The sequence below is a fragment of the Streptomyces sp. Ag109_O5-10 genome (genome assembly GCF_900105755.1).
Classification (GTDB): Bacteria; Actinomycetota; Actinomycetes; order Streptomycetales; family Streptomycetaceae; genus Streptomyces.
The window spans coordinates 225,063-336,033 of sequence record NZ_FNTQ01000001.1 but is presented as its reverse complement, the minus strand read 5'-3'; the positions used below and the strand labels follow the sequence as shown (position 1 = coordinate 336,033).

At 70.3% G+C, this 110,971-nt stretch carries 108 protein-coding genes and 9 pseudogenes (1 of these 117 running past the window's edge); 67 read left to right on the top strand and 50 right to left on the bottom strand.

What is annotated here, in order from left to right; all coding sequences use genetic code 11:
* The 4 genes from BLW82_RS01760 to BLW82_RS01745 form a co-directional block, all read right to left on the bottom strand.
* Nucleotides 1–558 carry the 5' portion of a PfkB family carbohydrate kinase gene (locus BLW82_RS01760; protein ID WP_093497128.1) on the bottom strand. Its footprint begins 396 nt before the window's first position, so only the first 558 of its 954 coding nucleotides appear in the window; its start codon is at nt 556–558; the stop codon falls past the left edge of the window.
* Nucleotides 555–2,033: a purine-cytosine permease family protein gene (locus tag BLW82_RS01755; RefSeq protein ID WP_093497127.1), complete on the bottom strand. Its 1,479-nt coding sequence runs from the start codon at nt 2,031–2,033 to the stop codon at nt 555–557. The genes BLW82_RS01760 and BLW82_RS01755 overlap by 4 nt, the downstream gene beginning before the upstream one ends.
* Before the next feature lie 78 nt (nt 2,034–2,111).
* Entirely contained in the window at nt 2,112–3,104 is a 993-nt protein-coding gene (locus BLW82_RS01750; protein ID WP_093497126.1) for an ADP-ribosylglycohydrolase family protein, read from the bottom strand.
* Nucleotides 3,101–3,820 carry a GntR family transcriptional regulator gene (locus BLW82_RS01745; protein WP_093497125.1) on the bottom strand — a complete coding sequence of 240 codons (720 nt, stop codon included), beginning with the start codon at nt 3,818–3,820 and terminating at the stop codon, nt 3,101–3,103. Before BLW82_RS01745 ends, BLW82_RS01750 begins: the two co-directional genes overlap by 4 nt.
* 198 nt (nt 3,821–4,018) lie before the next feature.
* Here BLW82_RS01745 and BLW82_RS01740 point away from each other — a divergent pair, with 198 nt between their 5' ends.
* From BLW82_RS01740 to BLW82_RS01720, 5 genes and pseudogenes are all read left to right on the top strand, one after another.
* Nucleotides 4,019–4,225 (top strand): DUF2180 family protein, encoded by a 207-nt coding sequence (locus BLW82_RS01740; protein ID WP_177232799.1) that lies wholly within the window; start codon nt 4,019–4,021, stop codon nt 4,223–4,225.
* 71 nt (nt 4,226–4,296) lie between these two features.
* Complete coding sequence (locus tag BLW82_RS01735; RefSeq protein ID WP_256215594.1) at nt 4,297–4,740, top strand: Fur family transcriptional regulator; 444 nt, start codon at nt 4,297–4,299, stop codon at nt 4,738–4,740.
* 210 nt (nt 4,741–4,950) lie between these two features.
* Nucleotides 4,951–6,185: pseudogene (locus BLW82_RS01730) on the top strand (MFS transporter).
* Nucleotides 6,186–6,445: 260 nt separating this feature from the next.
* Nucleotides 6,446–7,113, top strand: a pseudogene (locus BLW82_RS01725) (Type 1 glutamine amidotransferase-like domain-containing protein).
* A gap of 1 nt (nt 7,114) precedes the next feature.
* Complete coding sequence (locus tag BLW82_RS01720) at nt 7,115–7,741, top strand: hemerythrin domain-containing protein (protein WP_256215592.1); 627 nt, start codon at nt 7,115–7,117, stop codon at nt 7,739–7,741.
* A 79-nt stretch (nt 7,742–7,820) separates the two neighbouring features.
* Here the strand turns inward: BLW82_RS01720 and BLW82_RS01715 are convergent, their stop codons facing one another.
* The 5 genes from BLW82_RS01715 to BLW82_RS01695 form a co-directional block, all read right to left on the bottom strand.
* Nucleotides 7,821–8,798: a hypothetical protein gene (locus BLW82_RS01715; RefSeq protein WP_143063632.1), complete on the bottom strand. Its 978-nt coding sequence runs from the start codon at nt 8,796–8,798 to the stop codon at nt 7,821–7,823.
* Nucleotides 8,799–9,002: 204 nt separating this feature from the next.
* Nucleotides 9,003–10,724, bottom strand: coding sequence for an MFS transporter (locus BLW82_RS01710; RefSeq protein WP_093497120.1), 1,722 nt, complete (start codon nt 10,722–10,724; stop codon nt 9,003–9,005).
* Nucleotides 10,725–10,909: 185 nt separating this feature from the next.
* Complete coding sequence (locus tag BLW82_RS01705) at nt 10,910–11,314, bottom strand: MarR family winged helix-turn-helix transcriptional regulator (RefSeq protein ID WP_093507785.1); 405 nt, start codon at nt 11,312–11,314, stop codon at nt 10,910–10,912.
* A gap of 159 nt (nt 11,315–11,473) precedes the next feature.
* A complete protein-coding gene (locus BLW82_RS01700; protein ID WP_256216169.1) occupies nt 11,474–12,421 on the bottom strand; it encodes an ornithine cyclodeaminase family protein in 948 nt (315 codons plus the stop codon).
* Nucleotides 12,422–12,426: 5 nt separating this feature from the next.
* Nucleotides 12,427–13,188 carry an IclR family transcriptional regulator gene (locus tag BLW82_RS01695; RefSeq protein ID WP_093497118.1) on the bottom strand — a complete coding sequence of 254 codons (762 nt, stop codon included), beginning with the start codon at nt 13,186–13,188 and terminating at the stop codon, nt 12,427–12,429.
* A gap of 204 nt (nt 13,189–13,392) precedes the next feature.
* Here BLW82_RS01695 and BLW82_RS01690 point away from each other — a divergent pair, with 204 nt between their 5' ends.
* On the top strand, nt 13,393–14,706 hold the full coding sequence (locus BLW82_RS01690) for an amidohydrolase family protein (protein ID WP_093497117.1): 1,314 nt from the start codon (nt 13,393–13,395) through the stop codon (nt 14,704–14,706).
* A gap of 28 nt (nt 14,707–14,734) precedes the next feature.
* On the top strand, nt 14,735–14,980 hold the full coding sequence (locus tag BLW82_RS01685; RefSeq protein ID WP_093497116.1) for a hypothetical protein: 246 nt from the start codon (nt 14,735–14,737) through the stop codon (nt 14,978–14,980).
* Nucleotides 14,981–15,055: 75 nt separating this feature from the next.
* Here the strand turns inward: BLW82_RS01685 and BLW82_RS01680 are convergent, their stop codons facing one another.
* Nucleotides 15,056–15,544, bottom strand: coding sequence for an NUDIX hydrolase (locus BLW82_RS01680; RefSeq protein WP_256215591.1), 489 nt, complete (start codon nt 15,542–15,544; stop codon nt 15,056–15,058).
* 357 nt (nt 15,545–15,901) lie between these two features.
* Between BLW82_RS01680 and BLW82_RS01675 the strand changes: the two genes are divergently transcribed.
* On the top strand, nt 15,902–16,396 hold the full coding sequence (locus tag BLW82_RS01675) for a MarR family winged helix-turn-helix transcriptional regulator (protein WP_177232797.1): 495 nt from the start codon (nt 15,902–15,904) through the stop codon (nt 16,394–16,396).
* Between the two features lie 302 nt (nt 16,397–16,698).
* On the opposite strand, the gene BLW82_RS01670 is transcribed toward BLW82_RS01675, so the two are convergent.
* The gene (locus BLW82_RS01670; protein ID WP_093497114.1) at nt 16,699–18,036 is read right to left on the bottom strand and encodes an aminotransferase-like domain-containing protein; all 1,338 of its coding nucleotides are present in this window, start codon (nt 18,034–18,036) and stop codon (nt 16,699–16,701) included.
* A gap of 93 nt (nt 18,037–18,129) precedes the next feature.
* Here BLW82_RS01670 and BLW82_RS01665 point away from each other — a divergent pair, with 93 nt between their 5' ends.
* Complete coding sequence (locus BLW82_RS01665; protein ID WP_093497113.1) at nt 18,130–18,753, top strand: DJ-1/PfpI family protein; 624 nt, start codon at nt 18,130–18,132, stop codon at nt 18,751–18,753.
* A 76-nt stretch (nt 18,754–18,829) separates the two neighbouring features.
* On the opposite strand, the gene BLW82_RS01660 is transcribed toward BLW82_RS01665, so the two are convergent.
* A complete protein-coding gene (locus tag BLW82_RS01660; RefSeq protein ID WP_093497112.1) occupies nt 18,830–19,723 on the bottom strand; it encodes a dihydrodipicolinate synthase family protein in 894 nt (297 codons plus the stop codon).
* Between the two features lie 95 nt (nt 19,724–19,818).
* Between BLW82_RS01660 and BLW82_RS01655 the strand changes: the two genes are divergently transcribed.
* Complete coding sequence (locus BLW82_RS01655) at nt 19,819–20,292, top strand: winged helix-turn-helix transcriptional regulator (protein ID WP_093507783.1); 474 nt, start codon at nt 19,819–19,821, stop codon at nt 20,290–20,292.
* A gap of 116 nt (nt 20,293–20,408) precedes the next feature.
* Here the strand turns inward: BLW82_RS01655 and BLW82_RS01650 are convergent, their stop codons facing one another.
* A complete protein-coding gene (locus tag BLW82_RS01650) occupies nt 20,409–20,810 on the bottom strand; it encodes a tautomerase family protein (RefSeq protein ID WP_093497111.1) in 402 nt (133 codons plus the stop codon).
* A gap of 737 nt (nt 20,811–21,547) precedes the next feature.
* Between BLW82_RS01650 and BLW82_RS01645 the strand changes: the two genes are divergently transcribed.
* Nucleotides 21,548–21,931, top strand: coding sequence for a DoxX family protein (locus tag BLW82_RS01645; protein ID WP_218162343.1), 384 nt, complete (start codon nt 21,548–21,550; stop codon nt 21,929–21,931).
* Between the two features lie 255 nt (nt 21,932–22,186).
* On the opposite strand, the gene BLW82_RS01640 is transcribed toward BLW82_RS01645, so the two are convergent.
* Together BLW82_RS01640 and BLW82_RS01635 are read right to left on the bottom strand one after the other, a co-directional pair.
* Nucleotides 22,187–23,011: an MBL fold metallo-hydrolase gene (locus BLW82_RS01640; protein ID WP_218162342.1), complete on the bottom strand. Its 825-nt coding sequence runs from the start codon at nt 23,009–23,011 to the stop codon at nt 22,187–22,189.
* 123 nt (nt 23,012–23,134) lie between these two features.
* Nucleotides 23,135–23,971: an enoyl-CoA hydratase/isomerase family protein gene (locus tag BLW82_RS01635; RefSeq protein WP_177232796.1), complete on the bottom strand. Its 837-nt coding sequence runs from the start codon at nt 23,969–23,971 to the stop codon at nt 23,135–23,137.
* Between the two features lie 527 nt (nt 23,972–24,498).
* Between BLW82_RS01635 and BLW82_RS01630 the strand changes: the two genes are divergently transcribed.
* Both BLW82_RS01630 and BLW82_RS01625 read left to right on the top strand, forming a co-directional pair.
* The gene (locus BLW82_RS01630; RefSeq protein ID WP_093507781.1) at nt 24,499–24,948 is read left to right on the top strand and encodes a winged helix-turn-helix transcriptional regulator; all 450 of its coding nucleotides are present in this window, start codon (nt 24,499–24,501) and stop codon (nt 24,946–24,948) included.
* Between the two features lie 236 nt (nt 24,949–25,184).
* The gene (locus BLW82_RS01625; RefSeq protein WP_093497108.1) at nt 25,185–26,687 is read left to right on the top strand and encodes an MFS transporter; all 1,503 of its coding nucleotides are present in this window, start codon (nt 25,185–25,187) and stop codon (nt 26,685–26,687) included.
* Nucleotides 26,688–27,030: 343 nt separating this feature from the next.
* On the opposite strand, the gene BLW82_RS01615 is transcribed toward BLW82_RS01625, so the two are convergent.
* A complete protein-coding gene (locus BLW82_RS01615) occupies nt 27,031–28,386 on the bottom strand; it encodes a phosphoinositide-specific phospholipase C-related protein (protein WP_093507780.1) in 1,356 nt (451 codons plus the stop codon).
* A gap of 197 nt (nt 28,387–28,583) precedes the next feature.
* Between BLW82_RS01615 and BLW82_RS01610 the strand changes: the two genes are divergently transcribed.
* A complete protein-coding gene (locus BLW82_RS01610; RefSeq protein ID WP_256215590.1) occupies nt 28,584–28,871 on the top strand; it encodes a DUF2630 family protein in 288 nt (95 codons plus the stop codon).
* 178 nt (nt 28,872–29,049) lie between these two features.
* On the top strand, nt 29,050–30,000 hold the full coding sequence (locus BLW82_RS01605) for an amidohydrolase family protein (RefSeq protein WP_093497107.1): 951 nt from the start codon (nt 29,050–29,052) through the stop codon (nt 29,998–30,000).
* A 397-nt stretch (nt 30,001–30,397) separates the two neighbouring features.
* Here BLW82_RS01605 and BLW82_RS01600 read toward each other — a convergent pair whose 3' ends face one another.
* Entirely contained in the window at nt 30,398–31,063 is a 666-nt protein-coding gene (locus tag BLW82_RS01600) for a nitroreductase (RefSeq protein WP_093497106.1), read from the bottom strand.
* A gap of 54 nt (nt 31,064–31,117) precedes the next feature.
* Complete coding sequence (locus BLW82_RS01595) at nt 31,118–31,747, bottom strand: TetR/AcrR family transcriptional regulator (protein WP_093497105.1); 630 nt, start codon at nt 31,745–31,747, stop codon at nt 31,118–31,120.
* Between the two features lie 83 nt (nt 31,748–31,830).
* Here BLW82_RS01595 and BLW82_RS01590 point away from each other — a divergent pair, with 83 nt between their 5' ends.
* The 6 genes from BLW82_RS01590 (at nt 31,831) to BLW82_RS01565 (ending at nt 37,564) form a co-directional block, all read left to right on the top strand.
* Nucleotides 31,831–32,628 (top strand): sugar phosphate isomerase/epimerase family protein, encoded by a 798-nt coding sequence (locus tag BLW82_RS01590; protein WP_093497104.1) that lies wholly within the window; start codon nt 31,831–31,833, stop codon nt 32,626–32,628.
* The gene (locus BLW82_RS01585; protein ID WP_093497103.1) at nt 32,628–33,746 is read left to right on the top strand and encodes a Gfo/Idh/MocA family protein; all 1,119 of its coding nucleotides are present in this window, start codon (nt 32,628–32,630) and stop codon (nt 33,744–33,746) included. The genes BLW82_RS01590 and BLW82_RS01585 overlap by 1 nt, the downstream gene beginning before the upstream one ends.
* A 199-nt stretch (nt 33,747–33,945) precedes the next feature.
* Complete coding sequence (locus tag BLW82_RS01580) at nt 33,946–34,674, top strand: FadR/GntR family transcriptional regulator (protein WP_093497102.1); 729 nt, start codon at nt 33,946–33,948, stop codon at nt 34,672–34,674.
* Nucleotides 34,675–34,893: 219 nt separating this feature from the next.
* Nucleotides 34,894–36,054, top strand: a complete 1,161-nt coding sequence (locus BLW82_RS01575) for a DUF3103 family protein (RefSeq protein ID WP_093507778.1) — start codon at nt 34,894–34,896, stop codon at nt 36,052–36,054.
* Between the two features lie 83 nt (nt 36,055–36,137).
* The gene (locus BLW82_RS01570) at nt 36,138–36,572 is read left to right on the top strand and encodes a VOC family protein (RefSeq protein ID WP_093497101.1); all 435 of its coding nucleotides are present in this window, start codon (nt 36,138–36,140) and stop codon (nt 36,570–36,572) included.
* Nucleotides 36,573–36,997: 425 nt separating this feature from the next.
* Entirely contained in the window at nt 36,998–37,564 is a 567-nt protein-coding gene (locus BLW82_RS01565; protein ID WP_093497100.1) for a hypothetical protein, read from the top strand.
* Nucleotides 37,565–37,653: 89 nt separating this feature from the next.
* Here BLW82_RS01565 and BLW82_RS01560 read toward each other — a convergent pair whose 3' ends face one another.
* Nucleotides 37,654–38,382, bottom strand: a complete 729-nt coding sequence (locus BLW82_RS01560) for a TetR/AcrR family transcriptional regulator (RefSeq protein WP_093497099.1) — start codon at nt 38,380–38,382, stop codon at nt 37,654–37,656.
* Nucleotides 38,383–38,492: 110 nt separating this feature from the next.
* On the opposite strand from BLW82_RS01560, the gene BLW82_RS01555 reads away from it, so the two are divergent.
* Entirely contained in the window at nt 38,493–39,053 is a 561-nt protein-coding gene (locus tag BLW82_RS01555; RefSeq protein WP_093497098.1) for a hypothetical protein, read from the top strand.
* Nucleotides 39,054–39,311: 258 nt separating this feature from the next.
* Here BLW82_RS01555 and mgrA read toward each other — a convergent pair whose 3' ends face one another.
* Nucleotides 39,312–40,355, bottom strand: coding sequence for an L-glyceraldehyde 3-phosphate reductase (mgrA, locus tag BLW82_RS01550; RefSeq protein ID WP_093497097.1), 1,044 nt, complete (start codon nt 40,353–40,355; stop codon nt 39,312–39,314).
* Between the two features lie 404 nt (nt 40,356–40,759).
* On the opposite strand from mgrA, the gene BLW82_RS01545 reads away from it, so the two are divergent.
* Complete coding sequence (locus tag BLW82_RS01545) at nt 40,760–43,168, top strand: endonuclease/exonuclease/phosphatase family protein (protein ID WP_371131470.1); 2,409 nt, start codon at nt 40,760–40,762, stop codon at nt 43,166–43,168.
* A 147-nt stretch (nt 43,169–43,315) separates the two neighbouring features.
* Here BLW82_RS01545 and BLW82_RS01540 read toward each other — a convergent pair whose 3' ends face one another.
* The 4 genes from BLW82_RS01540 to BLW82_RS01525 all read right to left on the bottom strand — a co-directional run bounded on the left by BLW82_RS01540 (nt 43,316) and on the right by BLW82_RS01525 (nt 46,303).
* Nucleotides 43,316–43,960 (bottom strand): dihydrofolate reductase family protein, encoded by a 645-nt coding sequence (locus tag BLW82_RS01540; RefSeq protein WP_093497096.1) that lies wholly within the window; start codon nt 43,958–43,960, stop codon nt 43,316–43,318.
* The gene (locus BLW82_RS43035; RefSeq protein ID WP_107408609.1) at nt 43,917–44,483 is read right to left on the bottom strand and encodes a class I SAM-dependent methyltransferase; all 567 of its coding nucleotides are present in this window, start codon (nt 44,481–44,483) and stop codon (nt 43,917–43,919) included. Before BLW82_RS43035 ends, BLW82_RS01540 begins: the two co-directional genes overlap by 44 nt.
* 103 nt (nt 44,484–44,586) lie before the next feature.
* Nucleotides 44,587–45,114 carry a hypothetical protein gene (locus BLW82_RS01530; RefSeq protein ID WP_093497094.1) on the bottom strand — a complete coding sequence of 176 codons (528 nt, stop codon included), beginning with the start codon at nt 45,112–45,114 and terminating at the stop codon, nt 44,587–44,589.
* A 511-nt stretch (nt 45,115–45,625) separates the two neighbouring features.
* Entirely contained in the window at nt 45,626–46,303 is a 678-nt protein-coding gene (locus BLW82_RS01525) for an HhH-GDP family DNA glycosylase (RefSeq protein ID WP_093497093.1), read from the bottom strand.
* Nucleotides 46,304–46,779: 476 nt separating this feature from the next.
* Between BLW82_RS01525 and BLW82_RS46150 the strand changes: the two genes are divergently transcribed.
* From BLW82_RS46150 to BLW82_RS01505, 5 genes and pseudogenes are all read left to right on the top strand, one after another.
* Nucleotides 46,780–47,478 carry a hypothetical protein gene (locus tag BLW82_RS46150; protein ID WP_371131278.1) on the top strand — a complete coding sequence of 233 codons (699 nt, stop codon included), beginning with the start codon at nt 46,780–46,782 and terminating at the stop codon, nt 47,476–47,478.
* Between the two features lie 22 nt (nt 47,479–47,500).
* On the top strand, nt 47,501–51,772 hold the full coding sequence (locus BLW82_RS01515; protein WP_093497092.1) for a cation-translocating P-type ATPase: 4,272 nt from the start codon (nt 47,501–47,503) through the stop codon (nt 51,770–51,772).
* Nucleotides 51,773–52,012: 240 nt separating this feature from the next.
* Nucleotides 52,013–52,191, top strand: a pseudogene (locus BLW82_RS45035) (alpha/beta hydrolase); the annotation flags it as partial.
* A 95-nt stretch (nt 52,192–52,286) separates the two neighbouring features.
* Entirely contained in the window at nt 52,287–52,448 is a 162-nt protein-coding gene (locus BLW82_RS01510) for a hydrophobic protein (RefSeq protein WP_093497091.1), read from the top strand.
* A 195-nt stretch (nt 52,449–52,643) separates the two neighbouring features.
* Entirely contained in the window at nt 52,644–53,015 is a 372-nt protein-coding gene (locus BLW82_RS01505; protein ID WP_093497090.1) for a ribosome maturation factor RimM, read from the top strand.
* 409 nt (nt 53,016–53,424) lie between these two features.
* Here the strand turns inward: BLW82_RS01505 and BLW82_RS01500 are convergent, their stop codons facing one another.
* Nucleotides 53,425–53,913, bottom strand: a complete 489-nt coding sequence (locus BLW82_RS01500; RefSeq protein ID WP_093497089.1) for a flavin reductase family protein — start codon at nt 53,911–53,913, stop codon at nt 53,425–53,427.
* Nucleotides 53,914–54,107: 194 nt separating this feature from the next.
* Here BLW82_RS01500 and BLW82_RS01495 point away from each other — a divergent pair, with 194 nt between their 5' ends.
* The 8 genes from BLW82_RS01495 (at nt 54,108) to BLW82_RS01455 (ending at nt 62,979) form a co-directional block, all read left to right on the top strand.
* Entirely contained in the window at nt 54,108–54,950 is an 843-nt protein-coding gene (locus tag BLW82_RS01495; protein WP_093497088.1) for a PaaX family transcriptional regulator, read from the top strand.
* 317 nt (nt 54,951–55,267) lie between these two features.
* Nucleotides 55,268–56,620, top strand: coding sequence for an alpha/beta fold hydrolase (locus tag BLW82_RS01485; RefSeq protein ID WP_093497086.1), 1,353 nt, complete (start codon nt 55,268–55,270; stop codon nt 56,618–56,620).
* Nucleotides 56,621–56,676: 56 nt separating this feature from the next.
* The gene (locus BLW82_RS01480) at nt 56,677–58,242 is read left to right on the top strand and encodes an MFS transporter (protein ID WP_093497085.1); all 1,566 of its coding nucleotides are present in this window, start codon (nt 56,677–56,679) and stop codon (nt 58,240–58,242) included.
* Between the two features lie 197 nt (nt 58,243–58,439).
* Nucleotides 58,440–59,615 (top strand): cytochrome P450, encoded by a 1,176-nt coding sequence (locus BLW82_RS01475; protein WP_093497084.1) that lies wholly within the window; start codon nt 58,440–58,442, stop codon nt 59,613–59,615.
* Nucleotides 59,616–59,728: 113 nt separating this feature from the next.
* A complete protein-coding gene (locus tag BLW82_RS01470) occupies nt 59,729–60,967 on the top strand; it encodes a 4-hydroxybenzoate 3-monooxygenase (protein ID WP_256215589.1) in 1,239 nt (412 codons plus the stop codon).
* Nucleotides 60,968–61,546: 579 nt separating this feature from the next.
* Nucleotides 61,547–61,786 carry a hypothetical protein gene (locus tag BLW82_RS46025; protein WP_305729039.1) on the top strand — a complete coding sequence of 80 codons (240 nt, stop codon included), beginning with the start codon at nt 61,547–61,549 and terminating at the stop codon, nt 61,784–61,786.
* 95 nt (nt 61,787–61,881) lie between these two features.
* Nucleotides 61,882–62,322 (top strand): DUF1153 domain-containing protein, encoded by a 441-nt coding sequence (locus BLW82_RS01460; protein WP_093497083.1) that lies wholly within the window; start codon nt 61,882–61,884, stop codon nt 62,320–62,322.
* A 96-nt stretch (nt 62,323–62,418) separates the two neighbouring features.
* Nucleotides 62,419–62,979 carry a hypothetical protein gene (locus BLW82_RS01455; RefSeq protein WP_093497082.1) on the top strand — a complete coding sequence of 187 codons (561 nt, stop codon included), beginning with the start codon at nt 62,419–62,421 and terminating at the stop codon, nt 62,977–62,979.
* Between the two features lie 745 nt (nt 62,980–63,724).
* Here the strand turns inward: BLW82_RS01455 and BLW82_RS01450 are convergent.
* From BLW82_RS01450 to BLW82_RS01440, 3 genes and pseudogenes are all read right to left on the bottom strand, one after another.
* The gene (locus tag BLW82_RS01450; protein WP_256215588.1) at nt 63,725–64,897 is read right to left on the bottom strand and encodes an IS4 family transposase; all 1,173 of its coding nucleotides are present in this window, start codon (nt 64,895–64,897) and stop codon (nt 63,725–63,727) included.
* A 454-nt stretch (nt 64,898–65,351) separates the two neighbouring features.
* A pseudogene (locus BLW82_RS01445) lies at nt 65,352–65,491 on the bottom strand (IS5/IS1182 family transposase); the annotation flags it as partial.
* Nucleotides 65,492–65,512: 21 nt separating this feature from the next.
* Nucleotides 65,513–65,983: a hypothetical protein gene (locus BLW82_RS01440; protein WP_093497080.1), complete on the bottom strand. Its 471-nt coding sequence runs from the start codon at nt 65,981–65,983 to the stop codon at nt 65,513–65,515.
* 302 nt (nt 65,984–66,285) lie between these two features.
* Here BLW82_RS01440 and BLW82_RS01435 point away from each other — a divergent pair, with 302 nt between their 5' ends.
* The 3 genes from BLW82_RS01435 to BLW82_RS44175 all read left to right on the top strand — a co-directional run bounded on the left by BLW82_RS01435 (nt 66,286) and on the right by BLW82_RS44175 (nt 67,689).
* Nucleotides 66,286–66,789 carry a hypothetical protein gene (locus BLW82_RS01435; protein WP_256215587.1) on the top strand — a complete coding sequence of 168 codons (504 nt, stop codon included), beginning with the start codon at nt 66,286–66,288 and terminating at the stop codon, nt 66,787–66,789.
* 292 nt (nt 66,790–67,081) lie between these two features.
* A complete protein-coding gene (locus tag BLW82_RS01430; RefSeq protein WP_093497079.1) occupies nt 67,082–67,393 on the top strand; it encodes a hypothetical protein in 312 nt (103 codons plus the stop codon).
* Entirely contained in the window at nt 67,393–67,689 is a 297-nt protein-coding gene (locus BLW82_RS44175; protein ID WP_177232795.1) for a DUF7336 domain-containing protein, read from the top strand. Before BLW82_RS01430 ends, BLW82_RS44175 begins: the two co-directional genes overlap by 1 nt.
* A gap of 73 nt (nt 67,690–67,762) precedes the next feature.
* On the opposite strand, the pseudogene BLW82_RS46145 reads toward BLW82_RS44175, so the two are convergent.
* The 3 genes and pseudogenes from BLW82_RS46145 to BLW82_RS01420 all read right to left on the bottom strand — a co-directional run.
* Nucleotides 67,763–67,942: pseudogene (locus BLW82_RS46145) on the bottom strand (hypothetical protein); the annotation flags it as partial.
* Between the two features lie 29 nt (nt 67,943–67,971).
* Nucleotides 67,972–68,603 (bottom strand): annotated as a pseudogene (locus BLW82_RS46020) (transposase); the annotation flags it as partial.
* A 131-nt stretch (nt 68,604–68,734) separates the two neighbouring features.
* Complete coding sequence (locus BLW82_RS01420) at nt 68,735–69,292, bottom strand: GNAT family N-acetyltransferase (protein ID WP_093497078.1); 558 nt, start codon at nt 69,290–69,292, stop codon at nt 68,735–68,737.
* A 419-nt stretch (nt 69,293–69,711) separates the two neighbouring features.
* On the opposite strand from BLW82_RS01420, the gene BLW82_RS01415 reads away from it, so the two are divergent.
* Both BLW82_RS01415 and BLW82_RS01410 read left to right on the top strand, forming a co-directional pair.
* Nucleotides 69,712–70,782: an NADH:flavin oxidoreductase/NADH oxidase gene (locus tag BLW82_RS01415; RefSeq protein ID WP_093497077.1), complete on the top strand. Its 1,071-nt coding sequence runs from the start codon at nt 69,712–69,714 to the stop codon at nt 70,780–70,782.
* 58 nt (nt 70,783–70,840) lie between these two features.
* Nucleotides 70,841–71,227 carry a TraR/DksA family transcriptional regulator gene (locus BLW82_RS01410; protein ID WP_093497076.1) on the top strand — a complete coding sequence of 129 codons (387 nt, stop codon included), beginning with the start codon at nt 70,841–70,843 and terminating at the stop codon, nt 71,225–71,227.
* A gap of 827 nt (nt 71,228–72,054) precedes the next feature.
* Here BLW82_RS01410 and BLW82_RS01400 read toward each other — a convergent pair.
* Nucleotides 72,055–72,438, bottom strand: coding sequence for a YybH family protein (locus tag BLW82_RS01400; protein ID WP_256215585.1), 384 nt, complete (start codon nt 72,436–72,438; stop codon nt 72,055–72,057).
* 138 nt (nt 72,439–72,576) lie between these two features.
* Here BLW82_RS01400 and BLW82_RS01395 point away from each other — a divergent pair.
* Nucleotides 72,577–72,672: pseudogene (locus tag BLW82_RS01395) on the top strand (GMC oxidoreductase); the annotation flags it as partial.
* A 261-nt stretch (nt 72,673–72,933) separates the two neighbouring features.
* On the opposite strand, the gene BLW82_RS01390 reads toward BLW82_RS01395, so the two are convergent.
* Nucleotides 72,934–73,728 carry a leucine-rich repeat domain-containing protein gene (locus BLW82_RS01390; RefSeq protein WP_256215584.1) on the bottom strand — a complete coding sequence of 265 codons (795 nt, stop codon included), beginning with the start codon at nt 73,726–73,728 and terminating at the stop codon, nt 72,934–72,936.
* A gap of 292 nt (nt 73,729–74,020) precedes the next feature.
* On the opposite strand from BLW82_RS01390, the gene BLW82_RS01385 reads away from it, so the two are divergent.
* Nucleotides 74,021–74,998, top strand: a complete 978-nt coding sequence (locus tag BLW82_RS01385; RefSeq protein ID WP_143063631.1) for a hypothetical protein — start codon at nt 74,021–74,023, stop codon at nt 74,996–74,998.
* A gap of 360 nt (nt 74,999–75,358) precedes the next feature.
* Here the strand turns inward: BLW82_RS01385 and BLW82_RS01380 are convergent, their stop codons facing one another.
* Nucleotides 75,359–76,558 (bottom strand): IS30 family transposase, encoded by a 1,200-nt coding sequence (locus tag BLW82_RS01380; protein ID WP_177233254.1) that lies wholly within the window; start codon nt 76,556–76,558, stop codon nt 75,359–75,361.
* Nucleotides 76,559–77,145: 587 nt separating this feature from the next.
* Between BLW82_RS01380 and BLW82_RS01375 the strand changes: the two genes are divergently transcribed.
* From BLW82_RS01375 to BLW82_RS01360, 4 genes are all read left to right on the top strand, one after another.
* Nucleotides 77,146–77,715 (top strand): TetR/AcrR family transcriptional regulator, encoded by a 570-nt coding sequence (locus BLW82_RS01375; RefSeq protein WP_093497073.1) that lies wholly within the window; start codon nt 77,146–77,148, stop codon nt 77,713–77,715.
* Between the two features lie 47 nt (nt 77,716–77,762).
* A complete protein-coding gene (locus BLW82_RS01370; protein WP_093497072.1) occupies nt 77,763–78,620 on the top strand; it encodes an NmrA family NAD(P)-binding protein in 858 nt (285 codons plus the stop codon).
* Between the two features lie 751 nt (nt 78,621–79,371).
* Complete coding sequence (locus BLW82_RS01365; protein WP_093497071.1) at nt 79,372–79,725, top strand: Rossmann-fold NAD(P)-binding domain-containing protein; 354 nt, start codon at nt 79,372–79,374, stop codon at nt 79,723–79,725.
* Nucleotides 79,726–79,991: 266 nt separating this feature from the next.
* Nucleotides 79,992–80,315, top strand: coding sequence for an SDR family NAD(P)-dependent oxidoreductase (locus tag BLW82_RS01360; protein ID WP_093497070.1), 324 nt, complete (start codon nt 79,992–79,994; stop codon nt 80,313–80,315).
* Nucleotides 80,316–80,400: 85 nt separating this feature from the next.
* Here BLW82_RS01360 and BLW82_RS01355 read toward each other — a convergent pair whose 3' ends face one another.
* A complete protein-coding gene (locus tag BLW82_RS01355; RefSeq protein ID WP_093507773.1) occupies nt 80,401–81,090 on the bottom strand; it encodes an HAD family hydrolase in 690 nt (229 codons plus the stop codon).
* Between the two features lie 183 nt (nt 81,091–81,273).
* Here BLW82_RS01355 and BLW82_RS01350 point away from each other — a divergent pair, with 183 nt between their 5' ends.
* Nucleotides 81,274–81,480 (top strand): hypothetical protein, encoded by a 207-nt coding sequence (locus tag BLW82_RS01350; RefSeq protein ID WP_093497069.1) that lies wholly within the window; start codon nt 81,274–81,276, stop codon nt 81,478–81,480.
* Between the two features lie 109 nt (nt 81,481–81,589).
* Here the strand turns inward: BLW82_RS01350 and galE are convergent, their stop codons facing one another.
* The 7 genes from galE to BLW82_RS01310 all read right to left on the bottom strand — a co-directional run bounded on the left by galE (nt 81,590) and on the right by BLW82_RS01310 (nt 88,325).
* Nucleotides 81,590–82,585, bottom strand: a complete 996-nt coding sequence (gene galE, locus BLW82_RS01345; protein ID WP_093497068.1) for a UDP-glucose 4-epimerase GalE — start codon at nt 82,583–82,585, stop codon at nt 81,590–81,592.
* A gap of 494 nt (nt 82,586–83,079) precedes the next feature.
* Nucleotides 83,080–83,649 (bottom strand): DinB family protein, encoded by a 570-nt coding sequence (locus BLW82_RS01335; protein ID WP_093497067.1) that lies wholly within the window; start codon nt 83,647–83,649, stop codon nt 83,080–83,082.
* Nucleotides 83,564–84,451: a hypothetical protein gene (locus BLW82_RS43805; RefSeq protein WP_143063629.1), complete on the bottom strand. Its 888-nt coding sequence runs from the start codon at nt 84,449–84,451 to the stop codon at nt 83,564–83,566. The genes BLW82_RS01335 and BLW82_RS43805 overlap by 86 nt, the downstream gene beginning before the upstream one ends.
* Before the next feature lie 7 nt (nt 84,452–84,458).
* Entirely contained in the window at nt 84,459–84,857 is a 399-nt protein-coding gene (locus BLW82_RS01330; RefSeq protein ID WP_093497066.1) for a hypothetical protein, read from the bottom strand.
* A gap of 569 nt (nt 84,858–85,426) precedes the next feature.
* Nucleotides 85,427–85,588 (bottom strand): helix-turn-helix domain-containing protein, encoded by a 162-nt coding sequence (locus tag BLW82_RS01320; protein WP_371131469.1) that lies wholly within the window; start codon nt 85,586–85,588, stop codon nt 85,427–85,429.
* 75 nt (nt 85,589–85,663) lie between these two features.
* Nucleotides 85,664–86,566 (bottom strand): NmrA family NAD(P)-binding protein, encoded by a 903-nt coding sequence (locus BLW82_RS01315; RefSeq protein WP_093497063.1) that lies wholly within the window; start codon nt 86,564–86,566, stop codon nt 85,664–85,666.
* Nucleotides 86,567–86,771: 205 nt separating this feature from the next.
* Nucleotides 86,772–88,325, bottom strand: coding sequence for an MFS transporter (locus tag BLW82_RS01310; protein ID WP_256215583.1), 1,554 nt, complete (start codon nt 88,323–88,325; stop codon nt 86,772–86,774).
* A 277-nt stretch (nt 88,326–88,602) separates the two neighbouring features.
* Here BLW82_RS01310 and BLW82_RS01305 point away from each other — a divergent pair, with 277 nt between their 5' ends.
* A complete protein-coding gene (locus BLW82_RS01305) occupies nt 88,603–89,181 on the top strand; it encodes a TetR/AcrR family transcriptional regulator (protein WP_093497061.1) in 579 nt (192 codons plus the stop codon).
* A 1,053-nt stretch (nt 89,182–90,234) separates the two neighbouring features.
* Here the strand turns inward: BLW82_RS01305 and BLW82_RS01300 are convergent.
* Nucleotides 90,235–90,498, bottom strand: a complete 264-nt coding sequence (locus BLW82_RS01300) for a hypothetical protein (protein WP_093497060.1) — start codon at nt 90,496–90,498, stop codon at nt 90,235–90,237.
* A 350-nt stretch (nt 90,499–90,848) separates the two neighbouring features.
* Here BLW82_RS01300 and BLW82_RS01295 point away from each other — a divergent pair, with 350 nt between their 5' ends.
* The 7 genes and pseudogenes from BLW82_RS01295 (at nt 90,849) to BLW82_RS44170 (ending at nt 93,488) form a co-directional block, all read left to right on the top strand.
* Nucleotides 90,849–91,274 (top strand): HIT family protein, encoded by a 426-nt coding sequence (locus tag BLW82_RS01295; RefSeq protein WP_093497059.1) that lies wholly within the window; start codon nt 90,849–90,851, stop codon nt 91,272–91,274.
* 147 nt (nt 91,275–91,421) lie between these two features.
* The gene (locus tag BLW82_RS01290) at nt 91,422–91,889 is read left to right on the top strand and encodes an SRPBCC family protein (protein ID WP_093497058.1); all 468 of its coding nucleotides are present in this window, start codon (nt 91,422–91,424) and stop codon (nt 91,887–91,889) included.
* Between the two features lie 24 nt (nt 91,890–91,913).
* A pseudogene (locus BLW82_RS01285) lies at nt 91,914–92,213 on the top strand (ATP-dependent DNA helicase); the annotation flags it as partial.
* A 139-nt stretch (nt 92,214–92,352) separates the two neighbouring features.
* Complete coding sequence (locus tag BLW82_RS01280; RefSeq protein WP_093497057.1) at nt 92,353–92,718, top strand: hypothetical protein; 366 nt, start codon at nt 92,353–92,355, stop codon at nt 92,716–92,718.
* A complete protein-coding gene (locus tag BLW82_RS43800) occupies nt 92,715–92,936 on the top strand; it encodes a hypothetical protein (RefSeq protein ID WP_143063627.1) in 222 nt (73 codons plus the stop codon). Before BLW82_RS01280 ends, BLW82_RS43800 begins: the two co-directional genes overlap by 4 nt.
* On the top strand, nt 92,930–93,214 hold the full coding sequence (locus BLW82_RS01275) for a hypothetical protein (RefSeq protein ID WP_093497056.1): 285 nt from the start codon (nt 92,930–92,932) through the stop codon (nt 93,212–93,214). The genes BLW82_RS43800 and BLW82_RS01275 overlap by 7 nt, the downstream gene beginning before the upstream one ends.
* A gap of 130 nt (nt 93,215–93,344) precedes the next feature.
* Nucleotides 93,345–93,488, top strand: coding sequence for a hypothetical protein (locus tag BLW82_RS44170; protein ID WP_177232794.1), 144 nt, complete (start codon nt 93,345–93,347; stop codon nt 93,486–93,488).
* A gap of 504 nt (nt 93,489–93,992) precedes the next feature.
* On the opposite strand, the gene BLW82_RS01270 is transcribed toward BLW82_RS44170, so the two are convergent.
* A complete protein-coding gene (locus BLW82_RS01270; RefSeq protein WP_093497055.1) occupies nt 93,993–94,610 on the bottom strand; it encodes a phosphotransferase-like protein in 618 nt (205 codons plus the stop codon).
* 281 nt (nt 94,611–94,891) lie between these two features.
* Here BLW82_RS01270 and pyrE point away from each other — a divergent pair, with 281 nt between their 5' ends.
* Entirely contained in the window at nt 94,892–95,419 is a 528-nt protein-coding gene (pyrE, locus tag BLW82_RS01265; protein ID WP_093497054.1) for an orotate phosphoribosyltransferase, read from the top strand.
* A 453-nt stretch (nt 95,420–95,872) separates the two neighbouring features.
* On the opposite strand, the gene BLW82_RS01255 is transcribed toward pyrE, so the two are convergent.
* The 3 genes from BLW82_RS01255 to BLW82_RS01245 all read right to left on the bottom strand — a co-directional run bounded on the left by BLW82_RS01255 (nt 95,873) and on the right by BLW82_RS01245 (nt 97,635).
* Complete coding sequence (locus BLW82_RS01255) at nt 95,873–96,238, bottom strand: hypothetical protein (protein WP_093497052.1); 366 nt, start codon at nt 96,236–96,238, stop codon at nt 95,873–95,875.
* A 79-nt stretch (nt 96,239–96,317) separates the two neighbouring features.
* The gene (locus BLW82_RS01250) at nt 96,318–96,596 is read right to left on the bottom strand and encodes an amidase family protein (RefSeq protein ID WP_093497051.1); all 279 of its coding nucleotides are present in this window, start codon (nt 96,594–96,596) and stop codon (nt 96,318–96,320) included.
* Between the two features lie 307 nt (nt 96,597–96,903).
* A complete protein-coding gene (locus BLW82_RS01245; RefSeq protein ID WP_256215582.1) occupies nt 96,904–97,635 on the bottom strand; it encodes a TetR family transcriptional regulator in 732 nt (243 codons plus the stop codon).
* A gap of 34 nt (nt 97,636–97,669) precedes the next feature.
* Between BLW82_RS01245 and BLW82_RS01240 the strand changes: the two genes are divergently transcribed.
* The gene (locus BLW82_RS01240; RefSeq protein WP_093497049.1) at nt 97,670–98,650 is read left to right on the top strand and encodes a quinone oxidoreductase family protein; all 981 of its coding nucleotides are present in this window, start codon (nt 97,670–97,672) and stop codon (nt 98,648–98,650) included.
* An 82-nt stretch (nt 98,651–98,732) separates the two neighbouring features.
* On the opposite strand, the gene BLW82_RS01235 is transcribed toward BLW82_RS01240, so the two are convergent.
* Entirely contained in the window at nt 98,733–99,980 is a 1,248-nt protein-coding gene (locus BLW82_RS01235) for a Gfo/Idh/MocA family protein (RefSeq protein WP_256215581.1), read from the bottom strand.
* 214 nt (nt 99,981–100,194) lie between these two features.
* On the opposite strand from BLW82_RS01235, the pseudogene BLW82_RS46140 reads away from it, so the two are divergent.
* A pseudogene (locus BLW82_RS46140) lies at nt 100,195–100,287 on the top strand (IS5/IS1182 family transposase); the annotation flags it as partial.
* 113 nt (nt 100,288–100,400) lie between these two features.
* Here BLW82_RS46140 and BLW82_RS01230 read toward each other — a convergent pair.
* Both BLW82_RS01230 and BLW82_RS01225 read right to left on the bottom strand, forming a co-directional pair.
* Nucleotides 100,401–100,868: a hypothetical protein gene (locus BLW82_RS01230; RefSeq protein WP_093497048.1), complete on the bottom strand. Its 468-nt coding sequence runs from the start codon at nt 100,866–100,868 to the stop codon at nt 100,401–100,403.
* 140 nt (nt 100,869–101,008) lie between these two features.
* Nucleotides 101,009–101,896, bottom strand: a complete 888-nt coding sequence (locus BLW82_RS01225) for a helix-turn-helix transcriptional regulator (protein ID WP_093507772.1) — start codon at nt 101,894–101,896, stop codon at nt 101,009–101,011.
* Nucleotides 101,897–102,001: 105 nt separating this feature from the next.
* Between BLW82_RS01225 and BLW82_RS01220 the strand changes: the two genes are divergently transcribed.
* The 8 genes from BLW82_RS01220 (at nt 102,002) to BLW82_RS01185 (ending at nt 110,723) form a co-directional block, all read left to right on the top strand.
* Nucleotides 102,002–102,949, top strand: coding sequence for an alpha/beta hydrolase (locus BLW82_RS01220; protein WP_093497047.1), 948 nt, complete (start codon nt 102,002–102,004; stop codon nt 102,947–102,949).
* Nucleotides 102,950–103,778: 829 nt separating this feature from the next.
* Entirely contained in the window at nt 103,779–104,549 is a 771-nt protein-coding gene (locus BLW82_RS01215) for a crotonase/enoyl-CoA hydratase family protein (protein WP_093497046.1), read from the top strand.
* A gap of 1 nt (nt 104,550) precedes the next feature.
* The gene (locus BLW82_RS01210; protein ID WP_093497045.1) at nt 104,551–105,297 is read left to right on the top strand and encodes an acetoacetate decarboxylase; all 747 of its coding nucleotides are present in this window, start codon (nt 104,551–104,553) and stop codon (nt 105,295–105,297) included.
* Complete coding sequence (locus tag BLW82_RS01205; RefSeq protein ID WP_093497044.1) at nt 105,294–106,238, top strand: 3-hydroxyacyl-CoA dehydrogenase NAD-binding domain-containing protein; 945 nt, start codon at nt 105,294–105,296, stop codon at nt 106,236–106,238. Before BLW82_RS01210 ends, BLW82_RS01205 begins: the two co-directional genes overlap by 4 nt.
* A 1-nt stretch (nt 106,239) precedes the next feature.
* Nucleotides 106,240–107,475, top strand: coding sequence for an acyl-CoA dehydrogenase family protein (locus BLW82_RS01200; protein ID WP_256215580.1), 1,236 nt, complete (start codon nt 106,240–106,242; stop codon nt 107,473–107,475).
* 5 nt (nt 107,476–107,480) lie between these two features.
* Entirely contained in the window at nt 107,481–108,752 is a 1,272-nt protein-coding gene (locus BLW82_RS01195; RefSeq protein WP_093497043.1) for a CaiB/BaiF CoA transferase family protein, read from the top strand.
* A 230-nt stretch (nt 108,753–108,982) separates the two neighbouring features.
* Entirely contained in the window at nt 108,983–109,648 is a 666-nt protein-coding gene (locus BLW82_RS01190; protein WP_093497042.1) for an enoyl-CoA hydratase-related protein, read from the top strand.
* Between the two features lie 172 nt (nt 109,649–109,820).
* Nucleotides 109,821–110,723, top strand: coding sequence for a LysR family transcriptional regulator (locus BLW82_RS01185; RefSeq protein WP_256215579.1), 903 nt, complete (start codon nt 109,821–109,823; stop codon nt 110,721–110,723).
* Nucleotides 110,724–110,971 lie beyond the last annotated feature (248 nt).

Here is a 110,971-nt window from a genome sequence, read left to right as displayed (position 1 = left end):
GGTGCGGGCCAGAACAGGGGCGAGGACATGCTCGGGGATGTCGGCGACCAGCGGTCCCGGATCGAGGCAGAGGGTGCTGCCGGCGGGCAGTACGGCGGTCAGCCCGGACAGCAGCGGGCCGTTGCCCGGCAGGGCCAGCCCGTACCCGGAGAGCTGGACGAGGTCGTCGGGGCGCAGCTGGGCCCCCACGGCCGTCAGGTCGGCCGGGGCCAGGGTGGCCTCGGCCCCGAAGCTGGTCACGAAGGTGCGTTCGCCGCCGGAGTCGACCAGGGCCACGGTGAAGCCGGTGTCGCGGTCGGTGCGGGCGGGCAGCAGCGTCCCGATCTCCTCGGCGGCCAGTGCCGCGCGCACCAGGTCGCCGTGCGGTCCGGTGCCGTGCAGACCGGCGTACACGGCCTCCGCGCCCAGCCGGCGGGCGGCCACCAGCGTGTTGAAACCGCCGCCCGTGGTCGTCCGGCTGTGCGTGCCCAGCACGTCGCCGCCACGTTCGGGCAGCGCGGGAATCTCGATCACCACGTCGGCGATCACGTTCCCGGCGAGCACGATCCGCCGGTTCACCGGCCGGCTCCCTGGAGGCGGGCGGCGACGGGTTCGCCGCTGTCCCCCGGGGTGGCCGTGCCGCGCCTGCCGCACAGGCCGTACACCGCCGCGCCGACGGCCATCGACACCGCCCAGCCGAGGCCGTTGACACCGAACCAGGTGTCGCTGAGCGGCCCCGCGAACCAGACGTCGTCCGCGCTCGTCGAGGCCTTGGTGAAGAGCAGGCCGGCGACGATGGCGAGCGCCCAGCCGAGGACCGCGGGCAGCCGGAAGCCGGCCGAGTACCAGTAGGCGCTGGACCGGGTGGTGTCCATCAGGGCCGGCGGGTCGTAGGTGCGGCCGCGCAGCGAGTCCACCGCGATCACTCCGATCCAGGCCGAGATGGGCACGGCCAGCAGCGTCAGGAACGTCGAGAACGGCCCGTAGAAATCGTCGGCGACCAGCATGAAGTAGATACCGCCCGCGAACATCAGCACGACGTCGAGCGCGACCGCGTACGCGCGCGGCACCCGCAGGCCGAGGGTGATCATCGTGAGCCCCGCCGAGTACGTGGAGAGGTGGTTCGACATCAGCAGCCCGCCGAAGGCCGCGACCAGGTACGGGATCGCCATCCAGGAGGGCAGCATCGCGTTGATCGCGGCGACCGGGTCGGAGGCGCCGGCGAGTGTCCGGTCGCCCGCGGAGAGCAGCGAGCCGAGCGAGATCAGCAGCACCAGCGGGATGCCCGCGCCGAACGCCGAGGCCACCACGAGGCGCCGGCCCGGGATCGCGCGCGGCAGATAGCGGGCGTAGTCCGCACCGGCGTTGGCCCAGCCGATGCCCGTGCCGGAGGCGATGAAGCCCACCCCGGCGACCACCGCGCTGGTGGGCCCCGCCGGGGCGTCGAGGACCTTGGACCAGTCGACGGTCGAGACCAGGAAGCCCATGACGACCAGGTTCAGGACGCCGAAGCCGACCGTGGCCCACTTGTTGATCCACATGATGGTGGCGTGGCCCAGGCCGCTGATCAGGAGCGTGCAGGCGATGAAGACCAGCAGGCAGACCACGGTGAGCGCGGTGTTCTGCCGGACCCCGAAGGCGGTGTCGAGGAGTGCCAGCAGCGCGTAGGCCGCGGTGGTCGTGGAGATGGTCTCCCAGCCGACCCGGCTCAGCCAGGTGATCAGGGTCGGCCCCGCGTTGCCCCGCTGCCCGAAGACCGCACGGGACAGGGTGAGCGCCGGGGCGCCGCCCTTCTTGCCGGCCAGGCTCAGGGCGCCGACGAGCGCGAAGGACCCGAAGGATCCGAGAACGGCCACGAGGACCGCCTGCCAGATGTCCAGGCCGCGGAACGCCACCAGGGTGGCACCCAGCGGCAGCCCGAGGATGCTGATGTTGGCGGCGAACCAGGTCCAGAACATCTGGCCGGCGTGACCGCGCCGTTCACTGTCGGGGACCGGTTCGATCCCACGGGTCTCGACGGTACCGACGCGATCGTTCGTCTTCGAAACGGCCATGACGGAACCTCCTTGCTGGGTGCGGAAGAGCGGATGGCGGGGCAGGGCGCCGGCCGGCCGGCGCGGGTGAGGGGCGGTTCAGCGGTGGGCGAGGAGCTGGGCCGTCAGCGGCTCCAGCTCCAGGGAGTTGACGGTGCGAAGGGTGCGGACGGCCTCGGCGGGCAGCGCGGAGAACCCGGCGACCGAACCGGCTACGGCACCGGCGATCGCCCCGATGGTGTCGCTGTCCCCGCCGAGGTTGGCGGCGAGCAGCGCGGTCCGCCACGGGTCGCCGTCCGCCAGGGCGAGCACCGCGAACGCGGCGGGCACCGACTCCTGGCTCGCCACGCTGGTGCCGACGAGCGCCACGACCCGGTCCAGCGCCTCGGCCTCGTCGAGGCCGTGCACCAGCTCCCACGCCCACTCGATCCGGGCGGCGACGTCCGCCCCGGCGATCCAGTGCCCGCGCCGCGCGCCGGCCCGCGCGGCGGCCACGGCGGCGGTGACGGCCTCGTCGAGCGAGCCGCCGCCGACCCCCGTGCTGACGGCCGCCGCCACGGCGGCCGCGCCGGCGATGCCGATGGTGGTGTCGTGGGTGACCTGGCAGGACTCGACGACCCGGTCGACGAACGGGCCGAGCGGGTCGGCGGCGAAGGCGATCCCCACCGGGGTGACGCGCATCGCGGCGCCGTTGGTCGTACCGGTGCGGCCCGCCTCGTGCGGCGGGACACCGCGGGCGACCGCGTCCAGCGCGGCCTTGGTGGACGGGCCGAGGAGGTCGAAGGAGCCCTTGGCCTTCATCTCCTTCTCCCAGTCGAGCAGTTCGTGGGCGAGCCGCAGCGGATCGATCCGGCCGTGTCCCTCGACGAGGAGCCGGCCGACGATCACGGCCTGGTCGGTGTCGTCGGTGACGGACCCGGCGGGCATGCCCGCGCTGACCGGGTTGTCCGGACGGGCGGCCTCGAAGCCGGTCACGGTGCCGTACACCCGTACGACGTCCGGCCTGGACATCACCTGCGTGGGCATCCCGAGGGCGTCACCGAGGGCGAGTCCGTAGAACGCGCCCAGGGCGCGGTCGAGCCGGCCGGTCACGAGCGGCCCCCGTTGCCGGAGCGGACGTGCAGTTCGAAGCGGGCGGGGTCGAGCAGACTGCCGACCTGCTCGACCACCGAGCCGTCGGCGGCCCGGTACACCTGGTCGAGGCGGAGGAAGGATTCGCCGGGGGAGCGGTGCAGTACGGCCGCCTCGGCCTCCGTGAGCCCGCGGACCGAGACCACACCCTCGCCGGAGTCGCTGACCCGGCCCGCCGCGATCAGCTCGCGGCTGAGTGAACCGCCGTCGAGACCGCGCTCCGGCAGTCCGGCCAGGGACTCGGTGACCGGCACCCGGCTGCGCTCCAGCGACACGCCCTGCCCGTCGGGCAGCCGCCTGACCCGGTCCAGGGCGAGGAACACGTCGGAGGCGAGCGCGAGCCGTGCGGCCAGCTCCGGATCGGTGGTCTCCTCGAAGCGGAGGATCTCCGTCGTGAGCTCGGTGCCCTGCGCGGCCAGGGCCCGGGTCCAGCCCAGGCGGTTGTCGAGCGGCGCCCCGTCGAAGGTGACGAACGAGCCGATGCCCGCGTGGGTGGCGATGAGGCCCTCCTCGCCGAGAACCTGCAGGGCCTGCCTGAGGGTGGTGCGGCTGACGCCGAACCGCTCGGTGAGTGCGTGCTCGCCGGGGAGTCTGCTGCCGTCGGCATGGACCCCCGCTCGGATCTCGTCGGCGAGCACACGGGCGATGCGATGATGCTTGTGAACCTGTCCAGGCATGTCTAGACAGTAGGTGAACAAGTTCCGGCGGTCCAGAGGCTCCGACCCGCCTCCTACATTTGACTCTGTCAAAACTGGCGCACTAGGGTCGATATGTGCCGAGGTGGACGCGTCGAGGTGGCGGGAGCCCTTCGGTGCACAGCCGTCACCCCACCTCACCGCGCGAGGCGAGGGGGCCGACCTCATCGGGAGAAGGACATGCACTGTTACGACTGCGCCCAGTCGGGACGCCACGAGAGCAACGGGATCGGCGCCTGCACCCGTTGCGGCCTCTTCACCTGCGCCGACCACGCGCAGGTCCTGCGGACCACCGTCCAGCGTCCCGTCGGGGTGATCCCCATGACGAGCGTCCTCCCGTCCCGGCGCCTGGTCTGCGGCACCTGCCGTACGGCCGAGGCCGCCTAGAACCGACCGGGTCACCTCTGGTTGTATCGTCCCCCCGGGGCGGAACGGCCGCTGTGCCGCAGGAGAGCGACATGACCATGGAGCAGCTTGCGAGCGACCTGCTCAGACGCAAGGGCCTGCGCAGCACGGCCCAGCGCAGGGCCGTTCTCACCGCTCTGCAGGGTCATCCGCACTCCACGGCGGCCGACCTGGAGTCCCGCATCGGCACGGACCGCGCCGAGGGCGGCGGTCTCTCCCGGCAGGGCCTGTACAACGTGCTGGAGGACCTGACCAAGGCCCAGCTCGTCCGCTGCATCGAGCCCGCCGGCTCACCCGCCCGCTACGAGCTGCGCGTCGGCGACAACCACCACCATCTCGTCTGCCGCCGCTGCGGTCTGATCGAGGACGTCGACTGCAGCGTCGGCGTGGCACCGTGCCTCACCCCCGACGAGGACCGGGGATTCGCCGTCGACGAGGCCGAGATCACCTGGTGGGGACTGTGCGCGCGGTGCCGGCGGGCCACCGCGGGGCAGTAGGCCCGCTCGCCACCGCTGCACGTGACAGAGGTCACCCCGCCTCATCACCCTGATCAGGAATGCGCGTTCGCCGCATCCAGCTGCAACGTTCAAGGGGGTGGGCTGGGCAAGGGCGCTCGGTACGGCCGGCCACGGAGGGCGAAGCAACCGTCCGGTTCCGTCGGCCACCCCTCCCGGACCCGCCGTCCCCGAAAGGTTCCCCCGCTCATCATGCCTCTGGCTCTGCTTGCCCTTGCCGTCGTCACGTTCGGCATCGGCACCACCGAGTTCGCCACCATGGGTCTGCTGCCCCAGATCGCGGACGGCGTCGGGGTGTCGGTGCCGCACGCCGGCAACCTCGTCTCGGCGTACGCCCTCGGCGTCGTCGTCGGCGCCCCCCTGCTCACCGGCATCGGCGCCCGCGTGCCCCACAAGCGGCTGCTGCTCCTGCTGACCGGGCTCTTCGTCGTCGGCAACACGGCGTCCGCGCTCGCCCCGAACTTCGGCCTGCTGTTCGCCGCCCGCTTCCTCGCCGGACTGCCGCACGGCGCCCTGTTCGGCGTGGGCGCCGTCGTCGCCTCCCGGCTGGTCGCCGCCGACCGCGCGGCACGCGCCGTCTCCCGGGTCTTCCTCGGCCTCACCATCGCCAACATCGTCGGCGTCCCCGCCGGCACCGCCCTCGGCCAGCACCTGGGGTGGCGGTACGCCTACTGCGCGGTCGCCGTCATAGGCCTGGTGGCGCTCCTCGCCCTCGCCCTGCTCGTACCCCACCAGCCGCGCGGCCCGCAGGCCGGCATCCGGCAGGAACTGCGCGCGATGGGCAACCGGCAGGTCTTCATCGGCCTGGCCACCGCCGTCGTCGGGTTCGGCGGCTTCTTCGCCGTCTACAGCTACCTCGTCCCCATGCTGACGCACCTGACGGGCCTCTCCGACGCCTCGACCACCTGGGTCCTCGCCCTCTACGGCGTCGGCATGACCGTCGGCACCCTCGTCGCCGGCCCGCTCACCGACCGCGCCCTGCGCCCCACCCTGTACGCCGGGATCATCCTGCTGGGGGCCGCTCTGGTGGCGTTCTACTTCACCGTCCACAGCACGGTGCCGGCCCTGGTGACGGTCACCTTCATCGGCGCGATGGGCGCGCTCATCACCACGCCGGTCCAGATGCTCCTGATGCTGAACGCGAAGGACGCCCCGACGATGGCGGCGGCGTCCAACCACTCCGCCTTCAACATGGCCAACGCCGCCGGTGCCTGGCTCGGCGGCCTGGTCATCTCGGCGGGCTGGGGCTGGGCCGCGCCCAACCTGATCGGCGCGGCCCTCGCGGCGGCCGGCCTGGCGCTGGCCGTCACCGGCGGCCTCCTGGACCGCGGCAACCGCCCTCGAAGGTGGTCACCGGCCAGGAAGCCACAGAGGCTGACCGTGCCACCGCCCCCGCCCAGGGCGTGACCGAGTCGAACCGGGGCTGACCTCGTCGTCGCGGGCGGGCCGGCGCCACTGCCCCCGCCACCCATCTCCCCTGCAACGCGCCTTGACGGCCACGGCCTGGAACGTCGCGGACGCGGTCACGGCGCCCATCGCCTGACCACCGTCACGCGACCGGACCTACTCGTTGTCATGGCAGGTCGAAGGGCAAGCCGAGCGGCTGATACTGATGTCGCCGTGCCGTGCCGTGCCGGATCGTTCCCGGCTCGTTGCGTGCGTCCGCCGGTCGTGCTTGGGTCGCCTGATGAACTTTCTGCTGACGGCGAGTGGCCTGCGTAACGAGACGCTGCGGGACGCACTGCGGACATGCTGGGAAAGCCGTTCGGGTCGGCGAACGTCGTGTACCTTCCCACGGCGTCCGTCGCCGAGCCCGGGGACCACGGGTGGCTGGTCGCGGACATGAACCGGGTGCACGGCCTCGGCTGGCGCGAGTTCGACATCCTGGAGCTGAACGGCCTGCCCCGGCAGATGGTGCTCGACCGGCTGCTCGCAGCCGACGTCGTCTACGTCGGGGGCGGCAACCACTACCACCTCGCGCGCAGCATCACCGGCAACGGCCTGGCCGACGGTTTCCTGGAGGCGCTGGGGAACCGGGTCTACGTGGGGCTCAGCGCCGGATCAATGATCTTCAGCCGCCATCTCACCGCACACTCCGCCGACGTCATCGGGGACACCAAGGACCTGCACGTACTCGGGGCGACGACCGTGGAGCCGCCGTTCGGCCTCTTCGACTGGTACCTCAAGCCCCATCTGTACTCGCCGGACTTCCCCGAGCGGGACGACGCCTGGGCCGACCGCATCGCCGCGCGGGCGGACTTCCCGATCTACTTCATCGACGACGAGACGGCCGTGCGCGTCAGGGACGGCAAGCTGGACGTCGTCACTGAAGGCCGGTGGCGGTTCCATCCGTGACGTGTTCCCGGCCGGCGGTGCCCGGGGCGGCCGGGCAACCGTGCTTGCCGTTCCACGGCGCCGCGTGATCGGATGGCGGCAGCATCGCGTGCCGGTGACGGTCTGCGTCAGGCATGGAGGTGCGGAAACGAAGGGGCCGCCCTCCGTGGCTTCCCGTGACGGCGACCGTGCGGTCGCCTTGAGCCGACAGCTTGCCCGAACGCATGCAGAACTGCGCCGCCAGATCCGTGAGATCAGGAAGGGTCTGGGACAGCGCCGGCTGAGCGACGATGTCCTGCGCACCCATTGCCTGGCCTTCTGCACCGCGCTGACCTCGCACCATCGGGGCGAGGACGACGGACTGTTCTCCCAGCTCCTCCGGGAACGCCCGGATCTTGCTCCGACCATCACGAAACTCGTCGAGGACCACGGACTGATCGCCTCGATCCTGTCGCGGGTGGGCGAACTCGCGGACAGGGCTGTCGAACCCCGTGGGTCGGCCCTGGAGGAGATCGGGCGCGAGCTCGACGGGCTGGCGGCGATCATGGAATCTCACTTCGCCTACGAAGAGCGGACGATCGGTGAGGCGCTCGACGCCGGGGAACCCCACCCGGCCTGGGCCGACACGGTGTTCGGGATCGGGAGGTGACATGGAGCGGTTTCGCCGTGTCGCCACGCCTTGCCGACGACCTCCCGGAGCCGGCCCGCGACGGGAGCCCACAGTGCGGTCAGTCGGCCTCCGCCTCTGTGACCAGGGCGTCGATCGCCCCGCGCAGTGCCGCCAGTTCGGCCGGGGTGGGATCGGCCGGTTCGTGCGGCACCGGCGCAGCCGGGTTCACCACGGCTGTGGTGCCCTCAGGTCCCGGGGCTCCGGCGGCGAGGGCAAGGGGCCCGCTCATGTCGGGCAGCGGGGCGGTGAGACCGTCGGCGAGTTTCCGTAGCGCGGGCGCGAGCGGAGGCGACGGGAAGGGGAAGTCCGCGGGCAGCAGCGCGGCCTGCCGGGTGTGGTCCTCGCCGCGGAAGTCCAGGACCCAGTCCTCCCAGCCCGGCAAGGGCCAGTTGTGAATGCCGGCCACGGTCCGCACCGCCCACAGCGAGACGGTCCGGGCCTGCGGATCGAAATGAACCCCGCCCTCCGGCATGTCGGTCAGCGGGGGACTGGCCGACGACGCGGCGATCAGGTCGATCAGGCGGGGGCCGGCGGCGAGGTGGTCGACGGGTTCCCAGTCGCTGCCCCACGCGCGGACGCTGCCGTCGGGCAGCCGCACGGAGGCGACGGAGCAGGGCTCGGTGTACTCGCTGGACGCGAACCCGGAAGGCTCGAAGGTCTCGAACCAGCCCGGCGTACGGGTCAGGTCCCTGCCGAGGCCGAGGTGGTGGGTCAGATCGCCCATGCCGTCGTGCGCGAAGCGGACGTCCCAACCGGGCCAGGTCCGGGTCAGCACGGCGCGGGCGGCGACGTGGTCTGCCCAACTGTCCACGGAAGCGAACCAGAGCAGGGTCCGGCGGTCGTGGTCGACGAGTGCGGCACCCTCGCACCAGATGTCGTCGAGCCATTCGTCGATCTCCCGGTTGGCCCGGAAGCAGCGTGTCGCCGCGGCCGGACCGGCCAGCAGATCGTCAACGATCCGGTTGGCGGCCCAGTGCGAGTAGTACCGCTGCCAGGCGCCGTTCTCCACCACCACGTACTGCGCTCGTGCTCCCATGATCAGCGAGGCTAGCGCCGCTGCACGACGGGCGCCGAACGGTTTTCGGGCGGCCGGTTCGGGCTCGTCGCCCGCGGCTGCGCGGCTGCGCGGCTGCGGGGCTTGGGGTGCCCTCTTGCTGCGTTCCATCACTGGGCACGTACCGGGCGCGGCGCCACGCATCTCGCACGGCTTTCCGTGAGAGCGCGGTCCAGCCTTCACTGATCAGGCCGGCCGTTCCCGGAGTTCGACCAGCGTCGACGCGGTGAGGGGGAGCGGTGCGTCGGCCGGGTCGAGCAGGACGACCGTGCAGGTCGCGGCATGGGTGAGCGCGCTGGTGAGGCTGCCGTCGGCGAACTGGGCGAGCGGTCCGCGCGGTGAGCGGCCGACGGCGACGGCGCGGGCATGGACCTCGGCGGCATGCCGGGCGAGGACCCGGCCGGCGGCGGCGTGGTCGCCGACGCTGTCCAGGATCTGGCCGGTCGCGGCGACCCCCTGGGCCGCCAGCCGGTCGAGATGGGCGACGACCGCGGCCCGGGCCTCGTCGCGGGTCTCGGTGTCCGCCGCCAGTTCCTCCACGACGGCGGTCCGCTGTACGTGCACCACCTCCAGCGGGCTGCCGGTGTCCCGCGCGAGCCGGGCGGCGGCGTCCACGACGGACGCGGCCCCCTCGTGGGCGCCGACGGCCACGACGACCGGGGCCGGGCCGGCGTTGGCCTGCCGGCCGACGGGGGTGAGAGCGGGGCCGGCGGGCGCGCCGTCGGCCAGGCGGGCCTCCGCGTCCCGCAGCAGCCGGTGCCCGCTCGCCAGCACCGGGATCGCGAGCAGGAAGGTGCCGGCTCCCAGGTAGAACGGCACGCTCAGGTCGGTCGCGTCCGCCAGCTTCCCGGCGACGTACGGGGCCAGGCCGCCGCCGATGAAGCGCAGGAAGCCGTAGGCGGAGGAGGCGACGGGACGCTCGACCGGCGAGACGACCATCACCGCCTGAGTGGTGAGCGTGTTGTTGATGCCGATGAAGATCCCGCTGGCGATCACCGCGACGATGACGACCGTCGGCGTGTCGACGCCGGCGGCGATGACGGCCATCACCACGCCTAGGCCGACGAGGTTGGCGTACAGCACGGGTGCGGTGCCGAAGCGAGCCTGCAGGCGGGGTGCGAAGAAGACACTGAACGCGGCCACCAGCAGCCCCCAGCCGGTGAAGACAAGCCCCAGCTGGTGGGCGCTCAGCTCCATCGGATAGGGCGCGTAGCCGAGCATCGTGAAGAAGCCCCAGTTGTACAGCAGGGCCATGATGCCCATGGTCAGCAGTCCGCGGTGGCGCAGCGCGGTGAGCGGGGCCAGTGCCGGGGTGCGGTGCTCGGGCCTGGGCAGCGCGGGGACGAACGCCAGCGTCGCGAGGAGGGCTGTCGCCATCAGGACGGCGACGCCGAAGAACGGGCCCCGCCAGCTGATGGCGCCCAACTCGCCGCCCAGCAGCGGTCCGACGGCTATGCCGAGGCCGAGGGCGGTCTCGTAGAGGATGATCGCGCCGGCGAAGCCGCCGCTCGCCGAGGCGACGATGACGGCCAGCGAGGTGGCGATGAACAGGGCGTTGCCGAGACCCCACCCGGCGCGGAATCCGACGATGCCGTTGATCGAGCCGGAGGCGCCGGCGAGCGCGGCGAACACGACGATGACGGCGAGTCCCGTGACGAGGGTGCGCTTGGCGCCGATCCGGCTGGACACCCAGCCGACGATCAGCATCGCGACCGCGGTCACGATCAGGTAGCTGCTGAACAGGAGCGAGACCTGGCTCGGGGAGGCGTGCAGGCTCTCGGCCAGCGCGGGCAGGATCGGGTCCACCAGCCCGATGCCCATGAACGAGATCACGCAGGCGAACGCCACGGCCCACACGGCCTTCGGCTGCCTGAAGGGGCTCGCGGCCCTCTGGTGCGGAGCACTCATCGACGGTCCTCTCTCCGGATGCGGACGGATACGGACGGACGGGACGGCTGGCATGGACGGCATGTATGGGACGGACGGGACGGACGGCATGGGGTGGCGGTTGGGACGGGACTGTTCGGACGGACGGCACGGACGGGACGGTTGCTGGAGGGACTCGGCCCGGGGGAGTGGGGTCGGCGGGCGCCTCAGTCGCGTGCCCGGCGTTCCTCGATCGCGCGGGCCAGGGCCGGCAGGGCGAGCCGTACGGCCCGTTGTTCGGGCTCGGTCAGTTCCCCGACCAACTCCTGCAGGGCGCGGGTGCGTTCGGCGCGGCGCTGCCGGAAGACGCCGAGGCCGCTCGCGGTGATCTCCACGAGGACGCCCCGGCCGTCGGTGCCGTCCGCGCTGCGCGTCACCAGCCCCGCGCGCTCCAGCCGGCCGACGAGCTGGGTCATCCCCGGCTGTGAGACGCCTTCGGCGCGGGCCAGTTCGGTCAGCCGCAGCGGACCCTCCCGGCCGAGCCGGGCCAGCGCGGCGGAGGCGGTGGTGCTCAGACCGCCGGCGGTGGCGCTGTGCCGCACATGCCGTACCAACTGCTCGACGGCGGCCATCAGTTGCTCTGGCCCCCCGGCGAGATCGGGCTCGCCGCCCGCCCGGCCGTCGGCGGCCCGCTCTTCGACCCGGTCGTCCATAACGACATTATGCATCTAGGTGTACTGTGAAACAAAGGGTTGGCGAGAGCTTGTTCCGGCAGGACGGCTGCGGGGGCGTCACAGGTCGACGCGTACGCCCAACCCCCGCGCCCGTGCCGCGTCGTAGGCGACCCGGACCGCCGCGACGTCCAGGGCCGCGTGCCCGGTGGACTTGAAGACCGTGAGGGCCCCGGTGTCGCCGTCGCGCCCCGGATGGTCGCCGGCGAGGACGGAGCCGAGGAGGGTGACGGTCCGTTCCGGGGGCAGGTCCTGGAGTTCGTGGGCACCCGCGGGCGGCGGCGATGCGGACGCGCCGGTCCACTCCGTGAACAGGGCCGCGTCCCCGACCGTGCCGGGATCCAGTTCGGGCCCGTGCGAGCCGCCGACCGAGGAGACATGGACACCGGGGGACAGCCATTCCCTGCGGACGACGGGAGCGGTGGCGCCGGTGCAGCAGAACACCACGTCGGCCGTGCGCACCGCGTCCTCGATGCCGGGGGCGACCCGCGCGCCCGGGAACAGCGCGGCCGCTGCATCCGCCCGCGCCGGGTCACGGCCGGCCACGACGACCTCCGCCTGCGGACGGACGGCGGCGAGCAGTGCCAACGGGGCCCGCGCCTGAGCCCCCGTCCCCACCACCGCCACCCGGCCGAGACCGGGGCGCGCGGCCAGGGCCAGCGCACTTCGCGTGGCGGACGCCGCGGTCCGGACCGCGGTCAGCGCCCCGGCGTCGACCAGCGCGAGCGCCTGTCCGTCGTGCTCGTCGAAGAGGGCCACGAGTCCCCGGTGGAAACTCCGTCCGGGATGCTCCGGATCGGCGGTCACGGTCACCAGTTTCGCCGCCAGGCCCAGCCCGGTGACGTATCCGGGCATCGCGCCGAGCAGGCCGGCCGGCGTCAGCGCGGCGATCCGCGGCGGAACGGAGACCTCGCCACGGGCGACGGCGATGAGCGCCCGGCCCACCGCGTCGAGGACGGCGGCGGGCTCCAGCGCGGCGGCCGTCTGCCGGCGGTCCAGCACCAGCATCGCGCTCACCCGTCGGCCTCCGTTCCGCCGACGGACAGCGCCGCCACCAGTTCCTCGGCGGCTGCTGTCAACGCCCGCTTGACAGCGGCCAGTTGCGGGCCGCCGAACTCGGCCTCCGGTCCCACCACCGTCAGTGCGCACACCGGCGCCCCCGGATCGGGCACCACCGCCCGGCTGACCGAGGCCACCAGCTTGTCGTTACGGCCGTGCTCCACGGCGACACCGGTCCGTGCCACCTCGGCCAACTCCCGCGTCAGGTCGGTACCGTCCTCGGGGAGTCTGGCCAACCACCGCCTCCGCGCTTCCGGTTCGAGCGCGGCTACCAGGGCCAGCGGCCCGGCGAACCGCCGCACGGGCAGCAGTTCGCCCCGCAGATGGCTGATCATGGCGAGCCGTTCGGGCCGGACGACGTCGATCACCCGGCCGCCGCCCTCCTCCAGCACCTGGAGGTTGACCATCATCGAGGTCGTGGCCGACAACCGCTCGAGCACCGGACGGGCCAGCGCGGTCAGCGAGTTGCCCGCGGCCGACGCGGACATCCGCAGCACGGCGGCGCCCGGCAGGTAGCGGTCACCGGCCCGCAGCACCCAGCCCCGCCGGACCAGGTCCAGCAGGATCCGGTACGCGGTGGCGCGGTGCAGCCCGACCTCGGCGGCGAGGTCGGTCAGCCGCACGGGGTGCGGGGCACGCGAGACGGCCTCGACCAGGTCGAGGGCCTTGTCCACGGCCGACCGGGGCGGCCCCGGGGCGACGGGTGCGTCGGGCATGACGGCGGCTCTTCCCTCTCGTACCCGGCGCGGCGACGACCGCGGCCCGGCACGTGCTGTCCGGTGTGTCTGTCCGGTGCGTCCCGTTCGGGCCCTTGCGGCGGTGCGCCGGCTGCAGAGTACAGTGAGCTTGATTTTCGCCACACAATACAGATGTTACGTACCGCGTAACAACAAGCGGCCGCAGTGGACCGAAGGGTGACCATGACCGACCTGCCCCCGGGCGCCCCGACCCCCTGGGCCGCTCCGCCCGCCGGAACCGTCACCGTCTACCGCGGCGCCACCCTCTTCGACGGCACCGGCGGCCCGCTCCGCCCGAACACCACGATCGTCACCGACGGCGCCCGCCTGCACACCGTCTCAGGCGACGCCGACCCGCTGCCCTCGCACGCCGCCGACGCCCCCCAGGTCGACCTCGCGGGACGATTCGTCGTCCCCGGCCTCATCGACACCCACCAGCACCTGGCCACCCCGCCCGACCGGCCCGTCGCCGAAGCCGTACTCCGCCGTCTGGTGCACAGCGGGGTCACCGCCGTGCGTGACATGGCCGACGACCTGCGCCACGTCGGCGACCTGGCCCGGGCCACCCTGGTCGGCGAGATCCCCGGCCCCGACATCCGCTACGCCGCCCTCATGGCCGGGCCCTCCTTCTTCGACGACCCCCGCACCCACGAGGTCTCCCGCGGGGCCGTGCCCGGTGCCGTCCCCTGGATGCAGGCCGTCACCCCCGGCACCGACCTGCCGATCGCCGTCGCCCTCGCGCGCGGCACCCACGCCGCCGCGATCAAGGTCTACGCCGACCTGGACGCCGCGACAGTCGCCGCCGTCACCGCCGAGGCGCACCGCCAGGGCATCGCCGTCTGGGCGCACGCCACCGTCTTCCCCGCCGGGCCGGGCGAGGTCGTCGCCGCGGGCGTCGACAGCGTCTCCCACGTCACCCTGCTCGCCTTCGAGGACCCCACCGAGCCGCTGAGCAGCTACAAGACCAAACCGCCGGTCGATCACGACCGCTTCGCCGCGGGCGACGCCCCGGAACTGGCCGCGCTCTTCGCCGAGATGCGCCGCCGCGGCACGGTCCTGGACGCCACCGCGTCCATGTGGACCAGCGACGAACTCCGGGGCGACACCGCCGAGTCCGCCGAACGGGCCGCCCGCAACGCCGAGCTGGCCGCCGCCGTCACCGCCCAGGCTTACCGCGCGGGCGTCGACGTCTGCACCGGCACCGACCACGAGACCGACGCCGACGACCCCTTCCCCGCCCTGCACGGCGAACTCGCCTTCCTCGTCGACCGCTGCGGCATCCCCACCGCCGACGTCCTGCGCTCGGCCACCCTCGTCGGCGCCCGCGCCGCGGGCACCGAGGCGGACATGGGCACCGTCGAACCCGGCAAGCTCGCCAACTTCGCCGTCCTGGACGAGAACCCCCTCCACGACATCGGCAACCTGCGCACCATCACGTACACCGTCAGACGCGGACGCCGTTTCGACCGCGCCGAGTTCGACAAGGACGCCCAGTGACCGACAGCGCAGCGCCGCCGTCCGTCCCGTGATCGTCGACGCCCTGGGCCGGCTCGACTACCCCACCACCTGGGCCGCCCGGGCCGCCACGACCCAGCTGTTCTTCTCGCTGCGGACGTTGGTCGGCGTGAAGCGCGGATCGCCCTTGTTCCTCGCCGTCCACCGACGGATCTTGGCACCGCTTGCGAGCGGAGAGGATGTCGAGGATGACGTAGATCGGGGCGCCGTCCGGCAGCGCACCGTGCCCGTGTTGGCACAGCGCACGATCCGCTGAAGGCTGTCCCCCGCGACATCCGACAGCCACCGGACCCGCACCGACTCCGCCACCACGTCTGTCCCCTGCGACCGGCTAACGGCCTTGCAGAGCCTTCGCAATCAGGTCGTGAATGAGGTACTCACCAGGGGCTCGGTTCTCCTTGAGGCGGGGGAGGTCCTCCGGCCCGAACCAGCCGTAGGCGGTGTGCTTGGACCACTCCAGGGCGGGGTGGTCCAGGTCGCCGTCGACCTCGACGAGGTAGTCGGCCTCGCGCCGTGTGCCGTCACCGTCGCCGGTCCACGTGGCGATCCCGAGCAGGCGCCGTACCCGGCGCACACGCCAGCCGGTCTCCTCATCGACTTCCCGGACGAGCGTGTCCAACAGGGTCTCGCCCGGCTCGACATGGCCGCCGACGATGTCCCAGCAGTCGGGGAAGAGCCGCCGGTCGGGGCTGCGCTTTTGGGCGAAGGCGTGGCCGTCCCGGTTGAGGATGACCGCACCGGCCGTCCAGACCTCGCCGCCGGCGGGGACCGGGATCTCGACGCCGCGGTCCACTTTCACATAGGACTGATCCTCTGACACAGCCTCACTGTAGGGCGGGTGTCCGGTCACGACACGGGACTCGTCAGGTGTCGCTCTCACCTCGACCCAGCCTCTGCGCCGGATCACACCCGTCACGGGGCCCTGGGTCACCAGGGCCCCGTGACGGGTCCGGTCGCGGAGCCGACCGAACAGGCCACTGGCGCGGCGTTCGGGTTCGCGCTCGGCTACGGCGACAGAAGTCCTCCCGCCCGCCTTCCGGCGGGCGAGAGTGTCAGGCCCGGACCGTCTTGAGGGCGCGGCCCCAGGATTCCAGCTGCCACAGCCCAGACCGCGGACTCATGAAGTTTCAAGTCAGGTCTCTGTCTCGTGAATGTTCATGCCGGATAGACTCCGGGCATGCCTGAACAGCCTCGGCACCCGAACCCTCAGCCCCGCTGGCTATCCGCGGCAGAACGGGAGACCTGGCAGCAGTTCGCCATGATGCTGCACAGGCTGCCTGCCGCCCTGGGGGCTCAGCTGCAGCAGGACGCAGACCTCAGTTACATCGAGTACTACGTCCTAGCGGGACTGTCCGATCAGCCGGAACGCCGCATGCGGATGAGCGACTTGGCCGTCCTCGCCCACTCCGAGCAGTCCCGCCTCTCGCACATGATCAGCAGGCTGGAACGCCGGGGCTTCGTCCGCCGCGAGCCGGACCCCACCAACGGCCGCTACACCCACGCGATCCTGACCGACGCCGGCCACGCCCATCTCGTCGAGGCTGCCCCGGGACACGTGGCCCGGGTGCGCGACCTCGTCTTCGACGTGCTCGACCCCGCCGAGCTGGACAACCTGCGCACCGCCGCCCAGAAGATCAGCGAGAGCATCGACCGCAGGGAGCAGCGGAAGTAACCCGCAAGACACGGCCCCTCGGCTGTAGCAGCGGGACGCCACGCCGCCGCGGCCGGTTCGGGGAGCCCACTTCGGGAGAAGAACGAGCCGGCTGAAGGCGACTGAGTGCGTGCGGGAGACACGGCCCGCCCGCATCGACGGTCGACGGCCTCGTCACGCGGGACGTGCACGAAGCGGTCGACGCTCGTCGGCCGGCGCGAGACCCGACCCTCACTTGAATATCCAGGTCACACCCCGGACGGCGATTCATGAAGGTTCAACCGTGTACGGGTGCGGGCGGGAATCAGCTGGTTGAGCGAAGTTCAGGCGTGGGCGTCCTCGACAACGACTCGTCGCACTGTGCGCAGCGTCGACTGGAGACGGTCCAGATCGGTCGAACCCAGAGCGAGGCGGAGCGCCTGTGGCGTGTGTGCCGAGGTGGTGAAGGGCTCCGCTGTGCTTACCGAGATGTGCTGACGTGCGAGGTCGGCGGTCAGGCGATCGGCGCGTGCGTCGTCGGGCAGCGGAAGCCAGGTGAAGTAGGACGAGGGGTGGCTGACGAGCGGCAGACCTGCCAGTTCTCGTCCCGCGAGTGCTTGGCGGGCTTTGGCGTCCTCTCGTTTCTGCACTTCCAAGTGGTCCACCGTGCCGTCGTCGAGCCAGCGGCAGGCGATCGCGGTGGTGAGGGCCGGGGTGTTCCAGGTGGTTGCCCGAATCGCGCGTTCGAGTGGTGGCACCGCGAAGGACGGGGCGAGGACGAAGCCCACCCGGAGGCCGCTGGCGACACTTTTGGACAGCCCCGAGACGTAGACGGTGATGTCCGGCGCGGTCGCGGCCAGAGGAGGTGGTGGGTCCTCGACCAGGTAGGCGTAGGAGGCGTCTTCGATGATGAGCGGGCCGTGCTGTCGAGCGATCTTGATCAGGCGGGTTCGGTCGGTCGCCGGCATGACCCACCCCAGAGGGTTGTGCAAGGTCGGCATGGTGTAGATCGCCCGCACAGGGCGGGTCGCGCACAGCTTCCCCAGGGCATCGAGATCCGGACCGTCGGTGGTTGTCGGTATGGGCTCCACGTCGAGGTGAAAGGCGTGCGCGAGCACCTTGAAACCGGGATAGGTGAGTGCGTCGACAGCGACGACGTCCCCGGCGTTGAGGATGGCCATGACGGTGACGGCAAGGCCGTGCTGCGCACCGTTGACGGTGAGGATCCGGTCCGCGTCGGCGGTGATTCCCCGGCGCCTCAGGTGCCGTGCGATCGAGGCTCTGTCCTGGGGGCGCCCTCGATGGGGTTGGTAGTGCAGCAGCGAGTCGAGATCACCGGAGGTGGCCACGTCCCGCAGAGCCTGCCGAAGGAGATCGGCCTGCCCGGGCAGCGACGGGTAGTTGAAGCTGAGGTCGACCGCATCCGTGGCGACGACCTGCAGATCGATGCCGTGACCGGCGGGGACCGCGATGTCACGCACGAACGTGCCGCGGCCTTGTTCCCGGCTCACCAGGCCCATGGTTTCGAGTTCGGCGTACACCCGGGTCGCTGTCACCACGGCGATGCCCTCACGGGCGGCGAGCCCACGGTGTGTCGGCAGCCGCACGCCTGCGGCGAGCCGCCCGGCCCGGATGTCGGATGCGAGCGCATCGACCAGCTTTTTGTACCGCGATGCTGCCATGCACCGAATTGTATCCATGACAATTCTTTGACTGTCCTGCTCACGGGTCCTTACCGTCAAGACCCACCCCACTCCTAGGGAAGGGCAGCCGCCGTGCACATCGCCATCCTCACCTTCGAGGGCTACAACGAGCTCGACTCCCTGATCGCGCTCGGTGTGCTCAACCGCATCAGGACCGACGACTGGCGCGTCACCATCGCCACCCCCAGCCCCAAAGTGACGTCAAGGAACGGGGTGGTCATCGAACAGATGGCCACTCTTGAGGAAGCGTGCACCGCTGACGCCGTCATCGTCGGCAGTGGTACCGCTACCCGCGAGGTCGTCGAAGACCCGGCGATCATGAACATCCTGCGCGCCCTGGACCCCACGCGCCAACTCATCGCCGCGCAGTGCTCCGGCGCGCTCGTACTGGCCAGGCTCGGCCTGCTCAACGACATCCCCGCCTGCACCGACCTGACCACCAAGCCATGGGTCATGGCCGCCGGCGTCGAGGTGCTCAACCAGCCCTTCTACGCCAAGGACAACATCGCCACCGCCGGCGGCTGCCTCGCTTCGCACTACCTCGCCACCTGGATCATCGCCCGCCTCGCGGGCAACGACGCCGCCGAAAACGCACTGCACTACGTCGCCCCGGTCGGCGAGAAGGAGGAATACATCGAGCGCGCCTGGCGCAACATCACTCCCTACCTGCCCGCACCCGCACCGGCGCTCGTCTGACCAGTCGCAGGCAGTGCAGCGGTCGGGGCACGCCGGTGCCGCGGTCCGAAGCCGGATGCGGACGCGCTGTGCCTGCTCAGGTCGTGAGCTGGAGGGCGTCCAGCACGGCGGTGACGTCCCGGCGCGCGGCATCGTCCAGGCCGCGCAGGGGGCGCGGCAGGTTCGGCTCCGACGTCAGGCCGAGGTGGGACGCCGCGGCGGACAGGACGCGCAGACCACCGTGCTGACGGAGCAGGGCCCACAACGGCTCGAGCGCGTCGGACGACTCGGTGGCCCGGCCCGCGTCACCGGCCAGGGCCGCGCGGGCGAGGGCGAGCGCGGTACGGGGGAACAGGCCGCCCATGGCGGAGTACCAGACGTCGCACCCGGCATTCAGGCCGCGCACGCCGGCCCAGTCGCCGCTCACGCCGATGGTGACCGTCTCCGGGATCACCGCTCGCAGCGCGTCGATCCGGGCCTTGGCCTGGTCGAAGTCGTCCGGAACAGCGGGGATCTTGATCGAGCGGACGTTCGGCAGCCGGGAGATGCGGCCGTGCAGTTCGTCGGTGAAGTGCACCTGGGTGGTGCGGGGGTTGTCGTACACGCACAGCGGCACGGACAGCTCGCGGGTGACGTCCTCGTAGAGGCCGAACACCTCGTCGTCCGTGAGCGGTTGGTACGTCACCGGTGCGAGCAGCACCGCCCGCGCTCCGGCTTTCTGGGCGTCCTCGGCCAGAGCCAGGACGTGGGAGGTGCGCGGCGCGCCGATGGAGACCATGACGGGAACGTCGCCGGCGGCCTCGACCGCGACTTGCGCGGTGCGGGCACGCTCTTCGCGGGTGAGGTAGGCGTAGCCCCCGGTGGAGCCGAGCGCCCCGATAGAGTCCACTCCGGCAGCGGTGAGGCGGGCCACGAGCGAGGCGTACGCGGAATGGTCGATGCCCTGATCGTCGGTGGGTGTCAGGGGGAAGGCGCTGAGGCCGTGGAACATGACGGTTCTCTCGGCAATCGATCGAAGTGATCCAGGGCAGGTGCACCAAGGATATGGTTTAATTATAAAACTAGCATTTTCGGGAGGTGGCATCCGTGCGCAAGACGGACCTCAGTGGGGCCACCTGCCCCATCGCTCGCTCACTCAGTGACATCGGTGACTGGTGGTCGCTGCTCATCGTCCGGGACGCACTGGCCGGCATGACCCGCTTCAGCGAGTTCCAGCGCAGCCTCGGCTGCGCCAAGAACATCCTCAGCGCGCGCCTGGCCAAGCTCGTCGAACGTGAGGTGCTGACCCTCGCGCCGGCGTCCGACGGCAGCGCCTACAGCGAGTACCGGCTCACCGAGAAGGGCAAGGCCCTGCGGGTCCCGCTCGTGGCACTGCGGCAGTGGGGCGAAGAGTTCCTGTTCGAACCCGACGAGGAGCGGCTCGGTCTCGTCGACAAGCGGGACGGCCTGCCGGTGGCTCCCCTCGCACTGCGCGCCCAGGACGGGCGGCCCCTGGGGCCCGACGACGTCCAGGTCAGCGCGACCCTGCCTGAGGCCGGCACCGTTCCCGACCCCGCTTGATCCGAGGCCGCGCCTGGTCACGCCGGCACCCCGGCACGGCGGTCCCGTGTCGCGACTGCGGAGCGCTGGTACGCACCGCTGCGGCGACGGCGTCCCTTGCGCGCCGGGCTGCGGGGTCACCAGCGCGGCTCGTCCTCGGCGAGCTGAAGCTCACCCCTCCCGAACGAGAAACTTTCGTTCGGGACCGGAATCAGCGCGATGAACACGTCGTCGGGTGAGATGCGCAGAGCCTCGACCACCAGTCTGTTGATGGCTGCGGCCACGGCCCGCTTGTGCTCGAGAGGCCGATGGGCACCGAGGAGAAGAGTGATGATCATGGCGTCGTCGCTGCGCTGCATCCCCATGAAGGTCGGGTCGAGGTACAGCTCGTTCTCGCCATGCTCACTGATCATGATGAATCGGTCACCCTCGGGAATTCCGAGTGCCTGTACCAGCGACTGGTTGAGCGCGTCGGCGAGTGCGCGCTTCTGGTCCGGCGAGAAGCGGCCGGCGGGAACGTGAGCGTTGAAAACGGGCATGATGGGCTCCTACGGGAGTGGGGTGTGGGTGCACACCCGCTCTCGAACCCAAGGAACTCGTCGTCATACCCGGCGGCCACTTCGATCCCTACCTCGCCGGCTTCGACGCAAGCACCTCTGCCGCCATCCGTTTCTTCCGCACCCACCTGAACGCCCGTTAGGTTCGTTTGCGGTGCCGACGCATCTGGCGCGCCCCCACGTAGCTTTCGGGTCGCCCTGCGCCGCCTCGCCCTCACGAGCGAGGCGGCACTGCCGGGATCGGTAATCCGGTCGCCTGACCGACGACACCTCGTGTCCGCGAAAGCCGGTGTGTGGTCGTCCGGCGGACGTCGTCATCGCCGGCCTGGCCCTGGCGCGGAACCCGGGAGTCGTCGAAGGGCATGACAACAGGATCAAGATGCTCGAACGCCAGGTGTTCGGCCGTGCAGTCTTCCGACTTCGCCGACGCGTCCTGCTCGTGTCAAACGGCCGGGTCCCAGGGGGTCTACGTCTCTGCCGGGCCGCGCTGCCGTCTGGTTCATGCGGGGCGCCGACGATTTCGATGTTGAAGGAATCGGGTCGGCGGCGGGGTGCGAATGCTCACGAGCCGGCTCTCACTTGAAGATTCATGAGTCGCGACCTAGGGTGTGACATGAAAGTTCAAGTGTGGTGGTCGGCTGCGCACCGGACCGTGAGCGTCGGCCGCTCTCGCGCGTTAGGGAGAAGACATGTCTCGTTCTGTGCAGAGTGCGCCAAGGGTGGGCTGGAAGACCCGGAACATCGTCCTGTGGGTCCTTCAGGTCATTCTGACGGGCGTGTTCGTCATGGCGGGGGCCTCGAAATTGGCCGGCGCTCAGGAGATGGTGAAAATCTTCCAGGACGTCGGTGCCGGGCAATGGCTTCGGTACGTCACCGGTTCCCTCGAGCTGGCCGGAGCCGTCCTGTTGCTCGTTCCCCGACTGAGTGCCCTGGGCGGGCTGATACTCACCGGAGTCATGACGGGCGCATTTCTGACCTGCCTGTTCGTGATCGACGAAAGTCCGGTACCGGCAGCGGTGCTGCTCGTCCTGGCGGCAGTCGTCATGTGGAACCGCCGTGAGCTCACGCTCGGCGTCCTCGGTCGGAGGGGGACGGCCGCTTGACCGGTCCGGTCCCGGCCCGTGGGGCCGGCCTGCGTCCGTGACGCGGCCACCGTCTCAGGTGTACCCGCCCCGCGTACCCGGCCACCTGTATCCCCGCGGGCCGGCCGCGTTCGAGGCCCGCAGGCCTACCGCGGCGGCAAGGTCACCGCGCCGAGGCCGTCACCGCCGAAGGGCCACACCGTAGTGGGCCCAGCGTGGTGCGGTGCCGTGGGGCGGCCGACCTGGCCGGGCCGGCCGGAGGACCTGCCGCCACGGTCACAGGCCGAACATCAGCCAGGCCTGGTGGCTGACCCAGTCGGGATACAGCTCGGTCATGGTGTCGTAGATTTCGCGGTCGCTCGATGCTTCTTGCTGAGCCCGGCCGAAGTCGACGAGGTAGCGCTTCGTCGCGTCGATGATCTCCGGTCCGTCCGGGGCCCCTGGCTTCTTGTGGCCGGCGACGACGGTCTTCGGGTTCAGCGCCGCCAGGCGATCCAGTGCGGCGATCCACTCCTGCCGGCTCTCGGGCGTGGTGGCGCCGACGAACATGTGGCACTGGTTGTAGACGACGTCCCCGCCGACGACGAGGCCGATCTCCGGTACGTGCAGGGACGTGCTGTCGACGGCGTCGGTGCGGCCCTGGTGGATGATGCGAAGTTCGTGGTCCTCCAGGGTGAAGACGTCGCCGTCGTAGGGGTCGGGCAGTGTGATCGTCGCCGGAAGCTGACCGGGCCAGAGCTTGCGGTAGGCCGACATGCGCGGTGACTGTGCGCGCATCAACTCCACCGACTTCGGTGTGGCGATCGCCCGGGCGTCGGGGAACCGCTGCAGCAGCACGCTGAGTCCCGCGTAGTGGTCGATGTGACCGTGGGTGATGTAGATCGTGGTGAGGTTGCGATGGTGCAGCGCGACCCAGTTGGCCAGTGCCTCGGCCTCGGCAACGGTGGTGAGCGTGTCGACGAGGACGGCGTCGTTCTCGCCGAAGATCAGGGTCGAGGTGGTCGGATCCCACGCCATCGGCGGGCCGAACGGCCGGGGCCGCTCGCCCACCACGGCCTTCTCGGGCGCGGTGAAGACGTTGACGCTCAGTGCGGATGTCATGTCGTGCGTTCCTCTCGGTGTCGGCGTGCGCTGTTGCCTTGGTGCAAAGGGGGATTCCGCGGCCTGCGCCGGCCGCGCGGCAGATCCTGGCCGCGGGCCACTGCGTCTCGCGGGGGATGTGTCTCAGCCCGGGAACTCCGCTACGGCCCTTCCGAGGTCACGTTCGAGGTCGCCGGGGGTCTGCAGGCCTCGGCCGGCCAGGTAGTCCAGGCGCTCGCGGGACTCGGGCAGGGCGAGCAGGCTCTGGAACGTGACGGCGTCGGAGCGGACGTCGGTGGGTTCCGCCAGCGTCAGGTCGTTGACGGCGCGCTTGGCTGCCTTGGCTCCTTCGGGCGGGAAGCCCGCGATGCGCTTGGCCAGGCGTTCGACGAAGCCGTCCAGTTCGGCGTCGGGCAGGGCGCGGTTGATCCAGCCGTACCGTTCGGCGAGGTCGGCGTCGAAGTCCTCGGCGCCGGCGATCGCTTCGATGGCCCGGTGCCGGCCGAGCCGCCTCGCCAGATGCTGAACGCCGCCCGCGCCGGGGAGGGCGCCCGTGCCGGACTCGAACTGGCCGAATACCGCGTTCTCGCGCGAGGCGAAGATCATGTCGCAGGCCAGGGCGAGCTCGTTGCCGCCGCCGCGGGCGCGGCCGCGCACCTTGGCGATGGTGATCACCGGGACCCGTGCCAGCTTGTACAGGAACATGCCAAGAGAGGCGTCGCCGGGACCGCCGGCCTTCGCCGCCTCCGCGGTGTACCGCGGGACCGCGGTGAGGTCGACGTGGGCGGAGAAGTAGTCCGGTGAGGCGCTTTCGACGACGACGACACGCACGTCCCCCCGGTCGCTGTACAGGGTGTCGACCAGGGAGACCAGGTCACGGACCAGGTCAACCCCGATGAGGTTGAGCGGGCCGGAGTCGAGTGCGGCGAACAGGACACCGTCCTCCAGCCGGGTCCGGATCGACGAGTAGTTGAAGCTCATGGTGACTCCTTGATCTGAGGGGAGCGGGGTGCAGGGCCGCGCCCGGCGCCGTCTCGAACTGCTTGTGGTGGGGGTCGAAGTGACCGCCTTCCGGCAGGACGAGGCGTTCAGGACGAGGCGTTCGGGCTGCAGCGCCCGCTCGCAGGCCGTCAGCACCAGGTCCGCGCCGGTGACGGACGATCGCCGCGAACCCGGTGTCCCGGAATGCCCGGGCGAACGGCTCGACGCCCTCCTTCGCATCCCCGAAGCCGCAGGCCAAGGTCACGGCCGGGTGCGGGCCGGGGTCATCCGGCAGGAACAGGTGGGGTTCGAGGGTGACGCCTTCGCCCGGAATCTGGGCGGTGGAGACGGACACGAGTCCTCCAAGGAGAAGAGCGCCACCGGCCGCATGGTTACCCGAAGCCGTCTGGTTTCATTATTAAACCAGTATCACGCCTCTTCCCGGCTCGTAAACGGAGGGTGGAGCCCGTCCGGCGGCGAGTGGACGGACGTATGGTTTAATACTGAAACCACTGGTGAGGAGGAAGCTGGTGCGAAAGACGGACCTCAGCGGGGCTTCTTGCCCCGTCGCCCGGTCACTGGGTGAGATCGGCGACTGGTGGTCGCTGCTCATCGTCCGGGACGCCCTGGCCGGCATGACCAGGTTCAGCGAGTTCCAGCGCAGCCTTGGGTGCGCCAAGAACATCCTCAGCGCCCGTCTCGCCAAGCTCGTCGAGAACGGCGTCCTGACCACGGGCCCGGCGTCTGACGGGAGCGCATACACCGAGTACCGGCTCACGCGGAAGGGCAAGGCCCTGCGCGTCCCGCTCGTCGCGCTGCGGCAATGGGGCGAGGACAACCTGTTCACCCCGGACGAGGAACGACTCGGACTCGTCGACCGGCGTGACGGCCTGCCCGTGGCCCACCTCGACATGCGTGCCCACGACGGCAGGGTCCTCGGCCCCGACGACGTCGAAGTCCGCAGCTTCGGCGGCTGAACCGATGACCGCCGACGTCGAGCGGACCCGACGAGGAGTTGTGATGCGGCTAGCCGTGGTCACCTTCCGCCGCCCCGCACGTCATGCCCGGGGCGCCGAACTCACCACGCACTCACGAGCACAGAATCCTCCCACGTCACCGCCGACGTCAGCGCTCGTGCCGCCCCACCGGGACTGACGCTGGGGCTGCGCGTGCGCCCGTGCGTGGTGAGGAGAACAAGGACGGAAGAACGATCATGGGAACACAGGGATCCTCGGCTGCTTGGCGCGGACGGGCGCTGGCACCGGTGCTCATCTACCTGAGCTCGGTGGTGGCGGTGATCAGCAGCCTCGGCGCGCCGCTGATCCCCACCATCGCGGCCGCCGACCACGTGTCGCTGTCCGAGGCCCAGTGGTCCCTGACCATCACGTTGCTGGTCGGGGCCGTGGCCACGCCCACCATGGGACGGCTCGGTGACGGTGCGCTGCGGCGCTCGACGATCCTGGGCGCACTGGCGATCGTGCTGGTGGGGAACACACTGGCGGCCCTTCCCTTCGGCTTCGGCTGGCTCATCGCCGGCAGGGCGCTGCAAGGCGTGGGGCTCAGCCTGATACCACTGACGGTGGCGACCGCCCGGGACAGTCTGCCGCCCGAGCGCTCCCGGCCGGCCATCGCGCTGCTGTCGGTCACCGTCGTTTCCGGCATCGGCGTGGGCTATCCGCTGACCGGTCTGATCGCCGAGCACTTCGGGTTCCACGCGAGTTTCTGGCTGGGCACGGCAGTCAGCGGGACAGCCCTCGCGGCGGCGATGCTCGTCCTGCCGAGCACGCGGCACCTCACCCGGCGTCCCCTGGACGCGACGGGTGCGGTGCTGTTCGGCGCCGCCCTGGCAGGGCTCGTCCTCGTCCTGTGCGAGGGACAGTCGTGGAGATGGACCTCACCCGCACTGCTGGGCCTGGGTGCGGTGTCGCTGGTGTGCCTGGCGGTCTGGATCGTGTTCGAGCTGAAGACCGGACAGCCGCTGGTCGACCTCCGTCTGCTCCGGAACCGCGTGGTGCTCACCGCGGCCGTGGTGGGGCTCATCGCCGGAATGGGCACCTACCTGCTGCTGTCCCTGGTCACTCGGCTGGCCCAGACCCCTGCGGGCCCGAGCGGCGGCTTCGGGGTGTCCATCGTCGTATCCGGGCTGATCCTGATCCCCTTTTCGGTCGGCACCCTGGCGGCGAACAAGGCCGTCCAACTGGTGGCGCAGCGCATGCCGTGGCGGCTGACCCTGCCGCTGGCCTGCGTCGTGACCTTGTCGTCCCTGGTGATGTTCGGACTGGCCCGGACCGACCTGTGGGAGCTCCTGGTCGTGATGGGCCTGAACGGGCTGGGCGTGGGCTGTGTCTTCGCGCTCCTACCCAACCTGGTCGTGACCGCAGTGCCGGCCGGTGACGTCGGCAGCGCCATCGGCTTCAACCAGGTGCTCCGCTACGTCGGATTCACTACCGGAAGCGCCCTGAGTGCCGTCGCGCTCGAATCCCACACCACGGCGGGTGCGGCCCTACCGGACCCCAGCGGCTACGGCGCAGCCGCCGTGTGGGGAATGGTGATCTGCGCGGCGGCCGCGGTGACCGCGATCGTGCTTCCGGGACGACGGCCGTCCGCCCCGAACGTCCGCGAGGACAGCGGGAACCCGACGGTGGCCGAAGGCGCGGGGCCGGCGGCGGTCCTGCCCGCAGAGGGCGAGCAGCTCCGCGGGTGCACCCGGTCGTGAGCGAGGTGGCACTGCCCCGCCCGCACACCGGGGCGTCTCGTGGTCCCGACACGTGAACGCCCTACGGGAACGCCTCGACCTGACAGGCACGCTCGCGACGGGGACGGCGACAGCCCGAAACGGGCCCGCCTGCGCCTCCACCACGCCCTGGTCCCGCTCGCCGACCGGATGCCGGTGACGGCGATGGCCCACGCGTGCGGCGGGTCGTCCGCCGGCGCCCCCGCGACGCCTTTGGCCGCGGCCTTCGGCCATACCCCGGGAGCCCACCGCTGCTGAACCGGATGTGCCTTCGGGCTCGGCCGGCCGGGGCGGCAGGCAGGTCGTCGCCCCGGCCGGCTGCCGCTCACTGCCCCGGCGCGAGGACGTACGTGTTCAGCGTGCCCACCGTGGTCAGCGGGGTGGGCGACCCGGTGTCGTACCGGTCCACGGCCACGTAGTTCGGCTTCTTCCGGGCGGCGGGTGTGCAGAAGTTCTGCGCCCGGTTGAGGATCTTGCCGTTGTCCGTGGCGGCGGTGCCGGCGATGGGATAGTCCCGGAAGTGGTTCATCACGAACAGCGGGTGGAAGGCGGGCGAGTCCGTGGTCAGCGGTCTGTCGGTGCCCCAGCGGCTGTAGCAGGACCAGTCGGAGCCGCCGAGACCGCCGCCCATGGACCAGTAGTTCTCCACGGTCCACTCGCGCTGGTACATCACACCGAAGGTGTCGCGGGTGGCGTACCCGTTCGCGGTGTCGCTCGCCCGGGTCCGGTCGCTGAAGATCAGCAACTGCTTGCCCCGGGCCGCGAGGTCGGCCATGGTGGGCCAGCCCTTGGTGGCGACGCCGTCCTGGTCGGGCCGGTAGAGCACGTCGTACAGGCCGTTGACGGAGGCGAGGGAGGACTTCAGCACGTCGGAGGAGGCGTAGTCCTCCAGGAACACGGTGGCGAACTGGCCGGGGTGGGCCTTGAGGAAGTCCACGATGCGCTGGAGGTCGGTGGCGAGCGGGACGGGGTTGCTCACACCGTCGCAGCTGTTGTGGCACAGCACGGCCTGCCCGGAGACCGGGTAGTCGTCGAGCATGAAGCCCCGTACGCCGTCGGACAGTTGCCGGCTGATGCCGTAGTTCTGGTTGGGGAACAGACTGACCGGGAAGGACGCGAAGTTGCCGTCCGAGCCGTTGGCGAAGGCGTTGTGGGCGGTCAGGAACGTGACCTGGTCGAGGGTGCGGGTGTCCGCGGAGGGCATCGCCGTGGTGGCGTAGGACACCGGCGTGAGGTACCAGCGGGCGAGGTCGCCCGAGGCCCCGACCTGCACGGCGGCCGAGTCGGAGGAGGACCCGGTGAGGTACTGCGAGGTGCCGGGGACGGTGACGGTGTAGGTGCTGCCGGCGCCGGCGGTGATCGTCCAGGTCGTGCCGTCCGCGCCGCAGGCCGCGGTCACCGCGGCGGTGCCGCTGCGGCCCAGGCACGTGCCGGACTCGTCGGCGTTCTGGAGCTGGTAGCCGCCGCCGACCGCGACGGCGGTCCACTGCTGGTGGTCCTCGTTGCCCTTGGGGTTGTGTGCGGCGACGGTGCCGCCGCTGTCGGCGGCGTTGAGGCCGGTGACGTAGTTCTGCAGGTAGACCGAGGAGGCGGGGACCGCGGCCGACGCGGCGCCCGGGAGGAACGCGGGCGCCGACAGGGCGACGACGGCGGAACAGCACAGGACGCGCAAGGGGCGCAGACGCACGGGATATCCCTTCGCTGTGACACGGGTGCCGAAGGTGGCAGAGCCATGAATTACCCGCTGGTAGGTGCGGCGCGCCAGTGCTGTCGCCTGAATTTCGCAGTAGTCAAAGGAACTTGACGCTTCGTCACCGTCGTACCGGTCTCGCCCGCGCCCCGCCGGTGCGGCCGGGGGCCGAGGGGGAGAGGGGAGGAGTGTCCCCTCGTCCGGAGGCAGCCACGACAGGACCGGAGCCCGAGGCCGAGAAGGAGATCCTCGGCCGCATCACGGAAATGATCAGCCAGGAGAAGGACCTCCGTGACCGCCTGGCGCAGGAGGAGATCGACGGGACGACCGAGCACGCCCGGCCGGCCCGCCTGGAGACCGAACTCGATCAGTGCCGGGACCTGCCGCGCCGGCGCCGGGCCAGGGTCGCGTCAGGTCAGGGCCCCGGCGGGGCGAACGTCCGCCCGGCTTCTCAGGTGGAGCGCTACCGGTCCTGAGCGCCGTACCGGCCCGGCGTTCCGGGCCCGACGTTCGGGAGCACGGCCCCCCCGCACCGGCCGGGCCGCCCCTCGCGCCGTCGTACGGGCGTCCCCGTCGCCCGGCGGTACGCCGGCGGCACGCGCCGTCGCCCGGCAGGGACTGGACTCGCCGCTCTCCTGCACCGATCGTTGGCATATGAACGATCACCGCACGGTCCCCGCCACCTCCGCCACCTCAGCCGGATCCGCTGCCGCCCACGGTCCGGGTAACGGTGCGGAGGCCGAGGCGATCCGCGTCTTCCGGGAACGACTGGGCCTTGCCGGACTGATCGACGTCCACACCCACTTCATGCCCGAGCGGGTCCTGCACAAGGTCTGGAACTACTTCGACACGAACGGACCGCTGATCGGCGACCTGGAGTGGCCCATCACCTACCGGCAGGAGGAGGCGGAACGTGTCGCTCTCCTCAGGTCGTTCGGTGTCCGGTCCTTCACCTCGATGCTCTATCCGCACAAGCCCGGCATGGCGGCCTGGCTGAACGCGTGGGCCGCCGACTTCGCCGGCCGCACCCCCGACTGCCTGTACACGGCGACCCTCTTCCCCGAGCCCGGCGTCGAGACGTACGTCCGGGCGGCCGTCGAGGCAGGTGCCCGGGTGTTCAAGGCACATGTGCAGGTGGGGGCGTACGACCCGGCCGACGAGCTCCTCGACGGGGCCTGGGGGCTGCTGGCCGACGCCGGGATTCCCGTCGTGATCCACTGCGGCTCCGGTCCCGCCCCCGGCAAGCACACCGGCCCCGGTCCGGTCGGGCGGGTACTGGCGCGGCATCCGAGGTTGCGGCTGGTCGTCGCGCACATGGGGATGCCGGAGTACGAGGAGTTCGCCGGCCTCGCCGAGCGGTACGCGGAGGTGCGGCTGGACACCACGATGGCGTTCACGGACTTCACCGAGCGGTTCATGCCGTTCCCGCCCCGGGCGCTGCCCCGGATCGCCGCCCTGGGCGACCGCGTCCTGCTCGGCTCCGACTTCCCCAACATCCCCTACCCCTACGTGCACCAGCTCCACGCCCTGGAACGGCTGGAGCTCGGCGACAAGTGGCTGCGTGCGGTGTGCCACGACAACGCGGCCCGCCTCTTCGGGCTGTGACCGGTACCCGTCCGCCGCGCGACGGAGCGCCGTCGGCCCGGCCCGAACGCGGTCAGGCCGTCGGAGCACCACGGGCTGCCGGAAACCGTCCCGCCCGGCGGGCGCGAAGCCGGTGACGGTCTCCCGGCGCACGAGGACGGCACGCCCGTCGGGCAGGGGATCACGGCGGAGCAGGCCGAGGTGCGCACCCAGCGCGGCGGGGCGTGCGGTCAGGTCCCGGGCGAGCACGTCCAGGCGGGCGAGCAGGAACACGGAGAGCCATCGGCGGACGTCCGGTCCCGGCCGAGGATCACCTCCTGCCCGTCCGGTCGAGGGAGGGGATCCCGCTGATCCACATGCGGGCGGAGCCGTCCATGCCGGCGTCCGAGCACCCCCCGCGGCCGGGCCGACCGCCCGTTCAGTCGCCTACGAACCGCACGGTCTCGGTCACTTCGGCCCGACCCGTACGCACCCGCGACGCCCCCGCCTCCTCGAAGCCGACCGCGAGACCGCACAGCAGCACGAGCCGGTCACCGGCACCGACCAGGCGGCCGACCGTCTCGCGGTACATCGTCCACATCACCTGGGGGCAGCTGTGCAGGCCCTCGGCTCTCAGGAGCAGCATGACCGTCTGGAGATACATCCCGGCGTCCGCCCACTGTCCGGGGCCCATCGCCCGGTCGAGGTAGCAGAACAGCACGAGGGGCGCCCCGAACGCCTGCGTGTTCAACGCGGCGACCCTCACCGGCCGTTGCGGGTCCTCACGCGCGATGCCGAGTGCCGCGTACCGCAGGGCGGCCGCCTCGGCGAAGCGCTCCCGGTACGGCGGGGTCAGCTCGGCCGGGTACATCGGGTACTCCCGACCGTCGCCGGGGTCGCCCGCCAGCGCCCTGGCCGTGGCCTGCCGCTTCAGGTCGGCCAGGGGCTCGCCGGAGACCGCGTACACCTGCCAGGGCTGGAGGTTGCCGCTCGACGGCGCCCGTGCGGCCGCGGCCAGGACCCGGGTCAGCACTTCCCTCGGCACCGGCCGTTCGCTGAACGCCCGTACGGCCCGGCGGCTGTCCACCGCCTCGTACACATCCACGCCGGCTCGGCCTTTCGGTAGGGAGGCGACGGGCCCCCGCAACGGGTCCGCGAACTAGGGGAGTTCGACGCTGATGACGTTGCGCAGCATCCCGCGCAGGTGATCCGGCATGTCGATGGTGTCCGGGCTGAGCAGCCACTGGACCTGCAGGCCGTCGAGATAGGCGACCAGATCCGCCGCCAGGTGCGAGGCGTCCACGTGAGGACGCAGCAACCCGCGCCGTGCCAGGTCGTCGACGGCCGACTGCATCTCGCGGCGGGTGCGTTCGTAGCGCGCGGTGAAGTAGGGGCGCGCCGGGTGGTCCGCCGCGGTGGCCTCGCTGGACAGCACCGCGAACAGGCTCACGATGAGGGGGTTGGCCTGGTTGTGCGCGACGAGCCTGATCATCGCGGCGAAGTAGGCGAGGCCGTCCTGGCTGAGCGCACCGGATTCGAGGAAGTGCTCGCCGTCCTGACGGTCGCGGGTCTCCAGGACCGCCTCCAGGAGCGACTCCTTCGTCGGGAAGTGGTGCAGCAGGCCCGCGCGGGAGACACCGCAGGCGGCGGCGAGCTGCACCATGCTCGCGTTGCGGTAGCCCACCTGCCCGAACGCGGTGAACGCGGCCTCGATGATCTGGGCACGCCGCCGTTCCCCCTTGGGGTAGTTCCGCGGGGCCGCCCCCGGCCGAGTCGTTTCCCTTGCCATGAACAAGATGCTAACGACCCCTAGAAACCATCACCCCTGTCGGTATTCTGTTTCCCGGCCGTCCGCCACGAGAGGAGTCCCCCTTGTCGACACCACAGTTGTCGGTTCAGCTCTACTCCGTACGCCAGGCTCTGGAGGCAGACGAGGACGCCGCCCTCGCCCGTCTGGCCGCCCTGGGGCTGACCAACGTCGAGGCCTTCGGCTTCACGCACCGCGCGGACGAACTCGCCGCCGCGCTCGCCCGGCACGGCCTGTCCGCGCGAACCGGACACGCCGGGTTCCTGTCGCCCGACGGTGCGCCGGGGACCGATCTCGACGACACCTTCCGGGCCGCCAGGCGACTGGGCGTGGAGATCCTCTTCGACCCGTTCGTGCCCGCCTCCCGGTGGGCCGACGAGAAGGAGATCGCCCGTACCGCCGCCCTCCTGAACGAGGCCGCCGAGCGCGCCGCCGGGCACGGACTCCGGGTCGGCTACCACAACCACTCGCAGGAGTTCGTGCACACCGTCGCCGGCGTCAGCGCCTTCGACTTCTTCGCGGACCTCCTGAACCCGGAAGTCGCCCTGGAGATCGACCTGTTCTGGGCCGCGGCCGGCGGCAACGACGTCGTCGCCCTCCTCGGCCGGCTGGGCTCGCGGGTACGCGCCCTGCACGTGAAGGACGGCCCCGTCATCGACGACCCGTTCACCTCGGGCGCCCCCTTCGACCCCGCCGACACCGGCCAGGTCGCGGCGGGCCGCGGACAGATCCCGCTGGCCGCCTCGCTCGCCGCGGCACCGCACGCCGAGTACGCCGTCATCGAGTTCGACCACTACGCCGGCGACGTCTTCGAGGGCATCGCGACAGGCATCTCCTACCTGAAGGGCAAGGGCATCGCCTGATGACGGCACACCACCCGGTCGGCGTCGGCATCATCGGCGCCGGCAACATCAGCGACCAGTACCTGACCAGCCTCACCCGCTACCCCGACCTGCACGTGGCCGTCGTGGGCGACCTCGACACCGCGCGCGCCGAGACCCAGGCGCGCGCGTACGGGGTCAAGGAGTGGGGGACGGCCGCGGACGTCCTCGCCCACCCGGACGTCGAGATCATCGTCAACCTGACCGTTCCCGCCGTGCACGCCGAGGTGAGCTCCGCGATCCTGGCCGCCGGCAAGCACGTCTGGTCCGAGAAGCCCATCGCCCTGGACCGCGCCGACGCAGGGGCCCTGCTCGACCAGGCCGCGGCGGCCGGGCTGCGGGTCGGGGTCGCCCCCGACACCATCCTCGGGCCCGGCCTGCAGACCGCCCTGCGCGCGATCGCCCGCGGCGCCATCGGCTCCCCGCTGTCCGCGCAGACCGTCATGCAGTACGCGGGACCCGACCTGTGGCACCCGAACCCGGAGTTCCTCTTCGCCAGGGGCGCCGGCCCCCTGTTCGACATGGGGCCCTACTACCTCACCGCGCTGGTCTGCCTGTTCGGTCCGGTCTCCCGGGTCGCCGCGCTCGGCTCGACCGCCCGCACGGTCCGCACCGTGCGCAGCGGGGAGCGCGCCGGCACCGAGTTCACCGTCGCCGTACCCACCCATGTCTCCGCGCTCACCCAGTTCGAGAGCGGCGGCGTCGGCCAGAGCGTCTTCAGCTTCGACTCCCCGCTCACCCGCACTGGGTTCGTGGAGATCACCGGCACCGAGGGCACCCTGGTCCTGCCCGACCCCAACACCTTCGCGGGCGAGGTCAGGATCACCCGCGTGCCGCAGCGGGGCCGGGAGGCGGAGTGGGAGACCGTCCCGCTCGTCGGTGTGGAGGGCGGCCGCGGCCTCGGGGTCCTGGACATGGCGCGGGCCGTCCGCCGCGGAACCCCGCACATCGCCGGCGGAGACCTCGCCTACCACGTCCTGGACACCATGGTGTCCATCGACGAGGCCGTCACCTCCGGCGAGACCGTCCGCGTCGGCAGCACGACACCCGCGATACCGCTCGTCCCCGAGGACCGCGACCCCTACGAAGCCACCCTCTGACCGCAGGCCGGCGCGGCGGCGCCGATCGCGACCGGCGCCCAACCGATCGCCGTCCACAGGCAATTGACGCGGTGGTCGGGCGGCTGCTTCACTGGTCCAGTGGCTGAGCCACTGGACCAACTGGTCGCAGAACCGGCGGACCGCTCGACCAGCGAGCCGCCGACCGCTGAACCACTCACCGAAGCCTGGGAGATCCTCCGTGGCCGTCGAGAGCATTCCGCGCCGAACCGTGGTCGACCTGCTAGAAGCACGGCTGCGCGAGGACATCCTCAGCGGCACCCACGGCCCCGGAACCCTGCTGCCCCCCGAGCGGGAGCTGGCCGCCGGGTACGGGGTCACCCGTACGACGCTGAAGCACGCGCTGACGCGGCTGGAGCAGGCCGGACTGCTGAGCACCCGGCACGGCATCGGCACCCGCGTCCTGGACTACCTGCGGATCGGCGGCGCCGACCTGCTGCCGATGCTGGCGGCGCAGGACCCCGCGTGGCTGCGGGAGGTCTTCGAGGTGCGCCGGCACATCGGCTCCCTGATCGCCGGCCGCGCGGCCGACCGGCGCACGGAACGGCAGGCCCGGCGGCTGGACCACCTGCTGCGTCAGGTCGCGGACGGCCCTGACGCCGACGCCGTCCAGCTCGCCGACGTGGAAGTGCACCGCGAACTGGCGCGGGCCACGGGCAACCGGGTCTACCTGCTCCTCACGAACACGCTGTTCAACGCCTATCTTCCGGTACGGGCCGCGCTGCGGGCGCCGTTCGAGGACGCGGCGCGGGCGGCGGACCGCCTCGCGCCGGTGGTACGGGCCGTGGCCGGCCGGGACGCCGAGGCGGCGCGGCGCGCGGCGGAGACGTATCTGGCCGACACCGAGAAGATCATGCTCGGTTCACTGAGCAGCCCGCGCGGGCGTCCGCCCGCCGGCACCCCCCGGTAGCCGCACTTCCCGGCCGCGACTGCGCGGGTACCGGCTCCCTTCGACGCACGGCGTCCGCGGCGCACCGGCCTGCCCCCGGCGCGGCCCCGTTCATGCGGGGACGCCTGTTCTTCCCCCGCCGCTGATATGTCATGCCCCGGACAATTCTGCCCGGGGCGGGACCCCCATGACGGCCGCCCGTTCACCGTGGGCGCGGCGGCGACCGACAACACGAGGAGCATGGTGAACAGATCGAGCAAGAGACGCAGCGTCCTCATCGGCGTGATGCTGTCCGCGGTCATCGGCGGCTCCGTGCAGCCGGCGATCGCGGCGCCGGCGCGGGAGGCGGGGGACCAGGCCGGGGCGTTCCGCACGTCTCCGGTGCTGTCGACCGAACAGGACGTCGCGCAGGCGCTGTCCGCCTCGTTGCGCGGCCCGCGGTGGCGCGAGCAGATCCGCAGGGCCGCACTCGGCGGCGCGGACGTGGACCTCCAGGCACTGGCGAGCAGCACCGCCGCCCCCGAGGGCAGGAACCTCTTCGCCTCCGTCTCCGCCGCGGACCACCGCATCGCCACCCTGAAGGGCCTGCCCGCGTCGACCGGCTCGCTGCTGCGCGTCCGGCTGGGCGCGCCGGCCATGCGGTCGCACCTGAACGCCGGAGTCACACCCTGGATCGCCGTCGCCGCGGCCGACGACGACGCCAGGACCATCACGGCGTACGACAGTCAGGGCCGCACCCACACCGTCGACACCGCGCGCGTCCCCGAACGCCCGCTGTACATCCTGGACATCGACGTCACCAAGGCCCACCGGGCCGGCCTGAAGGTGCTGCAGAAGGCCTTCGCCGACAAGGGCCTGACCTCCCTCGCGTCGTCGAAGGCCGTGAACAGCGCCAACGCCGCGAGCACGGCGGGCTGGTGGGCGACCAAGGTCACGGCCGTCGAGGTGAACGACGACCAGGAGCCCTGGTTCAAGGGCGCCGCCGAGATGTTCTCGCTGGTCACCGGCTTCGGCAAGGACGGCACGGCGCGCGTCGACTCGGTGGACATGCCCTACCTGGACTACGGCGGCACCGTCTACTACCCGAACCAGATCCTGGTCAACTGGTCCAACTACAAGTACAACCTGGCCGACGTCGTCATGATGGAGGACGACGACGGCACCAACTACCGCGCGCTGGCCGAGGCGATCACCACGGCGCTGCTCACCGTGACCGACCAGGGCACCTACATCCCGCTGGTGAACGCGGTCCTGGGCGCGATCCCCGACGGCTGGTTCACCGACGACCCCGACTACGTGGAGTCCTGGTACACCCTCGCCCAGAACTCGACGGGCCGGCTGAACGGCGCCTCGGGCAACGGCTGGATGACCGTAGAGCCCTACTTCGTCGAGGAGTTCTAGACCGCACCCCCAAGCGCGGACCGGCCGCCGCTCGCCCGGGGAAATGAGCGGCAGGTTCCCCGGGTACGCGGTACGGTGCGCCGATGCCAGCGATCAAGAAGTTCCAAGTCACCTTCGACTGCGCGGAGCCTGAGCGCGTCGCCCGCTTCTGGTGCGAAGTCCTGGGCTACGTCATGCCGTCGCCACCGGAGGGGTTCGCCACCTGGGACGACTACAACCGCAGCCTGCCTCCCGAGAAGCAGGGAGCATGGTCCTCCTGCAGTGATCCCTCAGGCGTGGGCCCGCGTCTGTACTTCCAGCGGGTCCCCGAAGGCAAGGCCGTCAAGAACCGGGTGCATCTCGACGTCCGGGTCGGCACCGGGCTCGTGGGTGACGAGCGCCTCGCCGTGCTCGAAGCCGAGTGCGCACGCCTGGTCGCGCTCGGCGCCACCCACGTGCAGACGCTGTACGCTGACGAGGAGAACGAGTCGTGCATCCCGATGCTGGACATCGAGGGCAACGAGTTCTGCATCGACTGAACATCCGATGAGCCCGGGGGAGTGGGACGCGACCTTCCCCGGGCCTCTCCGGACTCGCGTGGAGCGCGGACACCCCGCATCCTCGGCCGCGTCCTGCCAACCTGTGCGCACCGCTGAACCCCGGGCCGTCGTCGCCGGCGAGATGTACCGTCCGCCCTCGGCACCCGCGCCGAGCCGATCGGGAGCCTCACGCTCGCCCGGCACATCGCCCCGCCGGACGGAATCCGTCCGGCCGAGGGCTGAGCCGCCACCGAGCCAGGGGCTCTGCCCGCAGCCGGGCCGGGGACGCGCCGTACCATCGAAGAGCGATCGACAGGTTCCGCGGCCTGGGCCGCACGCCTGCGCGCAGCCCGTACGACGCGATCGGCAGCGCGGCCCCGGCGGAGTCGGCCCGGGCCGTGACCTGCTACCAGGGACGGGCAAGGATGAGCGAGCAGAGCAACCCCACCGCCACGACGGACACGGCGTTCTCGCTGGACGCTCCCACGCTGCGCCGCCGCCGCCGGCGGGCGGTGGGACAACTCGCCCTGTGCGTGCTGGTGCTCGTCCCGTGGACCGTCTACCTGGCCGTCTCGCTGCCCGATCGCTTCGAGGCCCGGTACTGGCCCATGGTGTGGGTGGGCTTCGACGTCATGCTGCTCGTGTCGCTGGCCGGCGCCGGGCTGGCCGTCTGGCTGCGACGGCAGATCCTGGTGCCGATGTCCTTCGTGGCAGCCGCGCTCCTGGTCTGCGACGCCTGGTTCGACGTCTCCCTGAGCTGGGGACGGGACGACGTGTGGGGGAGCATAGCCTCGGCCGTGCTGGTGGAGCTGCCGCTCGCCTTCCTGCTCGTCATGCGCGCGCGCCGGGTGCTCAAGATCTCGGCTCGGCTGGCCTGGCAGCGACTCGGGCTGGCAGGCGAACCTCCACCGCTGTACAAGTTGCCGCTGTTTGTCACTCTGACGTCCTCAAGCAGCATCCCATCGGACCTGAAGCAGGCCAAGGACGCCTGACGGCCTCGGCAGGGACCCGACCGGATCCGTTCCGTGCTGTGCCCGCCCGGCCCCTGTCCGCGGCGTGGCCGGTGGCGCGCCGGTCGCGGCTACGCGCTGGGGGGCGGTGAGCACGCGAGGTCGGAGACCGTCGTGGCCGCCGGGGAGACCTGACCGGATGCGGATGCGGATGCGGATGCGGATGCGGAGGCGGAGGCGGTGCGCTCGTCCTGCCCGCGGGCGGTGTGGATCCGCAGCAGCCCTTCGATGCCGCGCAGCAGCGTCTCGCCGGCCATGACGGGGTCGCCCAGGTAGCCGGCGCTCATCGCGCCGTCGCGGAGCATGACGAAATGCCGCCCGGCGTACTCGGCCTGCACGGTCGTGATCTCGGCGAACAGTCCGGTGATCGTCTGAAGGAACCATTCGCGGTGTTCCACGACGGCCCGGTGGACCGGGTGGCCGGGATCGGGGAACTCCGCCGCCGCGTTGAGGAAGGCGCATCCGCGGTAGCCGGGCGAACGGATCTGCTCGACCAGGGACGCACCGATGCCCCGCAGGACGGCGTCGGCCGGCACCTTCGCGGCCGTCAGCGAGCCGATCTGGGCGCGGATCGCCTGGTCGACGCTTCCGATGTAGGCGACGGCCAGGTCCTCTTTGCTGCGGAAGTGGCGGTAGAAGGTGGCGTTGGTGACCTTCGACTCGGCCACCAGACGGTCGACGCCCACCGTATGGATGCCCTCCGCGTAGAAGAGCTGCCCGGCAGTCCTCAGGAGCCGTTCCCGGGCCTCGGAGACCCGCCTGCCCGCGCCTGTACCTGTGCCGGCTTCCGTCTTTGCCATGCCGCCCAGTGTAGCGGGTAGAACGCTCTCTCTTGTTTTCGCGAGGGTGCTGTGCCAGGCTGCCGTAAAGAGAGAACGTTCTCTCTACTTCGCACCCACTGGAGAACCCCATGGCATCCACCACCGGCTCCGCCGAGACCATCGGCGCCATGCCCGCCCTGCGCCGGCTGTACATCGTCCGCTTCGTCTTCGCCGCCGTGTGGGCCGCGCTCCTGCTGGTGTCCGGCTCCGACCTCACCGTCGCCGCCAAGCTGCTGCTCTTCGTCTATCCCGCCTTCGACGTGGCCGCGGCCGTCGTCGACGCCAGGTCGGCGCGCGCTGCCGGGCCGGTCAAGGGCCTGTACGTCAACATGGCCGTCAGTGCGCTCGCGGCCGTCGGTGTCGTGGTCGCCGGCGCCTCGGGCGTCGCCGACGTACTGCGCGTCTGGGGTGCGTGGGCGGTCGTCTCCGGCCTCATCCAGCTCCTCGTGGGCGTCGCGCGACGCCCGATGGGCGGCCAGTGGGCCATGATCCTCAGCGGCGGCATCTCCGTCCTCGCCGGCGCCAACTTCATCCGAAGCGCCACGCAGGACGACCCCTCGCTCGCCACCCTCGCCGGCTACGCCACGCTCGGCGGGATCTTCTTCCTCGCCTCGGCGATCCGTCTGTCGCGCGAGATCCGCCAGAGCTGAGGGCCCTGGCGGTCCCGCCGGCGATCGGGGCCCCGAAGGAGACGCCGCACCTGCTCACGCTCACCGGACCGAGGTGACAGTGGTACGCGGGGCATCTCCTGCGGACCGGCACTCCCTGCTGCACCCGATACGGGCCCCGGCACCGCCCCGGCGGGCCGGAGCAGTACATCCCCCGCACCCGGAGCGCGCCCCTGTCGGCCTACGGAGCCAAGGCCGCGTCGGCCGTCGGGCGGCCCGTCGGCCGACGCGTGCCCGGCGTCAGTGCATCTGGCCGGTCCGGGCGTCGTGCCACAGGTCGACGCCGCCTTCGACGGCGTACGTGTCGATCTCGGCCAGCTCCTCGGCGGTGAACTCCATGTTCTCCAGCGCGGCGACGTTCTGCTCGAGCTGCTCGGTACGCGACGCGCCGATGACCAGCGAGGTGACCCGCCGGTCCCGCAGTGCCCAGGCGAGCGCCATCTGCGCGAGCGTCTGCCCACGGCGCCGGGCGATGGAGTCGAGGGCGCGCAGCCTGCTCAGCATGTCGTCCGACAGCCAGTCCGCGTCGAACGACGTGCCGGCCGCGGCCCGCGAGCCCTCCGGGATGCCGTCGAGGTAGCGCCCGGTGAGCAGGCCCTGCGCCAGCGCCGTGAACCCGATGACGCCGAAGCCCTCCTCCTGCGCCGCGTCCAGCAGCCCGTCCGTCTCGATCCAGCGGTTCACCATGCTGTACGACGGCTGGTGGATGAGGAGAGGCGTCCCCAGTTCCCGCAGGATCGAGGCGGCCTGCCGGGTGCGCTCGGCGTCGTACGAGGAGATTCCCACGTACAGGGCCTTGCCCTGGCGGACCGCGGTGTCCAGCGCGCCCATGGTCTCCTCCAGGGGCGTGCCGGCGTCGAGGCGGTGGGAGTAGAAGATGTCGACGTAGTCGAGGCCCATGCGCCGCAGGGACTGGTCGAGGGAGGCCAGCAGGTACTTGCGGGAGCCGCCGCCCTGGCCGTAGGGGCCGGGCCACATGTCCCAGCCGGCCTTCGTGGAGACGACCAGCTCGTCCCGGTACGGCGCGAGGTCCTGCTTCAGCAGCCGACCGAAGTTGAGTTCCGCGGAGCCGTAGGGCGGGCCGTAGTTGTTGGCCAGGTCGTGGTGGGTGATGCCGAGGTCGAAGGCGCGCAGGGCGATGTCCCGCTGGCTCTCGAACGACCGGTCGTCGCCGAAGTTGTGCCAGTAGCCCAGGGACAGGACGGGCAGGTCGAGGCCCGAACGCCCGGTGCGCCGGTAGCGCATCGTGCCGTTGTACCGCTCGGGGTCCGCGACGTGGTTCATGGGGGTCTCCGCAGGTGACAGTGGGTTTCGTACCGTTCTTGGGGTGAACGTGCCTACTGTGCCCCGGCTCGATTACCGAGTCCAACAGCTCGGGTACATCGCATTCATCGGTGTCACTTCTCAAAGAGGCCCGCGCGGAGCTGGTCATGGCCGCCGCCGGGGCACACGGGAACATCACGCCACCGAACCGGAATGCCAGACCTTCGTTTGTGTCCCAGAGTTCATCTCCCAAGTATTGGGGCCCGGTTGTCTACGCGCGTATCTTGGCTGGTCGTACGCCCGGGCGGGCCCGGCGCGCTCAAGTACCCACGTCACGCAGTCTGCATGAAGGAGACTCCTCCGTGTCGCACCCCTCATCCGAGGCCGCCGAGACGCGTCCCCAGCGCTCCAGACGCAAGCGCGCCCTGCCCTACGGCATCGCTGGCGCCGTGGTACTCGCCACGGCCGGTCTGAGCATCAACGCCATGGCCGCCTCGCACGAGGCGCTGATCGCCGAGGTCTACGGCGGCGGCGGCAACTCGGGCGCCACGTACACCAACGACTTCGTCGAGCTGGCCAACGCCGGCAGCGGCTCGGTCGACCTGAGCGGCTACAGCGTCCAGTACCTGCCGGGCGCGCCGACCGCCTCCTCCAAGTGGCAGTCGACCCCGCTCACCGGCTCGCTCGCCGGCGGCGGCCGCTACCTGGTCCAGGAGGCCGCGGGCACGGGCGGCACCAAGGCGCTGCCGACGCCCGACGCGACCGGCTCCATCAACATGTCCGGCACCAACGGCACCATCGCGCTGGTCACCGGCAGCGACCCGCTGACCTGCCTCACCGCCGCCGACTGCCAGGCCGACTCGCGGGTCAAGGACCTGGTCGGCTTCGGCACCGCCGTGGTGCACGAGGGCAACGGCGCCGCGGCCGGAGCCGGCAACACCGCGTCCGTGGCCCGCGCGGCCACCCTCGCCGACACCGACGACAACGCCGCGGACTTCACCGCGGGCGACCCGTCCCCGCAGAACTCCGGGAGCACCGGCGGCGGCACGACCCCGACCGACCCGGCGAGCACGCCGCCCGCCACCACCCCGCCGGCCACCCCGGCGAAGATCCACGACATCCAGGGCGACGCCCGCATCTCGCCGCTCAACGGCAAGACCGTCTCCGGTGTCACCGGCATCGTCACGGGCGTCCGCTCGTACGGCTCCTCGCGGGGCTACTGGGTCCAGGACCCGAACCCCGACGCCGACCCCCGTACCAGCGAGGGCATCCTCGTCTTCACCGGTTCCACCACGCCCACCGTGCAGGTCGGCGACAGCGTCTCCCTCGACGCCACGGTCCAGGAGTACTACCCGGGCGGCCAGGACACCGGCACCCAGTCCGTCACCGAACTGACCAAGGCCACCGTGAACGTCGTGTCGAGCGGCAACGCCGTGCCGGCCCCGGTCGTCCTCGACGAGCACTCGGTGCCCGAGCAGTTCGCCCCCCAGGCGGGTGGCGCGAGCATAGAGAACCTGCCGCTGCGCCCCGACGAGTACGCCCTCGACACCTACGAGTCGCTGGAGGGCATGAACGTCCGCATCGGCAGCAGCCGGGTGGTCGGCGCGACCGACCCGTACTCGGAGTTGTGGGTGACCGTCCAGCCGGACCAGAACCCCACCAAGCGGGGCGGCACCCTCTACACGGGATACGACGACCCCAACTCGGGCCGGCTGATGGTCCAGTCGCTGATCCCGACCGCCCAGCAGGCGTTCCCCGTGGCGAACGTGGGCGACACGCTGGAGGGCGCCACCGAAGGGCCCCTGGACTACAACCAGTTCGCCGGCACCTACGCGGTGCAGGCCCGCACCATCGGCACCGTCCGCAGCGGCGGCATCAAGCCCGAGGTGACGGCGAAGCAGAGCTCCTCGCAGGTGAGCGTCGCCACGTACAACGTGGAGAACCTCGCGCCCGGCAACGCGCAGTCGAAGTTCGACGCGCTCGCCAAGGGCCTGGTGACCAACCTGCGTTCGCCCGACATCGTCGCCCTGGAGGAGATCCAGGACAACAGCGGCGCCACCGACGACGGCACGGTCGCCGCCGACAAGACCCTCGGCAAGCTGGTCGACGCGATCGTCGCGGCCGGCGGCCCCCGCTACGAGTGGCGGCAGATCGACCCCGTCAACGACAAGGACGGCGGCCAGCCGGGCGGCAACATCCGCCAGGCGTTCCTGTTCAACCCCGACCGCGTGCAGTTCAACGACCGGCCGGGCGGCGACTCCACGACGGCCGTCGGTGTCACCGGCACGGGCGCGGACACGCACCTGACCGCGTCGCCGGGCCGGATCGCGCCGACCGACAGCGCGTGGACCGACTCGCGCAAGCCGCTCGCGGGCGAGTTCACCTTCCGCGGCAGGACGCTGTTCGTCATCGCCAACCACTTCAACAGCAAGGGCGGCGACCAGGCGATCGACAGCCGCTTCCAGCCGCCGGTACGCAGCTCCGAGGCGCAGCGCAACCGACAGGCCCTGGTGGAGCGGGAGTTCGTCGAGTCGCTGGAGAAGGCGGACCCCAAGGCGAACCTGGTCGTCCTGGGCGACCTGAACGACTACCAGTTCTCGCCCGCGGCGACCTCGCTCACGGACAACGGCGAGATCCTCACCGACCTGGTGAACACCCTGCCGGTCAAGGAGCGTTACTCCTACGTCTACGAGGGCAACTCCCAGGTCCTCGACCACATCCTGGTCAGCCCGGGCCTGAAGCACGGCGCCGACTACGACGTGGTGCACATCAACAGCGAGTTCGCCGACCAGACCAGCGACCACGACCCGCAGATCGTGCGCGTGAAGCCGTAACGGCTCATCGCGCCTGCCGGCCGCAGCCCGGCCGCCCCGCGAGGGACGGCCGGCCTGCGAGGGACGGCCGGCCTGCGAGGGACGGCCGGCCTGCGGCGCGGCGGAATCTTCTCACGCACGGCCGGCGGCGGTCCGGGCCTCCGCAGGTCACCTTCGCCAGAACAAGTGGTGCGTCACGCCGCTCGGGCTGGGCACGACCTCCAGGTGGAACCGGTCGAGCAGTTCGTCGGGGGATTTCCACAGCCGTAGCCCGGACCCGAACGTCACCGGCGCGACCACGACATGCAGGGTGTCCACGAGGTCGGCATCGAGGAACTGCCGGACCGTGCTGACCCCGCCGCCCAGTCGGACGTCCTTGCCCTGCGCCGCTTCCCGGGCCCGTTCGAGAACCGTCGCCGGGGTGCCTTCGACGAAGTGGAACGTGGTGTCGGAGAGTGTGAACGAGGGACGCTCGTGGTGGGTCATGACGAACACCGGGGTGCGGAACGGGGGCTCCTCGCCCCACCAGCCGCGCCATTCGAGGTCCTGCCAGGGCCCACGCTGGGGCCCGAACTTGTTGCGGCCCATGATCTCGGCCCCGATGTTGCGCGCGAAGTCCCGCGTGAAGTAGTCGTCCAGGCCCCGGCTGCCCCCGGGATCCGTGCGCATGGGCCAGCTCGCCGTGGCTCCGGCCCAGGAGAACAGCCGTTCCGCACCGTCGAGGCCGAACGGCCTCTCCAGACTCTGCTGCTCACCGGCACCGATTCCGTCACTCGAGACCATGAAGTTCATGACTCTCAGCAATTGATCCATGCGCATCCTCACCGAACCCTGTCGTGTCGTCGTGTGGCCGAGCGCCCCACACCATGACGTCGAACAGCAGGCTCCCGGATCGACAGCGGCACACGACCTTTCTTCCGGGGAGTGTCGCGAAGCCCGGCCGGCGCGACGTCAGGCCAGGCGACGTCACCAGCGAGTCGTTCACCGGCACCCGACTCCGCAGGAGAGGTGAAGGGCTTCGCCGACGCGCACAACCATTCGGGCTCCGGAGGAGGCGACGGTGGGGGCGCCCCGTCTGCAGGGCGGGCACGTCGCCGCGACCGTGGCGCCCGGATCCGCCTGGGGAACGGTCCTCGGCCACGTGGAAGAGCGGATCCGCATCGGCGATCACCAGGTCGAAGCGTCGGCCGCCGGGGCCCGCCGCCGTCAGCTCGCCGCGGCACAGCCGAAGGTCTCCGTGGTGCGGAGCGTTGATCCAGGTGGCGACGACAGCTCGGCACGAGATGTCCACCGCGGTGACCCGGCCGCCGAGCCGGGCCGCCGCCACCGCGAGCATGCCGCTGCCGGCGCCCAGCTCCAGCAGGTCCGGCGTCCGCGCGGTGAACGCCGGCCTCACGGCGAAGGCCGAACGGTCGAGCCGTCGGTCCCGCCACCGCGCGTCAGCCGGTGAGCAGCACGTCCCGGACCGCTCGGACGCGCAGCTCCTCCAGCGTGCTGATCTGCCGCTCAGCTCGCGCCATCAACCCGTCGAGCTGCTGCTCGTCGAGGCGGCCGTCGGCCTCGGCCAGGGTGCGCAGGGTGCGCCAGCCGAGCTTCTTTCCCTCCACCCCCAGTCGGAGGAATTCAAGTTCGACGACCAGCGTCAGAGGTGAACGCCTGCAGAGGCGCCCGTTGCTCTTGAGACGCCCCAGTCGCTCGGCCGCGCCGGACGCCGCGACCTTGTAGCGGCGCGGCGGCACGCCCAGGCCTCGCATGATGCGCAGCAGGCTCGTACGGTCCTCGGCGATCTCGTCCGCGAGGTGCCGCAGTGGTTCCGCGTAGGGCGGGTCGCGATGCGATCGGGCCATGAACTGGGCGCGTCCGGCTCCGACCGTGGAACCTGCCAGGTGGTCGTTGAGGTAGATGCCCAGCAGGTCCACGCGGACCTCGCCAAGCTTCGGGCGGGTGCCCGGCATCGGTGTCGTCATTCTTGTCCCCTTACTTCTCTTCTCGGCTGCGGTCGCGTTGCACGTCGTTGCACGAGTACCCGGACGGCGGGCGGACGCCGCCTGACGGTGCGCACTGATGTCGCGACGCCTGGGCCGACAGCCGCTTCCGGAGCCTGACGCCCACCCACCGCTGGGCCACCCGGGACAACGACTCCACCGACTCGGTCCCCAAGGCGGGCCGCCGCACCTGCGCAGCCGCCACACCTACCCGAGCGGCGGGTCCGGTCGACCCGCGTCGGCTCGGGCCCGTGGTCCGCTCGGGCACCCGCACCCGCACCCGAGGACCTCGCCCCCGGAGCCGGAGCCGTGCTGCGTGGGCGGCCGCCGGCGCGCAGGGCCTGCGACTGCCCGGAGCGGCAGGGCTGTACCCCTCCCCGTGGCTCCCGCCTCGCCTCCGACGGCCCAACGCCCCGCGCGACGCGCCCGGCGGTGGCGGCAGCGACGCGACTCTCGGCGCACTTGTCAGACCGGACATGACGTGCTGCGGTTTCTAACCCGTGGTCGTGGGCTCGGTCTCGCGGGACCTGGCCGTGACGTCCTCCGCCACTCGCTTGTCGAGCGCGGATCGCACCAGGCCGGCCGCAAACGCTGGGTAGTCCTTCTCCTCTGCCAGGCGGGCGACGGCGTTCGGGGATTCCGGGAGACCGAGCCGGGCGGCGCCCTGGAGGGCCTTGGCGTCGAAATACGGCGCGGCCTCGGGCCAGACTCCCTGTGCCTCCCGCAGGAAGATGTCCGCGCCGGCAGGCCCGATGCCGGGTAGTTCGCGCAGCAGACGTTTGCATTCCTCGACGTCGCCGCCGGCGGCCTCCCGGAGCCTGCGCAGATCGCCGCCGTACCACTCCAGCAGCCGGTCGGCCACCTCGCCGAGCTGGGTGGCGGTGCGTTCGTCGTAGCGGCGGTAGTGGCCCTTGCCGAGGGCGTCCACGCGTTGCTGCCAGGTGGATTCACTCATGCGTTTCGGGTTGCGCATGCCGTCGTCGAACAGGGCGCGCGCGGCGTCAGCGGCCACGGACGCCCTGATCCGTGCGCTGAGCAGGTGGGCCAGCACCAGCAATTGGTAGAGCGGCTGCGGCGTGTCGCGCAGTTTCACACCGGCCTCTTGCGCGTAGGTCTGCCCGTGGGCAGTGAGCAGGGCCTCGGCCCTGGCCCGTTCCGTCGCGGTCGGCATATTCGCATCACTCCTTGTCACCCGATCGGTTCGTCTTCCGCGATGGCGTCGAGCGCTCGCCTGGCCGTGGCGAGGAGACGACGGCACCCCCCGGTCGGCCTTGGTGTGGTCACCGGCCGGGTGCCCGTCCGGCCGGTGTGAAAACGACGAGCCGCTGCACGGTGCGCCGTTCTCGGCGCCGAGCACCCGGGCGACGCGCGCAAGCGAACGGGAGCTCCCGTGGACGGCGGACCGGTCCTGGTCGTCGGGCGCTGGTCTTGCGGCCACGCGAGGCGAGGTCTGCGAAGTGGAGGACGCGTCTCGGCTCTTCGTGCCGGGCCGGTCGGCCCGGCCGCACCGGGTCTCCACGCCCACGCGGCCTACATCCCTATAAGAACAATTTGCGATTAAATGTCCGATTGACTCGGGATGGTGGGGTGGGTTCAGGGGCACTCAGCAGGCAGAGAACGTGATCCCAGCATCGACGAGGAGTAGCCATGGCTGAGCAGAGGACGCCCTCGGCCGTTACCGTTCCGCTGCGCAACGCGGCCTCGGCGGTGCGCCGCGTTCCCGGCGTCGGGGTCATGACCAAGGCCGCCGAGGGGACACTGGACAAGATCGGAGCCGTGTCGCCCCGCGGTCGCCGGCTGGCCGTGTACGCCGGAGCTGGGGTGCTGGGTGTGGCCGGTGTGGTGGAGTGGCCGGTGGCGTTGACCGGTGCGGCGGTGGCCTGGCTGACCCAGTCCAGGCCCGGACCGGATGCGGAGACCGCACACCCGCAGTCGGACGAAGAGGAGACGGAGGGCTCGGGGCACGGCACCTATGTGGCCGTGGGTGACTCGGCCGTGGCCGGGCAGCGGGGCCCGAGTGCTCCGGGGCCGGTGCGGGAGGACGAGATGCCCGCCGCTACCGGGGCGTGGCCCGGTGGGCCGACGACACCGCCGGACGAACCGGTCGCACCCGACACCGGCAGGGCCGAGGCACCGGCAGAACAGGCCGCGGCACACGCTGAACCGGCCGGACAGCCGGCGCCGCCGACTGCCTTCACCCCCACGTCCACCGACCCGCTCACACCGCCCGTCACCCCGGCGGCGCCTCCCGCCAATGAGGGGACACCTTCCGGAACCGCGGATGAGGCGCCGGAGGACGAAGGGGCGTCGCCCGCCGAACCGACGACAGCACCGCCCACCAGCTGACGTGGGCCGGGGCTGATCCGCGATGACACTCGGATTGCCGACCCTGCCGACCTTGCCGTCCGTCGCCGCACGGACTCTGTCCGCGGCGCCCCGGTTGCTGGCCAGGGCCGCGACACCGGGGGTCGGCGCCGTCGCGGGGGCGGCGGCCGGGGCCGCGCGAGCCGGCGTCAGGAGCCTGGACACGGCCACACGGATGTCGCGGGCCGCGCGCAACGCGCTGCTCGGGTCCGAAGCGCAGTGGCGGTCCGGCGCCCGAGCACACCTCGCCCTGCGGGTGGCCGACGGGGAGCAGGCACGGGCCGCGGGCGGCCTGCCCCGGCTGGCCGGACATGTCGCCCGGGCACTGGCCGAGCATCCGGACGTCCTGTTCGCCTACTGGGACGAGGGGCTCGGCCGGCTGGTGGTGGCCGCGGTCGGGGAGACGGTCGCCGACGACGTCCTGGCACACGCTGCCGACCTCGCCGCCCGGCACGGTCTCGTCGCGGCCGACGACGACACCGACGGGGGCGTGCACCCGGCCGACCAGGCCGGCATCCGCGCGGCGCTGGCCACGCTCACGGCCGACCTGGTCGGCGCCGGCATCGGCATCGCCGCGTATTCCCTGCGGCTGCCCCCGACGCCGCGCGCGATCACCGCGGTGGTGACGGTGCTGCGGGAGAACCCGCGCTTCCGTGGCCTGCTCCGCGACCACCTGGGCGCCGATGCCATGGACCTCCTGCTGACCTGCGCGAACGCCGCCGCGCACGGGGCGGGTCAGACGCCCGCCGCGCTGCTGCTCGACGCGGCGCTGCGCGGCTGTCGGCTCGCGGACACCACGGCGCGGGCGGCCGCCTTCGAGCTCTTCCACGACGAACTGTGCCGCCCGGACCGGCCGAGCGTCGGCGACGGCGGCCATCCGCGCCCACCCCTGCGCACCACCCCGGCCCAGGACTACGCCACGCACACCTTCGCCGGCAGTGTGCTGGGCGCGGCGGCCACCGCGCTGGTCAAGCACGACGTGGCCGAGGCCGCGGAGGCGGTGCTCGCCGGCTCTCCGAAGGCCGCCCGGTACGGGCCGACCGCCTTCGAGGCGGTGCTCGGCGCCGTACTGGCCCGGTCGGGGCTGCTCGTCCGCGCTCCGGAGCGGCTGCGGGAACTGGAACTGGCCGGCACGATCGTCCTGCATCCCAGCGCGGTGTGCACCGAGGACGGGGAGACCGATCCCTGGACGGAACCGGTGCTGGACGCGGCCCGGCGCGCCGGACTGCGGGTCGTGCTCGTGGACGACCCCTCGCTGGAGGACTTCACCGGCCTCGCCGACCAGGTGGTGGACGCCCGGCGGCCGCTGGACGACGTGGTGTGCTCCCTGCCCGAGGACTCCGGCGCGGTGATCACGGTGGCCCGGCTGTGGTCCGACCGGGGGCAAGGAGTGCTGGCGGGGCTGCTCGCCGGCGACATCGCGCTCGCGCTCACCGACACCGACAGCGCGGTCGTCTGGAGCGCCGACGCCCTCGCCCTGCGCGGACTGCCCGACGTGTGGCGGCTGCTGACCGCGATACCGGCCGCGCGCCGGGTCGGCCGGCACGCGCAGATCCTGGCCCGCTCGGGTGCCGCGCTCTCCGGGCTGTTGGTGGCCGTCGGCGGGTCGCGGCGCGGCCGCGGCGGACTGGCCGGGCTGCCGGGACTTCGGCACGCGCCGGTGGACGCCGCCGCCGCGACCTCACTGCTGTCGGGTGCCGTGGCGGCCCTGCGCGTGGCGAGGGCCGAGGTCCCGCACCCCAGGGCCCGGGTGCACTGGCACGAACTCGGCCCACGGGAGGCCCTGCTACGGCTGGAGGAGGAGCGGCGGACGGCACCCCCCGAGGAGCGGCAGCAGGCGGCCGAGCCGTCCCGGAACCCGCTGCTCGCGCCGGTGCGGTGGACTCGGCGGATCGCCGGAGCCGTACGGAGGGAACTGGACGACCCGCTGACACCGGTGTTGGTCGTCGGCTCGGCCGCGTCCGCGATCGTCGGCTCGGCCGTGGACGCGCTGCTGGTGATGGGCGCCCTCGACGTGAACGCGCTGATCGGCGCGATCCAGCGGCTGCGGGCCGAACAGGCCGTGTCCGGGCTGCTCGCCGAGCAGAAGCGGCAGGCCCGGGTGGCCGACTCCCCCGAGGAACCGGACACGCACACCATGGACGCGGCACGCCTGGCCCCCGGCGATGTCATCGACCTGCACACGGACGACGTGGTGCCGGCCGATGCCCGGGTGCTGTCGGAGGACGGCCTGGAGGTCGACGAGTCCGCGCTGACCGGGGAGTCGGTGCCGACGGAGAAACACACCGCAGCGACCCCCCACGTACCGGTGGCCGACCGGCACTCCATGGTCTTCGAAGGCACGACGGTGGCGGCCGGCCACGCCCGCGCGGTCGTGGTCGACACCGGCGAGCGTACCGAGGCGGCCCGCGCCGTCCACCTGGCCGCGTGTACGCCCCCGGCCGGCGGAGTACAGGCGCGGTTGCGCGAACTCATCGCTCACGCACTGCCGTTGACCCTGGGCGGCGGCGCCGCGGTCACCGGTCTCGCCCTCCTGCGCGGGACCCCGATCCGGGAGGCGGTCAGCGGGGGCGTGGCCGTCGCCGTGGCCGCCGTACCGGAGGGGCTGCCGCTGGTGGCGACGGTGGCGCAGCTGGCCGCCGCCCGGCGGCTCAGCCAGGGCGGGGTCCTGGTCCGGGCACCTCGCGCGCTGGAGGCGCTCGGCCGGATGGACACCATCTGCTTCGACAAGACCGGAACACTCACCGAGAACGCCCTGCGCCTGGTCAAGGTGGCCGACGCCGAAGGGCGGAGCCACCGGGCGCAGGACGAGGCGGCGGCGGACATCCTGCGGGTCGCGGCCCGGGCCTGCCCCCAGGTCGGCGACGGCGACAGCCCGCCGGAGCACGCCACCGACGCGGCGGTCCTGGACACGGCCGGACCCGACCCCGCATGGGAGGAGTCGGCGACGCTCTCGTTCGAGGCGGCCCGCGGCTACGCCGCCGCCGTCGGCCGGTCCGGAGACGGACCGCTCCTGCTGGTGGTGAAGGGGGCACCGGAAACCGTGCTGCCCGCATGCTCCGGCCTTCCCGCACACGCGTCGGACACGGCACAGGCACTGGCCGCTGGGGGACTGCGCGTCCTGGCCGTCGCCCAGCACCGTCTCGGCGACGCCGAGACCGCCCCCGGTGTCCTCGAACAGCCCCTGGAGCAACTGGAGTTCATCGGTCTGCTCGGTCTCGCGGACACTCCGCGCGAGACCTCCACGGCCCTGGTGCGCAGCCTGCACGAGGAGGGCATACGTCCGGTGATGCTCACCGGCGACCATCCGCAGACCGCCCGTTCGATCGCCGCCGAGTTGGGCTGGCCCGAGGACACGGTCGTGGTGACCGGCGACGACCTCGCGGCCGCCGACCGGGCGGGCAGGGCCCGGATGCTCCGTGACGCGGGTGTGGTGGCGCGCGTGGCCCCGGAGCAGAAACTGCAGGTCGTCGAGGCGCTGCGGGATGCGGGGCGGGTGGTCGGCATGGTCGGCGACGGCGCCAACGACGCGGCGGCCATCCGCGCCGCCGACATCGGCGTGGGCATCAACGCCCGGGGTTCCGCCGCCGCCCGCAACGCCGCCGACCTCGTCCTCACCGACGACGACCTGACGGTACTGATCGACGCCGTATGCGAGGGCAGGTCGCTGTGGCACAGCGTCGCGGACTCCATCGCCATCCTCATCGGCGGCAACGCGGGCGAGATCGGCTTCGGTGTCCTGGGCACGCTGCTGGCCGGCCGGGCTCCACTGTCCACCCGCCAGATGCTGCTGGTCAACCTCTTCACCGACCTGTTCCCGGCGATGGCGGTGGCGGTCGTGCCCCAGGGGACGCCGGGGCGGCCGGACCCCGGGTCGTCGTCGGACGTGCTGGGAGCGCCGCTGCTCCGGCAGATCCGCCACCGTGCGATGACGACCAGTGCCGGCGCGCTCATGGCCTGGCTCATCGGCCGGGCCACGCCCGGAACAGCGCGTCGCTCCAGCACGATGGCGCTGGCCGCGGTGGTCGGCACCCAGCTCATCCAGACCCTGCTGGACCGCCGTGACAGCGCGTTGGTCCGCCTTGCCTCCCTCGGCTCGGCCGCCGTTCTGCTCGCGGTCGTCGAGACACCGGGAGTCAGCCGTTTCTTCGGCTGCACCCCGTTGGGCCCGGTCGCCCTGACCGCGGTGGCCGCGTCGATCGCCCTGGCCGTCTGGGGCCAGCGCGCCCTGCCCTTCCTGGAGAGGACCGTCGTCGACCTGATGCCGCGGTCGTGAAGAGGTTCGCCGACCGTGAAGGGTTTCACCGAGCCGGCGGGCCGGCTGCCGGCCTCCCACACCGCGGTCGCGTTTCACGCCGCCCGCACCATCCGGGGGCGACGGCCTCCCCAGCACGTGGGCTGAACCGGAGAAGCCTGAGCCGGGCAAGCCCCATGGGAAACGCTGCCGTACCCGGCCTGCTCACCAAGTTTCCCAGCTGAGCGTCTCCACACCCTCCGAGGCGGGGCAGTGGGCTCAGGCCCTGCCACGTTCGTGGGGCATCCGGTGAGCGCGATGATGGACGTGTCGGCGGCCGCACGCGAACCGGAGGCGTTTGCCGGGCTGGGCGCTGCCTGCCCCCCGACCTGTCTCATCGACACCTGGGGTCGTCGCAGGCCGCGGCCCCGGTGATCATGGGCAACCCGGAGCGGCGCGAGCCGAGAGCGGAGCCGGCCCTGACAAGATCGAGTCACGGACTTCCAGGCGTGACCGGAGAATTGGCGGGCACACGCCGGTTCGGAGGTTGATAACCATGGTTCCCCTGCTTCTCGTTCTCCTGCTGGCCCTGCTTCTCTTCGGTGCGGGTTTCGCGCTGAAGATTCTCTGGTGGGTCGCGATCGTGGTGCTTGTTCTGTGGCTCGTCGGTTTCGTCGCACGTCCGAAGGGCGGAAGTGGCCGCTGGTACCGCTGGTAGTTGACAAATGAAAAAGCTTCCCGTGCGAGTTCGGCGAGAACTCTGAATTCTGGCTTGAACATGGGGCGTGCCACCCGGGAGGGCGGGCACTCGCGACCAAGGCGGGCGACGAGTCCGCTCTGTACGGCGTAAGGAAAAGGAGGATCGGCGGGGAATCCCCGTCGTCCTCGGTTTACCGGAGGAGTTGTTTTTCGCGTGACTGAGAATGTGTGGAGTTACAAGTCGACCGCCGGCCGTCTGGCGGGCGCCGACCTCACCGGCTACAAGGTCGAGGCCACGGACGGCAGCATCGGCAAGGTCGACAAGCACTCCGACGAGGTCGATGATGCCTACCTGGTGGTCGACACCGGTGTGTGGATCTTCGGCAAGGAGGTCATGCTGCCGGCGAGCACGGTCGTGAGCATCGACCCGGACGAGAAGAAGATCTTCGTCGACCTCGCCAAGCAACAGATCAAGGACGCCCCGGAGTTCCACCGGGACAAGCACCTCGGCGACCAGGGTTACCGTGACGAACTGGGCACGTACTACGGCGCGGGCGGCGCACCGTTCGGCGGCCCGCAGGTGTGATCCGTCGGCCGCTCCGTGCAGCACGGGCAGCACGGCCCCGGGACTCCTTTCCGAGTCCCGGGGCTCTCGTGTGCCTGGTGCAAGCGTGGACGACGCGTGAGGGCACGGAAGGAGAGCACGCGCATCGTCCGCACCCGGCGCCCGGTCAGGTTCTCCCGCGACCGATCTGCCAGGCCGGGGCCGCGACAAGGACCAGAAGCCCGCCCGGTCCGAAGGGCAGGAGGCGGCGATGAACTTGCCCTGTCGTCGTGTCGGCGGTCCCGCCGTCGAAAGGTGGGTCCCGCTGGTTCCGGCCGCGGCGGGGTGGCCCGGCCGACCGGGGGTCCGCGCCCGCGCCGGTGACCCACTCGTCCGCGGGTACCCGTCGGCTGATGGCGTTCGACGCCCCCAGTCGCGTACGGCCGATGGCTCAGTCGGCCGGGTGACCTGGGGTGATGTCAAGGGTCTGGTGCAGCGTCAGCAGCGGAGCTCGGTTGCCCGCAAGGTTTTCCGCCGCTTCCGGAGCGAGCAGGAAGCCGACGTGGTCGCCGCCGTCGAGCCGGGTTTCCACGCGGCCGACGAACCAGGCGGGGGCCTCGTCGAGGATCAGTGATCCGCCCGGTCCTCGATGCCACGGAACGCGGGTGAACTTGTCGGTGCGGTCACCGGTCTCGCCGCCGAACAGCCGGGCCAGACGGTGCTGGTCGGAGCCGAGGAGATGGACCGCCAGACGGTCGGCACGCTCGGCCACCCGGCAGGTGCGGTTGGCTCTGGACAGCCAGACCATGAACCGGGCGGGCTGAATCGAGCACTGCGAAGCGAATCCGACCAGGCAGCCTCCTGTCTCCTCGCCGGCCTGCGCAGTCACGACGTACATCGGATAGTCGAGCAGGTCGGTGAAGGGATCAAGATCGGTCACGATACTCGGCTCCTTCCTGAGGAAAACGGATCTGGTACGCGTTCCCCAGTGTGGACACACCGGCCGGGTGCGCCCTGCGAGGTTCGCCCGTAGGGATGTCCGAACGGCGGCGCTCTGCTGACAGCCGTCACAAAAATGTCACCTTTTAGGGCGGAGGGAGCCGTGGGTGTCCGCTCCAGGCCTAGGCTGGGCCTGTGACCAGTGCCGATGCCGCCGCCGAGAGCAGTCCCGAGCCGCGTACCCAGTCCCTGATGCTGACCTTCTTCGGTGCCCATGTACTGGACCGGCCCATCGCCGTGTCGTCGGGCAGCGTGATCGCTGCTCTCGGAAGGCTGGGCAGCACCGAGGAGGCGGTGCGGACCACCTTGAACCGGATGGTCAAACGCGGCCTGCTGGAGCGTCACCGCCAAGGCCGGAAGACCTACTTCGGGCTGACTCCGCACGCCGTCCAGGTGCTGACGGACGGCAGGGACCGCATCTGGCGCACCGGCGCGGTGAACCGGGACTGGGACGGCCGGTGGACCATGGTGGGCTTCTCGCTGCCCGAGGCGTGGAGCCGGGAACGGCACGACCTGCGCTCGCGGTTGATCTGGGCAGGCTTCGGCCCCCTGCAGAACGGCCTGTGGGTGGCCCCGGCGCGCGTCGACGTCCGCGAGATGGCGGCAGGTCTCGGCCTCGAACCGTACCTGCGGGTGTTCCGGGCGGAGGTGGAGTCGCCGACCGATGTGCGCGAGGTGCTGGAACAGGCCTTCGACGTGCCGGCCATCGGCGCCCGGTACCGGGCGTTCCTGGAGCGCTGGGACCGCACCGACCCGCTTCCCGCCGCGGTCTCCGGCGACGAGCTCGCAGGCCGGCTCCTGCTCCACACCGACTGGCTGGACCTGGTGCGACGCGACCCGCATCTGCCCGCCGAACACCTTCCGAAGGACTGGCCCGCCGCCGAGGCGGAGACCGTCTTCCGTGGCCTGGCAAGCCGCTGGGAGCGCCCGGCGGCGCGCGCGGCCGCCCGGCTGCTCGACATCCTGCCGCTGGGCTGATCCGCCCGCGGGCCCCGCGCCGCCGGACGCGGAGCCACCTGCCTCAATATTGGGCACAGCATTGACGGCGATAAAAAAAGAGACCTACATTCGCAGCGGTCTTCCAGCTAGTGCCGCGGCAGGCAACGTTTGCCCGTCAAGGAGCGGCGTCCGGTGCGTGCTCTCGGCGTGCCGGCCGGAAGTCCTCGTACTGGATGTACTTGGGCTTTCGGCCGGTGCGGCGAGAGTGCGTGCCGGGCGTCGTGACGGGGCGAACGTTGCCTGTTGCGGCACTAGCTCCCTTCCTCGGTCCTCCCTCGACTCGCGGAGCCGCCGCCATGCCCCCACCTCGTTTCTCGACCCTCGCCGCCGCCTGCGCCACCGCGTTCGCCGCGTCCCTGGTCGGGCCGGCGACCTGCGCCCAGGCCGCCACCGCCGACCACTACTCCGGCACCCTGTCCGACGGCGCCACCTGGATCGCGGACAGACCGGCGCAGTGGAACGGCAGCCTGCTGCTGTTCAGCCACGGCTTCGGACCGACCACCGCTTCCGACGCCCCGTCGACCGCCGCTCGCCAGGCCCTGCTCGACGCCGGCTACGCCCTCGTCGGCTCCTCCTACGACCCGAACGGCTCGATGTGGGCGCTCGACTCGGCCGAGCGGGATCAGTTCGCGGCGCTCACCGCCTTCCGCCGGCAGGTCGGCGAACCGACCCGGATCATCTCGGTGGGACAGTCCATGGGCGGCCTCGTCAACGCTCGCATCGCCCGCGACGGCGCGGGACGCGTCGACGGCGCACTCGGCCTGTGCGGCCTGGTCGCCGGCGGTGTGGACCTGGACAACTACCAGCTGGACGCCGAGTACACCCTGGCCACGTTCTTCGACCCCGCCGACGTCGGCAAGCTCGTGAACCTGAACAGCCAGGCCGACGCCGGCGCCCTGGCCGGCCGGCTCACGGACGCCGTGGAAGCGGCACAGCAGACCCCGACGGGACGCGCCCGGATCGCCCTGGCCGCCGCCTACCTCAACCTGACCGACTGGTCTCCGGGGCAACAGCCGCCCGCCCGCGACGACTTCGCCGGCCAGGAGGAACAGCAGTACGCATGGCTGGCTCAGGGACTGCTCGGGTTCATCGTCCCGGCCCGCTGGTCGGTGGAGCAGTCCGCCGGCGGCAACACCTCCTGGAACAAGGGCGTCGACTACGCCGGCCAGCTGCACAAGTCCAGCCACGCCAAGCAGGTCAAGGCGCTCTACCGCGACGCCGGGCTCGACCTGCGGACCGACCTGAACCGGCTCACCCGGGGTGCGGACGTCTCGGCCGACCCGGCCGCGGTGGCCCATCTGAAGCAGACCTCCACGGCCGGCCAGGGGCTGGCCGTGCCGCTGCTCGACATCCACACCACCGCCGACCAACTCGTGCCCGTCGAGCAGGAGTCGGCCTTCGCCAGACGGGTGCGCGGGGCCGGAGACTCCGCCCTGCTGCGACAGGCCTATGTGGCACGCCAGGCCCACTGCAACTTCACCACCGCCGAAGTGGTCGCCGGCCTGCACGCCGTGGAGCACCGGCTGGACACCGGGCACTGGGACGACTCCACCACCCCTGCCGAACTCCAGCGCAGCGCCGACGAACTGGGCCTCGACGGTGCCTCCTTCACCGACTACCGGCCGAGTCGTCTGACCGGCACCCGCTGATCCCCGAGCGTCCTCTCCCCGTCCCGAACCCGCACGCCCCAGGAGCCTCCGTGTCCATGACGACCGAACCCCCCGCCAGAACCGACGTCGGCCGCGAACTGACCACCGGCACCCTGGTCGCCGGCCTCGTCGCCGTCTGCCTCGCCCAGATCGGTCTGGCCATACCGGCCACGCTCAACGGACTGTTCCAGTCCGACCTGCACCCGGTCGGCTCGCAGCTCACCTGGATCTCGGACGCCTTCCTGCTGCCGGTCGCCGTACTGGAGCTGACCTTCGGCCTGCTCGGTGACCTCTTCGGCCGCAAGCGGCTGCTGACAGGCGGCGCCTCGCTGCTGGCGGTGGGCGAGCTCGTCAGCGCCACCGCCTCCGGCGTCCACCAGCTCTGGGCCGGACAGGCCCTGTCGGGCCTGGGGGCCGCCGCACTGTTCCCGACCTCGCTGGCCATCCTGGCCGCCGGCACCACCTCGCCCGCACAACGGGCCCGGGTCATCGCGATGTGGGCGGCCCTGCTCTCCACCGGCGGGTTCCTCGCACCCCTGCTCGGGGGCATCACCGCCACCTACGGCTCGTGGCGATGGTCCTTCGTCGTGGTCACCGCCATCGCCGTCGCGAGTGCCGCCATCAGCGCCCTGTTCGTCGTCGACTCGAGCGCCCCCGAGGGACGCTCGCTGGACGTGGCGGGCCAACTGACCATCGGCCTCGGCCTGTTCTCCCTGCTCTACGCCATCATCCAAGGCCCCACCGACGGATGGTCATCACCCTCGATCATCGTCTCCTTCGTCCTGGCGGCCGTCTTCCTCACCGTCTTCGTCCTGGCCGAGAAGCGCGCGAAGTCCCCGCTCCTGCGCCTGGACCTGTTCCGCAACCGCGCCTTCGCGGTGGCCTCCGTCGTGGCCGTCGTCGGGATGTTCGCCTTTCTGGGCACCGCCTACTCCGTCAGCATCCGGCTCGGCCCGGTGCAGGACCAGGCCCCGATGCGGACCGCCCTGGCATTCGTCCTGCTCAACGGCATCACCCTCGCGATGCTGCCGCTGACGGAACGGCTGCTGAGAACCGTGGCACCGGGGCTGCTGCTGGGCGCGGGGCTGCTGCTGATCGCGGCGGGCGACTACTGGGCGGCCACCCTGCCGATCACCGACGGCGCCTTCACCTCGCTGATCCTGCCCCTCGGTCTGGTGGGCGTGGGTTTCGCGATCACCGTCTCGTCGATCACGGCAACGGCCGTCAACACCGTCCCGCTGCACCTGGCCGGCATGGCGAGCGCCACCACCAACCTGCTGCGGGACGTCGGCTTCACCCTCGGCCCGGCCGTCATCGGTGCCGTGGCCCTGAGCCGCGCGGCGAGCACCTTCTCCGGCACCCTGCACGACTCGGCGCTGCCGCAGGCACTCAAGGGCGCCGGCTCGGCCGTGCTGGAAGAGGGCGGTCCGCTCGCGGTGAACGGTGCCTCGGCCGCCTCACCGAACCTCGCCGACCTGCATCCGCTCGCCCTGGACGCCCTCGGCCACGGCTACTCGATCGGCTTCGTCGTCTGCGGCTCGGCCGCACTGTTCTCAGCGCTCCTGACCCTCGTCACGCTCCGCGGCCGAGCCCCTTCGCAGGACGAGCCCGCAAAGGAGTAGCGGGGCACGAGCCGAACACAGGACGCCCCCTCGACCGGTACGGGGTCAGACGCTTCGTGATCCGGCATCCCTCCGAAAACACCCCCCCCGCTCGACCTCGTGGGAGGCTCGCCCGCCAGGACCGGTGAACGGGCGGAGGGGGCGCCGTGGTTACGATGCGATGTGAACGGATTCCCTCCTCCCGGCCGGACAGCGCGATGAGCACCGCCGACTCGTTCCCCCTCGGAGCCTCGACCACGCTCGCCGAACTCGCCCGGGACCCGCACCCGCGCCTGGCACTGCTCCGCGCCCACGAGCCCGTGTCGTGGCTGCCCGAACTGAACGGCTGGCTGGTGACCCGCCGCGACCTCGGGCTGGACGTGATGAGGGACGCCGCCACCTTCACCGTGGACGACCCCCGCTTCACCACCGCCCAGGTCGTCGGACCGAGCATGCTGTCCCTGGACGGCGCCGCGCACGCCCGCCACCGCGAGCCCTTCGCGGCCCCCTTCCGGCCCCGAAGGGTGCACGACAACTTCGCCGCGTTCATAGAAAGCGAGACCGACCGCCTCATCACCGCACTGGAGTCCGAGGGCGCCGCCGAACTGCGCCGCGCCTTCGCCGGACCGCTCGCGGTGGCCGTCGTCACCGACGCCCTCGGCCTGGTCGGCACGACCACCGACACGGTGCTCTCCTGGTACGACGCCATCGTACGGTCGGTCTCGGACATCACCGAGGGCCTGACGGCGGGCCCGGCCGGTCCCGCCGCCTACGCACAGCTGCGGGCCGCCGTTGAGGCAACCGTCGCCGACCCGCACGCCTCCTCGCTCCTCGTCTCCGCCGCAGGCCAACTGGACGTGCCCGAAGTGGCCTCCAACGCGGCGGTACTGATGTTCGGCGGCATCGAGACGACCGAGGCGATGATCACCAACGCCCTGCTCCACCTGCTGCGGAACCCCGGCCAACTCGCCCTGGTGCAGGCCGATCCCGGTCTGCTCGACGGAGCCGTCGAGGAGTCCCTGCGGCTGGAGCCCGGCGCGGCCGTGGTGGACCGCTACGCAACCCGCGACACCGTGCTCGGCCCGGCCGCCATCCGCCGCGGCGACCTCGTCAGCGTCTCCCTGACCGGCGCCAACCGCGACCCTGCCGTCTTCACCGACCCGGACCGGTTCGACGTCCGCCGCGCCGAGGCCCGCCTCCAACTGGCCTTCGCCCAGGGCCCGCACCACTGCCTCGCCGCCCACCTGGCCCGCCTGGAAACCCGCATCGCCCTCCAGCGCCTGCTCGAACGCCTCCCCGGCCTCCGCCTCGACCCGCAGATTCCCGCCACCCCGCACGGCCTGGTCTTCCGCAAGCCGGCCGGCCTCCACGTGCACTGGGACGTTCCGGCCTGACGACCCTCGACGGCCGCTTCGAGCACCGAGCCGTGGGGACATCCCCGTTGCGGCCGTCCCCGTTGTGGCCAGGCGTTGCGGGAAAGGCCGTACGCTGACTGCGGAGGTACCAAGTGGGCCAGGCGCAGCGGCAGTTGGACGAGGTGCGGGAGTCCGCGACCGTCGTCGTGGTCGGTGCGGGCCCGGCCGGCCTGACTGTTGCCGCTCTGCTGCGCCGGTGCGGCGTGGACTGCGTCGTCCTGGAGCGCCGCAGCCGCGAGCATGTGGCGCAGCGGCAGCGGGCCGGCATCGTGGAGGCCCGCGCCGTGCGGATGTTCGAGTCCTGGGGTCTGGCCGACCTGGTGCTGGACGGCCCGCCGCACGACGGCATCCTGGAGTTCCGGGTGGACGGCGTGCGCCACCTCGTCGACGACAGCGGCGGGGGAGAGGGCCCCGGGGCACGTCTGTGCCCCCAGCAGGTACTCGTCCACCGCCTCACCGCCACCCACCTCGCCGGCGGCGGCGACCTGCGCTACGAGGCGGCCGACGTCACCCTGGACGGCCTGACGGGGGAGCGCCCGGTGGTCCGCTACCGCTCCGCCGACGGCACCCCGCACGCGATCACCTGCGCGTTCGTCGCCGGCTGCGACGGAGACCACGGGGTCACCCGCAGCGCCGTTCCCGGCGGCCACCTCACCGCCCACACCTTCGACCACGGCATCGGCTGGCTCACCGTCCTCGCCGACGCCCCGCCCCCCGCCCACCCCCTGCTCGCCGTCAGCGCGCAGGGCTTCGCCGCGCACTTCCCGCGCGGGCCGTACAGCAGCCGCTACTACCTCCAGTGCCCGCCCGGCGACCTCCCCGGCGCGTGGCCCGACGACCGGGTCTGGGACGCGCTGCGCACCCGGCTCGGCGACCCCGGCCTGGCCGCGGGCCCGGTCACCGACCGCGAGACCTTCCGGCTGCGCAGCCTCGTGACCGACCCCATGCAGTACGGGCGGCTGTTCCTCGTCGGGGACGCCGCCCACATCGTGTCCCCCATGGGCGGCAAGGGCATGAACCTCGCCCTGTACGACGCCGACCTCTTCGCCCGCGCCGTCCGCGACCACGTCCGGGACGGGGACGACACCGCGCTGCGCACCTACTCCGAGCGCTGCCTGCGGCGCGTCTGGAGCGACCAGGAGTTCTCCCACTGGCTGACCCGGACGGTCCACGACGCCGGTGACAGCACCCACTGCGGCCCCTTCCTGCACCGCCTGGCCCGGGCCCGCCTCGACAGGCTCTTCACCTCCCCGGCGGCCGTACGCGCCTTCGCGGAACTGATGGCCGGCCTGGACCCGGCGCAGGAGCGCCCCACCTCCACAGGCCGCTGACCGCCACACGCCGCCCGTTTGCGCCTTTTACCCGATTTGCTCCATCGGGTCAAGTCACGACCCCTCGGAACGTGACCGTGCGGAGTCCGCAGGGCCTACTTGAAGTGCGGGCCTCACCGGAGAAGAAATCCGGAACACACATGAGGCGGCACGGTGGGACGGAAATCCGCACCGGAATCTCAGGGGAAGAAAGAAAACCCCGCGCATCGACAGGAGAGCACCCATGAACCGTATTTTTCGCACCAGCAGCAAAAACCGTTCCGGGCGTCGGCGTCTCGGTCTCGCGGCGCTCGCGGCCTCGGCCGCAGTGGTCACCGGGGGAGTGCTGCTGCCGGCGTCCGCGGCGATGGCCGCACCGATGCCCGCCGCGCCTGTCGTGAGCTTCGTCCACGGTGGCGGTGCCGGCGGCGACGGAGGTGCGGGCGGTGGCGGCCTCATAGGCGGCGGCGGGGGCTCCGGCGGCTCCGGCGGTGGCAGCGTCCTGGGCGCCGGCGGTGACGGAGGCAGGGGCGGCAACGGCGGCAACGGCATCCTGTCCGGCGGCGGTGGGGCGGGGGAGGCGGGGGCGGCGACGGCGTCGTGGGCGGCAACGGTGGTGGAGGTGGCAACGGCGGCACCGGCCTGTTCGGCGGCAGCGCGGGCTCCGGCGGCTCCGGCGGTGACGGCATCCTCAAGGGCGGCAACGGAGGCAAGGGCGGTAACGGAGGCTTCGGGGTCTTCCAGGGCGGCTCCGGTGGCAAGGGCGGCACGGGCGGGCTCGGCGTCCTCTTCGGCGGCCTGGGCGGTGCCGGCGGCGCCGGCGGCGGCAGCCTCTTCTGACCCTCCCTCCCCGGTGGGGGCGCAGGCCCGAACAGGCCTCCGCCCCCACCCGCCACCGGCCCCCCGACCCTGACCACGGAAAACGGAGAACCCTCATGTCCCAAAATCGCTGGCAGCGTCCGTTCGTCCTGGCGCTGGCCTCGGTGGCCCTCGCCGCCGGCACCGCGTGCGCCGCCCAGGCCGCGCCGGGCAGCACCCCGGACACCAGGCGCACGGCCCTGGCCGCCCCGGCGTCGCACTGCGGCAAGGGCGGGGAAGGCGGCAAGGGCGGTGCGCCCGGCCGGCCGGGAGAGCCCGGCAAGCCCGGCCACCCCGGCTGCCTCACGCTCGGCGACCTGCCCGACAGACCGAAGTCGGATCTCACGGGCCTGGACAGGGCGCGGATCGTCCTGGCCGTGGAGTCCGGGCAGGTGAAGAAGTCCGACGTCGTCAAGAAATACAAGATCTCCGAGAAGGACTTCGACACCTGGGACCGACAACTTCGCGGCGGGGACTGGGCCGCACTGCTGGGCCTGGATTCCCTCTTCGGGTCCTGAGTGAAATCCGCGACGCCCCGGCCCGCTGCGGGCCGGGGCGTTCCTTGGCCATGCGGAAATCCGGAAATCTGAATGAGATCTGAATTGAGGAATGCCATGCGTACGTGTTCTTGGAAGGCCCGTCTCGGACTCACGGCCTCGGCCGCCCTCGCCGCCGGTGTCGCGGCCGGCGCGCTGGCCCCCGCGGCGACGGCGGCGCCGCAGACCCGCACGGCCGTCGCGGCCGCTCGGCAGCTGCCCGCCGACAGCGCCGGGCCGGGCAGCGGCCACATCCAGTTCGGTGCGGTCCGGGCGGGCGACGGCAGTGTGCGCATCGGCGACCGGGTCTGCGCGGGCAACTGCAACGCCACCGTCAACGGGAGCAACGGCGGCCAGGGCGGGGGGATCTGCGCCGGACTGTGCAACGGCAGCGCCAACGGCGGCACGGGTACGGCCGGCGCGCCCGGACGTGAGGGCGGCATCGGCGGAGCGGGCGGAATCTGCGCCGGGATCTGCGGCGGCAGTGCCAACGGCGGCACGGGCGGCACGGGCGGAGCCGCGGTGGGCACCGGCGACGGCGGCCGCGGCGGCACGGGCGGCACCGGCGGGATCTGCCTGGGCCTCGGCTGCACAACCGGCGGCCGTGGTGGCGCGGGCGGCGATGGCGGCATCGGCTGACGGGCCCCCGGCATCATCTGAACCGAACGAACCCGCCCGAACGAAGCGCCGCCGGCACCGGCGCACCGGACGCCGATGCCGTGGGCCTGGCCGGGGGCAGCAGGTTGTACTGGTGCTGCATGGAGGCACACCGGGTCCGCCAGGTCCACATCGAGGACTCCCCGAGGTAACGGCCCCTGCTGACCTTCGACGTGGTCAGTGCCCAGTTGACCCAGACTCTCGTCCACCCGGGTGAGGATCGCCGCCCGGGACAGACCGCCGGCGTTGGCCGCGGGGCCCATGGTGGCTTTCACCGTGGTGGCGACGACCACCTCGCCCCGCTTGGCGAACTCGCGCACCAGCCGCGCGGTGATCTCCTCGCCGGCGCTCACCCCAACGCCGCCGATCCCGCCGCGACACCGATGCGAACACATCGGCAACGCACTCCGACAAGTCACGCGGAGCCGCTCGACCCCCCGGCCTCATACCACCAAAGATCCCACCACCAGGAGGGATCACCCGACGTAACGAAGCACTGCTAAAGGCAATGCCGTTGCTTTATGGGTCGGCGGGTTTGGGTCGTTTGATGCGCACTGCTCGGGTTCCGGTGCGGGTGGGCTGGGGCCAGGTGTGGTGTTCGGCCCGTTTGAGGCGGTAGTTGGACATCTTGCGTTTGACGACGCGAGGCTGGCTGCGCAGGCGTCTGTGCGGCAGGAGTCGTTCCAGCAGGTCATGCTGGAGCAGGACGAGCGCTCTCACCAGCAGGTCAGGGGGAAAAACTGCCCGGCGTGACGGTCACGCTGCGCCGGGCAGAGCGCAAGGTCTCAGTGAAGGAGACCTGGTCGGGATCCAGACTCCGGGTGGCGGCGGTTCTCACCATCAGCTCGCGTAGCGCGTGGTGGACCAGCAGATGTGCCCAGATCTGCTGCAGGACACCTTCTGGTGTTTTGCTGCTGATCACCACGCGGGCTCCGCGTTGATGCGTCTTGAGCTCGGCGAAAACGGCTTCCGCCTCCCAGCGCTCCTGATACAGCGCGGCCAGCTGGCGGGCGGGATGGCGGCGGGCATCGAGCAGGCTGGTCACCAGCCGGTAGTCCTCGCCCGCGTGGCCGGTGCCGTTCAGCTGGTAGGCCAGCACCCGCACCGTGACCGGGTCGGTGTGCGCGGGATCGGTGTGAGCGTGGATGCGGGAGAGCCAGGATCCGTCCCGCAGGATCCGGTCAACGGGCAGGACCCGGTTGGCCGGCACCCTCCATAACAGGTCGGCGCCGGTAGCGGTGAAGGCCCGCCACAACGGCACACCGAGGAACTCCCTGTCGGCCAGCACGAGTTGTCCCGGCCCGCAGGAGCGGGGCAGGCGGCTTACGAGGGTGACTTCCCCAGTGCGGCAGCCGGCCAGCTCGGCGTCCAGCACGAGGTGCGTGCCCACCTCGATCAAGCAGGCCATCCGTACTTGGGGAAAGGAACTCTTGTCGTGGCCGCGGCTGTTTCCGGGGCGGCCGAAGGCAGCCTCGTTGGCCGCGCTGTCGGCAACGTCCCAGCAGGTCCCGTCCACTGCCAGTAGCCGCAGCCCCCGCCAGAACGCCCCCGGAGTTCCCTCGGTGCCCATCGGTTTCGCGGTCGTGGTGAACAGGACCCGCAGCGGCTCGGGACCCAGCCGCTGACGGGCCCGGAACAGTGACGATTTCGCCGGAATGCGCCAGTCACCCAGCAGGCCCTGGCCACGCAGGCCCTCGACCAGATGCCTCATCACGTCCAGATACGGCGCCGGCGAGAACAGGGCCAGCCCGAGCACGAAATACACCATCAGCCGGGCCGGCAGCAGGCGCCTGCGCTGTTCCGCACGACCGCACGCGGCCACTGCACGATCCACCAGACCGGACGGGTACACCCAGGTCAGCAAACCCAAGCCTGATAACTCGCCGACATCCGCAGACACCCGAACCACCCCCGGGAACACTGCACAACAGCGTACGCCCACGAGCTAACGCAACGGCATTGCTGCTAAAGGCTGTCCGTACGTCGACAGCTGGCGCGTCGCGGCATACCGGCGCTGAGTGTTGACCTCGTTCGGCTGCAAGGGCGTACGTGTTTTGAGCTGCGTTGTGAGGCGGTCCGTTGGGTGGATGATGAGCCGTGGCGCGGAGTGGTCGAGGTTCAGTTCACGAACGCGGCGGGACGGTGCTGGTCACTGGCGGACAAGGCCCCGATCGTCGCGGCGATGGGCGGGGTCGGCCCCCACGCGACCCATCCGGTGGAGGTCACCGTCGCCTGTGTGTTGCCGAAGGCCACGGCCTGCCGGAGAACGACGAGGTAGCCACCGTCTCCACCTCGCCGCACGGCGTCATGACGCCGTGCGGACGTGCGGAGTTTCTCAGTGAGGTGGGACCAGCTCATCCGCTGAGAGCAGGGTTGTGGAGCCGTGCGACGCCGACCATGGCGTGGTGCACTCCGGCTCCGCACGCAAGCGGCAGTCGCGCGGGATCTTCCACGTCTTCATCCGCGAGAAGACGTGCTCGACCCGGGCCCGGACCCAACGGACCGGGCCCGGCGATCAGCGGATCCGCTGGGCAGCCGCTTGCAAGAACGCACGCACCGTAAGTTCGAACTCGTTTTCGAGTCTGATGAGCAGTTGCCGGTCATCGGCCTCGCCGATTGCGTCGATCTTGGCGGATACGGCGTCCATCAATTGCCGGAGTGCTGGGTCGTCTGCCACCAGATGGAGATGGAAGGCGGCGGCTTCAGCCGCAGCTCCTAGCCGGTCGCTCTCCAGCTGTGCGGCCATGTAGGCGTCCTCGTTGCGGGGGGATGCCCTTCGGCGGAACCACAGCGTGATGACGCCACGTTTGAGTTCCGTGACGGCGCCGGCGTATCCGCTGTAGGCGGCCAGACGCTCCTGCCGCAAACGTTCTTGCCGTGCCACGGCGTCCGCGTGCTCGGTGGTTCTGCGCTGGAAGAGATAAGTGCTCAGTGAGCCGATCAGCGTGCCGGCGACGGCTACCACGCTGGCCAAGACGGTGTCCACGTTGGCGAGTTGACCATATCCCGCGCCGACTAGCCACAGCATCGCCGCTGTCGGACGCCGGCCGCCTTGTGCTGGCCTGACCTTGCCTGGGAGTCCGGTAGCGTCAGCCCATGTCACAAGATCACGTAATGGGCGACGACGGATCGCTGACAGCACCCGAGTCGACGCCTGGGCCCGTCACGGCGGCAGATGTCGAGCAGGCCGTGCGAACGGCAGTAGCGACGCTGGCAGACGCGCTCGCAGCGGACTGGAGTGTCCGGGCCGGAGACTTGGCGTGGGACTGTTGGGAGACCCTGGAACACATGGCTGACGGGCTTTTCGCCTACGCGGTCCAACTCGCACCGGCCCGTCCTCCGTTGAACAGTTTCGTGCCACTTCGCTGGCAGCGTGACCGGCCCGACGGGCCGCCGAACGTGGTGTTCGTTGACCGTGCCGTCGGCCCTGAGGGGCTGCTGCAAGTGCTGGAGGCCGGCTGCGGACTTCTGACGGCCATGGTCCGGACGGTTTCTCCGCAGGTCCGCGCCTTCCACGCCTACGGGGTGTCGGACCCGGAGGGCTTCGCCGCGATGGGGGTGGTGGAGACCTTGGTACACACCCATGACGTGGCTGCCGGCCTCGCCCTGCCCTGGGCTCCACCCGCCGACCTGTGTGACCGAGCCCTGGCCCGGCTGTTCCCCGAAGCGCCCAGGGATACCGACCGGTGGCCCACCCTGCTCTGGGCCACCGGCCGCGCCGAGTTGCCCAGGCACCATCGCCGCGCCTTTGGCCGCTGGCACAGCGCACCGCTGAGGAACGAAGAGGTCTGAACGTCCAGTCCACCGCTCACGGAACAACGCCGAAGCCAAACCCGCAGCACGCTCCCGGCCTGCGAGACCACCGCCAGGCCGCCGCCCTCGATGAGGACACGCGGGTGCGTACGACCGGATACGCTTCTTCACCTGGAGAGTGCTTCTTTCCCTGCGGCCAACACGACCCTAGACAATTCCCATCATTGCAGCACAAAAGCACTCTTCACGTTTCCGATCACCCACCGGACACATTATGGGGGGCGAATTCTGCCGCCCCCGAGCCTCACACCTGCAGGGGAAAATTCCCGCCATGACAGGCGAACGCGAACCTGACGGCAATCTCTATGTCCTGTGGCACGCGCGCCATCTCGCGGTGGAACAGGACGAACGGGTCATCCATCTCGATGCGGACGGCACCATCCACCTGAACGAGGAGGAATGGAGAATCATCGGCATCTATCCGGACCAGGCAGTCGCGGAGAGACAGCGGGAGATCTCCAGGAAGCTTCCAGGGTTCCGGGACGAACCCGATTGTTTCGAGATCGCACCCGTGGGCGTGGACGAGGACTTGTGGAACCAGGGGTTCGTCACGGTGTACCCCGAAGGGCGTAGGCGAGACTGATGGACCGGACGCTCTACCTCCTGGTGCACAGGCATCACTTCGCGGACGAGCCCGGCGCTCCCACCACCGTCGACTTCATGGAAGACGGCGAACCGCTCTTCTGGGACGACAACGAGGACAGCTTCACGTTCCTCGGCCTCTACTCGAGTCGGCAACGGGCGGAACAGCGCATCGAGCAGGCGCGCACCCTACCCGGATTCAGGGATCATCCCAACGGCTTCCACGTGCACGAGTACACCGTGGGTCAAACCCACTGGGCCGAAGGATTCCTCGTCGGCGAACAAACCAACGACTGAGCAGGCACCACCGCCTCCAGTCGCATCTCTCCTCGACGGTCCGCCAACTCCACAGCGGGACCGAACCGCCGGATCATGGCATGAGCCACGGACATCTATGAAGTGCCCAGCGGTTCCAGTGCCAGCGCAACGCCCTGAGCTGCCGATCAGTGATGTGGCAGCGGGCGAGTTTGAGGAACGCTTCGTGGATGCCGGCTCGCCTTTCCCAGCGGATACGCAGGCGACGGAAGCCGTGCAGCCAGGCAAACTCCTTTCCCCGATCCCGCTCCGCCGCCGGCGACGGTGGGCACTGCGCGGAGCGTCGTATCCCGCGTCCTGCACGACCAGGACCCCGGGGTCACCCGGCCGCCACTGGCCGGCGGCGACCGGCCGCTCGACGACCTCGCGGACCTCCACCGTGGTCAGCGCGGCGACATCGGCTCCTGGCTCCAAGCGGACCGCGTCCAGCACCTCCGTCCAAGACGTGCGGCCGGTCCTCCGACGCAGCGACCACCGAGTACGGCCAACCCGGCACCATCTGATGCTTGCCCCTCCCCCCGACCGAACGTGTGGCAAAAGGCCCGGGTAGCACACGTGTTGGCGTCTGGACGCAACCACGGCGAGACATCCACCGCCAGCACGAGACGACCGTCCGCTGCCCTCGGCAACGACACCTCGACCAGTGCCCGACGCGGCCGGACGAGGTCGATCCGTCCGTGGTTGAGTCCGCCGTACAAAGCCCCGTGTCCACGACGGTGTTCCGGGGTGAGTGCCAGGTCGATCAGCGTCCGCACCGGCTCGTCGGTGCACAGCAGGGCGTCTCACAACTCGAACAACGCGTCGCCCCGGACGGTCAGACACGCGTACAGCTCCGACCCCAATTGTGACAGTTCCGCGAACGCATCCCGCAGGACGCCATGATGCTCCAGGCCCACGACCACGGCCTTCGTGCTGAGCCACTCTGTGACGGAGCACAGGATCCGACGGAGACCGCCATCACGTCCGCTGAACTGCGAAATGGCCGACCAAGTCCGAGCAGGGTTCGACGTGTGACCTGCGGGCCGGCTTACCGTTCACTCACCGAGTGGAGCTGGGCAAACTCGTCAGCGAGGATGCCCATCATGACCAGATCGTGGTGCCGACCGGCAAAGAACACGTGATCTCTGAGACGGCCCTCCTCGACAAAGCCGAGCCGTCGATGAAGTGCCAGCGATGCCTCGTTATGTGCGAAGATCCGCGCCTGACACCTGTGATAGCGGCGCTCTTCGAACATGAAGCGCAGCAGCATGACCACGGCTTCTGCCGCGAGACCTTTGCGCCGATGTTCAGCGCCCATCGTGATGCCGTATTCGAACCAGCCCGCACGTGGATCAGCGTGGGGCGACCCGACAGCACCGACTATGTCACCCGTGTCGACGGCTTCGATTGCCAACCTGAAGCTGTCGCCATCGGACTTGGCAACGGCCTGCTCCTTCGCCCATGTACGGAAGCTCTCGGCGGAGCGGGGCGGTCGCAGGAGGTCTCCCAACCGCTCCTCTTCCACGGCGAAGCGCATGAACTCCGTCCAGTCTTCGGGCTCGATACCGCGCAGACGTACCCGCTTGCCAGTCCAGAACGATGTCATCCCCTATTCGATCACGCTGCAACGTGCGAGGCCAGACTTTCACCGACCCCTCGAAACCCATGTGACCTGGTACTTCATGCCAGCCAGCTTGGGCCGCATTCGGCCCCTGGCCTTGGCGGTTGGCCTAGCGGGAAAGAACACAAGCGGAGTGTATTAGTCCAGTCACTCAGCGAAGTGACCCGCCCTGGGTCGGTGCGCGGGAGCAACAAAGAGCGCGCGGACGCATCGCCTGACTGGATCGCTTGACCAGGAACAATACAAGTGAGCCGGTGCTCAGACGCGTTTCGCGGAAGTGGTGTGTGCCACGAGCGGCCGGGGTACTCGGGCTCCACCCTGTGCGGGGCGCCCCGCAGGAACCCAGGTCGCGGCTCGACGGCTGCGGGGCACTCGGCGTCCCACAACCCCCTGTGAGGCCTCCGATGAGCCGTCTCTTCTCGCCGCTCACCCTCCGCGGCACAACCTTCCGGAACCGGTCCTGGGTGGCACCCATGTGCCAGTACAGCTCGGTCGACGGCTACCCGCAGGACTGGCATCTGGTCCACCTCGGCTCCCTGGCACGTGGCGGGTCCGGTTTGGTCATGCAGGAGGCCACCGCAGTGGAGCCTGAGGGCCGGATCACCCCTTCCGACGCCGGCATCTGGGATGACGGGCAGGCCGCCGCGTACAAGCGGATTACCGACTTCGTCCACGGGCAGGGAGCTGTTGCCGGCATCCAGATCTCCCATGCCGGCCGCAAGGCGTCGACGGCACCGCCCTGGGAGGGTGACGTGTACGTCGAACCGGATGCCGGAGGATGGCGGACGGTCGCACCGTCGCCGCTGCCATTCGGCGAGTGGCCGGCTCCGCGGGAGCTCGGCGTGGGCGACATCCGCGCTCTGGTCCGGGCCTTCGGCGAGGCCGCCGCGCGGGCGCTGTCCGCCGGCTTCGAGGTCCTGGAGATCCACGCCGCGCACGGCTATCTGCTGCACCAGTTCCTGTCACCCCTGTCCAACCACCGCAGCGACGAGTACGGAGGCGATCTCGACGGGCGCAGCCGTTTCCTGGTCCAGGTCACGGACGCCGTGCGGGCGCAGTGGCCGGAGGACCGCCCCCTGTTCGTACGCTTCTCGGCCACGGACTGGGCCGACGGCGGGTGGACCCCGCAGGAGACGGTCGAGCTGTCGCGGCACCTGGTGACCCACGGTGTCGATCTGGTTGACATCACCAGCGGCGGGCTCGTCCACAACGCCCGTGTCGAAGTGGAGCCCGGCTACCAGGTGCCCTTCGCCCGAACCGTCCGCGAGGGCGCGGCCCTGCCTGTCTCCGCGGTCGGCCTGATCACCGCACCGGAGCAGGCCGATCAGATCCTCGTGGACGGCTCGGCCGACGCGATCATGCTCGCGCGCGAACTGCTGCGCAACCCGACCTGGCCGCTCCGCGCGGCCCGCGTACTCGGTGACGACGTCCCGTGGCCGAAGCAGTACCAGCGTGGCCGCCCGCATCATCGCTGAGGCCGTCGCCGTCCGAGCACCCAGGAATTCAGTACACAACAACGAGGGTTTACCCGATATGAGCGACCAATGCATGAATGCCGCTTTTCCCGCACCCCGAGGCGAGTCGATGCGGGCACTGCTCGAGGCCGACCGTGTCGGCACGTTGCAGCAGATTTCCGTCCTCAGCCGTGAGTTCGAAGGGATCGTCGAGGCCAATGCACTGGTGGCCATTGACGACGAGCACGACCCCGAGGGGGCGAGCACGGCCTTCGAGCGGGCACACGTCGCCGCCCTGCTGTCCCAGGCACGCGAGCATCTGAACGATCTCGATCGCGCCCTCGAACGGTTGGAGAGAGGCGATTACGGCCGCTGCGAGCAATGCGGTGAGCCGATCCCGACGGAGCGCCTCGAAGTTCGCCCGGCTGCGACAACCTGCGTGCGCTGCGCGGCCGTAGCTCGTTGAAGGGTGCACAGCTGAGGGCGCGAGACGTTGTCCTGCCCCAACTGCCGAGCGCCGCGCCCGCCGGGGCGCCGGCCGGCACGGCGTCGCGGCGTGGCACGGGAGCCGCTCGCGGTCCGGTACGCAGTCTGCGCGCACGCGACTGAGAATTTCCGACGCTGCGCACTCCGCTCGCGCCTTCCCGCCTCTGTGGCGCTGTGCATTTCACGTGTAGGTCACGCCGACTTGGCCGAAAAGGTCCGGCCCATCCTGGAAGTCCGGGGTTCCCGGCGGCGTCGCTGTCCGTCGCGATGGTCGAGTTCGCTCGGGGTGGTGAGCGGGGGAAGTCCCTGCGCGACACGGCATCTGCTGCCCTCAGGGCGGGTGTAAGTGTGGATACTGGGGCGGCGCGCGAGGCGGCTCGGGCCGCAATGTCCGCAGCGGCCGCCTATTTGCACCCGCTGACCGAAGCCACCCAGGTCAGGCACATTCTCGGGGCCGGCGCTCACGCGGCCAGAGCGGCCGAGTTCGTCGCCGGTGACAGTCCGGGCGTTGGAGCCGTCCACGTTGAGCGGGTGGTGCGGTGCGCAACACCGGCCGTCGTGGGGGTACTCGAACGCTTCCTGGCGGCATCAGGTGGCGGTGGACGGGTTGGTGAACTGATTCGCATGCTGGACGCGGGCCTCCGTTCACCCAATTTCCCTGAGTGACTTTCAGCGCCCGGCTGGCTGGGCCCGTTGGTCGCCAGGCAGGCGGCGACGGCGGTTCGGCAGGAGTACCGCCCGGCCGTACCGCCTCGCGCGTCAAGGCGAGCAGGACCAGGAGGACGAACTGGCCGACCGTCGGGGGAGTCAGGGGCTCAGATGCTCATGCAGCATTTTCCACTCGCCGTTCCGCCGCACGATGACGTTGGTGCCCCGTCCCTGGCCGGAGCGCGCTGCGCCGTCGACGATGCCGGTCCAGGAGAACCGGTAGCGGCACACCGCGACATCCGCGGTGAGCACGGGCCACTCCAGATCCCGGACCTCGTACACCTCGTCGAGGATCTCCGTGAACGTCTTCTCGATGGCGGACCGGATCTCTCTGATGCCCTTATGGGAGCCGTCCGAGAACCAGTACGTGGCGTCCTCGGCGATGAACGGCACGACCTGCTCGATGTCATGACTGTTGTTGACCCGCTCGTACTTGCCTATGAACGAGGCGAGTTCGGTTGCCAGGGATACATGGTTCGTCACGGCGGCATCATGCCGGGGATGTCGTTGCCGTGTCTCTGCGTGGGCTCCCGGGCCCGCGGCATCGGGGCGCTGTCCGCCGGTACGCGCTACCCCGGACGGCTGGAGCGTGTGTGGCCGACGCTGCTTTCGTGCGAGCTACTCCGTGTCGTCGACGCCTCCGTCATGCCGACCGTCATCGGCGGAAACACCAACGCCCCCACGATCATGATCGCCGAAAAGGCCGCCGGGCTGATCGTGACGGCACGCTGGCAGAAGACGGTGGCCCTCCCGCAGGAACGCCGACGCCACGAGACCCTGGCCGTACGGGCGGCGGTCAGCGGCCGGTACGGGAACCGCGCTGACCGATTCCGGCGGAGGCACGAGCTGGCCTCTCCGCGTCGGGAAGACCCGGTCACTACGCCGGCCGTAAGGCGACGACCGGCAGGCGGGCCGGCGCAACGGGCCGCGGAGCGCCGGGCATCCGCGGACGCAGGGTGGTGGCCCCGGTGGCGGCGGTCAGCGCGGCGGAGGCTGGTCGATCGCGCCGCCCCGGTGCGGCGCAGCGATGTAGCCCTCCGCCCCAGGGGGCAGAGCGTTGAGGCATTCCTGGGAGCAGGCGTTGACGAGGAGCGGCAGGACGTCGGTCGCCACCATCCGGGAGATCCACGCCTGGTGCGGGCCCGTCGCCGGGACGGGCCCGGCGCAGACACTGCAGGTGCGGGCCGTGGTGGTGCCCCAGCGAGCGGGAGGCAGGCCTTCTAGGTCGAGCACCCTGCCGTCGGGCGGGAGCAGCCGCGGGAACGGCGGCCGGTACTTGTAGTTGCCGTAGACCGAGCGTGTGCTCACCGTGCTGTCCACCAGCCGGGCGCACCGCGTGATTTCGTACGGGAACCAGTGCAGCCGTCGTGACGTGTAGGGGCTGAACTCCTCCAGGCTTGTCATGTCGCCGATCTCCGGGGGTATCCGGACCAGGTTGCTTCCGTACAGCACAAGGGTCCGCACCTCCGTCAGTCGCCCGATCGACGCCGGCAGCGTCACGATCTGCCGCCGTTCCTGAGGACTCAGTTCCGGCAGCGGGCGGAACTCCTCCCGCCCATCGGCCGCCGCCTCCTCGATCAGCTCCAGCAGCCGGAGCCAGCCCGGAGCACCGGTGTCCTGGATCTCGGCGTGGAAGGACGTCACCGCGCCGGGCGGGCTCACACGGCCCTGGCTGAGACAGCGGCAGTGGTCCTGCGGCACTCCGGGCCGGGAGTCCATCGCCTCGGGAAAGCGGTTGGGGAAGACCTGCGCAGGAAGCGATTCGTCCGTCATGGCGCAACGATACGAAACGCAGTGCCTGCCACGGCACCGTCCGAGCACCAGCGAAGGCCGCTACGGCAGCTGGGCCAACGAGTGCCACCGTCCCTGATCATCGCGTCCTGACGCCGCTCGGACACCAACCGCGGTGTGGAGATCGTCGCCCTGCTAGCGTGCCGCCGTGCCTTCGGAGATATCTCACCTTGTCGACGGCCTCGTCTCGCAGATGAGGTCCGGTTCGGACAGTGGCTACAGGCGGGCGTTGTCGCGGTTGGTGGACACCGCGCGTGCGGGAGGCCCCGCGAGTTTGACCGCCGCGGTCGAGGCTCTTGCGCCGTGGCTGCCGGGTTTGGCGGGCGACTTCGCCAAGACGGCCGTCCTGGCGGGGGCGTGCGTCGAGTGGGGCGGTTCCCCCATGCCGTTGGCCGACGTGTTGCCGCAGCGCGCCGCGGAGGCGATGCTGCTCAACGGTCTGGTCCCGGAGTGGTGGGCCGAAGCGGCTCCCGGGCAGCCGTTGCCGGAGCAGGTGAGTGGCAGTGCGCCGGAGCTGGTGCGGACGCTGGCAACCCTGGCCAGAGCCGAAGGGTGCCCGGACGAAGGGGACATGACTCGGATGGCCATGTCCTGGTTCGACATGGAGGACTGGCTCCGGGCGCTGATCGCCGTCTGGGGGCACGGTCCCTTCCGGGCAGCGGTGCGCCCAGAGGTGAAGGCCGAACTGCGGGAGTACGCCTCGGCGGTCGCCGACCGGTCGCAGCGCGCCGCCTGGGTGAGAGACCTGGCTGCCGTCCTCGACGACGAGACTCTGCTCGTCCTCCACCCCCCTGCGCGCAGGGGATACCGCCTCACGATGAGCGGTGTCGGGGACAACTTCCAGCTGCACATCCTGCTCGCGGACCGGCTTGTCGGCGACTCCGGCCAAGGCATGGTTCCGGGGGACCGCCCCGACCGCTCGTGGGTCGCGGCAGCGACGGACGCAGACCCGTACCTGGGCCCCGGCAATCCGGCGATCCGGCGTTTCCGCCTGTTCGACGGCCACGGCGCCTACGTTTCCCCGGAAGGCGTGCCCGCTGACATCGAACCCCTCGATGGCACGCGGGTGCTGGTGCTGCACCCACCGAACGGCGACTATGGCATGGGCATCGGCCGGGTTTTCCAGAACATGGTCCCCGCCCTCAGCCTCGACCGGATCCTGAGACCGGAAGAGACCGAGCGCTGGCTCACCCGCATCGCTCCCGCCGTCGAGAACGACTTCATGGCTTCCAACGGAGAGGGCAGGCCGTGAGACACGGGCGTCAAACCCCGTTGAGAGGACTCGTGATCTCTCCTGGGCCGGCCCGCCTGACGATCGAGGTGCCCTGGCAACCGCGGCCGGTCGACCAGTCGGACGCCGTCTGCGCCCGCGGCCCCGCCCCGGCTGTCCAGCCCCGTGCGCCTGCCGCCGAGACAACCGAACCGTTCCGGGGCTGGTGGAGGCTCCGGACTGCCCCGAGTCGAGTCGCCCAGCGTGGAATGCCTGCGCTGTCGCTTGTGGCAGGACTCGGTCGTCGCGTTGTCCACGCTGTCCCCGATGGAGCCCATCGAGGACAGCAGACCGGAGGTCCTCGCCCGCTGGATGAACGCCCAGGACCCGAACTGGGCGAGTTCAACCAGTCGTTGCAACACCGGGCTGTTGCAGCGAGCGTAGCTGCTCTTCGAAGACCTCGGCCGGTGTCCGCCAACCGAGGACCTTGCGGGGCCGGTTGTTGATCGCCATGGCGACGGCTTCGAGGTCCGTGGACGACCAACGGGACAGATCGGTGCCCTTCGGGAAGTACTGACGCAGCAGCCCGTTCGTGTTCTCGTTCGTCGGTCGTTGCCAGGGCGAGTGGGGATCGGCGAAGAACACCTTCGTCCCGGTATCGATGGCGAACTGGGCGTGGCCGGAGAGTTCCTTTCCGCGGTCCCAGGTGAGGGTTTTGCGTAGCTGCTCGGGCAGCTGCGTCATCGACGTCGTGAGCGCCGCGTTCATCGCGATCGCGCCATAGCCCCCGAGTGAGGTGCCGTTCTTCACGGGCGGATTCTCGCCCCAGCCCTCGAGCCGGGGCAGGTGCACCAGGAGCGTGGAGCGGCTGCTGCGCTCGACCAGCGTGCCGATCGCGGAGCGACCCGTCCCGATGATCAAATCGCCTTCCCAGTGTCCGGGGACCGCGCGGTCTGCGGCCTCGGCGGGGCGTTCGCTGAGGATGACGTCCGCGGTGACATGCCCCTGCGGTTTGTTCTGTGACCGTGCACGGGGAGTCCGCAGCGCCCGGCCGGTGCGCAGGCACGTGACGAGTTCCCGCTTGAGCGCGCCACGGCCCTCGATGAACAGTGCCTGGTAGATGGCTTCGTGGCTGATGCGCATGGACTCATCATCGGGGAAGTCGGCATGGAGACGGTGCGAGATCTGCTCCGGGCTCCATGCCGTCGCCCATCGTCTGTCCTGCCGGTGCGGCTTGTTCAGCCCTTTCCATGCGGGCGTCCTGGGTCCGGGGACGATCGTGTTGTCGGGGCGGCGGACGCTGCCGGCGAGCCGGTCCTGCACGTACTCACGCAACCTGTCGTTGCCTGTGAGCTTCGCGGTCTTCGGGCGCTTGGCGGCCTGCTGTGCTTTCCACTGGGCGACCGTCGCGCGGTACTCCTGCTTGCCGCTGCGCGTTGCGGCGTTGCGGCGCAGTTCGCGAGAGATCGTTCCGGGGTCACGCCCCAGGGCGCGGGCGATCTCGCGCACGCCCTTGTTCATCGCCCTGAGGATCGCGATCTCCTCGCGCTCCTCGAACGCGAGGTACCGGCCCGCGGGCTCGGCCAACGAGATCGGAGGCATGCCGCCAGCGTGACGAAACCACCTCGCACCCACCGGCCACGACACGCCGACCGCCAACGACGCCTCCACCGTCGTGACCCCTGTGGCGATCAGCCGCCAGAACTGGCGCTGCACGACTCGAGACGGATCAGGCCGCCCCGGCGAACGCATCGCCGGCCGCAACGCACGATCAGCGCGCCACTGCCGACGCCGACCCTCCGGCACATCGCTGGTCTTCAAACTCCAGTCCGCCGTGGCCACGTCGCACACCTCCGAGATCAAAGTGTTGCGACGACCAGTTGAATCCACCCTGCACTCGGCGATCGGAGTGGACGATGGTGCCACCCGGCCCGGGGGTCGGCTGCCGATGGCCGGGGCGTTGGTGGTCGGCGCGCCGTGGGCGAGGCGTCGATAGACCAGCCCACCACTCGTCGGGAGAACGGGCCCAGGACGACCGCGCAGGAGACCTTGCCTTCCGGAGTGGGGTTGCCGGGGGAGTGCAGTCCGGGTTACTTTCGATACGCAACCGTAGCGTATCGAAAGTAGGTGCAGGCATGGCAAGCGCATCGAGTGACGCGGGACGTGGCGCCACGGCCGGGCCTCCCGTCATGGGGCGCCCGCGTGACACCGGTCGTGGCCTGGCCATCCTCGATGCGACGCTGGCTCTGCTGACCGAAGTGGGCTACGAGCAGCTGTCCATGGAGGCGGTCGCGAGCCGTTCGGGGGCAGCGAAGACGACGATCTACCGCCGCTACCGCGACAAGGCCGCGCTGGTCGCGGCCGCGGTCGAGCACCGCTCGCACGCCTCGCCGCCCGAGCCCGCCGCAGGCGACTTGCGAGGAGATCTCCTCGAACTGGTCACGTGGCTGGGCCGGCAGATCGCCGAGCAGGAGATAGGCCTGCTGGGGGCGCTGTTCGCCGGTATGCGCAGCGATGTGCGGCTCGCGGAGGAGATGCGGCGCATTCTGCGTCGGGACGAGGCGGCGATGACCGACGAGCCGCTGGGCAAGGCGATCCGGCGCGGGGAGCAGCTGACGCCCCGGGCTGCCGAGCTCTTCGCCGAGGTCGCCCCGGCGGTGATCGTCCACCGCATCGTGATCGCGGGCGAGCCGTGCGACAAATCATTCGTCGAGCATCTCGTCGACGACATCCTCCTGCCGCTCCTGCGCGGCCACTGACGCCGCGCCGCATGCGCCCGGCGCGCCGCGGATACGAAAGGAATCTCATGATCGTCGTCACTGGAGCGACCGGTGCCCTGAACGGTGCCACCGTCGAGCACCTCCTCAAGCGCGTGCCCGCCGAGCAGATCGGCGTCAGCGTCCGTGATGTCGCCAAGGCACAGCACTTCGCCGACCGTGGCGTGCGGGTACGTCAGGGTTCCTATGAGGACCCGGCCGCGCTGCGGCACTCCTTCGAGGGCGCCGAGCAGGTCCTGCTCGTCTCTTCCAACGATCCGCACGCCGATGCCGTCGCCCTGCACCGCGTGGGCATCGAGGCCGCCGTTGCTGCCGGAGCCGGGCGCATCCTCTACACCAGCCACCAGGGCACCGGCACCGACAGTCCCTTCCACCCGGCCCGCGACCACGCCGCCACCGAGCAGCTCCTGGCGGACTCGGGCGTCGCGTGGACCGCGCTGCGCAACGGCTTCTACGCCCACAGCCTGGGCTGGCTGCTGGGTCCGTGGCGGCAGACCCGCACCATCGCGGCCCCGGAGGACGGGCCGGTCTCCTGGACCGACCGGGCGGATGCCGCCGAAGCGGCAGCGGTCATCCTGGCCGGCGACCGAACCTTCGACGGCCCGGTCACGCTCACCGCCGGCCGGGCCGTGACGTTCGACGACGTCGCAGTCATGGCGTCGCAGGCCAGTGGCCATGAGGTCACGCGCGTCACGCTGGACGACGAGGCATGGATCGCGGACAAGGTCGCCGCCGGTACCCCGGAGGCAGTGGCGCGGATGACGCTCACCACCTTCCTGGCCGCCCGGCAAGGACGCTTCGCGGGAGTGGATCCGTTGCTCGCCGAGCTGTTGGGCCGCGAACCCCGCAGCGTCGCCGACCAGCTCATGGACGCGAACACCGCCTGAAAGAGGGGCTATTGGCCTGCACGGCAGGGGGATCTCGCCGATGAGGAATGGGCAGCGCTGGAGCCGGTGCTGCCCATCCCCGATCTCGGTGAGGACGTATCCGCGGGCGGGCGACGTGTCCGGGCCAAGTCTCCCGCAGTGCTGACTGCTGTCCACTGCGGGCCGGACGCCTTGATCGTCTCCAGCGCAGTACGGTGCCCCAGCGAGAACGGCCGGTACTCCGCCGGATGTTCGTCGGTGTCGACGGCTGGGACCCCCGATGCATCGGGCAGCAGCGAGGCGACGCCCACCCAGAGCAGCCGGGCACCCCCGCGTTCTGCAGACCGGTCGCCAAAACGTCCGGCGCGGCCGGGCCGTCGCCCCGAAGATCACGATTCTCGTCATGCGCTCGAGGCCCGGCAGGCATCCGGTTACCGATGGGGCCCCCTTGGACTATGAACCGGGTCCCGCCAAACAAGTGGGCGCCGCTGGTCAAGCGCCCGCTCGGCGAGGGGGTTCAGCCGTTCGGTGAGCTGCGCAGGGCGGTCCCGAGAGCGAGCCCGAAAGAGCGCACCCGTGGACTCCGGTCACTCGACCGTGACGTATTCCTCGCCGTTCTCCTGGACGTCTACGACGGGACCGCCGAGCACTGGGACGGACTCGTCGACGCCCGCGAGCGCGCAGACCGCCCGGAAGCCGGTTCGCCCGTCGACAACGTGCTGACCCGCAACAGTCAGGTGCGAAGTGGGCGGTCGGCGGGTTTTCCACCGTCTTGGCTCAGGAGATCGCGCCGTTCGGCGTGAAGATCACCGTGCTGGAGCCGGGTGGCATGCGTACCGACTGGGCCGGCTCGTCGATGAGCATCCCGCCGATCAGCGAGCCCTATCGGCAGACCGTCGGCGCGTTCGTCGACATGATCCGCACCTATGACCCGGACGCGGGGGTGGCGAACTCCGCCGACCCGGCCCGGATCGCCGAAATCATCGCCGACCTCTCCGGCCGCGACGACGCCCCGGTACGGATCCTGCTCGGCAAGGACGCCGTGCAGTACTGGGACGCCGCCGGTGCGGCTCTCGCCGAGTCCGATGCGAAGTGGCGTTCGGTCTCCGAATCCGCCTGGAGCTGATCACCCTGATGACCGCGGACGCTCCGTTCCCCGCGGCACTGCACACCTGCTTCGCCGGCCGTCGCGTCGAGTGTCTTGCCCCCTCTGCGGTGCCGGTGGCGACGCGGCCGTTGCGGTCCCGCTCACCCGGCCACCGGACAGGTGCGGCCTGGCGGTGATGCCCGCGGGCACGGCGGTGTGTGTGGGGCGACGCGAGGTCGAGCACCGCCCCCCCCATGAACGACCCGCGTGTTTGATCAATGAAGAGAGCACCATGACGTCGTCGGATGGCTTCGTGCCGCGCCCGGATCTCGCCGAGCCGGCGGAGATCAACACGTCAGCAAGTCCGCCGGTATCACGGCCATGTTCGACCAGGCGACCGCCGAGCTCGCAGCGTCAGCATCCTGGACGACAACGCCGGCAACAGAACCCTCGACCCGACCGAGAATCTGCCCGGGGACGACTTCGACACGGGCATCGCCACTCGTCTCAAGGGCACGTACCCCGGTACGAAGGCCGCGCTCAACCACGTGAAGACCAGCGGCGGCGGGGTGATCATCAGCCTCGGCTCGGTCGAGACGTTCGCTACCACCCGCGGAAACGCCCACTAGCTCTTTCGGCTGCCGGGCCTTCACTCGCAGCGGTCCTCGCGCCGGGGCCTCGACATCGCGCCGAAAGTCGCCCCGGTCGGGCACGTCAGAGGAACTGGAGCACCTCGGCCAGCGCGCCGGGACGCTGGTCAACGGGCAGGGGATCGACCAGGTGGACCCGGCACCCCAGCGTGGCAGCGCCGACGTCCGCGACAGGCTCGTCTCCCACCATGAGTGCGTCGCCGGGCGCCACTCCGAGCTTGTCGCATGCCACCTGGAAGATCCCAGGGTCGGGCTTTTTCACTCCGCGTTCGAAGGAGAGTATGTAGGCGTCCACGAGGTCGTCGACACCGTGGTGGCGGAAGACGGGGCGCATGTCCCAGCCGATGTTGCTGACGACAGCGACCGGGATGCCTCGCCCGCGCAGGGCGCGGAGGGTTTCCCCGGTGTCGGGATAAGGCAGCCACGCTCCTGGCGTTTGGGAACGTTCGTACAGGGCCTCGGCCAGGTCAGCCGCAGGCAGCTGCGCTTCCCGGGCAAGGGCTGTGAAGGCAGCCCGGTGTTGTGCGGCGGTCAGATCGCGCTCCCGCCACAGTGCCTCCAGATGGGGCGGCACGGTGCGCGGAGGAACCCCTCCGGGCTGAGCCCCGAACTCCTCGAGCCGGCTGACGCACGCGTCGAGTTCGCCCTCGGGCACGTCCAGACCGGCCTTCGTCGCAACCGCGTGCAGCCACTGCGCGGCCGATTCGATCCGGAAGAGCGTCCCGGAGAAGTCGAACATGACACCCTTGATCATGCAGCCGATCTTTGCGGGACCGACGAGCCGGCCGCAAGCCCAAGCGATCAAGATCTGCAACCCGTGCAATCCGCCGACGTCCTGAGACCGAGCAGGTTCCGGGAACCTGGTGATCACGTGTGAGCAGAGGCTTCCCATCCTGGCTCGGGGTCCCGAATGCGGAGCTGATCGCGTACGGACATCATGTGTGCCCGTCTGGAAGTACACCCGGCGGACTGTCTCTTCACCGACGACTACGACGTCGACATCGACGTCGACGTCGACGTCGAAGCCGCCCGTGCGACAGGAATGCAGGCCCACCTGTCCGCAGGCAAGGAGCAGACCGTCGCCCGCATCGCCGCTCACCTGGACGGTGCGGCCTCCCCCGACAACCCTCATGAGGCCGGCTGATATCCGGGCAGGCTCCAGGCATGTCGGTGTGTGATGCCCGGAACCACCCCACCGGCCGGCTCCCCGGAGAAGCGGCAGCCCAAGCGTCGACGCCCCGCTGTGCCAGCCCTCAGTCCCTCAACAGCGCATCGCGCACCGGTATCCAGTCCAGGGCGGACCGGATGCCCTCTTCCAAGGACAGCTTCGGTGTCCACCCCAGTAGCTCGGACGCCCGGTCGCTCTTCGTGTAACTCCCGGCGACGTCTCCGGGCCGCCGATCGGAGTCGATGGTGGCCAGGGGCGTGCTGACGACATTGTTGAACGCGGCGCACAGCTCCCGGACCGTGGTTCCCGAGCCTGTGCCCAGGTTGATCGCGATCGAGCGCTTCGGCCCCACGAGGATGGAGTCGAAACGCTCGATCGCCGCGATGTGGGCCGCGGCGAGGTCCCAGACATGCACGTAGTCCCGGATGCCCGAGCCGTCGCGTGTCGGGTAGTCCGTCCCTGTGACCGGGAACGGACGGCCCTCCTCGTGTGCCAGGACGAGCATGCCCAGGGCGTGACTGGGCCGCCTGAGCTGGAGCCCCGTACGCAACTCCGGGTCGGCCCCGACCGGGTTGAAATAGCGCAGAGACAACACGCGCGGCCCTGCCACGGCGATGTCGGCGAACATCTCCTCGCAGACGGCCTTGGTCCGTGCGTAGGGACTCTGCGGCGCCAGCGGCGAGTTCTCGTCGACGGGCGAGCCGTCCTCGGCCTGATAGATGGAGGCTGAGCCGCTGAAGATGATGCGGTCACAGCCGTTGCGGTGCAGGTGCCTGACGAAGGCCAGGCTCTTTGCCACGTTTGCCTCGTAGTAGCCGATCGGGTCCGCGACGGACTCGGGCACCACGATCAACGCCGCACAGTGCACCACCGCGGAGATGTCGGGGTGCTCCGAGAAGATCCGGTCGACCAGTTCCCCGTCCGCGATGTCGCCCTCGTAGAAGGTGCGGCCCTCGGTGAACTCGCGGCGGCCCCGAACCAGGCTGTCGAGGATCACAGGGGTGATGCCTGCGTCCAGGCAGGCCGAGGCGACCGTGCTACCGATGTAACCGGCTCCCCCGGCGATCAGGACCTTCGTCACGAGTTTCTCTCCCGGCCTCGTCGCTGCCCCAGTTGGCGATCGGCGGCAAGCCTAGATGATCAATTCCGGGAGGATGCCTGCGGAGGGTGTGGGGTGGGCGGCGGCCGAAGCCACCCCGAGACGGTCAGGCGGCGGGCTGCCGGCCCTGGTTGTCAGGTGGCAGCGGGCGGTCAGGCGTGAGGATCGACTTCCGGGTGCGTGAACCGCACGGGCCTGCCCGGCGACCGGGCGTAGGCGATGTCGGCTCGGGTGCTGTCCCCGATGTAGTCGCCGACCAAAGCACCTGAGTTCGCGCTTTCTGGGGCGCCGGCACCATGAACTTGACCCCTGCCACCCGGGATCCTCAGCCGTGTGAGGTTCGGTTCCGACGGATTCGAGGTCGCATTCTTGGCGTCGGTCATGGGCCGGAGCGAGACGGTCAGTGAAGCTCGCAGCCACGGAGCGTCACGGAGCCCACGTAGGATTCCGAAGCTCGATCGCCGGTTACCGAAAGGTCACATTCGGCGCGGTACGGCTCCGTCCTGCCAGCGGTAGAGGTCGCGCAGCAAGGAAATCTCGGCGCCGTGATGGATCAGCTCCCTGTTAACGTGCAGGACCCTGTTCTCCATGGGAAACCGCTCGGGACCCACCGCGGGCGGATTGTCCAGGTCAGCGTCCGAGAGTTCGCGGACCCCCGCGTTCCATCTCCCATACATCTCATCGAGCTGTCTCAGCGCCTCGTCAGCGGTCCCCGCGTAGGCGAATGTCTCGGAGTCGACGTCCTGGCCGCCGAAGTACCATCCGACTCGATAGCCCAGGCACGAGACAATGATGTGCGCCAGCCGCCAGGCAATCGTGGTCACCGGCGCCGGCGCCGGCACCGGGGCAGGGGACGCGGAGGCCATCGTCCATTCCCCCGAGCCTTCAGACATTGGTGTGGCCGACGTGCCACGTGGGCGGATGCTCCAGCAGCCGCGCACCGGCTCCCACAAATACTCCTCATCGGTAAGACCGTCCAGCCGCGGCCGCAGGTTCTTGTGCCAGTACCAGTCCAGTTGCTCCGCGAGCCGTTCGCTTCTTGTCATTTCCGCACACTACATACAACGGAGACCTGGCTGCGCCCCTCGCGGACGCCGTCACCGGCCGTCTACGAGGTGTCCTCCTGGTCTTGGTCGGACAAGGGGTCAGGGTGGAATGGCCGGGTGCAGCGAAGTCCGGTGTCAGGGGTGATGTTGAATACCGCGCATAGGTGTGTTGCGGGTCGGCGCCGGTGACGGCGGTCCCTTCGAGGATTCGGTCCTCACGAAGTCGCTGTGCGGTGACGGGGAGATCTTTTAGAAGGGGTTGCATCCAGCCGATGGTGACCGGCGTGCGAGAGTGCGCGGTCTGCGAGCTGAGGAACAGGTGGGGGTTGCGGGTGTGTGGCCGGCGTGAGTGCCTGAGCTGGATGTAGTCGGCAGCGGCCTGACGGGTGAAGGCGTCGAGGGGGTGGTCGATGTTGCCGTGCCCGAGCCGGCCGCCGGTGAAGCCGACGGCAGCCAAGGGCAACTCGCGGGCCTCGTGGGGATAGAGCGCGTGAATTCCGATGAGGGCCACCAGCAGCTTCAGGGCGGGGTCGCCCTCGGCGGCCGCGGCCAATGTCTGGATCGCCTCGGGGCTCAGCGGCGTGGGTACCGAGGCGGGCCTGGCCCCCAGACTCCGGCCACGTGCGGGGTAGGCGAACAGCAGCCGTTGGCTCTTGAGGGTTTTGAACATGTTGCGCAGCGTGACGGCGTCGTTGTGCGGTGCCGCGCACTGGGACAGCCACTCCGTGAGGTCGGCGCGGGTGACCTGGCGGAGGGTGCGGTAGCGCTTCGAGCAATCGAGAAGGAACGGGATCGAGGCCATGACCTGGTTACGGACAGTGGCGTTCGGGCGGGGACGGCGACGGGCCCGCCGTATCGGACGATGCGGTCCACACGAGGACTTCTGCACGGATCTCCGGGTGCACGTCGCCGAGCCGGCGGTGGATCCACGCGTCGAGAGAGTCGATGCGGTCGTCGTCGAGAGGGTCGAGGTGGGCGAGCACCTCAGTGACCCGGGTGACGGCACGTGTGGCTCGCTGGCGCGGCAGGGTGGCGACAGTGCCGCCCTTGATGCGTTCGTGCCGGCCGTGCACGGCGGTCAGCAGGTACAGGCTTCGCAGCACCCGCTCGCGCAAGGCCGGTGACCAGCCTTGGGTCTCGGCGCTTACCTCGGCCTGCCCGGAGACATAGTCGGTGAAGGCGGGATCGATGGGCTCGACATCGGGCACGGTGACGCGCTACATGTCCCGCTCGGCAACGAACAGCGGATCCTGCCGCCACCGAGGCATCACCCAGGATGAGAGGCCAGTGTGCTGGTGCGCTTCGGGTGAGCCGCGCTCCTTCGGTCGAGTGGCAAGGGGGACCCGCCGGACCAGATCGGCGATGAACAGCTGCTGCCCGGTGGCGGCCGCGGTGGTGAGGTCCGGGCGCTGCCACGTCCGAGGAACGGCTTGGGCCTGGCAGCGGCACAGCCGGCACATCCCGTGCTTGAGGACCGGCACGATGCGACGGCAGGTCGCGCAAGTGCCGGTCTCGTGGCCGCGGTTACGCAAGGAGGTACAGGCTGCACAGCGGCCGTGGCGGTGCCAGGTGCCCCAGGCGAGGCAGTCGCTACAGCTGTCCGCATACGGCACGCGGGGATGACAGCGACGGCAGTAGCCGCCGACGTAGTAGGCGGCGCTGCCGCATGCTTTGCAGGTCGGCGACGGAAGTTCGGGATGCAGACAGCTGAAGCAGCGGAGCCGGCCGTACTCCGCGACCTTGTCGCCGCACTGCTTGCACGGCCGGGGCCGCAGGTTCACAGCGGTGGCTCCGTCCGACCGACCCGACGTTCGATCCCGGGGTGCTCGCCCGCAACTGCCACCGGGGCGGACGTGCTTGCGGGACGACGAGCGCGGCCCTTCTCGGGCTCCGGGGCCAGAAGGTCGTTGGGTTGGCAGCCCAAGACCTCGCAGATGATGTCGAGGTCGTCCAGACGGATGGTGACCGGCTGCCCGGACCACAGATCGGACTTGTGTACCGCGGTTACCGCGGTTCAGCCCAGGTAGAAGTCTCTGCGGGCGGCCACGAACGCCTCGATGGACTGGGCAGGGGTGCCCGTCACGCGCTCGACACCGTCGGCCGTGCGGTCGTAGCGGTTGTCCCGGTGCAGCCGGGCCATGGTGGTGACGTGCTGTGCGATGTGCGGTGGCATCCCCAGCTTCGGGAGCTGTGCCTCCCACCTGTCCGCGGGTACGTCCACGTAGGACACCGGCCGGTCCAGCGCCCGGGAGAACTCCGCGGCCAGTTCCGTCATGTCGACCGAGCGTGGCCCGGTCAGCTCGTAGACCTGCCCGATGTGCGGAGCCGGGTCGCGCAGTACGGTGGCGATGACCCGGGCGACGTCGTCGACGGCGACCGGGGAGGTGCGTCCGGTGCCGAACGGCAGCGCGATGGTGCCGTTCTTCTGGATCGACTGCGCCGCCATGGTGGTGAACAGCGGTGTGTCCAGGAACGCCGTCGGCCGGATGTGCACCACCGGCAGGCCGGACCAGTTGAAGACCTGCTCCGCCAGCCAGTGCAGGCGTTGCTGGTGCGACTCCTCGGTGCTGGTGGCGGTCATCTGCGACACCGTCATCTGCGACAGGTCGACCAGGGCCTCAAGATTCCCGTACTCCCGTGCGACGGAGGCCACCACGGTCGCCGCCAGCAGGTGGTCCGCAGACACGCGCATCGCGAAGTACATCCGCGTCACGCCCTGCAGGGCGGCCGCCACGGTCTCGGGCCGGGTCAGGTCACCGGTGACGACCTCCGCGCCCAGCGCCCGCAGTTCATCCGCCCGCTCGTCCTCACGGCGGACCATGAAGCGCACCGGTACGTCGTGCGCGCGCAGTTGCTCGAAAACGGTACGGCCCACGCCGCCGGCGCCGGGGATGAGTACAAGGTTGCTGGTAGTCATGAGTCGATCTCCTTGGGAGTGATGTGACATCTGAGTCGGGGCGTGATCAGAGCGTCAGCGGACGGTGTGGGGTCTTTCGTCGTCCGGTGGCCGGACTGTTCGGGTCGGCGGCAGCGCAGTCGGTGCGGGGCCGGCTCGCTCGGTGTGTGCCGTCGGCGGTATGCGGGCGTGGCTGGGGCCCGGTGGCCGGCGGGATGGCCCTTGATCATTTTTGGGGGCCTGCGGCCTGGTGCCGGGGCTTGTCACCGCCGGTGGCCGGGGCGGGCCCCTTGCCCGGCAGGAAGGCCAGTACGACGGCCGCGCCGGCCACGGCGACTGCTGCCGACCCGATCGCGGTGAGGTGCATGGCGTGGATGAAGGCGTCGTCCGCGGGCCGTACCAGCGTCTGGCCGGCCGGGCCCATCCTCTCGGCGACGGCCAGGGTGGCCTGGAGGGATTCGCCTGCGATGTGCCGGTCGGAGGCGGGCAGTACGCCCAGGTGCCCTTGGATGCCGTTGCGGTAGGTGGTGGACAGCAGTGATCCGAGCACGGCGACGCCCATGGCCCCGCCGACCTGCCGGAAGGTGTTGTTGATGGCGGATCCGGAGCCGGCCTTCTCCCGCGGCAGTGACGACATGATCATGACGGTGGCGGGCGGCATCACATGGGCCATGCCCGCGCCCATCAGGAAGAACAGCACCTCCAGAACCCAGATGGGGGTGTCCTGGCCGAGCAGCAGGAAGCCGGCGAAGGCCGTGGCGGTCAGGAGGAGGCCGGTGGCACAGACGGCCCGGGCGCCGTAGCGGGCCACGACCAGACGGGCCCGCGGGGCGAAGAACATCTGGGAGGCGGCCAGCGGCAGCACGAGCAGACCGGACTGCAGGACGCTGTAGCCCCGCACGCTCTGGTTGTAGAAGACGCTGAAGAACGTGACGCCCATGAGAGCGAAGAAGACCAGGCCGATGGCGGCGACGGACGCGGAGAACCGCCGGTTGCGGAAGTAGCCGACGTCGAGGGCCGGGTGCTCGCTGCGTGCCTCGTACCCGACGAAGCCGGCGAGGACCGCCAGGCCGCCGAGGATCGTGGCCCAGGACTCGGGCCGGGTGAAGTCGCCCAGCTGGCCACCCTTGATGATGCCGTAGACCAGCAGTGCCAGACCGGCGATCGACAGCAGCACCCCGACCGGGTCGAGGCGGCCGGGCCTGGGGTCCCTGGAGTCGGGGACGATCGCCACCATCGCCACCATCGCGGCGACGACGACCGGCACGTTGACCAGGAAGACCGAGCCCCACCAGAAGTGCTCCAGCAGGATGCCGCCGGCTATGGGTCCGGCGGCTATGGCGAATCCGACCACGCCCGTCCAGATGCCGATGGCCTTGGGCTGCTCCGCGGGCTCGAAGACGTTCATGATGATCGCGAGGGTGGCGGGCAGGATGAAGGCGCCGCCGAAGCCCATCACCGCGCGGAAGGTGATGAGCTGCCCGGAGGAGTCTGACAGCGCGGACAGTACGGATCCCACACCGAACACTGCCATGCCGAAGAGCAGTACCTTCTTGCGGCCGAGCCGGTCACCGAGCAGACCCGCGGTGAAGAGCAGACCGGCGAAGACCAGTGTGTAGGAGTTGACCGCCCACTCCAGCTGGGCCTGGGTGGAGCCGAGGCCGGCGGGGGCGGGCTGGGCGATCGTCTTCATCGCCACGTTGAGGATCGAGTTGTCCAGCATCACCACCAGAAGGCTGCACGAGAGCACGGTCAGGATCGCCCAGCGCCGGCGGTGCACCTTCTCGGAGACGCTTCGGCGCCCGGCAGGCGGCCCGGATGGGGTGGAGTTTCCGGGTGTCGGGGAACCGGTGGGGGCGGGCGGTGATGCCACAAGGGTCTCCAGAGCTGTCGATGGTTCTGTGATGTCGAGCGGAGGCCGTCGGCCGCAGCCGCCGGGAGGCAGGAGAGAGCCCTCCTGGCCGGCCAGGACACCTCGCCGTAAATAGATGTCACTCGAAATCTAAATCAGAGATACGATAGATGGCAAGCGACATCTATCTGAGGGAAGTGATCGCATGGGCCGCGTGTCCCAGGCACAGGCACAGGAGAACCGGCAGCGTGTCGTGGCCACCGCCTCCCGGATGTTCCGCGAGAAGGGCACCACGGTCAGCGTCGCCGATCTGATGAAGGCCGCCGGGCTCACCCACGGCGGGTTCTACAAGCAGTTCGCCTCCAAGGAGGACCTGGTCGACGAGGCCATCGCCCACGCCTTCGCCGAGCAGGCGGCGCACTCGGCGATGCGATTCGAGGAGTCCGCCGGGGAGCGCGACGCCGCCCGTCGGGCGCTGATCGAGGACTACCTGTCGCTCTGGCACCGCGACCACCCCGCGGACGGCTGCCCCGTCTCCGGATTCGCTGCGGACCTGGGGCGCGAGCCCGAGCAGACAGCCCGCGCCCAGGACGTCTACGTCAAGGGGGTACGCAACCGTGCCGCCCGGCTGGCCACCGGCGACGACGACGGCATGGCCCAGCTGTGCACCATGGTCGGCGCCCTTGTCCTCGCCCGCGCCACCCGGGGCAACCCGATCTCCGAAGAACTGCTCCAGGCCGCACGCGCGGCTCTCAACGAGAACACCGAGCCCGATCCGCACTGACACGACCCGGGCCGACAGGGGACGCGGACCCGGCTGCGCCGTACGCCGGGACTCGCACCGACGCGATCTTCACGACATACCCGGCGGCATGAGTTCCCCGAACTCCCGCTGGTGAGGTGATCGGGTCAGAAACGCCCGCGTCGCGGTTGAGTTCGTGGTATCCGCGGAAGCCGAAGAAGCAGAGGCCGTCGACCACTGCTCCAGACAGGATTTCCGGCAGGGGCCATGGGCGGGGGGTGTAGTCGTCCGTTGCCACGCCTCCAAGCTGAAGCAGCGGAGCGATCATCTGGTGAACCGCTGCGGTGCCGTCGATCCGCCCGGAGACGTCGATCTGCACCGCCCAAGTGGGGTGATGTCCGGTGGCACCTCGAGGATGGCCACATCCTCGGGATCCCAGTCGGGATGGAGGCGGCTGGTCCGCTTATCGTCAACGTCGACGTAGAGGTTGCGTCCAGAGCCCAGGGGTTGCGCGGCTCGGGCAGACGCCGATCGAGCAAGGCGACGGTGTCAGCTCGCTCACCTGCGGGAAGCGCGAAGGCGCTGCGCGTGGGTCGGAGCGTAAGTAGTTCGGCTTCGTGGCGACCATGGATGTCAGTGAGGGTGCTGGTCCGTCGATGTAGCGGTGGTGCGGTTGGCGATGTCGGCGAAGCCCGGCATGCCGAGAGGCGAAACGCGAGGACCGCGAACTGCCCGAGGCGCCGGAGCCGGACAAGCCGGTGGTCACGGCCTCGATCTGATGGCCGCCTTGCAGGAGGCCGCGGACAAGGCGAAGGCTTCGCGCGGCGAGGACCCCGGCACTGAAGCGCAGGTCCATGATGTGCGGGCGAAGATCCGGCCAAGAGCACCGCGCAGGAGACGACCGGGGAGAAGGCGGCCGCCGTGAAGAAGGCGACGACCAAGAAGGTGGCGGCCCGCAAGCGCAGGCGCAGCGCCTAGCCACCGGCGACCGCCGAAGCACACCGTCGGCCGCGGCTGCGTACCGTGGCCCCCTGTCCGGCCCGTCGCCCAATCCGCCGTGGTGACGGGCCGGCGGCTGCTCAGCGGACGAGCGGGTCAGCTTGCCTGCTTCACCGAGTGCAGGGAGCCGTTGAGGGAGCCCTCCTGCTGTTCGTAATGGGAAAGTGCCAGGCCGAGGCCTATGAACGTCGGTGCCCACTCGCCGACGAAGATTCCCCACCGGTCGGCTCGCTCGATGCCGGCCTGTTCGGCTTTGAGGCTGGTGAGCCAGGACGCGAAGCTGAGACCGATGGATGACAAGCCGGCCAGGTAGGCGTGCTCGCTGCGGATGCCCAATTCGTGCATCTTCTTGATCACCATGGGGGTGCTCCGATCTGTGGCGTGTCCTGTCGAGGTACCACAGCGAATTCCACCTATTCATCCCTTATGGATGCATTCGAGGCGATGTTCTTTGCCGTGGAACAGCCGGGCGCCCTGGGGCCGGCGATCCTCGACGAACTCACCTGTCGCCTGATCCGGTAGCCGGCTCGGGCGGGCGCACCATCCATGCGTGCTTGAGACGCTCAGTTCGAACTCTGTGGCTCGCCTGGCGCCTTCCGAACCGGTGGACAGTCGCTGCTCGTTCTCGGGGGCTGGCTCAACTTCCGTGGCGCCGCGAACTCGGAGCGTGCCTGTTTTTCCAACCGCCGGCTTGTGGCAGGGTGGCCCATATGTCGTGCCCCTTCTGCCGGCTCATCCGCGAAGACGGTGCGCAGTGGGTAGTTCGTGAACCCTCCACCTGCGCTTTCACCCCGCTCGACCCGCTCGCTCCGGGGCACACCCTGGTGGTGCCGACGGCTCATCACGCCGACGTCTTCGACACACCCGCCGAGGTGCTGGCCGAGACGGTCGACCTGGTCCAGCGTCTGGCAAGGGCCATGCGCGTCGGTTTGAACGCGACAGGGGTGAACGTCCTCAACGCGAGCGGTCCGGGTTCAGAACAGTCGGTACGCCATCTGCACTTCCACGTCGTTCCTCGATGGCCCGACGACGGCATTTCCACCTGGCCGACCGGCCAGTCGCAGCATCGATTCGTCGGCGACCCGCCCGCGCGACTTGCCGAGGCACTGTCCGCCGGTGAGCGCCACAGGAATTGAGCCAGAGCGCGCTCTTGTGAACAAGGCCACGCACCCGTGACCGCCGTGGTGACGGACCGGACGGCTGTTCAGTGGGCGAGGGTGACGGGGCTTCTTCGGTTGGTCATTCAAGGAGGACGTGCTCGGCGGAACACCTAGACTCGGGCCATGAGTAGGACCGACCGCGCCAGCCGGGTTATCGCGGCACCACCGGCGACTGTCTACGGGGCTCTCCTCGACCGGGAGTCCCTCGAGGCCTGGCTGCCGCCGGAAGGCATGCGCGGGCGGGTCGAGCGGTGGGATCCCCGGCCTGGTGGCGGATTCCGGATGGTCCTCACCTACCTCGACCCCGTCGACAGCCCCGGCAAGACTTCAGATGCGACGGATGTCGTCGACGTCGGGTTCGCGGAGCTGGCGCCGCCGGAGCGCGTTGTGCAGAGGGCCGTGTTCGAGGCCGACGACCCCTCGTACGCGGGCACCATGACGATGACCTGGCACCTCGTTGCCGTCGGTGACGGAACCGAGGTGACCGTCACCGCCACGGACGTGCCACCTGGCATCGAGCAAGCGGTCCACGAGGCCGGGATCGCCTCCTCGCTGGCGAATCTGGCGGCGTACGTGGAAGCGGTCGACTGAGTCAGATTGGGCCGCGACCGGGGGGTGAGCCCCGAGTTCCTAGACGGATCGTCGGCCGCAGTCGGCGGCATCGTCGGCGATGGTCCGCTGCGCGAAGCGCTGGAGGCGCACCGCACGGGGCGGATCCGTGCGGCGGCGACACTGCAGGCGGAGCAGGACGCGATCGTCCGGTCTGCGCATCGGGGGGTGACGGTGGTGCAGGGCGGCCCCGATACAGGCAAGACAGTGGTTGCGCTCCACCGGGCGGCGTATGCGCTGTACGCGCTCCCTGGAGCGGCCGCGCGCGGTGTGCTGGTGCTCGGGCCGAACGCGCGGTTCCTCGAATAAGTTTCCCAGGTGCTCCCTTCGCTGGGGGTGGAACCGCGCCCAGCGCATTGATGTACGGGACTTCGTGCTGTGGCTGCGCGCACGCCACAACCCGGCCCGCGATCGCCGCCGTCAAGAGGCGCCGGTTCCTGGGTCGGTGAATGCGCGCACCGGCAAGCCGTACCTGCGCGAGGGATACGCACCGGCGACTATCAACCACGCGCTCTCGGTGGTCTCCGCCTTCTACGACCGTCACGTGCGGGCGGGGCACGGTCCTGTCGTCTCGACGGTGCGCCCGCAGGGCCGCCACGGCCGCCGGATCGAGGCCCATCACAACCCGCTGGAGGCGTTCCGGCTGCACCGCCGCGGCGCCTACCGTCAAAAGCAGACCTATCCTGAGCCTCGGGCTGTTCCGGACGACGTGATCGAGGATCTGTTCGCTGCGCTCGACTGCAACCGGGACCGCGCCCTGTTCTCGATGTTTCTGTCCAGCGGGGCGAGGGGGCGGAGACGCTGGGGATGACGATCGGTGACATGCATCCCGGCGAAGGCCGCATCTACGAGCAGTCCAAGGGACTGGGCGGAGTGAAGCAGGCTGGCCCCGTTTCACCGGAGGCGTTCGCCTGGCTGGCTGTCCACCTGGGCGAGTTGGCCCCAGAAGGACTTCGGCCCGAGCCACCTGAGCCCGTGTGGTGGACCCGACGCGTGCTGTTGCGGCCGCTGGCCTATGGGCCGTGCTGAACCGGATCAACACGCGGATCGGTGCGAACATCTGCCTGCACGACCTGGGGTACACCCTGTGTGAGCGGCTGGTCGACGACCCCGGATTGAGCCTGGTCGACGCCCAGCAGGTGATGCGGCACCGGCGGATCACCACCAGTGGTTACCTACGCCCTCGGACGGACGAGGTGATCGCAAAGGTCCACGAGCACTACACCCGGCCCAAGCCGCCGCCGCGCCCGCTGCCGGGCTGGTCCTACGATCCGGACGACCTTGCCGACGTGTGCGGAAGCGCATGATGGCCGCTCGCACGGACGAACCGGCCGCACTCCGGCCAGTGTCCGTGACCCCGGGGTTCTGATCGGACCCCGGCTGCCGGAGCGGCCTACAGGGCAGCAGATTCCTGGGCGAGAGTGCGCTTCCCGGGCCATGCTGGTCGAACTGGCGCGGGCTCTGCTGGTCGAGCCGACCGCTCAGCAGCGGTCCCGGCAGAACCGTGCGATGGCCCGTGTCCTGGACTGGCTCGGACAGTTCCCCGGTGAAACCTGGCACGACCGCTGGCTTGGCTGCTGAGCGGCTCCGACGCCATTGGGAATCAGTGGGGCCCGCCAGGGCTGACTCAGTCCCAACGATGCCGGCTCACCGCTGGTCTCGGCACGCTGATCGTGCTCCGCACGCTCCAGCCGTCCTACGCGTGGTTGTGCGGCAGCCGCCTGCTCGGGGTCTACGACGCCTACCGGCGCCACAACCAGACTGAGGTGTTCGCCCGGCTGCGGCGCCAGGCCGAGGGGCGGGGCGGCTGCGACGAGTACGGCGCCGAGGCCCTCAACTTGCTCACGCGCGTGGCCACCGTCACGGGAAAGGAGCTGCTCGAACTGGAAGTTGAGGACTTCGAGCAGTACGCAGCAGCCCGCCGGGATTCCGGACGCACGGTGGCGTCCCTCCCGTTTGCCTACGAGATCCTGCACGCCCTTGGAGGTCTGAAGGGAGCGGGACCAACGCTCTCGGGTGAGAATTTATCCGATGCAGAAGTCTCTGTTCCTCGGAGTGGTTGCTTCAAGGAGCAGGGCTGGTTGGTCATTTCGGCGTCCGTAGTGTCTGCCGGAGCGTTTCAAAGGCGGTGGGACGTGGTCGGTCCGGCAGGAAGTCGCGGATGCGAAGGGCACATTCCCGCGGGCTGTAGAGGCTGGTGTCGACGTCGAGGTCATGCAGTTCGTGGGAGTGCACCTGGCTGTATTGCATGGCAGCCAGTCCCGGTTGTCGGTCACCGCGCTCGATCTCGCGGCGTTCCAGCTCGGACAGCGGACAGCGGACGCCCACCAGCAGCGTGTCTTCGGGTGCGAGCAAGTCGAGGAGGTCCAGTAGCCGCCAGCGGCGGCTGAACAGGTAGTCGACGACGAGGTTGTTGCCACTTGCGGCCATGCCGGCGACAGCGCGGTGGAAGCCCTTTGCGGTGCGGTCGATCTCAGCCTGGAGATCATCGTCCGGTATCTCGCGTTTGCAACGCATGGCGTGGAAGGCGTCCACGGGAATGTGGAACCACGTTCCGTCGAGGATGTCGAGAAGTTCCCGGGCGATGCTGGTCTTGCCGGAGCTGGACGTGCCGTTGAGCAAGATGACCGTTCCGCCGACGCCGGTGTCGGGGATACGCGCGTGGGCCAGATCCGTCGTTTCCACACCCGCCTCGGTTGTCATGGTGCCGTCCTTCTGCCCCGCGGCCTGACAGCCGCGACGCTGATCTGGATGTGCTGCCGTGATCATCCCAGACGAGACAAAGGGGCGCCTCCACTTTTCCGTGCCTCCGGAACGAGCGGGGCGAACCGGTATGGAACAGACAGCAGACGGCGAGGACAGCCAACCACTGAGTGTCGGCTTCTTGCTCAGGGTGTCGCTGTCGACAGTGATGGCCGATGGCTTGAGGCCCGGGAGGGAGTCGGTGTCCTGGCCATGGCGGGCAGATGGAAGACTGAACGCCTGTGACACATTCCGATCTTGCTCAGCGCATCCATGCCGTCTCCCATCTGACCGGGCAGTTCACGCTCCGGTCCGGACGTACTGCCACGGAGTACTTCGACAAGTACCGGTTCGAGGGGGATCCGGTCCTGATGGATGACATCGCCCGGCAGATGGCTCCGCTGGTGCCCTCTGGCACCGAGGTCTTGGCCGGGCTTGAGATGGGCGGCATCCCGGTGGTGACCGCGCTCGGCCGACACACCGGCCTGCCTTGCGCGTTCGTGCGCAAGCAGGCCAAGCCATATGGCACTTGCCGTCTCGCCGAAGGCGCCGACATCGAGGGACGCCGGGTACTGGTCGTTGAGGATGTGGTCACCAGCGGAGGACAGATCGTGCTGTCGACCGCGGACCTGCGTGGCCTGGGGGCTGAGGTGCATGAGGCTCTGTGCGTGATCGACCGGGAGCAAGGCGGTGCCGATGCCCTCGCGGCCGAGGGCATCGCACTGCTGTCGCTGCTGACGGCAGCGGACCTCCGCGCAGCTGCCGCCTGACCCCGGCGGGGACTGGTGGTCACCTGTCGCGTGCGTCTCGGTGATGTCGACGCGGGTGGAGGACTCATCGACGATGCCTTTTGCGGCAGGCGGGAGAGCAGTACGTTGCGGAGGCAGGACGTTCGAGGCCGACCGTCCACGACGTTCCGCAGTCCGGGCAGCTGGCCGTCATGCCGGCCCGCACCGCCTCGGTCCTCGCCCGCCGCATCCGCCGCCAGTGCCTGGACCGGCAAGCGGACGAGCCTTCGCTGATGGCATGAGCGGACCACCGTACCCGCGGCACAACCGCGGCCCCGCCTCGTCGTCCTCGTCGGCGACCAGCCGCAGCGGGGGGAACACCGTCCCAGCCCATGAGGCCACCGGAGGGAACGAAGAGAGCCGCCGGGAATCCCTCATCGCACTGGCGATCAACTGTCCCAGTGTCATGTACGGCGACTGGCCTCGCCATCCTGGTCAGGCGAGGTCGGTCAGGTCCTCCGCGAACACCTGAGACAGAGGCTGCGGTCCCACATACTGCTGACAGTTGCACTGACCAGCCTCGTAACGCAGCGGCTTCTTGTTCTCATCCCAGGCCACTGGCACCTCGACGCGCTCGTGGCACCGGCCCTGCTTGTCGTGTTTGGCGAGATGGTGCGTGCATCCGCACACTGGCTCCGGAGACTTGTTCGCTGCATCGACGGCCAAACGTTCCTGTCTCGCCACCTCCAGCAACTGCAACTTGCGCTCATGCCGATTACGCAGTGCGGTGCGGACGTTGTCAGCTGCCCACGCGAAGCCACCCGTCCAGAAGACGATGAGAACCCACCAGAACCAGTCCATCCGCTGTCCCCTCCCCCTGTGACGCTGCGGCCCAGCATAGATGGCCCATCGGAAGGGCGTTCGCACTGTCATGCAGGCCTCAGACACAGCTCCTGAACCCTCGTCGGACACGGGCAGGGTCAAGCCTGTTCGGCACGTCATGCAGCGGACCCGCTGTGCCGTCGGCTGCGACGTCCTCGTCCGCCGCCCTCGCGGCCTCCAGCGCTCCATCGATACGCGTGACGACGGCGTTCATCCTCGGATTCGTGGCCTCGATACGATCGAGGTACGCCTGCACCACCTCCACCGAGGAAACCTCTCCGCTGCGGATCAGCTCCGCGAGTTTGCTCGCGTCAGCACGGATGAGATCGACAGTCACGGTGAAGCCTCTCTGGCACCGGTCTGCGTCAACTCCGCATACGGATGCCCCACCCGTTGTGCTGTCCGAACTCCTGGAGCTGCGGACAGCGTGGTGGTCGGGCATGCGCGAAAAGGCCCGGTATGTCGCCGCCCGCGCCATTGCGGGAGGTGGTCGAAGCGGGCCACCGACGGCGGTGGCCGGTTGTCGGCCGGGAGGTGGCTGTTGATAGCCGGCAGGTGGTCCAGGGGCGGGACGGGTTGTCCCATGGAGGGTATGACCATCGACCGTAAGGAGTAGGTCGGGAAGGCTGGAGGGCCTGGCCGGCCTACATCGCGTCGCCCGGGGGAGTCGTCTCGGTGAATCCGATGGCGAACGCCCTGAGAGAGCGATTGAGGCGTGGAGCGAAGTCGAGTGCGACGTGGCCCCACTGCGGTTCCTGCTCGTAGAGCGCCGCGAGGGTGGCGGTGGGGTGTGAGACCTGCCAGAAGCCGGAGGCCAAGGTGATCGCGACGGCCAGCAGGTTGCCGATCTGTTCCAGCGTCATGGTGCTTGCACGGTCCAGTGCGTCGGCGATCTCGTCGTGCGCGGCGAAGGCGTTGGTCTTGTACCGGCGGGCCCGCTCGATGTCGACGTCGCCTTCGAGGTGGAGCGTGACGTGAGTCAGCAGGTCGCAGAAGACCGGCAGTGCGACCAGGGTCTCGCTGACCACGGCCGCGGTCTGTGCCGGCCCGAGCCCCGCGCGGCCGTCTGTCTCGCTTCTGATCGCGTCCCGCCACTGCTGCCATCCGCGTTCGGCCAGTTCAAGGAGCAACTCCTCTTTGCTGGCGAAGTAGCGGCGTACGCCGGTGCGGTGCAAGCCGGCGCGTTCGGTCACCGCGGTGAGCGTGACGTGCCGGACGCCTCCGAGGTCGAGCGCGAGCGCTTCCGCCGCCTTGAGTAGATCTTCCGAACGGCGGGTCTTGTCTTCGGCTGACCTGGCTCTCTGCTGCATTCCCCCACAGTAACGCACGCCACGATGCATTAACCGGCGTCGGGTGGTACGGTCGAGATAACGCATCACAGGGTGCGTTAAATCAGAAACGGAAACCACCATGAAGGCGATACAGGCTGTCCAGTTCGGCGCACCCAGCGTGCTCACCGTCACCGACCTGCCGGATCCCACCCCCGGGCCCGGCCAGATCACGATCGACGTCACCCACGCCGCGGTCGGGCTCATCGACGTGTACCTCCGCCAGGGCCTGTTCAAGGACGCCCCGGGGCTGCCGCAGCCGCCCTACGTTCCCGGCCTTGAGGTCGCCGGCACCGTGCGCGCGCTCGGCGAAGGTGTCACCCGCTTCGCCGTCGGCGAGAAGGTGGTGTCACTGTCCTCCTACGGGACGGGCGGATACGCATCCGTGTTCGTCACCGACCAGCAGCGGGTCGTCTCCACGCAGGACTACGACATCGATCCCGCCCTGGCCGTCGCCGCCGTCCCCAACGCGGTCATGGCCCACATCGCGTTCACCCGCGCCATCAGCATGTCCGCCGGCGAGAGTGTCCTCGTACACGGCGCGCTGGGCGGCCTGGCCTCCGCCTTCCCCGGTATCGCCCGACAGCTCGGCGCATCCCGGGTGGTGGGCACGGTCCGCTCCGAGAAGGTGAGCGCGGCGGCCGCCAGCAGGCTGCCCTACGACACCATCGTCGACTCGGCCCAGCTGCCCGACGTCCTCGGCGACGACAAGTTCGACATCATCGTCGACCCCGTCGGCGGACTCCTGCGTACTCAGAGCCTGGACCTGCTCGCACCCTCGGGCCGTCTCCTGCTGGTCGGCAACGCCAGCGGCGACTGGGACCACGGCATCGACGGCAACCGCATCTGGCAGGGCAACATCACCGTCACCGGATTCAACGCGGGCGGTTACGTCCCGGCCCACCCCGAGTCCGTTCAGGCCGCCGCCGAGGCCGCACTGAAGGCGGTCGCGGGCGGACTGGTCGATATCGAGATCGAGACCCTCCCTCTGGCCGACGCGGCGACCGCACACGAACGACTCGAGAACCACGTGACCGACGGCCGCATCGTCCTCATCCCGTGAACGGCAATCGGTGCGGTTCCTCTGACGGGAAGGGCTGAGCCGGAAGGGCACCGAGCGGGGCCGCCCACGGGCCCGTTCGTCTCTACCGTGGTCCTGGAGGAGGGGGGGCAGATGGGCTCGCTGTGTGAGGAGTGGGAAGCGCGTGCGGCAGCCGCCCGGGTTCGGGTGGAGGAGTTGGAAGCCGAACTCGCCGAGCGTCCGGGAAGCCGGCGATGGCCAGGGAGGGGCTGGAGCGGTTACGGATCGCGCGGGAGACGGTCGCGGAAGTGCTTGCGGATTTGAGCCCGGAGAGGTCGGTGGCGGCCGTCGACGCCGGACAGCTATTCTCCGGTTCCCCTGTGTGCGATCGCCTCGAGCACGCGGTGAAGCTCCACCGCGTGGTCGAACCCAGGAACGTCGGAGTCCCGGCCCGAAGGGCCTGGGCCACCTCAGTGTACAGATGGGCGACGTTGTGGGCCGGCGTTCCGGCCAACTGGGGGAACCGGTCGTATTCGGCTGGTAGTTCGAGCGGGGACAACGCCTCCTGGTCGTGCGCCCCTTCGACGGCCAGTGCGGCACTCATGGGCAGGCCGACATCCCCGGTGATCCGCAGAGATCCTCGTGTGCCGTCGATCTCCCAGACGAACGGCGTCGTCCGCAGTGCGCCGCCCCGGAAGTGCATACTGGCGACGGCCCCGCCCGGCAGACGGCCGGTGACGGCGATCTGGTCCGGCGCGGTCTTCGCGATCGCCTCTCCTGTATCGGTGTTGACGGCCTGGGTGCGCAGCGTCGCGATCGTCGCCGTGGTCCTGGTCAGTTCGCCCAGGACGACCGACTGCATGTCGAGCGCGTGGGCGAAGGGAATGGTCATCATCGTCGCCCCGTTGGCGGCGTCCGCGGTATAGGCGGACGCCGAGGTGAACATCGCCCCGCCGCCGGGGAACGAGCAGATCATCGACGAGGAGAGGACCTCGCCGACATAGCCGTCGGCGATCAGGTCGCGGACCCACCTCGTCGTCGGCGACACGTGCCCCTGCAGTCCGGTGAACCGAGGTCCGGGGCGACCCGCGTCCCGCAGGAACTCGGCCTCGGCGAGGTCGCGCGCCAGCGGCCACTCGCAGAGGACGGCCTTGCCGGACTCGAGTACCGGCTCGAGCAGCCTGCGGTGCTCGGGCACCCGCACCGTGATCGCGATCAGATCGATCTCCTCACGGTCCGCCATCTCCGCCACTGATGTGTATCCAGGCACGCCGTAGCGCTCTGCGGCGGCGACGGTCGACTCCGGCGAACCGGCCGTCAGTCCCCGCAACCGCACCCCGGGAACCGCCTCGACGGCCGGCTGTCGGGACACATCAGCTCCAGCGTCTTTCCCGACGCCGCCGAGTTCGCTGAGGAGGACGGATCCGATTGACTCGGGGCCCCAGCCTCGTCGGCAGCCGCATGGACGTGTGCGATGGCGTCGGGTCGGCCGACATGCCGCCGAGTCGGACAGGCCCGGCCGATCAACCTACGGCGTGACGGTGATTCCCGCACTCACCGCGGTCCTGACCGCAGCCGACGACAGTGACAACATCGGTTGGACGGTGTCAGTGGACTCCACCGTTCGCCGGGCCCACCAGCACGCTGCCGCGGCCAGGGAAAGGGGGCGCCGGACCGGGCCGAACCCGACGACCACGCGCTCGGACGGACAAACTCGCCGTCGTCTATCAGGCTGCACTCCGCCTCGCCGGCATCCTCGTCTGGGCGCGGTGCTGACCGAGCGGGCTGTCTATCAGCTGTCGTAGAAGAACAGCTCAAGATCCTCCATGGACCCTGGCCCGGTCAGGAAACCCTCCGCCTGGGCAATCTCCTTCTCTGGTGGCATCCGGCCCTCCCGAAGGAGCTGCGTCATCCATATCTCGCCCTGCTCGCCGATCGCGTAGATGCCGGACAACAGCTCGGCCATACCCGCAGGGTCCTTCGGGCTGCGCCCGACGACAGGCTGGAGCTCCCATCCCCCTGCTCGGGCGGCAAGCCGGAGCACCCCGGCCCAGTTGGCAATCCGCCCTATACGTACGTGCCACGAGTCCTGGGTGAACGGAGCCAGCCGACCCCCGTGCAGGGCGTTGGTCGCGGCCATGATGTCCGCCACCACGTGCCGCTCCACGGCATCACGAACCCAGCGCCCCTCCTGCGCCTCCTCAATAGCGGCTGCCCACCACTCCCATGCGCCGTCCAGCCGGGCTCCGAAGGTATCCATCCCGACAGAGTCCCACGCGCGTGGCGGTCAACTTCATTGCCTCCAAGAACCAATGGATCAAAGAGACACCTACTGGCCGACTGTGCCGACCGAGAGTGCAGGGGAGAGTGCGCGTATCCGCTGCGTGGTGCGCAGGGTCGTCACGCTGTCGACTCGGAGGCCGGCGCGGGCCCCGTGCGCGTGTGGGCGGGAGCCGTCCATGAGGCGAGGACGCGCAGTGCTTCGTCCGAGGGGGTCCCCGATTCGGCGGTGAGCACCATGAGCCGCTGCCCGCTGCCGTCGGGGCTGGTCCAGGTATCACAGTCCAGGATGAGATCCCCGACGACTCGGTGGCGGTAGCGCTTGGTGCCGTACGTCGCGCTGTTGACCCGGTGTTCGGCCCACCAGACGCGGAAGTCAGGGTCAAGGACGGCCAGTTCGCCGACCAGCCGGGCGAGTTCGGGACGGTCGGGATCCGAGGCGGCTTCCATGCGCAGTGCGGCGACGGCGTCGCGAGCGTCGTGCTCCCACTGGGTGTGCATGGCGCGGATCACGGGGTCGGTGAACACGAGCCTCACGTAGTTGCGCTGCTGCACCGGGATCGCACCGAAGTCCGTGTACAGCGCGGCGGCCGCGGGGTTCCAGGCGAGCACATCCATGTACCGACCGAGCACGATCGCCGGAGTGCCGGTCAGCTGGTCGAGGAGGCGCCGCATCGCCGGGCGCGGGCTCTGCCGGCTGTGCCGGCGTCGCGGTCGTGCGTCCGTCTTGCCGGCGATCTTGTACAGATACGCCTGCTGGTCCTCGTCGAGCCGCAGCGCGGCGGCGACGGCGGCGAGAACGGAAGCGGACGCCGGTACCCGCCCCTGCTCAAGGCGGGTGTAGTAGTCGACGCTGATCGCCGCCAGCTGCGCGACCTCTTCGCGGCGCAGCCCCGCCACCTTCCGCTGCTGTCCGGCCTCCGGCAGGCCTACGGCGCGGGGTGTCAGTTCGGCTCTGCGCGCCTTGAGGAAGGCGCCCACCTCAGTGGTGTCACGTGCCGGGGTCACGAAGACCACTTTATGCACGAGGCTGCTTCACGTGGGAGGGCAGGATCCTTCCGGGGGAGAAAACCACCGCTTGTACGCCCACAGCCCTCGTTCGACAGTGAAGTCATGAACAGCTTGAACGTCACTTTCGACAGCGCCGGCATCCCTCTCGCCGGGCGCCTCTACCTTCCCGACGGGGAAGCCGCTACTCGGCCTGCGATCGTGGTCGGCCACCCCGCCGGCGGTGTCAAGGAGCAGGCCGCGGGCCTCTACGCCGCCCGTCTGGCCGGGCGAGGGTTCGTCACGCTCGCCTTCGACGCCGCTTACCAGGGCGAGAGCGGCGGAGAACCACGCGGACTGGAGGATCCGGCGCATCGTGTCGAGGACCTCAAAGCGGCGGTGTCGTTTCTGAGTACCCGGCCGGAGGTCGACCCGGAGCGAATCGGCGCGCTGGGCATCTGCGCCTCGGGCGGCTACGTCGTCCCGGCCGCGGCCACGGATCACCGCATCCGCGCCGTCGCGACCGTCAGCGCCGCCGACATCGGCCGCCAGTTCCGCAAGGGCGCCGACGACACTCAGGACCCCGCCGTGCTCCAGTCCATGCTGGATGCCGCCGCGGCTGCCCGGACCGCGGAAGCGCGCGGAGCGGGCGCCGGCAGCTTCCCCATCTTCCCCGCGACCGTCGAGGAGGCTCGTGCGCTGGGCGGGCAGCACGGCCTCGAGGGCTTCGAGTACTACTGCACCGACCGTGCTCAGCATCCCCGCTCGGCGAAGGAGTTCACCTGGTCGAGCATCGACCGGATAGCCGTCTTCGAGCCCTTCCGCTTCATCGCCATGATCGCCCCGCGCCCCCTGCTGATGATCGTCGGCACCGAAGCGGTCACGCGGCACATGACCACCGAAGCGTTCGACGACGCACAGCAGCCCAAAGAACTGCTCTGGATCGACGGAGCCAGTCACGTCGACCTCTACGACAAGCCCGAGTACGTCGGTCCGGCGGTCGAGAAACTCGTTCGCTTCTTCGGTGCCCAACTCGCCGGTGACGCGCGCCGCCTCACATTGAGTCTCTCCTAACCTCGTGATGCGGGTGGCTGGTTGGTCGCGGAGGTCCGTACACCGCAGTGAAGCTCCTGGCAGACGGGTTCACGACCAAGATCACCTGTTCCCCAGGAGCCCTTACCGCCGAACTGCCCGGCGAACACCTCCCGCCCGTGCCGCGCCGGCGCCGATCCGGCGCGGCACGTCATGCATCGAGGCTCCGTGACCGCGGTGCGTGTCCTCGGCGTAGGCCGCCGCGCGCCGCCGGGCGAAACGGCCCTGGTCGACGGTGCCTATGCCCTCGGCGAGTTCCCGGACGAGAACGAGCGCCCGAGCGGTGTCGTCATTCCGCAGCCACAGCGGTTCCGGGGGAGGGGCCGCGACTCCGGGCTCGCCGGACCGTCCCGGCGCAGGATGGCGAGCCGTTGGGCCACCGAAAGCTTCACCGAAAGCTTCACCGAAAGCGAGCCCGTGCAAGGAGTCCAGTGCGGCAGGAGGCACAGTGATCATCGGTGCGGTATCGCAGCGTACCGGCGCCCCTCCGCGCTCCGGTCGTGGAGCGAACGGGCCTCGGCCCGCTCATCGGCCGATCCTTGCCCGATTGTCGAATTCGCGGCGCGAATTACCACGGAACCGCTGCACCCATAATTCCCCTCGATGATTCTCGGATTTGTCGCCAAAGCCTCTGGCGATCAATCCGAGGGGATTCCGAATTCTGTGTGACTAGCACGGTCACACCCTCTTTCCCATTTTGATAATTCCATTCTCCGTCGACCTTCTCTAGGTTCTGTATCAGGACGACGAGCCACGCGGCCCGGCCGCCGAATCTCGATTCCCGCATCACCGCCGAGAAGGAAGCCCAGTCATGAGCACCACCGCCGACGTACGTACCCAGCGGGACGGCAAGACCCTGCTGATCACGATTGATCGCCCGCAAGCCCGTAACGCCGTCAACGCCGCGGTCGCCGCCGGCCTCGCGAGTGCCCTGGACGAACTGGAATCGGATCCGGCGCTACGGGCCGGTGTGCTGGCCGGCGCGGAGGGCAACTTCAGCGCGGGCATGGATCTGAAGGCGGCCCTGAAGGGTGAGACTCCCGACATTGCGGGTCGCGGGTTCGGCGGTGTGACCGAGGTCGACCGCACGAAGCCGCTGATCGCGGCCGTGGAGGGCTGGGCCATGGGGGGCGGCTTCGAACTGGCCCTCGCGTGCGACCTGATCGTGGCCGCGGAGGACGCGCACTTCGGTCTGCCGGAGGTCAAGCGGGGACTGATCGCCGCCGGCGGCGGAGTGATCCGACTACCGCGGCGCATCCCGTATCACCTGGCGATGGGCGTACTGCTGACCGGCGAACCGATATCCGGGCACCGCGCGGGCGAACTCGGCCTCGCCAACCAGGTCGTGCCCACGGGGCAGGCGGTGGCCGAGGCGCTGCTGCTCGCCGAACGGCTCGCGGCGAACGCGCCGTTGGCGCTGGCCGCCGTGAAGGAGGTCCTCCGGGCCGCGGACGGCGCTCCCGAGACCGAGGCCTTCGCCGCGCAGCGCAGGGTGATGCGCGCGCTGATGGCCACGGCCGACGTACGGGAGGGCATGACCGCCTTCGCCGAGCGCCGGGCCCCGCAGTGGACGGGGAAGTGACATGCGGGTCGAAGACGTACGACGACAGCTGACCACCCCGCTGGCCGGCCCGGCCTACACGCCGACGGTCCATCGCTTCACGGACCGCGAGTACCTCAACATCCTCTACCGCACCGACCCCGACGCACTGCGCGCGGTCGTCCCCGAACCCCTGCAGATCGACGAACCGCTGGTCCGCTTCGAGATCATGAAGATGGGCGACGTCAGCGGCTTCGGCCCCTACACCGAAGGCGGCCAGGCGATCCAGGTGGTCTTCGACGGCGAGCGCGGCGAGTACCTGCACGCCATGTACCTCGACAACTTCCCGGCGACCGCAGCAGGCCGCGAGGTCAGCGCCTATCCGAAGGTCATGGGCGCCCCGCGGCTGTACGTCGACAGCGCCGCGCTCGTCGGCACCCTCGACTACGGGACCATCCGTGTCGCCACCGCGACCATGGGCTACAAGCACCGTCCGCTGGACAAGGCCGTGGCCAGGGAAGAGATCGCCGCACCGACGTTCATGCTCAAGACCGTTCCGGGCTACCGCGGCGACCTGCGCGTCCAGGAACTGGTGCGCACCGAGATCACCGACGTGGTGGTCAAGGAGGCCTACACCGGCCCCGCGCGGCTCCAGCTGTTCGCCCACGTCCTCGCCCCGCTGGCGGACCTCCCCGTCCTGGAGGTCGTCGCCGCCACCCACATCCTCACCGACCTGACGCTCGCCCCTGCCGAGCCGGTCTTCGACTACCTGAAGGGTGAAACGCAGTGACACAGCAGTTCCGTACCGCCGCCGTGATCGGAGCGGGCACCATCGGACTTTCCTGGACGGCGCTGTTCGCCGCACACGGCCTGACCGTCCACGTGAGCGATCCCCGCCCCGACCTGGCGGAGGCGACCGCGGAGGCGCTGGCCGCCTTCGGGCCGCACCTGGCGGCCCAGGGCCTGGACACCGACGGTCTCGCCGACCGCGTGCACCTCGCCGCCGACACCACCGAGGCCGTTCGCGACGCGGACATCGTCCAGGAGAACGGGCCCGAGCGCGTCGAGTTCAAGAAGGAACTCTTCGCCCGACTGGTCCGGGAGGCTCCCGCCCACGCGCTGCTGCTCAGCTCGTCGTCGGCGATCCCCTCGTCCGCTTTCACGCAGGAGATCGAGGACGCCGGCCGCATCCTCGTCGGACACCCCTTCAACCCGCCGCACCTGCTGCCCCTCGTCGAGGTGGTACCCGGCGAGCACACCACCGAGGAGGCCGTGCAGTCCGCGGTCGCCTTCTACACATCCGTCGGCCGCACACCGGTCGTCGAACGCCAGGAGGTCCCCGGCTTCGTCGGCAACCGGCTGCAGAACGCGCTCAACCGGCAGGCGGTCCACCTGGTCCAGCAGGGCGTCATCACGCCCGAGGACCTGGACACCGTCGTCACCCACTCGCTCGGCATCCGTTACGCCACCGTCGGTCCCTTCCTGAGCGGGCACCTGGGCGGCGGTCCCGGCGGCTACCGCCACATCGCCGAGCACATCGGCTCGACCATGGCGCAGATGGACCTGGGCGAACCCTCGCAAGACCCGCAGGACCGGGAGCGGGTCATCCAGGCAGTAGAGAAGGCGTACGCCGCCACCCCGTACGCCGACCTCGCCGAGGCCCGCGACCGCGGGCAGCTCGCCGTCCTCTCCGCCCTCGCGAACGTCCGCCGCAACCAGAAGGAGAACTGACATGACCACCGAGACCCCCACCTCTGTGACCCCCGTGACCCCCATGACCCCTGTGGAGGACCGTCTGACCGCCGACTTCTACGACTACGAGTCGCTGCTGTCCGAGGAGGAGTACAAGATCCTTCTCAAGGCCCGCACGTTCATGCGGGACGAGGTGAAGCCGCTGGTCAACGAGTCCTGGGGCAAGGCCGAGCTACCCGACGAGCTGATCGACAAGTTCCGGCACAGCGGCCTGGTCGCCCTGGCCTACGAGGGCTACGGTGAGCACCTTCCGGCCGTGAGCCACCTGCTGAGTGGCATGCTGGCGATGGAACTGGGACGCGTCGACGCCTCGTCCGCCACCTTCTTCGGTGTGCACAACGGGCTGGGCTTCTACTCCATCTACTACGGCGGTGACCAGGAGCAGCGCGACAGGTTCCTCCCCGCCATGGCCACCATGTCGAAGATCGGGGCGTTCGCCCTGACCGAACCGGACGGCGGCTCCGACGTCTCCGGCGGCATGCGCACCACCGCGAAGCGCGAGGGCGACACCTGGACGCTCAACGGCGGGAAGAAGTGGATCGGGAACGCCACCTTCGCCGACTACGTCGTGGTCTTCGCGCGGGACGTCGAGGACAACAAGGTCAAGGCCTTCGTCGTCGAGAAGGACACCCCGGGCTTCAAACCGGTCAAGATCGAGGGCAAGATAGCGCTGCGCATCGTGCAGAACGCCGAGATCACCCTGACCGACGTGAAGGTTCCCGAGGCCAACCGACTGAAGAACATCAAGGGTTTCCGGGACGTCGGCGAGGTACTGCGCCAGACCCGCAGCGGGGTCGCCTGGCAGGCACTGGGCGTCATGATCGGCGCCTACGAACTCGCCCTGGACTACGCCAAGCAGCGCGTCGCGTTCGGACGTCCGATCGCCAAGTTCCAGATGGTCCAGGACCTGCTGGTCAAGAGCGTCGGCAACATCACGGCGTCCTGGGGCCTGTTGGTACAGCTCGCCCGGCTGCAGGACCAGGGCGTCTTCCGTGACGAGCAGTCGGCGCTGGCCAAGGAGTTCGTCGCCGCCCGCATGCGGGAGGTCGTCGCCTGGAGCCGCGAACTCTTCGGCGGCAACGGCATCCTCCTCGACAACGACATCGCCCGGTTCTTCTCCGACGCAGAGGCGCTCTACTCCTACGAGGGAACGCACCAGATGCAGACCCTCATCGTCGGCAAGGCAATCACCGGCCAGAGCGCGTTCGTGGGCTGACGACGATGACCAACGAATCCGCACCCGCATCCGCATCCGCATCCGCGTTCGCACCAGAATCCGTCTTCACCGGTCTGAAGGTCCTGGACGCGTCCACCTACATCGCGGGACCGGCCGCGGCGACCATGCTCTCCGACTTCGGCGCGGACGTCATCAAACTTGAGCCGCCCGGGTCGGGCGACCCCCAGCGGCGGCTGAGTCTCGTGCCGCCGAGTCCGCAGGCGGAGGCCAACTACGGCTGGCACCTGGCCAATCGCAACAAGCGCGGCATGGTGGTGGACCTGAAGTCGCCGGCCGCCGTCGGGATCCTGAAGCGGCTCGTCGAGTGGGCCGACGTGGTGATCACCAACTTTCCGCACGGTACGCGCGAGAAGCTGCACCTCGGCTACGAGGAGGTCGCGGCCTGGAACCCGAGGGTCGTCTACGCCGACATCACCGGCTTCGGCGACGCCGGTGCCGACGCCCGCCAGCCCGGCTTCGACCTGACGGCCTTCTGGTCGCGCAGCGGCCTGCTGGCCTCCACCCGCGACGCCGAAGCCCCGCCGACCGTGCCCGTCTGGGGCAGCGGCGACTACACCTCGGCGGTCGCCGTCTACGCGGCGATCGCGACCGCGCTGTACCGGCGTGCGGTGACCGGGCAGGGCACCAGCGTCGGAACGTCGCTGCTGGCCACCGGCGTGTGGGCGACGGGAACACTCGTGGCCGGCGCGCTCGCCAAAGGCACGCCGTTCGAACTGCACGACCGGAACGCGCCGGTGAACGCGCTGACCAATCCCTACCGGACCGCCGACGGCAAGTGGTTCATGCTGGCCACCTCGAGCCAGCAGTGGCCGGGGCTCACCCGCGCCATCGGTCACCCCGAGCTGGTCGAGGATCCCCGGTTCGCCGACATCAAGGGGCGCTCCGAGAACGCCGCCGCGCTGAGCAGTCTGCTTGACGACGAGTTCCGCTCGCGGCCCTTCAGTCACTGGAAGGACGCGCTGGCCGGCGAGCGCATCACCTACGGCCTCATCCAGACGCCGGAGGAAGCGGCGCAGGACCCGCAGCTTCGCGCCAACGACATCGTCGTGCCCCTGCACGGAGTCAGCGGGCTGGAGTACACCGTCAACAACCCGGTCAACCTCCGCGGGGTACCGAAGGTGGCGGCCGGACGAGCGCCGGACCTCGGCGAGCACAACGAGGAGATCCTCGCCGAACTGGGCTTCGCCCCCGGGGAGATCGCCGACCTGCGTGCCGCGGGTACGATCCCGGGCACGGCCGAGGCAAGAGCCGCCTGACGGACACGGTACGAGGCGAGCGGCGGAACGGAGACGATGTCCTCCCGGCATCCTTCCATCGGGCGCGGCACCGGGTACGACCGGCCCGGCGCCCGTCCGCCGCGCCTGCGACACCGACGAGGTCAGGTCCTGGCATCCTTCGCACTCGTACGCGCGGGGCCCGGCGCTCCGGGCCCGTGTCCAGCTGACCTCACAGACCCGCCACACCACACACAGACCCTGGAGGGCACATGCCTACTCTCGACCGTCATGACTCCGTCTTCGTGCTCAACCTCGGAGACGGCGAGAACCGCTTCCACCCCGACTGGGTCGCGTCCGTCAACGCAGCCCTGGACGAGGTGGAGAAGGCCGACGCCCCCCGGGCGCTGGTGACCGCCGCGACGGGCAAGTTCTACTCCAACGGCCTGGACCTGGAGTGGCTCAGCGCCCACGCCGACCAGCACGCGGCCTACGTCGACACCGTCCACGCCCTGTTCGCCCGTGTGCTGGCCCTGCCGATGATCACCGTCGCGGCACTCCAGGGACACACCTTCGCCGCAGGCGCGATGTTCTCCCTCGCGCACGACTTCCGTGTGATGCGGAGCGACCGCGGCTTCTGGTGTCTGCCCGAGGCCGACATCAAGATCCCCTTCACTCCCGGCATGTCGGCACTGATCCAGTCCCGGCTGGCACCGCAGACCGCGCACGAGGCCATGGTCACCGGCCGGCGGTACGGCGGCACGGACGCCGCGGCGGCGGGCATCGTCGATCACGCGGTGGCCGAGGACGCGGTGCTCTCGACCGCCGTGGCCGCAGCCCAGTCCCAGGTGGGCAAGGACGCCGGCACGCTGGGCGCCATCAAGGCGGGCATGTACGGCCCGGCTCTGGCGGCTCTGCGCGGCACGTCGACCCCCTGACAGACGGGGCGATCCCCCCGACCGCGTGAATGATCACCCGAGGACGCGGGGGAGACGCGGCAGGGGCAGCCGCAGCAGGTCGCGGCGGGTTCGGGCACACCACGCAGGGGCCCGCACCCGCCGACAGCGCCTCCGAGCCCGCCGACGAGCGGGTTAATGTATAGGAGTGGAAATGTTGCACCTGCGGTATTTTGTCGCGGTTGCCGAGGAACTGAACTTTTCGGCGGCGGCCCGCAGGCTGCACATGGCCACATCACCACTGAGCCAGCGGATCAAAGATCTCGAACGAGAGCTCGGCAAGCGATTGTTCGATCGAGACACCCACAGCGTCACCCTCACACCGGACGGTGAGGCGCTGCTCCCCCTCGCGCGGGAGGTACTGGAGCAGTTCACCTCCATCCCCTGGCGGCTGCGCGAGGCCACGCGGTCGGGGCGCGCCACGATGTTCATGGGCATCCCCGCCGGACTCCACCCCCGCCTGCGGGAACACGTCTCGGAACTCGCCGAGCGCGCCGAGGACTGGTGCGAACTGCTGCGCTGGCCCGGCACCACCAAGGCCCTGGCCGGCGGCGTGCACGAGGGCAGACTCGCGCTCGCGCTGGCCCGGATGCCGGTCACCGATCCCGCGCTGGAGATCCTGCACGTCATGTCGGAGCGGCTGGGAGCGGTGGTACCCGCCGACCAGTTCGCCGGACGCGACTCCGTCGCCCTCGCGGAACTCGGCGACCTCTCCTTCGTCGTCGCACCGCAGGAGATCAGGTCCGCCTACTTCGACCAGCTCGACGGTGAGATGTCCGCCCGTGGCATCAGAAAACGCATCAAGCTGACCGATTCCGATTACGGGGGAATCGCCGAGCTGGTCTCCAGCGGGATGGCCTTCTATTTCTCCATCCTGAATCCGGACAATCCCATGCGGGGTTACGTGATGGAGAACACGGAAATCCTGCCGATCACGGATTTCAAGCCGTCCTTGAACACGGTCCTGATCTGGCGGAAAGACCGAGCGGACGGAGGCGACCTGGCCAGGCTCGTCGCCGCGGCACGCGAGGTTTTCGCCGATCCGATCCACCTCTGAGCGAGGCCGTAAGGGACGGCCCGCCGGGCACCCCGTCGGCCCTCGGAACATGATCGGTTCAGGGTCTCGACGCGTCCGCGCCGACGGCGGGGGCCGCGGCGCTGTAGCGGGCCAGGAGGCAGAGCAGGGCTCGGACCTCCTCCACCCCCAGCCTTCGGTGCGCGTGTCGAGCTCCCGGTACATCAGGGCGCCGACGTGGGGGAGGAGTTCCCGGCCACGGTCACTGGGGCGGAGCAGCCGGGCCCAGT

What these genes read in the sequence shown, in the direction of transcription:
- BLW82_RS01755 (WP_093497127.1), bottom strand. Translation starts at nt 2,033, where the DNA reads ATGGCCGTTTCGAAGACGAACGATCGCGTCGGTACCGTCGAGACCCGT.
- BLW82_RS01745 (WP_093497125.1), bottom strand. Translation starts at nt 3,820, where the DNA reads ATGCCTGGACAGGTTCACAAGCATCATCGCATCGCCCGTGTGCTCGCC.
- BLW82_RS01740 (WP_177232799.1), top strand. Translation starts at nt 4,019, where the DNA reads ATGCACTGTTACGACTGCGCCCAGTCGGGACGCCACGAGAGCAACGGG.
- BLW82_RS01735 (WP_256215594.1), top strand. Translation starts at nt 4,297, where the DNA reads ATGACCATGGAGCAGCTTGCGAGCGACCTGCTCAGACGCAAGGGCCTG.
- BLW82_RS01715 (WP_143063632.1), bottom strand. Translation starts at nt 8,798, where the DNA reads ATGGGAGCACGAGCGCAGTACGTGGTGGTGGAGAACGGCGCCTGGCAG.
- BLW82_RS01710 (WP_093497120.1), bottom strand. Translation starts at nt 10,724, where the DNA reads ATGAGTGCTCCGCACCAGAGGGCCGCGAGCCCCTTCAGGCAGCCGAAG.
- BLW82_RS01705 (WP_093507785.1), bottom strand. Translation starts at nt 11,314, where the DNA reads ATGGCCGCCGTCGAGCAGTTGGTACGGCATGTGCGGCACAGCGCCACC.
- BLW82_RS01700 (WP_256216169.1), bottom strand. Translation starts at nt 12,421, where the DNA reads ATGCTGGTGCTGGACCGCCGGCAGACGGCCGCCGCGCTGGAGCCCGCC.
- BLW82_RS01695 (WP_093497118.1), bottom strand. Translation starts at nt 13,188, where the DNA reads ATGCCCGACGCACCCGTCGCCCCGGGGCCGCCCCGGTCGGCCGTGGAC.
- BLW82_RS01690 (WP_093497117.1), top strand. Translation starts at nt 13,393, where the DNA reads ATGACCGACCTGCCCCCGGGCGCCCCGACCCCCTGGGCCGCTCCGCCC.
- BLW82_RS01675 (WP_177232797.1), top strand. Translation starts at nt 15,902, where the DNA reads ATGCCTGAACAGCCTCGGCACCCGAACCCTCAGCCCCGCTGGCTATCC.
- BLW82_RS01670 (WP_093497114.1), bottom strand. Translation starts at nt 18,036, where the DNA reads ATGGCAGCATCGCGGTACAAAAAGCTGGTCGATGCGCTCGCATCCGAC.
- BLW82_RS01660 (WP_093497112.1), bottom strand. Translation starts at nt 19,723, where the DNA reads ATGTTCCACGGCCTCAGCGCCTTCCCCCTGACACCCACCGACGATCAG.
- BLW82_RS01650 (WP_093497111.1), bottom strand. Translation starts at nt 20,810, where the DNA reads ATGCCCGTTTTCAACGCTCACGTTCCCGCCGGCCGCTTCTCGCCGGAC.
- BLW82_RS01640 (WP_218162342.1), bottom strand. Translation starts at nt 23,011, where the DNA reads ATGACATCCGCACTGAGCGTCAACGTCTTCACCGCGCCCGAGAAGGCC.
- BLW82_RS01635 (WP_177232796.1), bottom strand. Translation starts at nt 23,971, where the DNA reads ATGAGCTTCAACTACTCGTCGATCCGGACCCGGCTGGAGGACGGTGTC.
- BLW82_RS01625 (WP_093497108.1), top strand. Translation starts at nt 25,185, where the DNA reads ATGGGAACACAGGGATCCTCGGCTGCTTGGCGCGGACGGGCGCTGGCA.
- BLW82_RS01605 (WP_093497107.1), top strand. Translation starts at nt 29,050, where the DNA reads ATGAACGATCACCGCACGGTCCCCGCCACCTCCGCCACCTCAGCCGGA.
- BLW82_RS01595 (WP_093497105.1), bottom strand. Translation starts at nt 31,747, where the DNA reads ATGGCAAGGGAAACGACTCGGCCGGGGGCGGCCCCGCGGAACTACCCC.
- BLW82_RS01585 (WP_093497103.1), top strand. Translation starts at nt 32,628, where the DNA reads ATGACGGCACACCACCCGGTCGGCGTCGGCATCATCGGCGCCGGCAAC.
- BLW82_RS01575 (WP_093507778.1), top strand. Translation starts at nt 34,894, where the DNA reads ATGGTGAACAGATCGAGCAAGAGACGCAGCGTCCTCATCGGCGTGATG.
- BLW82_RS01570 (WP_093497101.1), top strand. Translation starts at nt 36,138, where the DNA reads ATGCCAGCGATCAAGAAGTTCCAAGTCACCTTCGACTGCGCGGAGCCT.
- BLW82_RS01565 (WP_093497100.1), top strand. Translation starts at nt 36,998, where the DNA reads ATGAGCGAGCAGAGCAACCCCACCGCCACGACGGACACGGCGTTCTCG.
- BLW82_RS01560 (WP_093497099.1), bottom strand. Translation starts at nt 38,382, where the DNA reads ATGGCAAAGACGGAAGCCGGCACAGGTACAGGCGCGGGCAGGCGGGTC.
- BLW82_RS01555 (WP_093497098.1), top strand. Translation starts at nt 38,493, where the DNA reads ATGGCATCCACCACCGGCTCCGCCGAGACCATCGGCGCCATGCCCGCC.
- mgrA (WP_093497097.1), bottom strand. Translation starts at nt 40,355, where the DNA reads ATGAACCACGTCGCGGACCCCGAGCGGTACAACGGCACGATGCGCTAC.
- BLW82_RS01540 (WP_093497096.1), bottom strand. Translation starts at nt 43,960, where the DNA reads ATGGATCAATTGCTGAGAGTCATGAACTTCATGGTCTCGAGTGACGGA.
- BLW82_RS43035 (WP_107408609.1), bottom strand. Translation starts at nt 44,483, where the DNA reads ATGCTCGCGGTGGCGGCGGCCCGGCTCGGCGGCCGGGTCACCGCGGTG.
- BLW82_RS01530 (WP_093497094.1), bottom strand. Translation starts at nt 45,114, where the DNA reads ATGACGACACCGATGCCGGGCACCCGCCCGAAGCTTGGCGAGGTCCGC.
- BLW82_RS01525 (WP_093497093.1), bottom strand. Translation starts at nt 46,303, where the DNA reads ATGCCGACCGCGACGGAACGGGCCAGGGCCGAGGCCCTGCTCACTGCC.
- BLW82_RS46150 (WP_371131278.1), top strand. Translation starts at nt 46,780, where the DNA reads ATGGCTGAGCAGAGGACGCCCTCGGCCGTTACCGTTCCGCTGCGCAAC.
- BLW82_RS01515 (WP_093497092.1), top strand. Translation starts at nt 47,501, where the DNA reads ATGACACTCGGATTGCCGACCCTGCCGACCTTGCCGTCCGTCGCCGCA.
- BLW82_RS01510 (WP_093497091.1), top strand. Translation starts at nt 52,287, where the DNA reads ATGGTTCCCCTGCTTCTCGTTCTCCTGCTGGCCCTGCTTCTCTTCGGT.
- BLW82_RS01485 (WP_093497086.1), top strand. Translation starts at nt 55,268, where the DNA reads ATGCCCCCACCTCGTTTCTCGACCCTCGCCGCCGCCTGCGCCACCGCG.
- BLW82_RS01480 (WP_093497085.1), top strand. Translation starts at nt 56,677, where the DNA reads ATGACGACCGAACCCCCCGCCAGAACCGACGTCGGCCGCGAACTGACC.
- BLW82_RS01475 (WP_093497084.1), top strand. Translation starts at nt 58,440, where the DNA reads ATGAGCACCGCCGACTCGTTCCCCCTCGGAGCCTCGACCACGCTCGCC.
- BLW82_RS01460 (WP_093497083.1), top strand. Translation starts at nt 61,882, where the DNA reads ATGTCCCAAAATCGCTGGCAGCGTCCGTTCGTCCTGGCGCTGGCCTCG.
- BLW82_RS01455 (WP_093497082.1), top strand. Translation starts at nt 62,419, where the DNA reads ATGCGTACGTGTTCTTGGAAGGCCCGTCTCGGACTCACGGCCTCGGCC.
- BLW82_RS01435 (WP_256215587.1), top strand. Translation starts at nt 66,286, where the DNA reads ATGGCTGACGGGCTTTTCGCCTACGCGGTCCAACTCGCACCGGCCCGT.
- BLW82_RS01430 (WP_093497079.1), top strand. Translation starts at nt 67,082, where the DNA reads ATGACAGGCGAACGCGAACCTGACGGCAATCTCTATGTCCTGTGGCAC.
- BLW82_RS44175 (WP_177232795.1), top strand. Translation starts at nt 67,393, where the DNA reads ATGGACCGGACGCTCTACCTCCTGGTGCACAGGCATCACTTCGCGGAC.
- BLW82_RS01420 (WP_093497078.1), bottom strand. Translation starts at nt 69,292, where the DNA reads ATGACATCGTTCTGGACTGGCAAGCGGGTACGTCTGCGCGGTATCGAG.
- BLW82_RS01415 (WP_093497077.1), top strand. Translation starts at nt 69,712, where the DNA reads ATGAGCCGTCTCTTCTCGCCGCTCACCCTCCGCGGCACAACCTTCCGG.
- BLW82_RS01410 (WP_093497076.1), top strand. Translation starts at nt 70,841, where the DNA reads ATGAGCGACCAATGCATGAATGCCGCTTTTCCCGCACCCCGAGGCGAG.
- BLW82_RS01390 (WP_256215584.1), bottom strand. Translation starts at nt 73,728, where the DNA reads ATGACGGACGAATCGCTTCCTGCGCAGGTCTTCCCCAACCGCTTTCCC.
- BLW82_RS01380 (WP_177233254.1), bottom strand. Translation starts at nt 76,558, where the DNA reads ATGCCTCCGATCTCGTTGGCCGAGCCCGCGGGCCGGTACCTCGCGTTC.
- BLW82_RS01375 (WP_093497073.1), top strand. Translation starts at nt 77,146, where the DNA reads ATGGGGCGCCCGCGTGACACCGGTCGTGGCCTGGCCATCCTCGATGCG.
- BLW82_RS01370 (WP_093497072.1), top strand. Translation starts at nt 77,763, where the DNA reads ATGATCGTCGTCACTGGAGCGACCGGTGCCCTGAACGGTGCCACCGTC.
- BLW82_RS01360 (WP_093497070.1), top strand. Translation starts at nt 79,992, where the DNA reads ATGGCTTCGTGCCGCGCCCGGATCTCGCCGAGCCGGCGGAGATCAACA.
- BLW82_RS01355 (WP_093507773.1), bottom strand. Translation starts at nt 81,090, where the DNA reads ATGATCAAGGGTGTCATGTTCGACTTCTCCGGGACGCTCTTCCGGATC.
- BLW82_RS01350 (WP_093497069.1), top strand. Translation starts at nt 81,274, where the DNA reads ATGTGTGCCCGTCTGGAAGTACACCCGGCGGACTGTCTCTTCACCGAC.
- BLW82_RS01335 (WP_093497067.1), bottom strand. Translation starts at nt 83,649, where the DNA reads ATGACAAGAAGCGAACGGCTCGCGGAGCAACTGGACTGGTACTGGCAC.
- BLW82_RS43805 (WP_143063629.1), bottom strand. Translation starts at nt 84,451, where the DNA reads ATGGCCTCGATCCCGTTCCTTCTCGATTGCTCGAAGCGCTACCGCACC.
- BLW82_RS01315 (WP_093497063.1), bottom strand. Translation starts at nt 86,566, where the DNA reads ATGACTACCAGCAACCTTGTACTCATCCCCGGCGCCGGCGGCGTGGGC.
- BLW82_RS01305 (WP_093497061.1), top strand. Translation starts at nt 88,603, where the DNA reads ATGGGCCGCGTGTCCCAGGCACAGGCACAGGAGAACCGGCAGCGTGTC.
- BLW82_RS01300 (WP_093497060.1), bottom strand. Translation starts at nt 90,498, where the DNA reads ATGGTGATCAAGAAGATGCACGAATTGGGCATCCGCAGCGAGCACGCC.
- BLW82_RS01295 (WP_093497059.1), top strand. Translation starts at nt 90,849, where the DNA reads ATGTCGTGCCCCTTCTGCCGGCTCATCCGCGAAGACGGTGCGCAGTGG.
- BLW82_RS01290 (WP_093497058.1), top strand. Translation starts at nt 91,422, where the DNA reads ATGAGTAGGACCGACCGCGCCAGCCGGGTTATCGCGGCACCACCGGCG.
- BLW82_RS43800 (WP_143063627.1), top strand. Translation starts at nt 92,715, where the DNA reads ATGACGATCGGTGACATGCATCCCGGCGAAGGCCGCATCTACGAGCAG.
- BLW82_RS44170 (WP_177232794.1), top strand. Translation starts at nt 93,345, where the DNA reads ATGCTGGTCGAACTGGCGCGGGCTCTGCTGGTCGAGCCGACCGCTCAG.
- BLW82_RS01270 (WP_093497055.1), bottom strand. Translation starts at nt 94,610, where the DNA reads ATGACAACCGAGGCGGGTGTGGAAACGACGGATCTGGCCCACGCGCGT.
- BLW82_RS01255 (WP_093497052.1), bottom strand. Translation starts at nt 96,238, where the DNA reads ATGGACTGGTTCTGGTGGGTTCTCATCGTCTTCTGGACGGGTGGCTTC.
- BLW82_RS01245 (WP_256215582.1), bottom strand. Translation starts at nt 97,635, where the DNA reads ATGCGTTATCTCGACCGTACCACCCGACGCCGGTTAATGCATCGTGGC.
- BLW82_RS01240 (WP_093497049.1), top strand. Translation starts at nt 97,670, where the DNA reads ATGAAGGCGATACAGGCTGTCCAGTTCGGCGCACCCAGCGTGCTCACC.
- BLW82_RS01230 (WP_093497048.1), bottom strand. Translation starts at nt 100,868, where the DNA reads ATGGATACCTTCGGAGCCCGGCTGGACGGCGCATGGGAGTGGTGGGCA.
- BLW82_RS01220 (WP_093497047.1), top strand. Translation starts at nt 102,002, where the DNA reads ATGAACAGCTTGAACGTCACTTTCGACAGCGCCGGCATCCCTCTCGCC.
- BLW82_RS01215 (WP_093497046.1), top strand. Translation starts at nt 103,779, where the DNA reads ATGAGCACCACCGCCGACGTACGTACCCAGCGGGACGGCAAGACCCTG.
- BLW82_RS01210 (WP_093497045.1), top strand. Translation starts at nt 104,551, where the DNA reads ATGCGGGTCGAAGACGTACGACGACAGCTGACCACCCCGCTGGCCGGC.
- BLW82_RS01200 (WP_256215580.1), top strand. Translation starts at nt 106,240, where the DNA reads ATGACCACCGAGACCCCCACCTCTGTGACCCCCGTGACCCCCATGACC.
- BLW82_RS01195 (WP_093497043.1), top strand. Translation starts at nt 107,481, where the DNA reads ATGACCAACGAATCCGCACCCGCATCCGCATCCGCATCCGCGTTCGCA.
- BLW82_RS01190 (WP_093497042.1), top strand. Translation starts at nt 108,983, where the DNA reads ATGCCTACTCTCGACCGTCATGACTCCGTCTTCGTGCTCAACCTCGGA.
- BLW82_RS01185 (WP_256215579.1), top strand. Translation starts at nt 109,821, where the DNA reads ATGTTGCACCTGCGGTATTTTGTCGCGGTTGCCGAGGAACTGAACTTT.